This is a genomic window from Streptomyces sp. NPDC030165 (assembly GCF_055573595.1).
Genome location: NZ_JBVIBD010000001.1, coordinates 622,183 through 710,996 on the forward strand (window position 1 = coordinate 622,183; position 88,814 = coordinate 710,996).

General features: G+C 73.4%; 76 protein-coding genes and 3 pseudogenes. 40 read left to right on the top strand and 39 right to left on the bottom strand.

Annotated features, from left to right (window positions below):
- Nucleotides 1-125 precede the first annotated feature (125 nt).
- From ACZ4Z1_RS02845 to ACZ4Z1_RS02865, 5 genes and pseudogenes are all read right to left on the bottom strand, one after another.
- A pseudogene (locus ACZ4Z1_RS02845) lies at nt 126-272 on the bottom strand (imine reductase family protein); the annotation flags it as partial.
- A 15-nt stretch (nt 273-287) separates the two neighbouring features.
- Entirely contained in the window at nt 288-680 is a 393-nt protein-coding gene (locus ACZ4Z1_RS02850; RefSeq protein WP_468484760.1) for an NAD(P)-binding domain-containing protein, read from the bottom strand.
- A 134-nt stretch (nt 681-814) separates the two neighbouring features.
- On the bottom strand, nt 815-1,585 hold the full coding sequence (locus tag ACZ4Z1_RS02855; protein WP_468484761.1) for a class I SAM-dependent methyltransferase: 771 nt from the start codon (nt 1,583-1,585) through the stop codon (nt 815-817).
- 10 nt (nt 1,586-1,595) lie between these two features.
- Nucleotides 1,596-1,824, bottom strand: a pseudogene (locus tag ACZ4Z1_RS02860) (MFS transporter); the annotation flags it as partial.
- A gap of 3 nt (nt 1,825-1,827) precedes the next feature.
- Entirely contained in the window at nt 1,828-3,321 is a 1,494-nt protein-coding gene (locus ACZ4Z1_RS02865; protein ID WP_468484762.1) for a CitMHS family transporter, read from the bottom strand.
- Nucleotides 3,322-3,613: 292 nt separating this feature from the next.
- On the opposite strand from ACZ4Z1_RS02865, the gene hmgA reads away from it, so the two are divergent.
- From hmgA to ACZ4Z1_RS02880, 3 genes are all read left to right on the top strand, one after another.
- Complete coding sequence (hmgA, locus tag ACZ4Z1_RS02870; protein ID WP_468484763.1) at nt 3,614-4,939, top strand: homogentisate 1,2-dioxygenase; 1,326 nt, start codon at nt 3,614-3,616, stop codon at nt 4,937-4,939.
- Between the two features lie 48 nt (nt 4,940-4,987).
- Nucleotides 4,988-5,737 (top strand): GntR family transcriptional regulator, encoded by a 750-nt coding sequence (locus ACZ4Z1_RS02875; protein WP_468484764.1) that lies wholly within the window; start codon nt 4,988-4,990, stop codon nt 5,735-5,737.
- Between the two features lie 69 nt (nt 5,738-5,806).
- Nucleotides 5,807-6,676: a poly-gamma-glutamate hydrolase family protein gene (locus tag ACZ4Z1_RS02880; protein WP_468484765.1), complete on the top strand. Its 870-nt coding sequence runs from the start codon at nt 5,807-5,809 to the stop codon at nt 6,674-6,676.
- A gap of 52 nt (nt 6,677-6,728) precedes the next feature.
- Here the strand turns inward: ACZ4Z1_RS02880 and ACZ4Z1_RS02885 are convergent, their stop codons facing one another.
- The gene (locus ACZ4Z1_RS02885) at nt 6,729-8,090 is read right to left on the bottom strand and encodes an MFS transporter (protein WP_468484766.1); all 1,362 of its coding nucleotides are present in this window, start codon (nt 8,088-8,090) and stop codon (nt 6,729-6,731) included.
- A 171-nt stretch (nt 8,091-8,261) separates the two neighbouring features.
- Between ACZ4Z1_RS02885 and ACZ4Z1_RS02890 the strand changes: the two genes are divergently transcribed.
- Together ACZ4Z1_RS02890 and ACZ4Z1_RS02895 are read left to right on the top strand one after the other, a co-directional pair.
- Nucleotides 8,262-9,536, top strand: coding sequence for a type ISP restriction/modification enzyme (locus ACZ4Z1_RS02890; protein WP_468484767.1), 1,275 nt, complete (start codon nt 8,262-8,264; stop codon nt 9,534-9,536).
- 57 nt (nt 9,537-9,593) lie between these two features.
- Entirely contained in the window at nt 9,594-10,799 is a 1,206-nt protein-coding gene (locus tag ACZ4Z1_RS02895) for a CaiB/BaiF CoA transferase family protein (RefSeq protein ID WP_468484768.1), read from the top strand.
- A 31-nt stretch (nt 10,800-10,830) separates the two neighbouring features.
- Here the strand turns inward: ACZ4Z1_RS02895 and ACZ4Z1_RS02900 are convergent, their stop codons facing one another.
- Complete coding sequence (locus ACZ4Z1_RS02900; RefSeq protein ID WP_365843115.1) at nt 10,831-11,094, bottom strand: hypothetical protein; 264 nt, start codon at nt 11,092-11,094, stop codon at nt 10,831-10,833.
- 383 nt (nt 11,095-11,477) lie between these two features.
- On the opposite strand from ACZ4Z1_RS02900, the gene ACZ4Z1_RS02905 reads away from it, so the two are divergent.
- The gene (locus tag ACZ4Z1_RS02905; RefSeq protein ID WP_468484769.1) at nt 11,478-13,004 is read left to right on the top strand and encodes a serine/threonine-protein kinase; all 1,527 of its coding nucleotides are present in this window, start codon (nt 11,478-11,480) and stop codon (nt 13,002-13,004) included.
- A 47-nt stretch (nt 13,005-13,051) separates the two neighbouring features.
- Here the strand turns inward: ACZ4Z1_RS02905 and ACZ4Z1_RS02910 are convergent, their stop codons facing one another.
- Complete coding sequence (locus tag ACZ4Z1_RS02910; protein ID WP_468484770.1) at nt 13,052-13,858, bottom strand: SGNH/GDSL hydrolase family protein; 807 nt, start codon at nt 13,856-13,858, stop codon at nt 13,052-13,054.
- Nucleotides 13,859-14,307: 449 nt separating this feature from the next.
- On the opposite strand from ACZ4Z1_RS02910, the gene ACZ4Z1_RS02915 reads away from it, so the two are divergent.
- From ACZ4Z1_RS02915 to ACZ4Z1_RS02940, 6 genes are all read left to right on the top strand, one after another.
- Complete coding sequence (locus ACZ4Z1_RS02915) at nt 14,308-14,814, top strand: hypothetical protein (RefSeq protein WP_468484771.1); 507 nt, start codon at nt 14,308-14,310, stop codon at nt 14,812-14,814.
- Between the two features lies 1 nt (nt 14,815).
- Entirely contained in the window at nt 14,816-15,913 is a 1,098-nt protein-coding gene (locus tag ACZ4Z1_RS02920; protein WP_468484772.1) for a GNAT family N-acetyltransferase, read from the top strand.
- 387 nt (nt 15,914-16,300) lie between these two features.
- Nucleotides 16,301-17,116 (top strand): glycosyltransferase family 2 protein, encoded by an 816-nt coding sequence (locus ACZ4Z1_RS02925; protein ID WP_468484773.1) that lies wholly within the window; start codon nt 16,301-16,303, stop codon nt 17,114-17,116.
- Complete coding sequence (locus tag ACZ4Z1_RS02930) at nt 17,113-18,246, top strand: glycosyltransferase family 2 protein (protein ID WP_468484774.1); 1,134 nt, start codon at nt 17,113-17,115, stop codon at nt 18,244-18,246. The genes ACZ4Z1_RS02925 and ACZ4Z1_RS02930 overlap by 4 nt, the downstream gene beginning before the upstream one ends.
- Complete coding sequence (locus tag ACZ4Z1_RS02935; protein WP_468484775.1) at nt 18,243-19,055, top strand: polysaccharide deacetylase family protein; 813 nt, start codon at nt 18,243-18,245, stop codon at nt 19,053-19,055. The genes ACZ4Z1_RS02930 and ACZ4Z1_RS02935 overlap by 4 nt, the downstream gene beginning before the upstream one ends.
- Complete coding sequence (locus tag ACZ4Z1_RS02940) at nt 19,048-22,977, top strand: lipopolysaccharide biosynthesis protein (protein ID WP_468484776.1); 3,930 nt, start codon at nt 19,048-19,050, stop codon at nt 22,975-22,977. Before ACZ4Z1_RS02935 ends, ACZ4Z1_RS02940 begins: the two co-directional genes overlap by 8 nt.
- Before the next feature lie 43 nt (nt 22,978-23,020).
- On the opposite strand, the gene ACZ4Z1_RS02945 is transcribed toward ACZ4Z1_RS02940, so the two are convergent.
- On the bottom strand, nt 23,021-24,325 hold the full coding sequence (locus tag ACZ4Z1_RS02945) for a xylan 1,4-beta-xylosidase (protein ID WP_468484863.1): 1,305 nt from the start codon (nt 24,323-24,325) through the stop codon (nt 23,021-23,023).
- 299 nt (nt 24,326-24,624) lie between these two features.
- On the opposite strand from ACZ4Z1_RS02945, the gene ACZ4Z1_RS02950 reads away from it, so the two are divergent.
- Nucleotides 24,625-25,737 carry a DUF5925 domain-containing protein gene (locus ACZ4Z1_RS02950; protein WP_468484777.1) on the top strand — a complete coding sequence of 371 codons (1,113 nt, stop codon included), beginning with the start codon at nt 24,625-24,627 and terminating at the stop codon, nt 25,735-25,737.
- A gap of 210 nt (nt 25,738-25,947) precedes the next feature.
- Entirely contained in the window at nt 25,948-26,304 is a 357-nt protein-coding gene (locus tag ACZ4Z1_RS02955) for a hypothetical protein (protein WP_468484778.1), read from the top strand.
- A gap of 77 nt (nt 26,305-26,381) precedes the next feature.
- Here the strand turns inward: ACZ4Z1_RS02955 and ACZ4Z1_RS02960 are convergent, their stop codons facing one another.
- Together ACZ4Z1_RS02960 and ACZ4Z1_RS02965 are read right to left on the bottom strand one after the other, a co-directional pair.
- Nucleotides 26,382-26,810, bottom strand: coding sequence for a VOC family protein (locus ACZ4Z1_RS02960; protein WP_468484779.1), 429 nt, complete (start codon nt 26,808-26,810; stop codon nt 26,382-26,384).
- Nucleotides 26,811-26,832: 22 nt separating this feature from the next.
- Nucleotides 26,833-27,231 carry a GntR family transcriptional regulator gene (locus ACZ4Z1_RS02965; RefSeq protein ID WP_468484780.1) on the bottom strand — a complete coding sequence of 133 codons (399 nt, stop codon included), beginning with the start codon at nt 27,229-27,231 and terminating at the stop codon, nt 26,833-26,835.
- A 320-nt stretch (nt 27,232-27,551) separates the two neighbouring features.
- On the opposite strand from ACZ4Z1_RS02965, the gene ACZ4Z1_RS02970 reads away from it, so the two are divergent.
- On the top strand, nt 27,552-28,481 hold the full coding sequence (locus ACZ4Z1_RS02970) for a GNAT family N-acetyltransferase (RefSeq protein ID WP_468484781.1): 930 nt from the start codon (nt 27,552-27,554) through the stop codon (nt 28,479-28,481).
- Nucleotides 28,482-28,493: 12 nt separating this feature from the next.
- On the opposite strand, the gene ACZ4Z1_RS02975 is transcribed toward ACZ4Z1_RS02970, so the two are convergent.
- From ACZ4Z1_RS02975 to ACZ4Z1_RS02995, 5 genes are all read right to left on the bottom strand, one after another.
- A complete protein-coding gene (locus ACZ4Z1_RS02975) occupies nt 28,494-29,747 on the bottom strand; it encodes a methyltransferase domain-containing protein (RefSeq protein ID WP_468484782.1) in 1,254 nt (417 codons plus the stop codon).
- Between the two features lie 84 nt (nt 29,748-29,831).
- Entirely contained in the window at nt 29,832-31,109 is a 1,278-nt protein-coding gene (locus tag ACZ4Z1_RS02980) for a type III PLP-dependent enzyme (protein WP_468484783.1), read from the bottom strand.
- The gene (locus ACZ4Z1_RS02985) at nt 31,106-32,887 is read right to left on the bottom strand and encodes an IucA/IucC family protein (RefSeq protein ID WP_468484784.1); all 1,782 of its coding nucleotides are present in this window, start codon (nt 32,885-32,887) and stop codon (nt 31,106-31,108) included. Before ACZ4Z1_RS02985 ends, ACZ4Z1_RS02980 begins: the two co-directional genes overlap by 4 nt.
- 73 nt (nt 32,888-32,960) lie before the next feature.
- Nucleotides 32,961-34,817, bottom strand: a complete 1,857-nt coding sequence (locus tag ACZ4Z1_RS02990) for an IucA/IucC family protein (protein ID WP_468484785.1) — start codon at nt 34,815-34,817, stop codon at nt 32,961-32,963.
- Between the two features lie 134 nt (nt 34,818-34,951).
- On the bottom strand, nt 34,952-36,232 hold the full coding sequence (locus ACZ4Z1_RS02995; RefSeq protein WP_468484786.1) for an ATP-grasp domain-containing protein: 1,281 nt from the start codon (nt 36,230-36,232) through the stop codon (nt 34,952-34,954).
- A gap of 324 nt (nt 36,233-36,556) precedes the next feature.
- Between ACZ4Z1_RS02995 and ACZ4Z1_RS03000 the strand changes: the two genes are divergently transcribed.
- Nucleotides 36,557-37,573, top strand: a complete 1,017-nt coding sequence (locus ACZ4Z1_RS03000; RefSeq protein WP_468484787.1) for a lytic polysaccharide monooxygenase auxiliary activity family 9 protein — start codon at nt 36,557-36,559, stop codon at nt 37,571-37,573.
- A gap of 226 nt (nt 37,574-37,799) precedes the next feature.
- Here the strand turns inward: ACZ4Z1_RS03000 and ACZ4Z1_RS03005 are convergent, their stop codons facing one another.
- The gene (locus tag ACZ4Z1_RS03005) at nt 37,800-38,342 is read right to left on the bottom strand and encodes an SRPBCC family protein (protein WP_468484788.1); all 543 of its coding nucleotides are present in this window, start codon (nt 38,340-38,342) and stop codon (nt 37,800-37,802) included.
- A 118-nt stretch (nt 38,343-38,460) separates the two neighbouring features.
- On the opposite strand from ACZ4Z1_RS03005, the gene ACZ4Z1_RS03010 reads away from it, so the two are divergent.
- Complete coding sequence (locus ACZ4Z1_RS03010; protein WP_468484789.1) at nt 38,461-39,045, top strand: TetR/AcrR family transcriptional regulator; 585 nt, start codon at nt 38,461-38,463, stop codon at nt 39,043-39,045.
- 84 nt (nt 39,046-39,129) lie between these two features.
- A complete protein-coding gene (locus ACZ4Z1_RS03015) occupies nt 39,130-39,786 on the top strand; it encodes a pyridoxamine 5'-phosphate oxidase family protein (protein ID WP_468484790.1) in 657 nt (218 codons plus the stop codon).
- Here ACZ4Z1_RS03015 and ACZ4Z1_RS03020 read toward each other — a convergent pair.
- Both ACZ4Z1_RS03020 and ACZ4Z1_RS03025 read right to left on the bottom strand, forming a co-directional pair.
- Nucleotides 39,750-40,820: a DNA polymerase Y family protein gene (locus tag ACZ4Z1_RS03020; protein WP_468484791.1), complete on the bottom strand. Its 1,071-nt coding sequence runs from the start codon at nt 40,818-40,820 to the stop codon at nt 39,750-39,752. The genes ACZ4Z1_RS03015 and ACZ4Z1_RS03020 overlap by 37 nt on opposite strands.
- Entirely contained in the window at nt 40,817-44,545 is a 3,729-nt protein-coding gene (locus tag ACZ4Z1_RS03025) for a DNA polymerase III subunit alpha (protein WP_468484864.1), read from the bottom strand. Before ACZ4Z1_RS03025 ends, ACZ4Z1_RS03020 begins: the two co-directional genes overlap by 4 nt.
- A 245-nt stretch (nt 44,546-44,790) precedes the next feature.
- Between ACZ4Z1_RS03025 and ACZ4Z1_RS03030 the strand changes: the two genes are divergently transcribed.
- Complete coding sequence (locus ACZ4Z1_RS03030; protein WP_468484792.1) at nt 44,791-45,870, top strand: ABC transporter permease; 1,080 nt, start codon at nt 44,791-44,793, stop codon at nt 45,868-45,870.
- Nucleotides 45,871-45,932: 62 nt separating this feature from the next.
- On the opposite strand, the gene ACZ4Z1_RS03035 is transcribed toward ACZ4Z1_RS03030, so the two are convergent.
- A complete protein-coding gene (locus tag ACZ4Z1_RS03035; RefSeq protein WP_468484793.1) occupies nt 45,933-46,697 on the bottom strand; it encodes an SDR family NAD(P)-dependent oxidoreductase in 765 nt (254 codons plus the stop codon).
- Nucleotides 46,698-46,843: 146 nt separating this feature from the next.
- On the opposite strand from ACZ4Z1_RS03035, the gene ACZ4Z1_RS03040 reads away from it, so the two are divergent.
- Nucleotides 46,844-47,524 carry a TetR family transcriptional regulator gene (locus ACZ4Z1_RS03040; protein WP_468484794.1) on the top strand — a complete coding sequence of 227 codons (681 nt, stop codon included), beginning with the start codon at nt 46,844-46,846 and terminating at the stop codon, nt 47,522-47,524.
- A gap of 231 nt (nt 47,525-47,755) precedes the next feature.
- Here the strand turns inward: ACZ4Z1_RS03040 and htpG are convergent, their stop codons facing one another.
- The gene (gene htpG, locus ACZ4Z1_RS03045; RefSeq protein WP_468484795.1) at nt 47,756-49,678 is read right to left on the bottom strand and encodes a molecular chaperone HtpG; all 1,923 of its coding nucleotides are present in this window, start codon (nt 49,676-49,678) and stop codon (nt 47,756-47,758) included.
- A gap of 494 nt (nt 49,679-50,172) precedes the next feature.
- Here htpG and ACZ4Z1_RS03050 point away from each other — a divergent pair, with 494 nt between their 5' ends.
- Nucleotides 50,173-50,598 carry a subtilase-type protease inhibitor gene (locus ACZ4Z1_RS03050; protein WP_468484796.1) on the top strand — a complete coding sequence of 142 codons (426 nt, stop codon included), beginning with the start codon at nt 50,173-50,175 and terminating at the stop codon, nt 50,596-50,598.
- Between the two features lie 407 nt (nt 50,599-51,005).
- Here the strand turns inward: ACZ4Z1_RS03050 and ACZ4Z1_RS03055 are convergent, their stop codons facing one another.
- From ACZ4Z1_RS03055 to ACZ4Z1_RS03090, 8 genes are all read right to left on the bottom strand, one after another.
- Nucleotides 51,006-51,485, bottom strand: coding sequence for a lysophospholipid acyltransferase family protein (locus tag ACZ4Z1_RS03055; protein WP_468484797.1), 480 nt, complete (start codon nt 51,483-51,485; stop codon nt 51,006-51,008).
- A gap of 854 nt (nt 51,486-52,339) precedes the next feature.
- Nucleotides 52,340-53,404 carry a S1 family peptidase gene (locus ACZ4Z1_RS03060; protein ID WP_468484798.1) on the bottom strand — a complete coding sequence of 355 codons (1,065 nt, stop codon included), beginning with the start codon at nt 53,402-53,404 and terminating at the stop codon, nt 52,340-52,342.
- Between the two features lie 447 nt (nt 53,405-53,851).
- Entirely contained in the window at nt 53,852-54,844 is a 993-nt protein-coding gene (locus ACZ4Z1_RS03065; protein WP_468484799.1) for a slipin family protein, read from the bottom strand.
- A gap of 226 nt (nt 54,845-55,070) precedes the next feature.
- The gene (locus tag ACZ4Z1_RS03070) at nt 55,071-55,979 is read right to left on the bottom strand and encodes a S1 family peptidase (protein ID WP_468484800.1); all 909 of its coding nucleotides are present in this window, start codon (nt 55,977-55,979) and stop codon (nt 55,071-55,073) included.
- A gap of 255 nt (nt 55,980-56,234) precedes the next feature.
- On the bottom strand, nt 56,235-57,038 hold the full coding sequence (locus ACZ4Z1_RS03075) for a DUF1684 domain-containing protein (protein WP_468484801.1): 804 nt from the start codon (nt 57,036-57,038) through the stop codon (nt 56,235-56,237).
- A 4-nt stretch (nt 57,039-57,042) separates the two neighbouring features.
- Complete coding sequence (locus ACZ4Z1_RS03080; protein WP_468484865.1) at nt 57,043-58,332, bottom strand: NtaA/DmoA family FMN-dependent monooxygenase; 1,290 nt, start codon at nt 58,330-58,332, stop codon at nt 57,043-57,045.
- An 80-nt stretch (nt 58,333-58,412) separates the two neighbouring features.
- A complete protein-coding gene (locus tag ACZ4Z1_RS03085) occupies nt 58,413-59,453 on the bottom strand; it encodes an LLM class flavin-dependent oxidoreductase (protein WP_468484802.1) in 1,041 nt (346 codons plus the stop codon).
- Nucleotides 59,454-59,505: 52 nt separating this feature from the next.
- Nucleotides 59,506-61,419 (bottom strand): FAD/NAD(P)-binding protein, encoded by a 1,914-nt coding sequence (locus ACZ4Z1_RS03090; RefSeq protein ID WP_468484803.1) that lies wholly within the window; start codon nt 61,417-61,419, stop codon nt 59,506-59,508.
- A gap of 877 nt (nt 61,420-62,296) precedes the next feature.
- On the opposite strand from ACZ4Z1_RS03090, the gene ACZ4Z1_RS03095 reads away from it, so the two are divergent.
- The gene (locus tag ACZ4Z1_RS03095) at nt 62,297-62,749 is read left to right on the top strand and encodes a cell division protein SepF (protein WP_468484804.1); all 453 of its coding nucleotides are present in this window, start codon (nt 62,297-62,299) and stop codon (nt 62,747-62,749) included.
- Nucleotides 62,750-62,821: 72 nt separating this feature from the next.
- On the opposite strand, the gene ACZ4Z1_RS03100 is transcribed toward ACZ4Z1_RS03095, so the two are convergent.
- Both ACZ4Z1_RS03100 and ACZ4Z1_RS03105 read right to left on the bottom strand, forming a co-directional pair.
- Complete coding sequence (locus ACZ4Z1_RS03100) at nt 62,822-64,018, bottom strand: acyl-CoA dehydrogenase family protein (protein ID WP_468484805.1); 1,197 nt, start codon at nt 64,016-64,018, stop codon at nt 62,822-62,824.
- A 176-nt stretch (nt 64,019-64,194) separates the two neighbouring features.
- Nucleotides 64,195-65,814: an MFS transporter gene (locus tag ACZ4Z1_RS03105; protein WP_468484806.1), complete on the bottom strand. Its 1,620-nt coding sequence runs from the start codon at nt 65,812-65,814 to the stop codon at nt 64,195-64,197.
- A gap of 212 nt (nt 65,815-66,026) precedes the next feature.
- Between ACZ4Z1_RS03105 and ACZ4Z1_RS03110 the strand changes: the two genes are divergently transcribed.
- Together ACZ4Z1_RS03110 and ACZ4Z1_RS03115 are read left to right on the top strand one after the other, a co-directional pair.
- Complete coding sequence (locus ACZ4Z1_RS03110; RefSeq protein WP_468484807.1) at nt 66,027-67,205, top strand: hypothetical protein; 1,179 nt, start codon at nt 66,027-66,029, stop codon at nt 67,203-67,205.
- 265 nt (nt 67,206-67,470) lie between these two features.
- A complete protein-coding gene (locus tag ACZ4Z1_RS03115; RefSeq protein WP_468484808.1) occupies nt 67,471-68,499 on the top strand; it encodes a phosphatase PAP2 family protein in 1,029 nt (342 codons plus the stop codon).
- A 118-nt stretch (nt 68,500-68,617) separates the two neighbouring features.
- Here the strand turns inward: ACZ4Z1_RS03115 and ACZ4Z1_RS03120 are convergent, their stop codons facing one another.
- Nucleotides 68,618-68,833 carry an I78 family peptidase inhibitor gene (locus ACZ4Z1_RS03120; protein ID WP_468484809.1) on the bottom strand — a complete coding sequence of 72 codons (216 nt, stop codon included), beginning with the start codon at nt 68,831-68,833 and terminating at the stop codon, nt 68,618-68,620.
- A 400-nt stretch (nt 68,834-69,233) separates the two neighbouring features.
- Here ACZ4Z1_RS03120 and ACZ4Z1_RS03125 point away from each other — a divergent pair, with 400 nt between their 5' ends.
- The 11 genes and pseudogenes from ACZ4Z1_RS03125 to ctaD all read left to right on the top strand — a co-directional run.
- Entirely contained in the window at nt 69,234-69,554 is a 321-nt protein-coding gene (locus ACZ4Z1_RS03125; RefSeq protein WP_468484810.1) for a gas vesicle protein GvpO, read from the top strand.
- Nucleotides 69,551-69,982: a gas vesicle structural protein GvpA gene (locus ACZ4Z1_RS03130; RefSeq protein ID WP_468484811.1), complete on the top strand. Its 432-nt coding sequence runs from the start codon at nt 69,551-69,553 to the stop codon at nt 69,980-69,982. The genes ACZ4Z1_RS03125 and ACZ4Z1_RS03130 overlap by 4 nt, the downstream gene beginning before the upstream one ends.
- Nucleotides 69,979-70,719, top strand: a complete 741-nt coding sequence (locus ACZ4Z1_RS03135) for a GvpL/GvpF family gas vesicle protein (protein WP_468484812.1) — start codon at nt 69,979-69,981, stop codon at nt 70,717-70,719. Before ACZ4Z1_RS03130 ends, ACZ4Z1_RS03135 begins: the two co-directional genes overlap by 4 nt.
- Before the next feature lie 3 nt (nt 70,720-70,722).
- Nucleotides 70,723-70,968 carry a gas vesicle protein GvpG gene (locus ACZ4Z1_RS03140; RefSeq protein WP_468484813.1) on the top strand — a complete coding sequence of 82 codons (246 nt, stop codon included), beginning with the start codon at nt 70,723-70,725 and terminating at the stop codon, nt 70,966-70,968.
- A 169-nt stretch (nt 70,969-71,137) separates the two neighbouring features.
- Entirely contained in the window at nt 71,138-71,806 is a 669-nt protein-coding gene (locus tag ACZ4Z1_RS03145; protein WP_468484814.1) for a DNA primase, read from the top strand.
- Nucleotides 71,799-72,947 carry an SRPBCC family protein gene (locus ACZ4Z1_RS03150; protein ID WP_468484815.1) on the top strand — a complete coding sequence of 383 codons (1,149 nt, stop codon included), beginning with the start codon at nt 71,799-71,801 and terminating at the stop codon, nt 72,945-72,947. The genes ACZ4Z1_RS03145 and ACZ4Z1_RS03150 overlap by 8 nt, the downstream gene beginning before the upstream one ends.
- A complete protein-coding gene (locus tag ACZ4Z1_RS03155; RefSeq protein WP_468484816.1) occupies nt 72,944-73,270 on the top strand; it encodes a gas vesicle protein in 327 nt (108 codons plus the stop codon). Before ACZ4Z1_RS03150 ends, ACZ4Z1_RS03155 begins: the two co-directional genes overlap by 4 nt.
- Nucleotides 73,267-74,094, top strand: a complete 828-nt coding sequence (locus ACZ4Z1_RS03160) for a GvpL/GvpF family gas vesicle protein (protein WP_468484817.1) — start codon at nt 73,267-73,269, stop codon at nt 74,092-74,094. The genes ACZ4Z1_RS03155 and ACZ4Z1_RS03160 overlap by 4 nt, the downstream gene beginning before the upstream one ends.
- Nucleotides 74,091-74,345: a gas vesicle protein gene (locus ACZ4Z1_RS03165; protein WP_468484818.1), complete on the top strand. Its 255-nt coding sequence runs from the start codon at nt 74,091-74,093 to the stop codon at nt 74,343-74,345. Before ACZ4Z1_RS03160 ends, ACZ4Z1_RS03165 begins: the two co-directional genes overlap by 4 nt.
- Nucleotides 74,342-74,617 carry a gas vesicle protein K gene (locus tag ACZ4Z1_RS03170; RefSeq protein WP_030671485.1) on the top strand — a complete coding sequence of 92 codons (276 nt, stop codon included), beginning with the start codon at nt 74,342-74,344 and terminating at the stop codon, nt 74,615-74,617. Before ACZ4Z1_RS03165 ends, ACZ4Z1_RS03170 begins: the two co-directional genes overlap by 4 nt.
- 188 nt (nt 74,618-74,805) lie before the next feature.
- Nucleotides 74,806-76,482 (top strand): annotated as a pseudogene (gene ctaD, locus ACZ4Z1_RS03175) (aa3-type cytochrome oxidase subunit I); the annotation flags it as partial.
- Here ctaD and ACZ4Z1_RS03180 read toward each other — a convergent pair.
- The 5 genes from ACZ4Z1_RS03180 to ACZ4Z1_RS03200 form a co-directional block, all read right to left on the bottom strand.
- Nucleotides 76,445-77,524 carry a helix-turn-helix transcriptional regulator gene (locus tag ACZ4Z1_RS03180; RefSeq protein ID WP_468484819.1) on the bottom strand — a complete coding sequence of 360 codons (1,080 nt, stop codon included), beginning with the start codon at nt 77,522-77,524 and terminating at the stop codon, nt 76,445-76,447. The pseudogene ctaD and the gene ACZ4Z1_RS03180 sit on opposite strands and share 38 nt — an antisense overlap.
- 53 nt (nt 77,525-77,577) lie before the next feature.
- A complete protein-coding gene (locus tag ACZ4Z1_RS03185; protein WP_468484820.1) occupies nt 77,578-77,748 on the bottom strand; it encodes a hydrophobic protein in 171 nt (56 codons plus the stop codon).
- Between the two features lie 71 nt (nt 77,749-77,819).
- Nucleotides 77,820-78,830: a hypothetical protein gene (locus ACZ4Z1_RS03190; protein WP_468484821.1), complete on the bottom strand. Its 1,011-nt coding sequence runs from the start codon at nt 78,828-78,830 to the stop codon at nt 77,820-77,822.
- A 454-nt stretch (nt 78,831-79,284) separates the two neighbouring features.
- Nucleotides 79,285-80,619: an ABC transporter substrate-binding protein gene (locus ACZ4Z1_RS03195; RefSeq protein ID WP_468484822.1), complete on the bottom strand. Its 1,335-nt coding sequence runs from the start codon at nt 80,617-80,619 to the stop codon at nt 79,285-79,287.
- Nucleotides 80,597-81,151: an MTB12 C-terminal domain-containing protein gene (locus ACZ4Z1_RS03200; protein WP_468484823.1), complete on the bottom strand. Its 555-nt coding sequence runs from the start codon at nt 81,149-81,151 to the stop codon at nt 80,597-80,599. Before ACZ4Z1_RS03200 ends, ACZ4Z1_RS03195 begins: the two co-directional genes overlap by 23 nt.
- A gap of 113 nt (nt 81,152-81,264) precedes the next feature.
- Between ACZ4Z1_RS03200 and ACZ4Z1_RS03205 the strand changes: the two genes are divergently transcribed.
- The 3 genes from ACZ4Z1_RS03205 (at nt 81,265) to ACZ4Z1_RS03215 (ending at nt 85,299) form a co-directional block, all read left to right on the top strand.
- Nucleotides 81,265-81,810, top strand: coding sequence for a hypothetical protein (locus ACZ4Z1_RS03205; RefSeq protein WP_468484824.1), 546 nt, complete (start codon nt 81,265-81,267; stop codon nt 81,808-81,810).
- Nucleotides 81,807-84,527, top strand: coding sequence for an ABC transporter permease subunit (locus ACZ4Z1_RS03210; protein WP_468484825.1), 2,721 nt, complete (start codon nt 81,807-81,809; stop codon nt 84,525-84,527). Before ACZ4Z1_RS03205 ends, ACZ4Z1_RS03210 begins: the two co-directional genes overlap by 4 nt.
- Nucleotides 84,528-84,615: 88 nt before the next feature.
- Complete coding sequence (locus tag ACZ4Z1_RS03215) at nt 84,616-85,299, top strand: ATP-binding cassette domain-containing protein (protein WP_468484826.1); 684 nt, start codon at nt 84,616-84,618, stop codon at nt 85,297-85,299.
- A 27-nt stretch (nt 85,300-85,326) separates the two neighbouring features.
- On the opposite strand, the gene ACZ4Z1_RS03220 is transcribed toward ACZ4Z1_RS03215, so the two are convergent.
- Nucleotides 85,327-85,797: a transglycosylase family protein gene (locus ACZ4Z1_RS03220; RefSeq protein ID WP_468484827.1), complete on the bottom strand. Its 471-nt coding sequence runs from the start codon at nt 85,795-85,797 to the stop codon at nt 85,327-85,329.
- Between the two features lie 139 nt (nt 85,798-85,936).
- Nucleotides 85,937-86,599: a LysM peptidoglycan-binding domain-containing protein gene (locus tag ACZ4Z1_RS03225; protein ID WP_468484828.1), complete on the bottom strand. Its 663-nt coding sequence runs from the start codon at nt 86,597-86,599 to the stop codon at nt 85,937-85,939.
- A 597-nt stretch (nt 86,600-87,196) separates the two neighbouring features.
- On the opposite strand from ACZ4Z1_RS03225, the gene ACZ4Z1_RS03230 reads away from it, so the two are divergent.
- Together ACZ4Z1_RS03230 and ACZ4Z1_RS03235 are read left to right on the top strand one after the other, a co-directional pair.
- Nucleotides 87,197-88,018, top strand: coding sequence for a hypothetical protein (locus ACZ4Z1_RS03230; protein ID WP_468484829.1), 822 nt, complete (start codon nt 87,197-87,199; stop codon nt 88,016-88,018).
- 170 nt (nt 88,019-88,188) lie between these two features.
- Entirely contained in the window at nt 88,189-88,587 is a 399-nt protein-coding gene (locus tag ACZ4Z1_RS03235; protein WP_468484830.1) for a hypothetical protein, read from the top strand.
- Nucleotides 88,588-88,814: the final 227 nt, after the last annotated feature.

The window sequence follows — 88,814 nt, forward strand, 5'->3', positions numbered from 1 at the left end:
CGAGATCAACCCCCCTCTACCGCCACAGGCCACCCACCACGTGGCGGGGGTACACGGGAAGGGGGGCCCAGCGGCCCCGGGGGGGGGGGGGGGGGGCCCCCCCCCCCCCCCCGCTCCCGTACGCCTCAAGCCGACGCCTCGCGCATCGTGCCGGTCCCCCGGACGAACTCCGCCTCGCCGTGCCCCGCGGCGATCGTGCGGTCCGTCAGCGCCTTGAGCGCGTCCAGTACGCCGGTGCCGACGCCACGGTCCCGGGACGCCTCGATGATGTGCCCGACACCCGCCGCCTAATTCCTAATTCCTTGGTAGCAGCCCGTGCCGGGCCCGGCGGCCCACTCGGCAGCGCGCCGGGAGCGCTGCGTGGTGCCGGAGGTGAGGTTGACCAGGACCCGCCCGGCGAGACCGGCGCCGACCGGTTCCAGGATGCGGTGGGCGGCCTCGTAGTCCAGGACGCAGACGACGACCAGCGGGCTCGCGGCCACCGCCTCGGCGACGCTCGCGGCCCGTAGGGCGCCGCGGCCGGCCAGTTCGTCGGCCTGGTGCGGCGAGCGGTTCCATACGGTGGTGGGGTGCCCGGCCTGGAGGAAGGCGCCGGCCGGCGCCCGGCCCGTCGCGCCGAGGCCGAGCACGGTCACCGGGGTCTTCTCCGCGGCGCCGGTGGTGGGGGGGGTGGTTGCCATGGTGGCTGCTCCGACGGCTGGGCGGACCGGCCCGCTGCCGGGCCCGTCTGGAGCCACCACCCTGCCGAGGCGCGCTTCGGGTTCACTTCGGGCCCTGAGTCCGCTTCGGGCCCGGCCGGAAGCAGACCCGGAGGTCAGCACCGGGCCGTCAGCAGGGGCTGGAAGTAGCCGCCGGCCTCGGGCTCGTGCCACGCCAGGCGCTCGAATCCGGCGGCCGTGACGAAGGCCGTGACCTGGTCCCGGGTCAGGGCCCACGAGGTCGCGCGGCGGCTGCGCACCTCCCAGGTGCCGCCGCGCGGCAGCAGCTGGATGAGGTCGAAGTCGTAGTGCTCGCCGTCCTCGTGCCATTCCCACAGTTGCAGCGTGACGGCCCGGCCGCCGTCGGGGGTGCGGGCGACGCGGGGCGGCAGGACCTCCCAGCGGTCGCGACGGGCCTCCTCGTACGCGCGCATGCCCAGCAGGAGCTGGCCGCCGGGGCGCAGGACCCGCCGCATGGCACCGAGGGCGGCACGGACGTCCTCGGGGGTGTCGAGGAGCGCCAGGGAGTTGTCGGCGCACACCACCGCGTCGAACAGGGCGTCGGCGAAGGGGAGCCGGCGCATGTCGGCGGCGGCGGTCGGCAGGTGCAGGCCGCGGGCGGCCGCTTCGGCCGTGGCGCGGGCCGCCGCGACCGGGCTCAGGTCCGTCCCCGTGACGGCGTGGCCGGCCGCGGCCAGGCCGATGGCCTGCGTACCGATACCGCAGGCGCAGTCCAGCAGAGTGTGCGCCCGGTCGCCGAGCGCGGCACGTACGTACGCGTCGAGGGCGCGGCCCTGCTGGGCGACGGCGGTGGACCAGTCCGGGTACAACAGGTCGTAGGTGGGCGCGAGTTGGTTGAAGAACTGTTCCAACGGCGGGTCGGGCATGGGGTCACGATAGCGGGACGCAGCGGCCGTGGCCGGTGCGGCGGCCGGGCGGTACGGCCACCAGCAGCGGCAGCAGCGCGTACACCGCCGTGATCACGCCGACCGCCCCGTTCGTCGGCGCCCAGGGCGAGCGCCCGGTAGGAGACGGCGGGCCGGGCCATGCTCACCGCCGCCTGGACGAAGGAGAAGGTGATGACCAGGCGCGGCAGCCGGCCCCGGCCGGGCGTCGCGGCGCCCACGGGTCAGATGATCCCGTACAGCAGGCCGGCGGCGAGGACGACCAGGGAGGTCAGCACCGCCCATTTCACGGTGAAGCGGGTGTGGTCGCCGAATTCCACCTTGGCCATGCCGACGAGGACGTAGACGGCGGGGACGAGCGGGCTGGACATGTGCAGGGCCTGGCCGACGAGGGAGGCGCGGGCGATCTCCAGGGCGCCCACGCCGTGCGCGGCGCCCGCCTCGGCGAGGATCGGCACGATGCCGAAGTAGAAGCCGTCGTTGGACATGAAGTACGTGAGCGGGATGCTCAGGACGCCGGTGACGATGCCCATGTGCGGGCCGAGCGCGTCCGGAATGCCGTCGACGAGCCAGCGGGCCATGTGCTCGACCATGCCGGTGCCGGTGAGGACGCCGGTGAAGACGGCGGCGGCGAAGACCATGCCGGAGACGTTCAGGACGTTTTCCGAGTGTGCGGCGATCCGGGCCTTCTGGTCGGCCATGTGCGGGAAGTTGACGGTGAGCGCGGTGGCGGCGCCGAGGAGGAAGAGCACCGGGATGGGCAGCGTCTGCAGGACGAGGAGGACCAGCAGCGTGACGGTGAGGGCGGCGTTGAACCAGTAGAGCCTGGGGCGCAGGGTGGCGCGGTGCGGGTCCAGGCCCTGGAAGTCGTCGTCGGTGCCCGGGGCCGCGTCGCCGGTGCCGGTCTCCGGGTGGGCCGTACCGCCGCCACCGGCCGTCGCCGTCGCGGGGCGCGCCTTGGCCGTACGCAGTGCCGCCGTACGGAGGACGGTCGTACGGACGCGGGCTCCGAAGCCGCCGGTCGCCGCGGCGAGCACCGGCTCGCCCGCCGCCTGCCCGGGCACCGTGCGCTCGGTCGCCGTGACCGCGTCGTCGAGCGTGAGCAGGCCGAGCCGCTTGCGCTCACGGCGTCCGAGGACGTACGCGAGCAGGAAGACCGCGACCAGGCCGGTGGCCAGCGCCGGGACCATGGGCACGAAGATGTCGCCGGCGTCCAGTTTGAGGGCGGTGGCGGCGCGGGCGGTCGGGCCGCCCCAGGGGACGGTGTTCATCACGCCGTTGGCCGTGGCGGCGACGCCCGTCATGACCACCAGGCTCATCTTCAGGCGGCGGTAGAGCGGGTAGAGCGCGGAGACCGTGATCATGAAGGTGGTGGAGCCGTCGCCGTCGAGGGAGACGATCGCGGCGAGCAGCGCGGTGCCGACCACGACCCGGACCGGGTCCGCCTTGCAGAACCGCAGGATGCCCCGGACGACCGGGTCGAACAGGCCGACGTCGATCATCACGCCGAAGTAGATGATGGCGAACATCAGCATCGCGGCGGTCGGCGCCAGGTCGCCCACGCCCTTGAGGACGTACTCGCCCAGGTGCGCCCCCTTGCCCACCAGGACGCAGAAGAGCGCGGGGATCAGGATGAGCGCTGCCATCGGCGACATCTTCTTCGTCATGATCAGCACCAGGAAGGTGGCGATCATGACGAATCCGAGGATTGTCAGCATGGGGGTACCTCACGTTCGCCCTTGAACACCGCCCGGGACGGCGGTCGAGGTGACGTTAGGTGGCCGAATCTTTCGTTAACAAGGTCTTGACGCGCGAGCAATACGAGCAAAACAACAGGCTGTGAGAGCGGTGTGCGCGCCGTCGCCCGGCCGGTCCGGTGGCCGGCGCGTCCACGGAGCGGCACCGTGTACGCCCCCGGACGTGGCCGAGAGTCTCCGTTGACGGGCCGGGCCCGCAATCCTAAGGTCCTCCATAGGATTGCTGGATCCCCTTGAGCGGCGGGAGCACGCGATGACAGGCACGGGCAACGAGCGGGCGAGAAAGACGGCCGAGGGACTCGCGTACTCCTCGGGCTTCGGCAACGAGCACAGCTCGGAGGCGGTCACCGGCGCCCTCCCGGTGGGCCGCAACTCCCCGCAGCGCGCGCCCCTCGGGCTGTACGCGGAGCAGCTCAGCGGTTCGGCCTTCACCGAGCCGCGCGCCCACAACCGCCGTACGTGGCTCTACCGCGTCCGCCCGTCCGCCGCACACCCCGCGTTCGCGCGGGTGGACAACGGCGCGCTGCGCGGCGCCCCCTTCACCGAGACCGAACCCGACCCCAACCGCCTGCGCTGGAACCCGCTGCCCGCGCCCGGGATCCCCACCGACTTCCTGGCCGGACTGTGGACCCTGGGCGGCAACGGTGACTCCACCCAGCGCACCGGCATGGCCATCCACCTCTACCACGCCAACTCCTCCATGCAGCGCCGGGTGTTCAGCGACGCGGACGGCGAGCTGCTGATCGTGCCCGAGCACGGCGGCCTGCTGATCCGCACCGAACTGGGCCTGCTGCGCGCCGAACCGGGGCACGTCGCGCTGATCCCGCGCGGCGTCCGCTTCCGCGTCGAACTGCTCGACGCCACCGCCCGCGGTTACGTCTGCGAGAACTACGGGCAGCCCTTCCAGCTCCCCGACCTCGGCCCAATCGGCGCCAACGGCCTGGCCAACGCCCGGGACTTCCTGGCGCCGACCGCCGCCTACGAGGACGAGGAGGGCCCCTTCGAGGTCGTCAACAAGTTCTGCGGCAATCTCTGGAAGGCGACGTACGACCACTCGCCGCTGGACGTCGTGGCGTGGCACGGCAACCACGTCCCGTACGTCTACGACCTGCGCCGCTTCAACGTCATCGGCTCGATCAGCTACGACCACCCGGACCCCTCGATCTTCACCGTGCTCACCTCGCCGTCCGACACCCCCGGCCTGGCGGGCGTGGACTTCGTGGTCTTCGCGCCGCGCTGGCTGGTCGGCGAGGACACCTTCCGGCCGCCGTACTTCCACCGCAACGTGATGAGCGAGTACATGGGGCTGGTCGAGGGTGCCTACGACGCCAAGGCGGAAGGTTTCGTCCCGGGCGGCGGCTCGCTGCACAACATGATGTCCGCGCACGGCCCGGACCGGGAGACCTTCGACCGGGCGAGCGCGGCCGAGCTGAAGCCGCAGAAGATCGACGACGGGCTGGCGTTCATGTTCGAGACCCGCTGGCCGGTCACCCTCACCGCGCAGGCGGCGGGCGCCGACCACCTGCAGAGCGGCTACGACGGTGTGTGGCAGGGTCTTGAGCGCCACTTCCGTCCCTGAGAGCACAGGCTCTGACCGGGAACCGTCCGGCCCTGACACGGAGTCGTCGTGACCACCTTCGCCCCCGACTCACTGGACCTGAACCGCAAGCTGCCGCTGTGGTACCAGGTCTCGCAGTCGCTGCGCGCGTCCATACTCGGCCGCTCCCCCGGCGCCCCGCTGCGCCTGCCGACCGAGGACGCGCTCGCCGCGCACTACGGCGTGAGCGTGCTGACCATGCGCCAGGCGCTCAAGGAGCTGGAGACGGAGGGGCTGATCAGCCGGCACCGCAGGCGCGGCACGTTCATCGAGCCGAGCGCGCGGCGCGGGGCGCCCGTGCGGCTGCTCGGTTCGGTGGACGCGATCGTGGCCCAGCAGTCCGGTATGCGTACCGAACTGCTGGGGCACGGCACGGACGCCGTGCCGCCCGAGCTGGCCGAGTACTTCCCGGGTCTGGCGGAGGTGGCCACGTACCGCAGGCTGCGCAGCGACGCGAAGACCGGCGAGCCGACGAACCACGCACGCAACTTCCTGCACCCCGACGTCGCCGCCCGCGTGGACCCCGCGGACCTGGAGCGCTGGCCGATGACGAAGGTGCTGCGGGACGCGGTGGGCGTGGCCATCAGCCGGATCACGGACACGGTCGAGGCGCGGCTGGCCGACCCGGAGACCGCCCGGCTGCTCCAGGTGCCGCTGCTCAGCCCGATCCTGCACTACACGGGCATCACGTACGACCAGGAAGGCCGGGTGGTGGACGTCGCCCTGATCCACTACCGGGGCGACCGGTTCTCCTTCACGGTGACCCTGGACGCGCACTGAGCCGGGCCCGGAGCGCGGTGACCCACCCCGGTGTGAGCGCCGGCGGCGCGGCAGGTGAAGATGTGTGACATGTCACCCATCAACCGTCGTACTGTCCTCACCGCCGCACTCGGCGCGGCAGCCATCAGCAGCGCCCCTCTGGTGACGGGCATGGGTGCCACTCCGGCCCGTGCCACGTCCGACAAGGACGTGTACGACACCAACACGGATCTGTACAAGAAGCTCTCCGGTCAGGAGGGCATCCAGTTCGCGCGCCGCTACAGACGGCACGAGCTGCTCGACAACGAGCGGGGAGAAAGACACCCGTACCACCGCACGACGATCATGGCGCTGCACGGCGGCGGCATCGAGAAGGGCACCTCCGAGCTGTGCCTGGGCATAGCGGGCTACCTGCCCCACACCCTGGCGGCGCTCTTCCCGGGCGAGCCGGTGTACGACTACTGGATGTTCGAGGGGCTGCGGCTGCCCAGCATGAACCTGGGGTCCAACCGCGACCTGCACGTCACCGCGAAGCACTGCGACGACCATGTCGCGCTCTCCATGGCGGCCTCCAGCCTCAACGTCCTGAGCCTGCACGGCTGCACCGCTGAGCAGGCCGGAGTACGCAGCGGCCAGGACCCCAAGGTGGTCGTGGTCGGCGGCCTGAACGCCGCCTTCAAGAAGCTGCTGCACGAGGAACTGGGCAAGCACTTCAAGACGGTGGACGGCGACGACTTCCCGGACCTGGCCGGAGTCGACCCCGCCAACCCCTGCAACCGCACCATGCTCGGCAAGGGCGGCCAACTGGAACTCAGTACCGAACTGCGCGCGTCCTTCTTCGACAAGGACACGATGGACGGGCGTCCCGGCAGCACCAACGAGGAGTTCAAGAAGTTCGCCGGCGCGTGCCGCAAGGCGATCGCCCGCCTGGAGACCCGCTCGGACCAGGTCATTCTCTGAACACCGCGGGCGGTGACGGTTCGCCGTCCCGCCCGCCTTTCGGAACGCTCCCTCAGATCCGTTCCAAGCTGCGCCCCGTGCTGCGCGGCCCCAGCAGCGCCACATCCAGGCACAGCAGCACCATCAGTACCGCCGACCCCATGAAGACGGCACCGGGCCCCAGGTCCGCCAGCACGGTCAGCGCGACGAACGGCAGTATCACCGACGTGAGCCGGGACAGCGAGTAGGCGATCCCGATGGCGCTGCTGCGCAGACCGGTCGGGAAGATCTCGGTCTGGTACACGTGGAAGGCGTTGGAGAAGACGTTGCTGCACACGGTCAGCGCGAAGCCGGCGCTCACGATGAGCCAGCCCGCGTCGGCGAAGCCGAACACCGGCCCGCACACGGCCATGCCCAGCGCGGCGGCGATGATCAGCGTCTTGCGCTCGATCCGGTCGATGAGCGGCACGGACAGCACCGAGCCGAGCGGATAGCCGCAGAAGCTGAGGGCCGCGTAGCTCAGCGACGCGGTGACGGTATGGCCCTTGGCGGTCAGCACGACCGGCGCCAGCGACCCGAAGCCGTAGTAACCGACGGTCTGCAGGACCTGGAAGATCCACCACATGACCGTACGGCGCCGGTAATCCCCGCGGAACATCTCGCCCAGCGGGACGCGGCGCTGCGGCACCTCCGCCGCCACCGCGACCGACGGCAGCGACCCTCCGGTCTCCCGCGCCACGCGCTCCTCGATGTCCGTGACGATCCGCGCCGCCTCCTTTTCGCGGCCGTGCACGGTGAGCCACCGCGGTGACTCCGGCAGCCGGGCGCGCATGAGCTGGATGAACGCCGCGCCCAGCGCGCCCGCCACCAGCAGCCAGCGCCAGCCCTCGACACCGAACAGCTCACGGGTGGCCACCAGGCGGGCGCCCACGAAGGCGGCCACCGGCACGCCGAGGAAGCCGAAGGTGTAGGCCCAGGCGATGTAGCGGCCGCGGACCGCGCGCGGCAGGAATTCGGCGAGGTAGGTGTCCACCAGGACGAGTTCGGCGCCGAGGCCGAGCCCGGCCAGGAAGCGCAGCGCGATCAGCCACTCGGCGTTCGGCGCGAAGGCGCACAGCAGCGAACACAGGGAGTACGCGCCCAGGTTGACCAGGAACATCCGGCGCCGCCCGAACCGGTCCGCGAGCACCGACAGCACATTGGCGCCCACGAACATGCCGAGGAACCCGGAGGCGATCACCCAGGACTCGGCCGTGTGGTCCAGCTGCCACCGCTCGGCGAGCACCGCGGCCAGCACCCCGCCGAGGAAGATCTCGTAGAGGTCGAAGAAGGCGCCGATGCCGACGGTGAGGGTCAGGCGGCGGTGCCAGCGCGACGGCGGCAGCCGGTCCAGCCGGGCTCCCGCCCGCGCCCCGGCGAGCTGCGTGGCGGTCATGGCGCTCCTCCCGGCGGACGGCGGCGGCACGGACGCACGACCGGGCGGGGACCGGGCGTACGGCCTGGACCGTACCCGGCGGTGATCACGCGCGAAAGACCGCCTCCGGCCGCCGCCGTTACGATGCCCCCAGCGAAACCGGCGCACCGAAGGTCCAGGGAGGGCGACCGCGTGACGGTGACACAGGCCGCGGGGAACGGCGGCGGCAGGCTCGCGGCCGCACCCCGGCTCGATGACCTGATGCCCTGGTCGGTCGCGCCGCTGCGGCTCGGCCGCGGCTGGGTCATGGCCCCGGACGCCGCCTCGCTGCGGGCCCGCTGGGCGGCGCTGCACGAGGCCGGGGACGACGCGGCGCGCGAGCGGCTGTTCCGGCCCAGCCGCGCCCGTACGCTGCGTACGGCCGTGCCTCAGCTGCCCGGCCAGGCCACGCCCACCGGGCGGCTCGCGCACACCGGCGGGCCGTGCCCCGATCCGGTACGTGTCCTGCACGGCCCGTACGACCAGCAGTGGCTGCTGCCCGACCACCGGCTGATCGACGGTGCCCGGCCGGAGTTGTGGCGGGTCGCGGACGGGCGGCAGGTCTTCGTGGTGGAGCTGGGGCACGTACCGCAGACGGAAGGGCCGGCGCTGGTGGCCTCCGCGCTGCTGCCGGACGGCAGGTCGCCTGCCGGGCGCCCCGGCCGTATCCGCCCGCTCTACCGGCGGCCCGGCGGCAGCGAGCCCAACCTCGCCCCGGGTCTGGCGGAGCTGCTCGCCCGGCGTCTGGACCGGCCGGTCGGCGCCGCCGAGGTGCTGGCCTGGACGGTGGCGAGCGCCCGGCCCACGCCGTCCGGCGCGGTGCTGCCGCTGACCGCCGACGCCGGGGTGTGGGAGGAGGGTGTCGGGCTGGGCGAGCGGCTGCTGTGGCTCCAGACGAGGGGCGCGCGGGGTGACGGGACGGCGTACGGGGCGCGCGCCGGTGACCGTCCCCGGATGCCCGGCGGCCGGCGGCCCTACGTACGGGCCCCGCTGCCCGCCCGCGGACTGCCCGACGCGCTCTCCTACCTGCCGGACGAGGAGGCGCTGCTCCTCGGTCCCGGCCGGGTCTCCCCCGTGCCTCCGGCGGCCTGGGAGGCCGAGGCGGGCGGAGTGCGGGTGCTGGAGGCGTGGTTCGAGCGCCGTACGGCTCCGGCGGCCGAGCCGGGGAGCCTGGAGGCGGTGCGGCCCGCCGCCTGGCCCCAGGAGTGGACCACCGAACTGCTGGAGCTGGTCACGGTGCTGGCGCTGGCGGCCGAACTGCGTCCGGCGCAGGAGGACCTGCACCGGCGTACGGCGGAGGGGCCGCGCGTCGAGGCCTCCGAGCTGCGCGCGGCGGGGGTGCTGCCGCCGCCGGCCGCGGCCCGCCGCCCGGCCTCCGTCCTGGATCACCACGAGGAGGGTCCGGACGGGCAGTTCGCCCTGCTGTGACGCGGCCGTGCCGCCCGGGGCGTTGCCCGGCGCGCGGCGGGGGTAGGTGCTCCGACCATGGACCACACTCCGCCGCAGCCGCCGCCCCTGGAGGACATCACCGTCGTCGCCGTCGAGCAGGCCGTTGCGGCGCCGTTCGCCACCCGGCAGCTCGCCGACCTCGGCGCCCGGGTGATCAAGGTCGAGCGGCCGGACGGCGGCGACTTCGCCCGCGCCTACGACACCTCCGTACGCGGCCTGGCCTCGCACTTCGTGTGGGCCAACCGCGGCAAGGAGTCCCTGGCGCTGGATCTGAAGGACCCGCGGGGGCGCGAGTTGCTGGAACAACTTCTGGGCGACGCGGACGTGTTCGTGCAGAACCTGGCGCAGGACGCGGCGGCGCGGCTCGGGCTGGACGCGGCGGCGCTGTGCGCCCGGTATCCGCGCCTGGTCGCCGTGGACATCTCCGGCTACGGCCCCGACGGCCCGTACGCGCACAAGCGGGCCTACGACATGCTCGTGCAGTGCGAGGCCGGACTCGTCTCGCTGACCGGGACGCCGGAGGAGCCGGCGAAGGCGGGCATACCGGCGGCGGACATCGCGGCGGCGATGTACGCCTTCTCGGGTGTGCTGGCCGCGCTGCTGCGCCGCGCCACGACCGGGCGCGGCGGTCCGGTGGAGGTGGCGATGCTGGACGCGCTGGCCGAGTGGCTGGGGCATCCGCTCTACTTCGGGATGTACGGGGGCACACCGCCCGCGCGCACGGGGGTCGCGCACGCCGTCATCGCGCCGTACAACGCCTATCCGACGGCGGACGGGCGGCCGGTCCTGCTGTCCGTGCAGAACGACCGGGAATGGCAGCGGCTGGCGCGGCAGGTGCTGGAACGGCCCGAACTGGCAGAGGATCCGGCGTTCGCGACGAATGCGGCGCGGACCCGCAACCGGGACAAGACGGACCTCGTGGTGGGCGAGGTGCTGGCCGGGATGGGCGTCGAGGAAGCCGTACGGCGGCTGGAGGCGGCGGGGATCGCCTGTGCGCGGCTGAACGGGGTGGCGGAGCTGGCCGGGCATCCGCAGTTCGCGGCGCGGGACCGCTGGCGGGAGGTGGGGTCACCGGCAGGGCCGCTGCGCGCGCTGCTGCCGCCGGTCACGCTGCCCGGGAGCGCCGGGCCGGTGATGGGGGACGTACCGGCCCTCGGCGAACACACCGACGCGCTGCTGAGCGCTCTGGGTCTGACGAGCGAGCGGATCGCAGCGCTGCGCCGGGACGGTGTGGTCGCCTGAGGGACCGGGACGGTACGGCGTCGGTGATGCCTCAGCCGTGGCCGCCGAAGAGCGACCGGCGCAGCCTGCGCAGTGGTGCGAACAGCGACACCCTGGCGCCGCGGTTCGTCCTCGTGCGCCCGTGATCACGAGCGGTGAGCTCCTGCATCAACGATGTCGCGCCCTCCGTCTCCCGCTGCGGGACGGCGGGACCGCCCAGCACCGCGAGATGGCGGTCGAGCCGCGCGCTGGACGCGCCGCTTCCGCAACTGATGGCAGGCACGCGTGGCCTGCTGCGCATTGTTATCTGTTCCATGACACTCCCCACCCGTACGAGGGCACCCGGCCCGGGCAGGGTAACCCTATCTCTCTCCCGTGACACGCGCGCGGCCCGGTCACCGGCGTTCACCTCCCGCACACCGACGTTGACGCCACCATACGGATCACTGTCACCCCAGGGCGAGTTGGATGAGTACCGAGGTCGTGGGCCTGGCGGAGCCGCCGGCCGGCACCGGCGTGACCGCGCGCCGGCCCGCCCGCCCGGCGCCGCCGTGCCGAAGATCACGTACGACGGCGCCCCGCCGGCAGCGCCGCCGTCGTCCTGCCGCCCGGCTGCGGATTGCTGCTCAAGGGGGCGGCAACGACGCCGGGTTGAGGTACGTTCCCACCGAATCGCTCTATCGCGAGGGGGGCTCGTCCATGAGCGAGGGTCCTGGCAGTGCGGGAACCGGCGGCCGGCGGGGCGGCGGGGACGGCGGACGGCTGCTGGCGGGACGCTACCGGCTGGCCGACGAGCTGGGCCGGGGCGGCATGGGGGTGGTGTGGCGGGCCCGGGACGAGCTGCTGGCCCGCGAGGTCGCCGTCAAGGAGGTACGGGCGCCACGCGAACTGTCGGACCGCGAGGAACAGCTGCTGTACGCGCGGCTGGAGCGGGAGGGCCGGGCCGCGGCCCGGATCTCGCACCGCAACGTGGTGACCGTCTTCGACGTGGTGTCCGAGGGCGGGCGGCCGTGGATCGTCATGGAGCTGGTGCGCGGCCTGTCGCTGGCCGAGGCCCTGGGCGCGGAGGGCCCGATGGCGCCGGTCCGGGCCGCGGGCATCGGGGCACAGGTACTGGCCGCGCTGCGGGTCGCGCACACGGCGGGCGTGCTGCACCGGGACGTGAAGCCGGGCAATGTCCTGCTCTCCAACGACGGCCGGGTGGTGCTGACCGACTTCGGCATCGCGCGGGTGGCGGGCTCCGCCGCGCTGACACAGACGGGCGAGCTGGTGGGGTCGCCGGAGTTCCTGGCACCGGAGCGGGCGCTGGGTCAGCAGGCGGGGCCGGAGTCGGACCTGTGGTCGCTGGGCGTGACGCTGTACGCGGCGGTGGAGGGGCGTTCGCCGTTCCGCCAGGACACCCCGCTGACCACGTTGCGCGCGGTGGTCGACGAGCAGCTGCCGCCGCCGCGCCGCGCGGGTCCGCTGGCACCCGTACTGGAAGGGCTGCTGCGCAAGGACCCGCGGGAGCGCCTGGACGCGGCCGAGGCGCAGGGGATGCTGGAGGCGGTCGCGGGCAGCGGCGCCACGCCCACGGTCGTGGTGCCGCCCGGTCAGCCGCCGACGGTCACCGCCGACCGTGCCGCCACCGCGTACGGGTACGGGCCCGCGGCACCGATGCCGGTGCCCGGACCGCCGGCCGGAGCACCGGACGGGGCCACCACGACGACGGCCGCGGCCGGTCAGGAGGCCGAGCGGCGCCGGCGGCGTTCGGTGCGGCTGCTGCTGGCCGGTGCGCTGCTCGCCCTGCTGGCGGCGGGCGGGGTGGCGTACGCGCTGCTGGACGACAGCGGCACGCCGGACCGTACGCCGGGCAGTACGACGGGCGGCGGTTCCGGGGGCAGCACCGGTGACGGCGGTGGAGGCAACGGTACGGGCGGCGGCGCGTCTCCGGGACAGACGTCCTCCGGCGGCACGGCGTCCGCCACCACTGCCCCGGCCACCACGACTCCCGGCCGTACGTATCCCGGCACCACCCCGCCCGGCCACACCTATCCCCGTACCACCCCTCCCCGTACGGCCACCCGGCCTCCGACGACCGGGCACCCCACCACCACCGAGCCGACCACGCCGGCGCCCACCACCTCTCCGGGGACGGCCACGGGCGGGGCGACGGGTGGAGCCACGGACGGCGGGCAGTACGGCGGGGCGACCGGCGCGCGGGACGACGGCGGCCCGCCGACGTAGAAAAGTCCCGCGCAAGGCGGGACTTCTCCGAGGGGGCAGGGGCGGGGTCAGGCGGCGGAGCCGAAGACCGGCAGGTAGCCCTTGGACTGTCCGTTGGCGGTGGGGTGGTAGGAGTTCTCCACGGGGAGGGTCACGCTGTGCAGCCAGGGGGCCGAGGAGCAGATCTCGTGCCCGGCGAAGGTGGTGTTGACGTCCGCGAAGGTGAAGCCGTGGTCGGCGGCGCGCTTGGCGGTGACGGCGTTGATGTCGTCGGCGGCGGCGTTGATCGCGGCGCGGGACTTCTCCGAGAGGCCGACGGCGCAGGCGCCGCCGAGTTTGTAGAAGCGGGGGTAGCCGAGGACGACGACCTGGGCGGCGGGCGCCTTGCCGTCGATGGCGTCGTAGACCTGGTCCAGCTTCGCGGGCAGGGTCTGGTTGACGTACGCGCGCGCCTGGGCGACCCGGTTCAGGCAGGCGGCCTCGCCCTGGAGGGCGCAGGTGGTCATGGTGTCGGCGAAGCCCGCGTCGTTGCCGCCGATGGTGATGCTCACCAGGTCCGTGCCGGAGTTCACCGGGGTGAGCTGCCTGGCGAGCACATCGCCCGTACGGGCGCCGGAGCAGGCGGTGAAGTGGAAGGACGAGGGGGTGTGGGCGGCGGCCCACAGGGCCGGGTAGGACTTGGTGCTGCGCTTGCAGGAGCCGCTGCCGCCGTCGTAGCTGCCCGCCCCCACCCCCGAGGAGTAGGAGTCGCCGAGAGCCACGTAGTCGGTGGCCCTGGGCTGGGGGGCGGACACGGCGGCGCTCGCGCCGGAGAGCGCGAGCGCCGAGGTGACGAGGAACGCGGACGTCGTCGCCGCGCATCGGGACAGTCTCATGGAACCTCCCTGAGCAGGATCTCTGCCACTCCTGATGTAGCAGGACCCGGTCGTTACGGGAAGTGTTGACACCCATACTCACGATCACGGGTGATCCGGGTGGACGTATCGCGACATCATCATGACGCGTATATGACACGTCGTCCGGGGGCCGGACGGGCGCCGGGATTCCCCACCGCAGCGATCAGGCCACACCGTTCCCGGCGCAAGACGCCCCTCCCCCGGGCGGCGGTACCCTCCATCAGGGCGCCGCCGGTGTCCGGACCGTCCGGCAACCGCCCGAAGGTCGCCTTCGGCCCCTGCCCCGACTCCTTCGCGAACGGATCGTCACCACTGCAACCACGCGCCGGACATGGCCCGTTCACGCCTTCTTCGCGTCTTGACGGCCGCACGCCCCCTGCGCGACATTGAAGCCCGGCATCAGGCGCTTATGGGGGGCAAAGCTGCCAATGCACACCAAGAGCATCAACGGCAACGCGCCGGACGGCGGCAGAGCCGCCGGCGACGGGCCCGCCCACGGCGGTCCGGGAGGCGACGGGCCGGGCGGCCCGGCGACGGGCGCGGACGACCGGGGCGGCGGGCGGCTGCGCGCGGACTCGGCGCCCGTACTGGCCGGGGCGGCCGTGGCCGTGGGCGGCGTGGGGGCCTTCCTGGCGCTCGCCGACATCGCCTCGCCGCTGCGCGCGCCCTGCACCCTCTTCTTCCTGGTGCTGGCGCCCGCCACGGCCGTCGCCACCGCGCTGGGGCGCCTCGACCCGCTGAGCAGGGCCGTCGTCGCGGGGTCCGCGGCCGTCGCGGTGGACCTGCTCGTCGCGCAGGCCATGCTCGCGCTGCACATCTGGTCGGCGCGTGGCGGCGTGGTGGCCGTCGCCGTGCTCAGCGGCATCGTATTCCTAGGGGTCAGCGTGCGGCGCCGGCATAGCGGCGCCCGTGGACGGGGAAGTCGGACGAACTGACGTGGACATCAGCGTGTACCGCCCGGGTGAACTCAGCGGCACCGACCGGGCGGCGTGGAGCACCGTGCAGTCCCAGGCCCATCTGCTGGGGACCCCCCAGCTGGCCAATCCTTTCCTCGCACCCGAGTTCGCCCTCGCCGTCGGCCGGTGCCGGCGCGGGGTGCGGATCGCGGTGATCCGGGAGGACGGCGAGCCGGCCGCGTTCCTGCCCTTCCAGCGCTCACCGCTGGGCATCGGGCGGGCGATCGGACTGGGGGTCTCCGATGCCCAGGGGCTGGTGCACCGGCCCGGCTTCCAGTGGGACTCCCGCGAGCTGCTGCACGCCTGCGGGCTGTCGGTGCTGGAGTTCGACCACCTGGTGGAGGGCCAGAAGCCCTTCGAGACGGCGCATCTGCACAGCTTCCCCTCCCCCGTCATCGACCTGGACCAGGGGTACGAGACGTACCTGGCGTGGCTGCTGGAGAACTCCCCGAAGTTCACCCGCCGGACCCGGACCAAGGAACGCAAGCTGGGCCGGGACGTCGGCCCGGTGCGGTACGTGCACGACGAGCGGGACCCGGCGGTGCTGCGCCGGCTGCTCGACTGGAAGTCGGCGCAGTACCGCAGGACGGGGCGCAGCGACCGCTTCGCCCACCCCTGGATCGTCCAGCTCGTCGACCAGCTCTTCCACACCCGCACCGCGGCCTTCTCCGGGCTGCTGTCGGTGCTCTACGCGGGAGACACGCCGGTCGCCGCGCACTTCGGCATCCGTTCCGAGCGGGTGCTGTCCTGCTGGTTCCCCGCGTACGACCCGGCGTACGCGAAGTTCTCGCCCGGTCTGGTGCTGCATCTGCGCATGGCCGAGGGGGCCGCCGCCGAGGGGCTGGCCCATGTCGATCTGGGGCGCGGCGAAAAGCAGTACAAGGATTGCCTCAAGACGCGTGAACTGACGGTTTCCGAAGGATGGGTGTCCCGGCACCGTCATCCGGTCGCGCTGTGCCATCGCGCACACCGCGTCCCGGTGCGGGCTTTGCGCAACACGGTGGTGTCCCGGCCGGAATTGTTCGAGCCGGCTGATCGCCTCCTCAAACGGATGGGCCGAATCCGGTCGCGCGGTTGATCAGCGGACCGCTCCATATCCGCCAATGACCCAAAACGGGATACGAGGTCGAGGTATTGCCATAGAGTCCCAGTCATCAATACCGTCGTACACCACCCGCACCGGCACGTCATGCAAGGCGGCTCTAGGGGAGGGCTCAAGCGCCGCGACTGGGCCCGGGGCGGGGCGCGGTAGGGGGGTGCCGTGTCCGATCTTCACATGACGAGAACCGCGTCGATCATCGGGACACGAGCCGCGCGGCCGGAAACACGCATGCCAGCTCACCCTGTTCACCCGGCGGAAAGATCAATGCCGTTCTGAGCGGGGTGTGAACCCCCCTTTCGAACCGGATACCCATCCGGGCCGCCCGGGGGTGGGCGGTCCACCGGACGAGAGGGAAACAGACTCATGAGTTCATTTCTCCACTCCGCGGAAACGGATCAGAAGTCGTTGACACCGCTGAGCGCCGAGGGACAATACCGTCCCGTTTCCTCGCATCTGGCCATTGCTCCGCCGGTCAGTGTCGTGATACCCGCGATGAACGAGGCGGAGAATCTTCCGTACGTCTTCAAGACACTTCCGGAGTGGATACACGAAGTCGTCCTGGTGGACGGGAATTCCACCGACGCCACGGTGGCGGTCGCTCGGGAACTGCGGCCGGACGTCAAGGTCGTCGAACAGCGCGGCAAGGGCAAGGGGGACGCCCTGATCAGCGGGTTCGCCGCCTGCACCGGCGACATCATCGTGATGGTCGACGCGGACGGCTCGGCGGACGGCGCCGAGATCGTCAGCTATGTCTCCGCGCTGGTGGGGGGTGCGGACTTCGCCAAGGGCTCGCGGTTCGCCAACGGCGGCGGCACCGACGACATGACGCCGGTGCGCAAGCTGGGCAACCGGGTGCTGACCACCGTGGTCAACGCCAAGTTCGGCGCCCGCTACACCGACCTGTGCTACGGCTACAACGCCTTCTGGCGGCACTGCCTGGGCCAGATCGCCCTGGACTGCGCCGGGTTCGAGGTCGAGACGCTGATGAACATCCGCGTGGTCAAGGCCGGTCTGAAGGTGCAGGAGATCCCCAGTCACGAGTACAACCGCATCCACGGCGTGAGCAACCTGCGTGCCGTACGGGACGGGTTCCGGGTGCTGAAGGTGATACTGCGCGAGCGCAGCACGCGCCACAAGCGCCCCGCCCGCCCGGCCATGATCACGGGAGAGGCGTCTTGAGCGTCCGCGTCTCCGTGGTGATCTGCGCATACACCGAGGACCGCTGGGACGACATCCTCGCCGCGGTGGCCTCGGTGCACGACCAGTCCCATCCGGCCCACGAGACCCTGCTCGTGGTCGACCACAATCCGGCCCTGCTGGACCGGCTGAGGGAACGTTTCGCGCCATCCGGGCGGAGCGGTCCGGTACGCGTACTGGCCAACGCCGGGCCGCGCGGACTGTCCGCCGGGCGCAACACCGGCGTCGCGGAGTCCACCGGCGAGGTGATCGCCTTCCTGGACGACGACGCGGTGGCCGAACGCGACTGGCTGCTGCACTTCGCCGAGGGCTACGCCGATCCGCGCGTACTGGCCGTCGGCGGCCGGACCGAGCCGGTATGGGCCTCGGGGCGCCGGCCGGCCTGGTTCCCCGAGGAGTTCGACTGGGTGGTGGGCTGCGCGTACCGGGGGCTGTTCCCCGCCGGCGCCGACGGCCCGCACACGGTCCGCGTCCGCAACGTCCTGGGCGGCAACGCCTCCTTCCGGCGGGAGGCGTTCGAGATCGCCGGCGGGTTCGCCACCGGCATCGGCCGGGACGCCGGCAAGCGGCCGCTGGGCTGCGAGGAGACCGAACTGTGCATCCGGCTGGCCCGCGCGGCGCCGGAGGCGGTGCTGCTGGTCGACGACCGGTCGGTGATCCACCACCGGGTGCCCGCGGGCCGGGAGCGCTTCGCGTACTTCCGCTCCCGTACGTACGCGGAGGGTCTGTCCAAGGCGCTGGTGACACGCAGCGTGGGCGCGCGCGAGGGACTGTCGACGGAACGGCGCTACGCGACCAGGGTGCTCCCGGCGGGCGTCGCACGCGGCGTGCGTGACGCGCTGCTGCGGCGGCCGGGCGGCGCCGGCCGGGCGGGTGCGATCGTCGCAGGGGTGTCCGCCACCGCGTACGGCTACGCGCTCGGGAGCCTGCGGGCGCGACGCGACCGGCGGACGACGGGCAGCGGCTTCGTGGTGGTGCCCGTACCGGACGGGACGGGAGGTACGGCCCGGCACCCCACGGGCCCGCACGAACCGGCCGAGGTGACGTTCCCCGCAACTGCCCGGGCGGGTGGCGAGTCTTCGTCTCCGGGGAGTGAGGGGGCGGTGGCATGACCACACCGTGCACGGTGCCGATCCTGATGTATCACGCGGTCGCGCACGCGCCCGCGCCGACCGCGCTGGACCTGTCCGTGACACCGGAGGCGTTCACCGAGCAGATGACGGTGCTGGACGACCTCGGTTTCACCCCGCTGACCACGGCCCAGCTGGGGGCGGCGTGGCGGAGCGGCCGGCCGCTGCCCGAGCGGCCGGTGCTGATCACCTTCGACGACGGTTACGAAGGCGTGCACCGGCACGCCCTGCCCGCGCTGTCCGAGCACGGCTTCACGGCCACCCTCTTCGTCTCCACGGGGTGGCTGCGCGGCCCGTACGACACCGGGGGCGCTCTGGACACCATGCTGGACTGGGACCAGACGCGCGAACTGGCCGCCGCCGGCGTGGAGATCGGTGGCCACAGCCACACCCACCCGCAGCTGGACCAGATCTCCGACGACCGCCTGTGGTCCGAGGTCACCCGCTGCAAACAGCTCGTCGCCGACGAACTGGGTACTCCCCCGGCGTCGTTCGCCTACCCGTACGGCCATTCCAGCAGGCGGGTGCGGCGGGCGGTGCGCGGCGCGGGCTTCCGGCAGTCGCTGGCGGTCAACAACGCCCTGGCGGGACGCTGCCAGGGCCCGTACGCGCTGACCCGGCTGACGGTACGGCGCGGCACCGGGACCGAGGAGTTCGCGCGGCTGGTGGAGGGCCGGGCCGTCGGGCGGTACTTCGCCCGGGAGCGGGCGCTCACCAAGGGATACGCCGTGGTCCGCAGGGCCCGTCAGGCGGTCAAGGCAGTGGGGAAGGTGCACGGAAGCCGTGTCTGACACGACCACCCGGACCGAGCGGCGTACGGAGCGGGAACCGGCCGGGGGCGGGCGCAAGCGCCTGTTCGGCGGCCGGCTGCCCGGCGCGGACGGCGGGGGCAGCCCGCTGTTCCGCAACGCCTACGCGCTGATGCTGAACACCGGCATCTCCGGACTGCTCGGTCTGGGGTTCTGGCTGATCGCGGCCCGGTACTACACGGAGTCCGCGGTCGGCCAGGGCTCGGCGGCCATCGCCGCGATGAAACTGCTGGCGGGGCTGACCTCACTGACGCTGACCGGCGCGCTGGCCCGCTACATCCCGGTCGCGGGCCGGTCCACCGGGCGGCTGGTCCTGCGGACGTATCTGGGCAGTTCGGTGGTGGTCGCGCTCGCCGCGACGGTCTTCCTGCTCACGCTGAACCTCTGGGGGCCCTCGTACCGGTTCCTGCACGGGCCGGTCCACGGGCTGGGGTTCGTCGTCGCCGTGGTCGCCTGGTCGGTGCTGACCCTCCAGGACGGCGTGCTGACCGGGCTGCGCAGCGCGCTGTGGGTGCCGGTCGGCAACCTGGTGTTCTCCGCGGTCAAGCTGGGGCTGCTGATCGCGTTCGCCGCGGCGATCCCGCTGGCGGGCGTCTTCGTCTCGTGGGTCGCCGCCATCGGGGTGTCCGTGCTGCCACTGGGCTGGCTGGTCTTCCGCCGGCTGGTGCCCCGGCACGTGCAAGCCACCGAGCGGACCGCCCGGCCGCCGTCGCTGCGCGAGATGGGCCGCTTCCTGGCCGGTGACTACACCGGCTCGCTGTTCTCGCTGGCCGTCGTCTACCTGGTGCCGGTGCTGGTCGCCTCCCAGGTCAGCTCGGCCGACAACGCGTACTTCTACATCACCACCACCATCGGCGGCACGGTCAACCTGCTCGCCATCAACATGGGTGCCTCGCTGACCGTCGAGGGCTCGCACGACCCGGCGCGGCTGGCCGAGAACACCCGGGCCGCGCTGCGCCGGATGGCCCGGATCATGATCCCGGTCTGTCTCTTCCTCTTCGTGTGCGCGCCGTACATCCTCGCCGTCTTCGGCCAGGGGTACGCGGACGCCGCCACCCCGCTGCTGCGCTGGTTCGCGGTGGGCGCCGCGCTGCGCGTCGTGATGGAGGTCTACTTCGCGGTGCTGCGCGCCCAGAGCCGTACCCCGGGACTGGCGTACATGCAGGGCCTGCTGTGCGTCCTGGTCCTCGGCCTGACGGTGCTGCTGCTGCCGCGGATGGGGCTGACCGGCGCGGGCGTCGCGGAAATCTCCAGTCTGACGGTGATCGTCTCGATCGCGTCCGTCAAGCTGTACCGCATCCTCAAGGGGCACCCCTCCGCGCCGCTGACGCGGGCGCCCGCCGAGGGTCTGGCGCCGGACGGCGACCTGGCGGACCTGGCCGTCAACGGCGACCTGGGGGACGCCCGGGCGCCCGGCCCGGACGCCGCCGTACCGACGGCTCCCGACCGTGCGCGGGAGGCGGCGGCCGACGCGGCCGACGCACTGCCGCACCGGCCCAGCTGGGCGCAGCGGACGCTGGGGGACGTCGACACGATGCCGCTGGGGCTGCACGTGGACTTCGAGCACATGGAACGCAGGCCGGACGTCCGGCCGCCGGTGCCGTCCTGGGCGCAGGGCGAGGGGGGCGACGGTACGGAGCGTCCGGGGCCCGCGGCGCCCGCAGCGCCCATGAAGGTGTTCCGGGCGGAGCCCGCCGAGGCACCGGAGGCGGACGGGCCGCCACCGGCCCGCCCGGGCCCGGCCCCGGAAGCACCCGCCGCCGCGCCACCCGCCCCCCGCCCCACCGCGTCCGCCGCCCTCAAGGCCCGGCTCGCGGCGTCCGCCCCCTTCAAAGCCCGGCTCGCGGCGTCCGCCCCCTTCAAAGCCCGGCCGGCGGCAACCGGCCCGCTCGGCAACCGGCTCACGGCCCGGCTGAGCGACCGCCCCGACATCGGCATCTGGGCCCTGCTGATCGCCGCCCTCGCGCTGTTCTGGCTGCCGCTGCGCGGCATGGGCGACGCCGACCTTGACCGGATGGGCGGGCTCGGCCTGATCAGCGTGTTGCCCGCGGCGACCCTGCTGGGCGCCGTCCTGCTCGTGCTGGCCTTCGCGTCGGCCCTGTGGCTGTCCCGGCCGCGGCGCGCCCTGCTCACGGCCGTACTGCTCCTGACCGTGGTGGCCCTGCACGCGCTGCCCGCCGTCCTGGAGGCCGAACCGCGCTTCCCGACGGCCTGGCAGCATCTGGGCTTCCTGGACCACATCGGCCGGACCGGCACCGCCGTCCCGGACCTGGACGCGCGCTGGAGCTGGCCGGGCTTCTTCGCGGCGGCCCAGTTCCTCGCCGAGGCGTGCGGCATCACGGACTTCACCGAGGTGCTGCGCTGGTGGCCGCTGACCATCCAGCTGCTGTACCTGGCCCCGGTGTTCCTGCTGCTGAAGTCCGTACGGGCGGGCTGGCGGGCGAAGTGGAGCGCGGCGTGGCTGTTCGCGCTGTGCGGCTGGGTCGGCCAGGACTACTTCTCCCCGCAGGGCTTCACGTACCTGCTGTACCTGGTCTTCGCGGCGGTCCTGCTGGTGTGGTTCCGCGACCCGCGGGTGCTGCGCGGCAAGCGCTGGCCCGGCGAGGCGGAAGTCGCGCCGGCCGGGCGGGGGCAGCGGGTGGCGCTGCTGGCCGTGCTGGCCCTGCTGTTCACGGCGTCCGTGGCGGGCCACCAGCTCACGCCGTTCGTGATGCTGGGCGTGCTGACCTTCCTGGTGCTGGTGCGCCGTACGTCCCTGTACGGGCTGCCGCTGCTGTTCGGCATGGTCGTCGTGGTCTGGGTCGGCTTCCTCGCCGAGCCGTACTGGTCCGGGCACTTCGACGAGCTGTTCGGCGGCGTGGGCGGCATCGGCGGCAACGTCTCCTCGTCCGTCACCGGCCGGATCGGCACCGGCGACAGCACCCACAAGCTGGTGCTGTACGCGCGGGTCGCGCTGGCCGGCGGGGTCATGGCGCTGGCCTGCTGGGGCGTGCTGCGGCGGCGGGCCGCCGGGTTCTGCGAACGGTCGCTGCTGGTCCTGACCTTCGTGCCGTTCCTCGCCTTCGGCATGCAGTCCTACGGCGGCGAGATGGCGCTGCGGGTGTTCATGTTCGCGCTGCCCGGCGCCTGCGTCCTCGGCGCCCTCGCGCTGTTCCCGCGCGCCGCCGGCACCCGCCGCGGCCTGGGCCCGCTCGCCGCCCTGCTGACGGGCCTGGTGCTGGTGACCGGCTTCCTGGTGGCGCGCTGGGGCAACGAGCCGTTCGAGCGCGTCCGGCCGGGCGAGGTGGCCGCGATGGACTACGTCTACGCGCACGACCGGCCCACCGCACGGGTGCTGTGGCCCACCAACGACACGGTGAACGACGTGACCCCGGCCATGCCGTGGGGGGCGAAGGACATGGAACGGGTGCAGTACGTGCCCGTCCTGGCCCCGCGCGACCCGGTCCTGACCGACTCGGTCGTCGACGCGCTGCGCGACGCCGGACCGCACTCCTACTTCATGGTCAACCACGGCCAGGCGGAGTCGCTGCGCCTGGGCTCGGGTTACGCCGCCAGCTGGGAACAGCGGCTGCGTACCTCCCTCGACCAGCGCCCCGAACTGCGCCGCGTGATGAGCAACGAGCACGCGGCGCTGTACGAGCTGAAGCAGCAGCCGCCGGGGCCGGTGGACGAGCCGGCCCCCGGCCCGGCCGGCCCGCGCATCACGTGGACGTCGTGGTCGGTCGTCGGCGCGCTGGCGGCCGGTGCGCTGATCCTGCTGCTCGCGGCCCGCGAGGTGGTGCGGGTGGGGCTGCGGCCGAGCGTGCGCAAGCTCCGCTGGATGCAGAGTTCCTTCTGGTTCACCCTGCCCCTGCTGCTGGTCTTCCTGGTGGCGCTCGTCCAGCGGTTCGTGACCATGTCGTGAGCCGCCGCCCGACGGCACAGGAGCCACCGTCGGGCGGCGGCTCTCAGGAGCGCTTCAGCCACTGGATCGCGTACGCGTCCAGAGTGACGGGTTTCCCGTCCACCGTCGCCCGGACGGCACGGCCGAGGGTGTTGACCACCAGGACGTCCTGGTCGTCGGCGAGGACGCGGACGCCCGTACGGCCGGCCCCGCCCACGTCGACGCGCTCGTAGGACGTACCGGGCGGGAACGCGCGGGAGAAGCGGGACAGCAGGTCCATCATGGGCAGCCGGCTGCCGCCGTCGCGCAGTTCGGTGCTGCGCCACAGGCAGCCGGGACAGTCGGCGCCCTCGTTCTGCGGATTCCAGTAGAAGCCGCTGGTGGCGCCGCCCTCGGCCATGGAGATCAGCGCGCTCGCCTGGGTGGCGGTGCGGCGCGGCTCGCTCCAGCCCCGGCGGTCGTCGTTCGCGTCCGCGACCTCGACATACCACTCCGCCCACCACAGCGGCAGGCCGCCGGTCGTCTTCCGCAGCCAGCGCCCGATGTCGGCGAACTTCCGGGTGGCGGTGAACGCGTCGGGCACGTACCTGCCGTCCTTGGTGTAACTGGAGCCGTCCACGACGACGAAGTCCGCGCCCGCCTTGTGCTCGTTCCAGTACTCGACGGCGTCGACGGTGCGCCGGTCGAGGCTGCCCCACGGGCCCTTGACGTCGGAGGCGTAGGTGTCGTCACCGGGCGCGTAGCTGTCCATGACCGCGTACGGGCCGCCCACCAGGTTGTCCTTGTCGGCCTTCTTCAGCTCCCGGTAGACCATGTTGTACAGGCGGGTGTAGCCCTCGTGGTCCCAGCGGTTGCGGGCCTCGTCGAAGAAGCCCTTCAGCTCGTTCCAGACGATGAAGTGCCGGATGTCCGGATAGCGGCGGGCGATCGTGCCGGCCAGCTCGGCGAAGTCCGCGTAGTGCTCCGGGCTCGGCGCCTTCTCCAGTTCGCTCCAGTCCGTCCGCCCGGCCTTGCCGCCCTTCATCCAGTCCGGGGCGCAGCACAGCGTCAGTACGGGCGTGCCGCCGGTCCGGCGCATCAGGTCGACGCGGCTGTCCAGCTCCTTGAAGTCGTATTCACCGGGGCTCGGTTCGGGGTTCTGCGCGCCCCAGCCCATGATGTGCTGGTTCTGCGGCATCGGGTCGGCGGACAGCAGCCGGTCCGCGCTCGCGGTGGCCGGCTCCTCGCCGCGGTCCGCGCTGTACTCGGTGTGCGTGAAGCCCCAGCCGACCTGCGCGCCGGGCGACGTGGCGGCCCGCCCGCCGTCGCTGCCGCTCTCCGGCGGGAAGCCGCACATCGCCAGCGCCATCGCCAGTGCCGCCACGCCCATCGCGAGCAGGGCTGCGGCGCGGTGCCGGTTGCGGATCCTGCGGCGTGGCCCGACTGTTCCGGTGCCCGGCGGATCCGGTGGCGGCGGTGCCGCTTCCGTACCGCCGTGCCGGTCCCCACCGTGACGTTCCCCATGACGTCCCACGACGGGCCAGCCTAGTCAGCTTCGCGGGCCGGACGGCCGGTTTCCGGGGAAGTGCGGGGCCCCCGTCCGCCTGCTGCCGGAGTTCCTGGAGAAAGACCCGGTGACAGGGGAAATTCCGTGTACGCGGCGGCCGCTGTTGCCGGATCATGGTGGTCATGTGTGCCGACCGCGTCCAGCCGTCCCCCGCCGAGGAGTCCCTCCCGATCCGTCTGAACATGGACGACAGCGATTCGCCGTCCGATGTCGTCGACGCCCTGTTCCTGGGGCGGTTCGCCAGCGGCGAGCAGCCGTACGCGCGCAGCCGCTCGGTCGACCGGGTCAAATCCGGCCTGACGCTGCTGCCGCCCGGCGCCAAGGTGCTGCGCTCGGCCCGCGACGAGGACCGCAGCGCGACGCTCGCCGAGGGCGACGGCTTCACCCTGCTGATCTCACGGTGGAACCGCGGCGCGGACGTGACCGTCACGGCCACCACCGACGAGCTGGCCCAGAAGGTGCTGGGCCAGTCCGCCGACGGCGCGGAGGACGAGCCGGAGCCGCAGCCGGAGAACGTCTCGATGGGGTTCTGGTACCTCTCCCCCCGGCGCGGTCCGCACCGTACGACCCGGCAGATCTCCGCCGGCACGTGGGAGGAGATCCGCCCCAACTACACCGCGCCGGTGGCCGGGGCCCTGGACCGGCTGATGAAGGTGGCTCCGGAGGAGATCTCCGGACGGCTGCTGTTGCTGCACGGGCCGCCCGGCACGGGCAAGACGTCCGCGCTGCGCACCCTGGCCCGTTCCTGGCGCGACTGGTGCCAGGTCGACTGCGTCCTGGACCCGGAGCGCCTCTTCAACGACATCGGCTACCTGATGGACATCGCCATCGGCGAGGACGACGCGGCCGGCAAGGGACGCTGGCGGCTGCTCCTGCTGGAGGACTGCGACGAACTGATCCGCGGCGAGGCCAAGCACACGGCGGGACAGGCGCTGTCCCGGCTGCTGAACCTGACGGACGGGCTGCTGGGCCAGGGCCGCAACGTCCTGGTCGGTGTGACGACCAACGAGGACCTGGAGCGGATGCACCCCGCGGTGGTCCGTCCCGGCCGCTGCCTGGCCCGTATCGAAGTGGGCCCGCTGAACCGGACGGAGGCGGTGCGCTGGCTCGGCACGGAGGAAGGCGTCGGCCGCGACGGGGCGACCCTGGCGGAGCTGTACGCGCTGCGCCGCGGCACCGGTCCCGCATCGGTCCCGGCACAGGACTCGGGGGCGGACTCGGGGCTGTACCTGTAGGGGCACGGCGGTCGGACGATCAGCTGATCAGCTCAAAGCTCAGCGGCTCCCCGCGCCGGAGAGGAGGATGGGAGCCATGGCTGACCGGATGCCGCCGGAGAAGGACTGCCCGGACTGCGGTGGTGCCGGCGAAGTCGAGTGGGAGACGCAGGGCGGTGGCACGGTGAAGACGCGGTGCAGTGGATGCGCCGGTACAGGAGAGGTTCCGGCATGAGTCAAGGACGGCCGCGCGGCGGACCGATCGGCTTGGACCCGCGCCATGTCGGCGTGCTGCTGTGCCCGTGCGGCCAGGACACGGTGAAGCTGCCGGGTCTGAACGAGGCGCTGTGCCTTCGCTGCTACGCGTTGGAACGGGCGGCGTACGAGCGGCGTATGGCCAACGGCAACCATCGCGGCGTGGCGGCCAACGTCGCGGGCGACACGTGTATGGCATGTGAGGGGGACGACGTGGACGCGGACGGCTGCCTGTGGTGGTGCAACCACTGCCATATCGTCACGCGCGTTGCCTACCCTGCCCCCTATCCCGGCCTCCCACGGCCCAAGGGCCACCCCGCCTGGTTGCGCTGAACGCCGCGCACGGCAAGGCCCCGCCCGTGCGCCGGCCCGGCGCGGGCCGGGCCGGCGCACGGGCGCCTCCTCGCCGGTTACGCGGTGCCGTTCCGGTACTCCCGCCGGTCCTCGGGGCGTTCCCGCACGAGGCAGAAGGGGTGGCCCGCCGGGTCGGCGTAGACGCGGAAGCCGTGAGCGCCGGTGTCGTGGGTGGCGTCGAGCAGGGTGCCGCCCGCGTCGAGCACCTGCCGGTGGGCGGCCTCCATGTCGTCGACGCCGAGGTCCAGGTGGGACTGCTGCGGGTGCTCCGGGTCCGGCCAGCGGGGCGGGCGGTGGCCCGGGGCGCGCTGGAAGGCGAGGACCGGGCCGCCTTCGGTGTGCAAGGTGGTCCAGTCGTCGTCGGTGGTCCAGAGGGAGGTCGGGCGGTTGATCTCGCCGCCGAGCAGCTCCGCGTAGAAGCGGGCGAGCCGCAGGGGGTCGGGGCAGTCCAGGGCGGTGCACTGGACGCGGGCGGTGGCGATCATACGTCGTCTCCTCCAGTGGCGGTCATGCGTCGTCTCCGTAGGTCGCGCGCAGGGCGTCCGTGACGGCCGCGAGGGCGGCGGTGTGGTCCAGGCCGAGGCGGCGGGCGCGCCGCGCATAGGAGGCGGCGGCCGCTGCCGCTTCCTTGTCGGCCGCCTCTCCGGCCGCCGCGATGAAGGTGCCGTTGCGTCCCCGGGTCTCGATCACACCGTCCGTCTCCAGGGCGCGGTAGGCCTTGGCGACGGTGTTGGCGGCCAGCCCGAGCTGTTCGGCGAGGCCGCGTACGGTGGGCAGTTTGCGGCCGACCGGCAGCCCGCCGGCGCGGGCCTGTCCGGCGATCTGGGCCCGGACCTGCTCGAACGGCGCGTCCGCCGCGTCCGGGTCGATGGTCAGCCGCAGGGGCGGCGCTTGCTGGACGGCCACGGTGGCGCTCCTGGTACGGGGGTTGCGAGGGACGCGGGGGGGTGGGGCGCCCCCATTGTGCGCCAGCCGCGCCCGCCGTGTCCGCAGGGCCGCCCATGTCGCACCGCGGCCCCGTGTCGGCACCCTCCCGGCCGAAGCGCGCGCCGCCCCGCACGCTCCTCCGGCGCGCCGTTCACCACACTCCCACCGTCATTCCGGCCACGGCCGGCCCGCCATCGCCCGGCAGTGCCCCGGCCGGCACCGCCGTGCGGTGACATCCCGATGCCTCCGCCCGCGATATTCGGAGGCGGCGGCCGGGTGGCGGGCGTACCGTCCCGCTGATGGCTACCACCGTGCGCCCCTTCCGCCGCTCCGACGCCCGGGACGTCTGCGACGTCCGGCGTCGCGTGCTGCCCTACGGGATCTCGACTCCGCAGTCCGTCGCCTGGGAGGTCGCCGAGGCGCCTGCCGCCCGGCAGTTGCGGGTGTTCGTCGCCGAAGCCGGCGGCCGGGTCGTCGGGGCGGCGAAGGCGGGCATCACACACGACAGCAGCACACCCGGGCAGGGCGTCGTCGCGCCGCTGGTCGATCCCGGCCACCGCGGGCGGGGCGTGGGCAGCGCCCTGCTCGACGCGGCGGAGGACCACCTGACCGGCCTCGGCGCCACCCACCTCCACGCCCACCCGCACGACGACCCCCGTTCGCTGGCCTTCGCCGAACGCCGCGGCTACCGCCGCCTGCGCCCGGCCCGTTACCTCCGCCTCGACCTCGCCCACGCCGCCCTCCCGCCGCTGCCCGCGAGCCTCCCGCCCGGTACGGAGTTGCGCACCGCCGCCGACTTCGGGGCCGACCCCCGCCCGCTGTTCGAGGCGGACGCCGAGGTCACGGCGGATGAACCGGACGACCTGACCGTCGACGCGATGACGTACGAGGACTGGATCACCCACACCTGGGAGCACCCGGACATCGACCTGGACCTGACGACGGTGGTGACGGTCGGCGGCGAGATCGCGGCCTTCAGCCTGGCCAGGACGGACGGCCAGGACCGCTACGGCTCGGAGATGACCGGCACCCGCCGCGCCCATCGGGGGCGGGGCCTGGCCAAACTCGCCAAGACGGCCTCCTTGCACCGGGCCCGCGACGCCGGCTGCACCCAGGCGTTCACGTCCAACGACGCCGAGAACGCCCCGATGCTCGCCATCAACGCCGCGCTGGGTTACCGCCCCTTCGCCTCCGAGTGGCACTGCGTCCGGGAGCTGCCGGGCGCCTGACGCACTCCGGTGTCAGGCGCCGCCGGGTATCGCACCGTCCGCGCCGGATCCGACCGCCCCGCCGTCGAGCACCAGGGCTCGGCCCGGCCCCCGCGGGTCGTACGCGACGCTGTCGCCCGGCCGGTGCAGGTGGAGCAGGAACCGGTGGCCGGCCCGGTAGGCTTCCAGTCCGGCACGGCAGTACGCGACCATGTCGTCCGGCAGCGCGTCGAGGCGGTACCACCCCAGCTCCGCGCACTTGTGCGGCTCCCGGTTCACCGGCTCGCCGCCGGCGCCGTACGCGGCCTCGAAGAACCAGCCGACCCGCGGCTGCCCGGCAGGCGCCCGGTGCTGCATGACCAGCACCGCCCGCAGGTCGTCCGGCTCCAGGCGCAATCCGACCTCCTCCGCGGCCTCCCGGATCATCGCCTCCCGCACGTCTTCCCCGTCCTCGGCATGCCCGGACGGCGCGTGCAACAGCCCGTCCGCATAGCCCGTACCGGCCCGCCGGGCGAGCAGCACCTCGTCCCCGCGCCGCAGGACGAGATGGACGTCCACCACTTCCTTGTGCCGGGAGGGAGCGGGCGGCGGGACAGGGGCGGGTGCGGGGGACGGTGTGTGAGTCGGTGCGGGGCCCGGGTCCGTGGCCGGCTTCGGGTGCACGGTCAGCGCATACCTCTCGTCGTGCACCTTCCGGCCCCACAACGCCTCGTCGTGGGACAGCTCTTCGAGATGCATACGGGATGCCAGCGGCGCGGCCAGGCGGACGGCTTCGGCGGACGGCAGTCCGACCGGGTCCGCCTCGCCCCAGCGGCCCTCCACCAGCACGAGCCGGCCACCGGGGGCCAGCAGGCCCGCCCACCGGCGCAGCGCCGCCGCCGCATCGGGCAGCGCCCACAGGACGTGCCGCACCAGGACGGCGTCGAACCGCCGCTCCCCCACCGGCGGCTCGGCCGCGTCGCCCACCAGCAGTGTGGCTCCCCGGCCCGCCAGCTTGGCGCGGGCCTGCTCGATCATGCGCGGGGAGCGGTCGACGCCGGTGATCCGGTGCCCCTGTTCGGCGGCCAGTTCGGCCAGGCTGCCCGTACCGCAGCCGAGGTCCAGCACGTCGCCGGGTGTGCCGGGAAGCCAAGACCGTATCCGCGCGGCCCACGCGGCGCGTACGGCAGGGTCCCGCAGCCCGTGGTCCGGTTCGTCGTCGAAGTGCGCGGCGGCGGCGTCCCAGTACGCCGCCTGATGGTGGTCCAGCTCGTCGGTCCCCGGCCGCGCCGGTGCTTCCTGGTTCATGTGCCGATCGTGACAGGTACCACTGACAACGGCCGGTCGCGGCGCCACCGCACCTCCGTGACCGGCCATTTCGCGCTCCGCACGCTACACGCGGGGCCGTGCGCTCCCCGCCCGCCACCCGCGTCCCGCGGAGACGTCCGCCGGTTCGGCGCCGCCCACGTGGTGGAAGGCCGGCGGCGGGTGCATCAGGAAGTCGTGGTGGGAGATGTTCCAGGCGTAGGCGCCGGCCAGGGCGAAGGCGATCCGGTCGCCCGCGCGCAGGTGGGCGACCGGGACCCGGTGTGCCAGGACGTCCTTGGGGGTGCACAGCTGTCCGGCGAGGGTCACTTCCTGGCCGTGTGCGCCAGGGCGTGGCCAGGGGCGGGTCCATTCCTCGACGGGCAGCACGACGAAGGGGTGGTCGTGGCCCTTGGCCACCGGGGTGCGCAGGTGGTGGGTGCCGCCGCGGAGTACGGCGAACGCCTCGCCGTGGCTGTGCTTGACGTCCAGGACCTCGGTCACGTACCAGCCGCAGTACGCGGTGAGCGCCCTGCCCGGCTCGATGCGCAGGGTGAATTCGGGGTAACGGTCGGCCAGTACGGCGAGCCCGGTACCGTACTCCGCCCAGTCGAAGCGGGTGTCGGGGCGTGTGTAGTCGACCGCCATGCCGCCGCCCAGGCCGATCTCGCACAGGGAGTGGCCGTGCCGGGCTGCGAAGTGCCGGGCCCATTCGGTGATGCGGGCCGCCAGGGCGAGTTGGGCGGGCGCCTCCATGCCGCTGGCCAGGTGGGCGTGGATGCCGCGGAGCCGCAGCGGTCCGTCGCAGAGTAGCGGCAGGCAGTGTTCCGCGCGCGCCGGGTCGAGGCCGAAGGGCGTGGCCCGGCCGCCCATCGCGAGGGCGGCATCGGCCGTGATCCCGGCGTCGAGCGGCAGATTGACGCGGAGCAGGACGTCGGCGGGCCGGCCGGTCTCCCTGGCGAGGGCGGAGAGCATGCGCAGTTCGTGCTCGCTCTCCAGGTGGAAGCGTTCGACGCCCAGGTCCAGGGCCGCGCGCAGTTCCGCCTCGGTCTTTCCCGGCCCGCCGAACGCCAGCGGCTGCGCGGGTACGGCCGCGCGCACATGGGCGGCCTCGCCCGCGGAGGAGACCTCGCAGCCGTCGGTGTACGGGGCCAGGGTCCGCAGCAGGTGCGGGTCCGGGTTGGCCTTGGCCGCGTAGTACAGCTCGACGGCGGGCGGCAGCGCGGCCCGTACGGAGGCCGCGTGGGCGTCGAGGTCGGCCAGGTCGTAGACGTAGGCGGGCAGCGGGCCGTCGAGGGTGCCGCCGGGGTCCGGGTGCCCGGCCGTGAGGGTGTCCACCTGGCGCGCGGCCAGCTCGGTGATCATGAGGTACTCCGGGGGCGGGGGAAGGCGGCCCGGGATCCGGCGCGGGTGCGGGGCGCGGCCGGGCCGTCGGACACCGTACCGTTCGCCGCGTCGGGGCCGACGGGCGAGGTGATGCGGACGTACCCCGCCTCCCGGTCGGCCGCGCGCCCCCACCGTGTCAGCAGGTTGGCCTTGGCGGGCAGCGGCTCGCCGGCCAGCAGGGCGCGCAGTTCGGCCGGTTCGCCGTGTGCGGCGCTCCGTTCGCGCAGCACTCCGCGTACGGCGCGCCACAGTTCGCCCTCCAGGGCCGGGTGCCGGTCTGCGACGGCGGCGGCCGTCTCGGCGAGGTGGTTGACCAGCAGGCAGTAGACGACCCGGTCCCAGCCGCGCTGCCGCTCGTACACGAGGGAGCGGGCCACGTCCTGCGGCAGGCCGTCCAGGAAACCGGCGTGCGGGCCGGGCAGCAGCTTGGTGCCCTCCAGGTCGCGGAAGAGGACCTGGACGGGCATGCCGAGGGTGTCGACGCCGAGGACGACGTTCTGGAGGTGGGGTTCGAGGACCACGCCGTGGTCGAAGTAGGCGGCCAGCACGGGTGGTACGAGCAGGGCGAGGTACGCGTCCCACCAGCTCAGCGCCGCCACCGGGTCGGCGCCGCGCAGCAGCTCGCCGAACTGGGCGTCGCTGGACGGGTGCTCGTCGGCGACGGCGGCCGCCAGCAGCGGGGTGGCGCCGGGCCGCAGCCGCGCGTCCAGGCCCTCCCGGACGATGACGCCGAGTCCTTCGGCCAGTTCGCGGTCGCCGGCGTCCACGGTGCGGTAGCCGGGTTCGCGGAGCAGGTCGCAGCCGGGGAAGCGCGCGGTGAGGGCGGTGGCGACGGGTTCCAGGTGGCGGGTGAGGGCGACGGCGCCGCGCAGTTCGTAGTCGGCGTTCTTGCGTACACAGTTGGTGATGCGGGTGTTGAGGCTGAACTTGAGGAAGTTCCGGCCGTCGTAGAGCGTGCGGACGGACGCGGTGGGCGTGCAGGCGTCGCCGCGCTCCCCCAGGTCGAGCACGTCGCCGCGCCGTACGGCGTCCCGTAGGGCGGGGTGCGCGCGGAGCATGGCGTACTGCCAGGGGTGCGCGGGCAGCAGCCGGTACCCGTCGGGCACCTCGCCCTGCCGGTCCAGCGCCGACAGCGCGCCGGGCGTGGCGGCCTCCTCGCGGACGCACTCGGCGCGTACGGCCAGGTGCCGCAGCGGGAAGCGGGCCCCGGCCTCGGGCGCGTAGCGGGCCCAGTCGGCGGCGCTGCCCGTACGGGACTTGGGCGTCGGGTGGAACCGGTGGCCGAACAGCAGCGACTGTTCGGAGCGCAGGTAGCGGGCGTACGGGCCGGTGCCCCGGCTGCCTGCCCGGCCGGGGGCGGCGGCGTGGCGCAGGGCGGCGGTGACGCCCGCGTGGCTCGACGCGACCTGCGCGCGGAATTCCTCGTTCCGTACGCCCGTACGCAGTTCCAGCTCACGCTGCGCGCACGCGGCCAGCTCCGCCCAGCCCAGCTCGTGCCAGCTGCCGTCGCACCACCGCCCGGCCGGTCCGGTGAAGCGGTGTGCCCCGGTGAGCGAGGTGCGGCGCAGCCCGACCCGCAGCAGTTCGCCGCAGCGCGGCAGCCGGAGCAGCAGGTGCGCACCCTCCACGGCGGTCTGCCGTTCGGGGCCGCAGACCTCGCGCAGCAGGCAGTTCAGGAGGGTGTGGGCCACGGGTTCGTCGGCCGTGAGCGGGAGCGTGGGGGCCGTGCCGGCCGTGCGGGAGGGGGCGAGGGGCATTGCGGGGACTCCAACGAGGGGTGGGGAGAACAGGGGCCGGAGCGGCGGCGCGGGCCCGGTACGGAGGACGTGGTCAGCGCCCCGGCGCCAGGTAGTTCGGCCCGGTGACGTAGTGCTTGTTGATGTCCGACGCCCCCGACCGGTGTTTCGGGAACAGGCTGCCGGCCGTGACCATGGCCTTGACCGGCAGCCGGTCGGCATCCAGGACACGGTGGCGCAGGACGGCGGCGGCCGCTCCGGGCGCGGCCTCCAGCCGGTCGACGGCCTCCGTCAGGCGCGCTCTGAGCTGCCCGAGCAGCACCGGCAGCGGCGCGCGACCGAGCCGGGCCAGTTCGAAGGCGAGGGCGCCGGCGCACAGGTGGACGGTGATGGTGGCGAAGACGTCGGCCACCGGCGCGTCGCCGCCCACCAGGATGCGCCGGTCGTCGAATCCGCACAGGTCGGCGGCGTCCCCGCCCAGGACGGCGGCCAGCCGTACGGTGTTCACCCGGGGCCCGTCGTTGTCCTTGAGCAGCAGGCGCAGGCGCGGGCGGCCGGCCACCTCGTCCAGGACGAGGGAGGTGTTCTGCTGGTGCGACTCCAGCGCGATGCCGTACGCGAAGAGGGTGGTGTGCCAGTCCAGGAGGAGCGTCAGGTAGGCGTCGAGGAGGGCGTACAGGTCGCCGCCGTAGAAGCGGCCGGCGAGGTCGTCGGCGACGAGTGAGCCGTCCGGCATCCGGGCGGCGAGCGCGGCCAGCGGTACGACCCGGGCGCCGCGCAGGCCGCTGGACCCGCGCAGGCCGCGCAGGCTGCGCGCGCCCTTCAGCCCGTCGGCGCTCCCGCACACCGCGGCCGCGCCGCCGCTGCCCTTCGGGAAGCGGCGTACCAGGGTGGCCAGCAGGTCGTGCCCGGCGTCCAGGTGGGTGCTCTCGTCGGCGAGGAGCACGGTCTCGGCGAAGCGCGGGTGCCGGTCGACGACGGTCTCCAGCAGCCGCTGGCCCACCGCGCCGTCCACGAGCGTGCCGGGTTTCATGCCGCGCCGGTTGAGGCGGCCCAGGGTGGCGGTGGCGAGCGGGAGTTTGAGGTGGGTGTACGGGTCGTCGGTGACGGCGACGGTCCGCATGGACAGGGTGGGCCGTACGCGCAGCCAGGCGCGGTCGGCGAGCCGCGCGCCGTCCTCCAGGCCGCGGGCGCGCAGCGCTCCGGCCAGCGGGCCTTCGGCGGTGAGCGGGTGGACGGGCAGGGTGAGGTGGCTGCCGTCCAGACGGGGCAGGCCCAGGTCGCCGGGGGCGGGCCACCAGGCGGGCAGCGCCGCCGGGTCGCCGTTGACGGCCTCGTACGGGAGGGCCAGCCAGCGCAGCGCGAAGCCGGGGGCGAACTCCGGTGCGTAGGCGCGGAGCTGCGCCTCCTCCAGGCCGATGCGGGCCCGGCCGGTGGGGTAGACGGGGTGGTCGCGGTACGCGGCGAGGGTGTCGTAGTCGAGCGCGCCGCCGGGGCCGCACCAGGCGCGGTCGCCGTCGTAGGCGCCTGCCGTCGCGCCGCGTTCTCCTCCGTACGCGCCGCCGCCCGCGTACGCACCGCCGCCCGCGTGCGGGCCGAGCCGGGCGATGACCGTCGCCCGCTCGGCGGCCTGTGTCCGGGCCGTGGCCAGCGCCTGGTGGCACTCCTCGGTGAAGGCGTCGAAGCCCGGCCGGTCCTCGGGGGCCACGGCGGTGCGCAGCAGGCCCATGATGCCGTCCACCCCGGTCACCCGTGTGCCGTCGGCGCGCTCCAGCTCGCCCCTGCGGGCGGCGATCTCGCACTGGAAGCCGTCGGCCTCGACCGGGACCAGGGCCGGACCGTCCGGGAGGTTCAGCCGCAGCCGGTCCCCGTCCGGGCGGCGCACCGTCCCGGCGCGGCGGCGCAGCCCGTACGCGTCCTCGCGCAGCAGCGCGCTGACCACGCGCCGCATCAGTTCCTCTTCCGCTCCGCTCTCCGGGGCCGCGCCTTCCGGAGCCCCGGCCCCCAGGGGCGCGTCTTGCGGAGTGACATCTTCCAGGGCCGCACCCCGCAGTGTGTCCGGTACGCCGTCTCCCGCCACCGCCGTCACGGCACGATCTCCCAACAGTGTGCGGCCAGGAACTCCCGTACGGCCGCGTCGATACGCCCCTCGTCGCGGCCGGTCGCCCGCAGCACTCCGAGGAAGTCACGGTTGGTGCCGTACAGCGGGTGCCGCTCGCCCGGCTCACGTAAGGGCCGGTAGTCGAGGCGGACGCCGTCCGCCTCCCGTACGTGTGCTTCCGGGGCGGTCTTCAGGATCCCGGCCCGGTCGGCGCACACGTACTCCATGCGCACCCGCGTGCCGCTCCGTACGGGCAGGCTGTCCGGCAGTGGCTCCCCCAGGTGCGTACGGAGGATCAGCTCGAAGAGCGGGAGGTCCAGGGCTTCGGCGAGGACGAGGTCGCACTGGTCGCCGATGGCCCGGTAGTTGACCTCGACGATCCGGGCCCGGCCGCCCTGGTCCACGTATTCGGTGTGGCAGGCGCCGAATCCGACGCCGAGCGCGCGCAGTTGTTCCAGGACCTGGCCGGTGCAGGGGCCGGGCGGTCCAGGGAGCAGGCGCAGCCGTTCCTCGATGAAGTGCGGTGGCGGCGAGATGTCCGTACGGAACGAGGCCAGCGGGTGCAGGGCGTGCCCGTCGCCGAGGGTCTCCAGGGTGTGCAGCGGGCCGTCCAGGTACTCCTCCAGGAGGAGCGCGGCGCCGGGCCGCCGTGTCCGGATCTCGTGGCACCGCGCGGTCAGTTCCGCGTCGTCCGCCACCAGGAAGACGTCCTCACTGGCGACCCCTTCGCGCGGTTTGAGCACGCAGGGGTACGGGACGCCGTGCCCGGCCGGGTCGTCGTCCGGCCCCAGTTCGGCGGCTTCGACCGTGTCCAGTCCGGCGGCGGCGAGGCTGCGCCGCAGTTCGGCCTTGTTCTTCGTGCGGAGCGCGGCGCGCCAGTCCTTGCCGGGCAGGCCGAAGTAGCCGGCTGCCAGGGCGGCTTGGGCCTGGAGGTGGTCGCTGTTGGTGAAGAGCGCGGCGGGGGCGCCGGTTTCGGCCGCCCGTAGGGCGGTTCGCGCGATCACCGCGCGGAAGTCCTGTACGTCGCACGGTACGATCTCCAGCCTGCCGGGCAGCGCTCCCGCCGGCGACCCGTCCCCGCGCCGGGCGCACGCGTACCGCTCGTACGCCTCCTGGTGGGCGTCCGGCTGGTCGGTCAGCAGCGTCACGGCGAGGCCGAGGCGGGCCGCGGCCGGCAGGAAGCCTTCCGTGACGGAGTCGGTGGGGTTGCGGGCGAGGAGGATCAGGCCCGCGCAGGTGTCGTTCGGGGTTGCGGCCTCGTTCACTCGCGCAAGATTAGGTTAGGCATACCTAACTTTGTCAACTCGCGCCACGCCACCGCCGCGTCACCCCTTTCCAGCCCCTCCCCGGCCCCTCGCCACCCCCTCCCCATGCCCGTTTCGCGCTCTCGCGCCCTCACTCCACGCCCTTCAGGCCCCCGGGACTTAACCCCTCCTCAGATCTCCCTTAAGAGGGCCATAAAGATCGCCGCGAACCGGCTTCCGGCCCGAAATGCCCTGCTCAGCAGGGCTAGCGTGCTGATCGCACCGACCGGGCCAGGCGCCCTCGCCGGTGCCGCTCCCCCTGATCCGACGAAGGAGACCCCCACGATGACCGCTCGCCGCAAGGCAGCCGGGATCGCGCTGACCGGCATCGCCCCGCTGGCGCTCACCGCGCTCACCGCGACCCCGGCCGTCGCCCACGGATCGATGACCGACCCGGTCAGCCGGATCTCCGCCTGCTTCGCCGAGGGCCCCGAGCACCCGAAGTCCGCGGCCTGCAAGGCGATGGTCGCGGCCGGCGGCACCCAGGCCCTGTACGACTGGAACGGCGTACGGGACGGCAACGCGGGCGGCCAGTCCAGGAAACGCATCCCGGACGGCAAGCTGTGCAGCGCCAACAGCCCCGAATACAAGGGCCTGGACCTGCCGCGGGCCGACTGGCCGTCCACGGACCTGAAGGCGGGCAGCCACACCTTCCGGTACAAGGCGACCGCCCCGCACCGCGGCTCCTTCGAGCTGTACATCACCAAGGCCGGTTACGACCCCACCAAGCCGCTGAAGTGGTCCGACCTGGAGGCCAAGCCGTTCGCCAAGGTGACCGACCCGAAGCTGACGGGCGGTGACTACGTCTTCAGCGGCAAGGTGCCCGCCAGGTCGGGACGCCACCTGATCTACAGCGTCTGGCAGCGCTCGGACAGCCCCGAGGCGTTCTACACGTGCTCCGACGTCGTCTTCGGCAAGGGCGACGGTACGGGCAAGGGCGCGGCGGCGTCGGCCCCGTCCGCCGCGGCGCCGAGCGACCGGCAGATCGCCGCGGAAGCGGGCAGGTCGACCATTGATCACATGCACCACGGCGCACACGGCGGCACCCAGGCGGCCGGGGACGCAGGCAAGGCTCCGGACGCCGGCGCAGCGGGGAACGCCGCGCGCCCCAACGGCGGTACGGCCAAGGAGGTGGATCCGAAGCAGGCCGGTGACCGGCAGGCGGCCGGCAGCCATCTCGCGGAGACCGGCGGCGACAGCTCGACCGCGCCGATAGCCGTCGGCGGCGCGGCCGTCCTGGCGCTGGGCGCCTCGGTCCTGTTCGCGAGCGCGCGCCGCAAGGCGGCCCGGCAGCGCGGCTGACCCATCTGCTTCCTCCCCAGGGCCCTTCCCCCACACACAGGGCCCACCCTGCGAGATCATCCCCCACTGGCCTCGCGGGGCACCCCCCACAAACTGGCGCCGCCGTCCCCTTTCCTTCACCTCAGGGGGCGGCGGCGCCGCCGCGCCCCGCTGCCGCGCCGCACTCCCCTGTGGTGCGGCGTGGCAGCAGGCAGGCGCGCCCGGCCGTGGCGCTTCCCACGTCGTGTCACCTCTCAGCGACCGGCGGCATGGCGGAGATTCCCGTTCCGGCAGAGGAGTTCGGGGAATTTCCGCTCAGGCGGCGCAGCAGGCGCACGTACGGGCTCCAGCGCGCGGGGCGCACGACCGTTCCCGTGCAGGCGAGTTCGGCGCGGTCCAGGCTGTCCTCCAGTACCGCGTCGTGCAGCGGCCGGTAGGCCAGCGGCCAGCTCAGCCGGGCCCGGCCGTGGGCCCGCATCGCCAGGGTGTGCCGCAGCACCGACCGCTGCTCACCGAGGGCGTGCGCGGTGTACTCGTGGAAGCCGTCGAATCCGCGCGGCCCGCTGAAGGTGAAGCGCACCCAGACGCCCGGGACGTAGGCGGTCACCGTGTAGCGGACCGGACCGTGGCCGCCTGCCGCGCCTTCGCGGAGGGGGCCGTCGAACCGCATCGGCGGCCAGTCGCGGCCCGGCCACAGCGGGTCGTGCGCGCTCGCCAGGCCGTCGATCAGCGCGCCGGCCGTGCACCGCGGCACCGGCAGTTCGCGCTCGTGCACATTGAAGATCCCCATATCCGTCCACCTTCGAGGAGAGCGGGTCACGGCAGGGCACACCCCGGTCCGCTCCCGTGGCGACGGAAGCGTTTTGGAGAGAGCCCTCCAATATGTTTCAGAGGCTACTCTCCAGAACATGGCCAGACCACCACTCTTCGACACGACCCTGCTCCTGGACGCCGCCGTACGGCTGGCCGCCGAGGCGGGACCGGCCGCAGTGACCATGTCGGCGGTGGCCGCGGCCGTCGGCGCGCCGAGCGGTTCGCTCTACCACCGCTTCGCCGGGCGGCCGGCCCTCCTGGCCGAGGTGTGGCTGCGTACGGTCGAACGCTTCCAGGAGGGGTACTTCGCGGCGCTGCGGTCGGTGCCGGACCCGCGGGCCGCGGGCGCTGCGGCGGCCCGGCACGTCGTCGCGTGGAGCCGCGCCCACCCGCAGGAAGCGGCGCTCCTCCTGTACGGGGCACGGGACTTCGGCCGGGACGGCTGGCCTGCCGCGTACGCCGAACGGGCCGACCAGGGGCACCGGCGGGTACGGGAGGCGGTGGGTTCCCTGGCGCGGGACCTGGGCGCGCGCACCCCGCAGGACACCGAACGCGTCTCCCTCGCGGTCATCGACGTACCACTGTCGCTCGTACGCCGGCATCTGCGCGGCGGCACCCCGCTGCCCGCCCACGCGGAGGACCTCGCCGAAGAGTGCACGGCCGCGCTGCTGGCGGGCTGAGGCGCGAGGGCCCACGCCAGGCGGTTGTCAGTGGGGTCGCGTACAGTCTCGAGAGAGTTGACCTTGCCGACGAGGGGGCACACCGTGACGACGGAAGAGCAGGCAGGGGGCGCGGAGACCCGGCAGTTCACGGAGGTCGCGTCCGAGCGCGAGCTGCGGGAGCTGGTCGGCGAGCCGAGCGACCACGCGCTGTACAAGGTGCGCGACCGGCTGCACGACCTGGACCGGCAGTGGCTGGCGCGCTCGCCGTTCTGCTACGTCGCCACGTCCGACGCCGAAGGCCGGTGCGACGTCTCGCCCAAGGGCGATCCCGCCGGATTCACCACGGTGCTGGACGACACGACCATCGCGATACCCGACCGCCCCGGCAACAAGCGCGTGGACGGCTTCCGCAACATCCTCGCCAACCCGCAGGTCGGGCTGGGCTACGTCCTCCCGGGCCGCGGTGACACCCTGCGCATCAACGGCCGCGCCCGCATACTGCGCGACGCCCCGTTCTTCGACGCCATGGTCGTCAGGGGCAACCGCCCGCGGCTGGTGCTGCTCGTGGAGATCGACGAGGTCTTCTACCACTGCTCCAAGGCCTTCCTGCGCTCCCGGCTGTGGCAGCCGGAGAGCTGGCAGCCCGACGCGCTGCCCTCACGGGCCCGCATAGCCAAGGGTGTCGAGGTCCCCGACATCCCGCTGGAGCAGCTGGAGGAGCACTACGGCCCGCGGTACGCGGAGCGGCTGTACGGCTGAGCGAGCTTCGCCGCGGGCCGGGCCGCCGCCTCGCCGAAGCGCTCCCGTGCCCGGTCCACGGCGGCCTCGATGCGGCGCGCCTTGTCCTCGGACGGGTCGAACGTCAGCTGCCGGGAGGCGAGTTCGGCGCGGCACAGGTCCTCGGCCCGCAGCGCCACGGACCGTACGCGGGCCCGTTGCAGCCCGAGCGCCGCGTGCAGCGCGTACGCCGCGTCCGTCAGCGCGGGCCCGTGCGCGGTCGGTTCGGGCAGCCGGCGGGTGCGCGTCGTCGTGGAGCGGTCGGCGTAGCGCACGGTGAGGGTGAGCGCGCGGGCCGCCCGGCCGCTGCCGCGCAGCCGGGCACCGAGATCGTCGGCGAGCGAGAGCAGCGCGCGCCGCCGCCGGTCCGGGTCCAGCTCGTCGTGCGCGAAGCGGTGTTCGGCGCCGGCCGAGCGTGCGGCGGCGTTCGGGGTGACCGGGCTCGGGTCGATCCCGCGGGCCTTGTCGTACACCGCCCGGCCCGCCTTCGCGCCGAGGATGCGCTGGAGGGTCGCGGGCGGCGCGGCGGCGATCCGCCCGACGCTGTCCAGCCCGTACGCGCACAGGGCGCGCGCGGTCGCCGGCCCGACGCCGTGCAGCGCGGCGGCCGGTTTGCGGTCGAGGAAGTCCGCGACGGCGTCGCCGGGGACCCGGCGCACCTCGCCGGGCGCCGCGCCCTGCGCCGCCATCCGCGCGAGCAGCGGGTTGCCGGCGATACCGATCGTGCACCGCACGCCGTACCAGGCCAGCGCCCGCAGCCGGATCAGCTCGGCGATGCCCGCGGCGTCCCGTTCGAAGTAGCGCAGCGCCCCCCGTACGTCGGCCAGCGCGGCGTCCGGCGGCAGCGCCTCGATCACCGGTGTGAACTGGCCGAGCAGGCGCAGGAGATGACCGTACGTCTCCTCGTCGGGCGACGCGTCCCGGTCCCCGTCCGCACCGCCGTCCCCGGCGGCCCGGAACCGTACGTACAGCATCTCGGCAGGGGCCCCGGCCGTCGTCCCGCTCCGGCCGGTCATCCCGCGCTCCCCGGGCTGGCGTGCCACAGCTTGCGTCCGGTGCCGGCGCCTTCGCCCGCCGGGCGGAGATCGGCCCAGGGGTGCAGCTCGTAGCCGGTCTCCAGCCGGATGGTGCGGCCGGCCGGCGCGGCCGCCGGGTCCGCTCCGGACGCGGCGGACGCGGCGGACGCGGCGGACGCGGCCGGAGCATGGTCCGCCGCCCAGGTCGCCTCGGCCGCGGCCGAGCCTGCGCGGCCCGGTTCGGTGTGCACCCGGCGCGGCGCCCCACCGTCCGCCGGTCCGCCCCCCACCGGACCGGCCGGTTCCGCCGCCGTCCGGCCCCCTTCCGCGAGGCGCGCGGTGACCGCCTCCAGGCCGCCCTCCCGGCGCAGTTCGGCCAGCTCGGCCAGGTTCCAGGCGGCGGCGCCGACCACGCTGAAGCTGCGCGGTCCGCGCCGCTGGACCGTACCGCGTACGAGCAGCAGCCAGGAGTGGAAGACGGTGTGCGCACACGTCTCGTGGGAATCGTCGAAGAAGGCGCAGTCGACCAGGCCCGTACTGTCGTCGAGGGTGGTGAAGATGACCCGGCGGCCGGAGCGGATCGGCGGCGTCTGGGTGGCCGCCTTGGCCCCGGCGACCAGCACCGTCTCCCCGTCCTTCACCTCCCGCAGCCGTTTGGCCGGCAGCGCCCCCAGCTCCGCGAGGAACTCCCGGTGGTCGCTCATCAGGTGCCGGGTGGTGTCCATGCCGAGGACGCCCAGCTCGGCGCTGAGCTTTTCGACGTCGGTCAGGTCGGGCAGCCCGGCCGGTTCGACCGCCTCGGCTGGCGCGCCGTCGCCGTCCCCGGCGTCCAGCGGCAGCTGCCCCGCGGCCACGCCCCGCTGCTGACCGTGCAGTTCGGCCAGGTGCAGCAGCAGGTCGCGCCGGTTGGCGCCGAAGGCGTCCAGCGCGCCCACCCGGGCGAGGCGTTCGGCCACCGGGCGGCTGGGGCGTGCCCGCTGCCACAGGTCGGGGAGCGAGGAGTAGGGCTGTCCGTCCTCGATGCGCCGGGCCTCGGCCTCGCTCATGCCGTGCACGTCGGCCAGGGCGAGCCGCAGCCCCCAGACCGCGGGGGCGCCCCCGTCCTCCACACCTCCAACATCAGACACCAGTTCGATTCGATGAGTGACCGCCGACCGGTTCACGTCCAGCGGCAGCACCGGCACCCCGCGCCGCCGCGCGTCCGCCAGCAGCAGCCGCTTCGGGTACATACCCGGGTCGTGGGTGAGCAGCCCCGCGTAGAAAGCCGCCGGGTGGTGGGCCTTGAGCCAGGCGGACTGATACGTCGGCACCGCGAAGGCGACCGCGTGTGCCTTGCAGAAGCCGTACGAGCCGAACGCCTCGACGATCTCCCAGGTGCGTTCGACCACCTCGGGCGCGTACCCCCGGCGGCCGGCCCGCTCCGTGAACCAGGCCCGCACCTGCCCCTGTATCTCCGGCTTCGACAGCGCGCGCCGCTTCTCGTCCGCCTCGCCCCGGTCGCAGCCGGTCATGATCCGCAGGATTTCGATGATCTGCTCGTGGAAGACGACCACGCCGTAGGTCTCGCTCAGCGGTCCCTCCAGGTCCGGGTGCGGGTAGCGGGCGGGCCGGCGGCCGTGCCGGGCCTCGATGAAGGGCCGCACCATGTCGGCCGAGACCGGCCCGGGGCGGAACAGCGAGATGTCGACCACCAGGTCGTGGAAGGTGGCGGGCTGGAGCCGGCCGACCAGGTCACGCTGGCCGGGCGACTCGATCTGGAAGCAGCCGAGCGTCTCGGTGGATCGGATCAGGCCGTACGTGGCGGGGTCGCCGGGCGGCACCTGCGCCGGATCGTCGAGGTCGACGGCGCGGCCGGTGGCCCGCCCGATCTCGGCGGTCGCGTGCGCCATCGCGGACTGCATCCGTACGCCCAGCACGTCCAGCTTGAGCAGCCCCATCTCCTCCACGTCCTCCTTGTCGAACTGCGACATCGGCAGCGGGGAGCCGCCCCCGCCGTCGCGGTGCGGGATCTCGCTGCGGGTCGGTACGACGGGGGTGCGCTCCAGCAGGGAGGCGTCCGAGAGCAGCACCCCGCACGGGTGCATGGCGATACCGCGCGGCAGCGCGTCCAGCGCCTCGACCAGGTCCCACATCGGCCCGTACTTCTCCGCGTCCACACCGCGCAGCTCCGGCAGTTCGGCGAGGGCCGCGCGGGCGTCGCGGGCCCGGATGTGCGGGAAGGCCTTGGCCAGCCGGTCCACCTCGGCCGGGTCCATGCCCAGTGCCGCGCCCACGTCCCGTACGGCGTGCCGGACCCGGTAGGTCTCGGGCATGGCGACGGTGGCGACCCGCTCGGTACCGAACCGGTCGAAGATCGCGCGGTAGACCTCCAGGCGGCGCGCGGACTCCACGTCGATGTCGATGTCGGGCAGCACCGCGCGGCGCTTGGACAGGAAGCGCTCCATCAGCAGCCGCTGTCCGACCGGGTCGGCGTGCGCGATGCCCAGCAGGTGGTTGACGAGCGAGCCCGCGCCGGAGCCGCGCGCGGTGACCCGGATGCCCAGGTCCCGGGTGTCCTCGACGACCCGGGCGACGGTCAGGAAATACGAGGCGAAGCCGTGGTGTTCGATGATGTCCAGTTCGTGGTCCATCCGCTCCCAGTACTCACGGCGCCGGTCGTAGCCGCGCAGCACCATCCCGGCGGCGCAGCGGGAGCGCAGCACCCGTCCGGCGGTGCGGCGCGCGGCGCCGACCAGGCGGGGTTCGGGGAAGTGGACGGTACCCAGCCCGATGTCGTCCTCGGGGTCGACCCGGCACCGCGCGGCCGTCTCCTCGGTCATCTCCAGCAGCCGCCGCGCGGTGCCGCGCCCGAGGCCGGCCGCCTCGGTGACCCGCTCGGCGGTACGGGCCATCGCGTTCGCATCCTTGAGCCACCGTTCGCCGCTGTCCCGGGCCTCCGGGCGGTGCCGGTCCACGGGCACCAGGCGGCGGGCGGAGTCCAGGACGTCGGCGACCGGGCCCTGGCCGGGGTAGGTGTAGCGGACGGCGTTGGTCAGTACGGCCCGGACACCGTGTTCGACGGCGAAGCCGAGGGTACGGGCGGCGAGCCGCAGCGAGCCGGGTCCGGTTCCGGTGCGGCCGTGGTCGACGACCTCCAGGCGCAGCGCGTCACCGAACAGTTCGCGCCAGGGGGTGAGGAGCCGGGCGGCCCGGTCGGGGCGCCCGGCGGCCAGCGCGCGGCCGGGCTCGGAGTCCGGGCCGAGCAGGACGGTGACCGCGTCCGGCGCCCCGGCGCGCGCCGCTTCGGTGAGGGCGGCCCAGGGCAGTACGGGCCGGGTGGAGTCGCCCGGCAGGGTGGTCGCGTGCGCGGCCGAGACCAGACGGCAGAGCATGGCCCAGCCGGCCGCGCCGTCCCGGGCGAGGAAGACGGCGCGGGCCGCCGACTCGTCGATGAAGGCGCCGCCGCGCACCGGGTCGCGCCGCCGGGCCGTCCCCGGGGCGGCGCCCGGCGCCGTACGGCCGTCCTCGGGCGCGGCCACCGCCAGTTCGGTGCCGAACAGCGGGCGGACGCCGGCCGAGGCCGCGGCCTTGGCGAAGCGGACGGCCCCGGCGAGGCCGTCCCGGTCGGTCAGCGCGAGGGCGTCCATGCCGCGCTCGGCGGCGCGCTCGGCGAGCCGCTCCGGGTGGGCGGCGCCGTACCGCAGGGAGAAACCCGAGGCGGTGTGCAGATGCGTGAACCGTGGCACCCGCGCCTCCTGCCGCTCGTACACCCCCTGACCGTTGCTGCGTCCCCCGTCGCGGTTCCAGCATAACCCTTCTCTCGAACAACCGTACGAAATTCGAACAGCGCCCGCTCCCGCTCCACCCCGGGCGCTTCGCCACCCCGATCAGCCCGCCCGCCCTGCAAAGATCCGTAATGGGCCGGAAGATATGGGGCAAAAGGTCCGAGAACGAAAGATCTACTCGGCACGACAGGGCGAGGGAGTGGCACATGGCCACGGCGGACGACGGCACCCGCGGAATCCGGGACCAGGACACCCGGGACAGGAGCTTCCTCGGGGAGGTGAAGGACGCGATCTCGGGGCGGGCCGCCCTGCTGATGATCGGCGTACTGGCCCTGACGGCCCTGTTCATCGCGTCGTACGCGGGCGCCTTCCACTCCCCCAAGCCGAAGGACGTCCCGCTCGCGGTCGTCGCGCCCCAGCAGATGAGCGGCCAGCTCGTCGAACGGCTCGACAAGCTGCCCGGCAACCCCCTCGACCCGCGCGCGGCCTCCTCCGAGGCGGACGCGGCCCGGCAGCTCAAGGAGCGGGACATCGACGGCGCGCTGATCGTCGACCCGCGCGGCAGCACCGACAAGCTGCTGGTGGCCAGTGGTTCCGGAGCCTCGCTCTCCCAGGCCGTCGAACAGGTCGTCACCCAGGCCGAGAAGGCGCAGAAGCGCACCGTACAGGTCCAGGACATCGCGCCCGCCGACAAGGACGACACCCGCGGCCTGTCCTCGTTCTACCTGGTGGTCGGCTGGTGCGTGGGCGGCTACCTGTGCGCCGCGATCCTCGCGATCAGCTTCGGTGCCCGCCCCGTCAACCTCAAGCGGGCGGTCATCCGGCTGGGCGCGCTCGCCGTCTACTCGGTCCTCACCGGCCTGGCCGGTGCCGTCGTCATCGGCCCCATCCTCGGGGCCATGCCCGGCAGCCTGTACGGGCTGTGGGGCCTGGGCGCGCTGATCGTGTTCGCGGTGGGCGCCACCACCTTCGCCTTCCAGGCGATCGCCGGGATCATCGGCATCGGCCTGACCATCCTCGTGGTGGTCATCGCCGGCAACCCCAGCGCGGGCGGCGCCTACCCCTACCCCCTGCTGCCGGACTTCTGGCGCGCGATCGGCCCCGCGCTGCCGCCGGGCGCGGGCACCTGGGTGGCCCGCTCCATCGCGTACTTCCACGGCAACGCGGTGACCGGCCCGCTGCTGGTGCTGTCCGCGTGGGCCGTCGCGGGCACCGTCCTGACGCTGGTCTTCTCCGCCCTCACCAAGGGCCGTACGGCGATCAACCGCAGCGAGGTGCGGCAGTGAGGACGGTACGGCCACGGCGGTGACCGGCGCCGCATCCTCTGCGGCGCCGGTCACCGCGCGTCTCACATGTGCGTACCGCCGTCGATACGGATCTCCGTACCGGTGACGAACGCGCCGTCCTCGGAGGCGAGCATCGCGATGACGCCCGCGACCGTCTCCGGGGGCGCGAAGCCCTCGCCGATGGCCGGCATCAGCTTCCCGAACAGGCTCATGTCGGCGTCCGCGGGCAGGCCCGGGTCGTCGGTCATGCCGGACCGCACCGACCCCGGCGCCACACACACCGCGCGCAGCCCCTGCTTGGCGTACTCGCTCGCGATGGCGTGCGTCATGGACTGGATGCCGCCCTTGCTGGCCGCGTACGCCGCCATGTAAGGGTGCGCGAACGCGGCGGACGTCGAGCTGAAGTTGACCACCACCGGCGCCTGACCCCGCAGCAGCGCGGGCAGCGCCTCTCGGATCATCAGGAAGGTGCCGGTCAGGTTGACCGCGATGATCCGGTTGAAGGCGTCCAGGCTGGTCTCGTGGGTGTGCGAGGCGCGCAGGATGCCCGCCGCGTTGACCAGGACGTCCAGCCCGCCCAGCTCCTCGACGGCGGCGGCGACGCCCGCGCGCGCCGCGGCCTCGTCCGCGATGTCCAGGACCGCGGTGGTCAGCCGGTCGCCGTGGCCGTCCGCGGCGGCCCGCTCCGCGGTGGCCTTCAGCCCCGCTTCGCTGATGTCGGCGGCCACCACCCGGCCGCCTTCGGCCAGTACGCGGTGGACGGTGGCCCGGCCGATGCCCGACCCGGCCCCGGTGATCAGGACACGGCGTCCGTCGAAGCGCTCCATGTGGCTCTCTCCCGCCCTCGGTGTCCGCGTCCGCCGCGGACGACACCGGCACCGTACGCCTGAGTGGCGCATCGTGCCACTTCAGCGCGGCGCGCCTGCCGGGCCTACTGTGCCACCCTGTCGTACGGGCGACGTAAGCTCGCCCCATGCCCACCGCACCGCGCCCCACCGCACCGGTCCCCGCACCCCCGCCGTCCGCCGCCCCCTCCCTCACCGAGCGGCGCAAGGCGGAGACCCAGCTGGAGATCGCCCGCGCCGCGGCGGCCCTGTTCGCCGAACGCGGCTCCGCCGTCACCGCCGACGACATCGCCCGCGCCGCCGGCGTCGCCCTGCGCACCTTCTACCGCTACTTCCGCACCAAGGAGGACGCGGTCGCGCCCCTGCTCGCCGTCGGCGTACGGCAGTGGCTCGCGGACCTGCGCCGGCTGGCCGCGGAGGCGGACGGCCCGCCCGTACGGGAGGTGCTGGAACGGGCGGCGCGGCAGGCTCTGACGCCGTCCGACGAGCGGGCCGCTGAGGCGCTGCGCTGGACGCGCGGCCTGCTGCGGGTGATGCGGGACGACCCGGCGCTGCGTTCGGTCTGGCACCGGGTGCACCACGACTCCGAGGAAGCGCTGATTCCGGTCCTCGCCGGGCTGACGGCCGGCGGCCCACCGGAGGTACGGCTCGCGGCGGCGGCCGCGAACACCGCGATGCGGGTCGCGGTGGAGACCTGGGCGGCGGACGACGCGCCGGAAGGGCGGGCGGACGATCCGGCCGAGCTGGTGGTACGGGGGATGCGCGCGCTGACGGCCGGACTGACCGGGCTGGAGCGGCGCCGGGCGTGACGGCCCGGGGGCGCCGGGCGCGACAGCCCAGGTATGGCAGCGCCCGCCCCGCCGACCGGCCCGGACGTGACACCGCCCGCCCGGCCGGCACCGGACGTGACACCACCCGCCTGACCGGACACCGGACCTGGCACCCCCGCCGGGCCCGCGCCGGACATGACGCCGCCGGGCCCGCGAAGGACCCGGCGGCAGTCGTACGGGGGCGGGCTCGCCGCCCACCCCTCGGAGTACCTACAGCGCCCGCTCCAGACGCTCCGCCACCAGCTTGGTGAAGCGCGCCGGGTCACTCAGCTCCCCGCCCTCGGCGAGCAGCGCCATGCCGTGCAGCAGCTCGGCCGTCCCGGCGAGGTCCGCGTCGTCGGGGCGCTCGGCGTGCGCCTTGCGCAACCCCTCGACCAGCGGGTGGCCGGGGTTGAGCTCCAGGATGCGCTTGGCCTCGGGCAGTTCCTGGCCCATGGCGCGGTACATGTTGCGCAGCGCCGGGGTCACGTCGTCGGTGTCCGAGACGACGCAGGCCGGGGAGACGGTCAGCCGGGAGGACAGCCGTACCTCCTTGACCTCCTCGCCGAGCCGCTCGGTCATCCAGGACAGCAGCCCCGCGAAGTCCTCCTGCCGCTTCTCGCGCTCGGCCTTGTCCTCCTCGGACTCCTCCTTCGCGAGATCCGCCTCGCCCTTGGCGATCGACCTCAGCTCCTTGCCGTCGAACTCGGGGACGGTCTCGACCCACACCTCGTCGACCGGGTCGGTCAGCAGCAGCACCTCGTAGCCCTTGTCCCGGAAGGCCTCCATGTGCGGCGAGTTCTCGATGGCGGTACGGGACTCGCCGGTCATGAAGTAGATGTGCTCCTGGCCCTCCTTCATGCGCTCGACGTACTGCTGGAGGGTGGCCGGCTGCTCCGCGTCGTGGGTCGTCGCGAAGGAGGCGATGCGCAGGATCGCGTCGCGGTTCTCGTGGTCGCTGAGCAGGCCCTCCTTGACGACCCGGCCGAACTCCCGCCAGAACGTGGCGTAGTTCTCCGGGCGCTGCGTCATCATCTCCTTGACCGTGGACAGCATCTTCTTCACCAGCCGGCGGTGCATGAGCTGGATCTGCCGGTCCTGCTGGAGGATCTCGCGGGAGACGTTGAGCGAGAGGTCCTGGGCGTCGACGACACCCTTGACGAAGCGCAGGTACTCGGGCAGCAGCGCCTCGCAGTGGTCCATGATGAAGACGCGCTTGACGTAGAGCTGCACGCCGCGCCGGTGCTCGCGCGCGAACAGGTCCTGCGGCGCGCGGGAGGGCAGGAACAGGAGCGCCTGGTACTCGAACGTGCCTTCCGCCTGCATCCGGAGCGTTTCGAGCGGGTCGGACCAGTCGTGGCTGATGTGCTTGTACAGCTCGTGGTACTCCTCGTCGCTCACCTCGTCCCGGGAGCGCGCCCACAGCGCCTTCATCGAGTTCAGCGTCTCGGGCTCGGGGGTCGTGCCGTCCTCGGCGTCACCCTCCTTCTTGTCGGCCGGGGCCTCGGGGGCCATCCGGACCGGCCAGGTGATGAAGTCGGAGTACCGCTTGACGATCTCCCTGATCTTCCAGCGGGAGGTGTAGTCGAAGAGCTGGTCCTCCTGGTCCACCGGCTTGAGCCGCAGGGTGACCGCGGTGCCCTGCGGCGCGTCCTCGACCGGCTCGACGGTGTACGTGCCCTCGCCGGTCGACGACCAGCGGGTGCCCTCGCTCTGTCCCGCGCGGCGGGTGACCAGCGTGACCTCGTCGGCCACCATGAACGCGGCGTAGAAGCCGACGCCGAACTGGCCGATCAGCCCCTCCGCGGTGGCCGCGTCCTTGGCCTGCTTCAGCTCCTGGAGGAACTTCGCGGTGCCGGAGTTGGCGATCGTCCCGATGAGCTGGACCACCTCGTCGTGCGACATGCCGATGCCGTTGTCGCGGACGGTCAGCGTCCGCGCCTCGCCATCGGTCTCGATGGCGATGTGGAGGTCGGAGACATCGGCGTCGAGCGACTCGTCGCGCAGCGCTTCGAGGCGCAGCTTGTCCAGCGCGTCGGAGGCGTTGGAGATCAGCTCACGCAGAAAAACGTCCTTGTTCGAGTAGATCGAGTGGATCATCATCTGCAGGAGCTGGCGTGCTTCTACCTGGAACTCGAACGTCTCGGTCGGCATATGTGTCAATTCCTTCTCGTGTCACCAGGTGACGGACCTTCCCGAGAACTGTAGATGAGCCGGTCAGGCCGTATGCGCGCTTCCCCGGCACGTCCGTACGGACAGCCGTACGCACGCCCGCGCGGACGCTCCCCCGGACGGCGGCCCGCCGCCCCCTCACCCTGGCCGCACTCCCTCACGGAACACCTCCGGCCGCCACACTTCGGCCATTAGCGGCCAACCCCCACCAGGCCCCTTCACCCCCGCACGCAACGGGAGTTGGCCGCTTTTCGCCGCACACCCGACACGGCCGGAACCTCTCGCCCCGGATGTTCCCGCTGACCGCGCGGCATAGCACACAACACGTACCGAAACGCCCGTCGCACAACTTCACGCCACCACGCAGCGTTTTCAACCAACGACTGGAAGTCACCGATCGATGTGCTTTCCTGATGCGCCTCGGCCAGACTCCTCGTGTCCGGCATACGAGACGACAACCGAAGGAGAGTTCGAAAATGCGGTACATCACTGGGGGGATCGCGCTCGGCGCGGCGCTCGTGCTCGGCGGTCTGGCCACCACGGCCCAGGCGCAGCCCGCGACGCCGAAGAGCCTGTACGCACCCTCGGAGTTGGTCCTCACCGTGGGGTACGGGGACAACGCCGCTACGGCCTCCATCCAGCGCGCGGTGTCGCTGAGCTGTAGCTCGTCCGGAACCGGTACGCACCCGATGGCGCGTGCCGCCTGCGCCCAGCTGCGCACCGCGAACGGGAACTTCGACGCGATCACCAAGGCCGCGTCGGACCGCGTGTGCACCAGGGAGTGGAACCCCGTCACGGTCACGGCCGACGGTGTCTGGCAGGGACGCCGCGTCGCCTACGAGCACACCTTCGCCAACCCCTGCGCCATGGAAGGCGGCAAGGGCCTGGTCTTTGAGTTCTGACCAGGCGGTGACCCGCTGAACGGTGCGGCCGCCGGCACCTCGCGGCCGCACCACCGGCCGGCCCCCGGGCATCCGCAGGGATGCCCGGGGCCGCTGCCGTTCCCGGGGCCGGGGCGCCGCTGTCGTTCCCGGGCTGCCGCCGCCGTTGCCGGGGTGCCGCCGCCGTACCCGTGCGGCATCCCGGCGGGCCGTCAGCGCACCGAGGACGGACGCGAGGCCCGCGCCCGGCGGGCCCCCTCCACCCCGCGACCACGAAGACGCCCCCCCACACACAGCCACCGCGAGTCCACCTGCCCCCGCAGCAGCTCCACCGCCTGCCCCAGTACATCGCCCATGGGCAGGCGACTCCCCCGCGCACACTGCACGCTGCGCCCGCTCGGCCAGCGTCCGCCGGTCCCCCGCGGGCTTCAGCGGCGGGTGGACGGCCACCCGTACGGTGAGGCCGCCGCCCCCCCCGCCACGCGGTGCAGCGAACTGTCGAAACCCTCGTCGCCGAGGTACGCCGCCACCGTGCTCGGGACGCCGTGCTGGACGCAGGAGACCGTCACCGGCCGTACGGGCGCACCCGCGTCGAGCGCGGCCTGGAAGGTCGCCCGCCGGGACCGCCCGGCCGCCGCCGAGCACCAGGTCGTGCCCTGCGGGAAGACCGGCACGGAGTGCCCGCCACGCAGGATCTGCGCCAGGCCCGCCACCACGCGCGGCAGTTCGCGTATGCCCTCACGGTCGATGAACCGGGTGCCCGCCTTCCTGGCGAGCGGGCCCAGCAGGGGCCACCGGCCGATCTCCCGCTTGGCCGGTGCCGTCACCGGCTCGACGGCCGGCAGCGCCAGGGCGTCCGGCCAGGAGATGTGATCGGCGACGATCAGTGTCTCCGGCCCGCCGTCCACCGGACACGGCACACTGCGCGGACCGCCGCACGGGGCGGGGCGGGGGCAGGAGCGGGAGCGGTGGTCGGGGAGGGCGCGGCGGTCGGGAGCATGGCGGGTCCTGTTCTCCGTGCAGGAAACCGGTCGCCTACGACGCCAGGAATCCCGCACAGCCCGCACAGTGCCCGAAAGGCTTTCGCCGCCCCCTACTTTCGTCGGGGTGTCCGCGGTCCACGGGATGGACTCCGCGCGCGGGCCGCGACCGCGCTGCCGCCCCGCCCCCTCCACGGGACGGCAGCGCGGAAGCCCTCGCGCCGCCCGCCGGAACGGCACGGCGTGCGGCTCACCGGCTGCTCGCCGGATTCTTTTCGGCCACGGGGCTGATGCATCATTAGAGCCAGCCGCACCGGGCTTGGCAAATCCGTTCCGTCCGTCGAACGGAAAAAGGCGGAAGTGCATTTCGGCAAGGGGCTCCCGACTTCCTGAAGTCGTCGCGAGCCGCACCGCCGAAATAGCCCCATACCGGACATTTGCCAGTCACTTCCCAGGGAATACGGCACGCCTGAGAGGTGCCTCACACTCCTTCGAATGGGCGGGTCACATGACATTCCCGTCAACGTTTCAACGGCCCGCGCGGCGCTGCGAAAACGATTCCCCGGAAACGGAGGCACCGGCACGGGCCCCGCGCCGGCCTTCCGCACCCCGTCCGGCCGCACTCGCCGGTCCGGGACAATTATCCAGACTCCTTTCCTATTCCCTTGCCGTCGGCCGGTCGGCCGGAAAACGGCAAACGGCCCCCGGCAGCAATTGCGTCCGGGGGCCGTTCCGCTACGGAATGACCGTGCTCAGGACTTCGACACCGGCACCGGCCAATGTCAGCCGATCTCCGCGCCGACCGCCTTCAGGGCCGCCGGGACCGGCTGGAAGTAGGTCTCGCCGCCCGAGGAGCAGTTGCCGCTGCCGCCCGAGGTCAGGCCCAGCGCCGAATCGCCGTCGTACAGGGCGCCGCCACTGTCGCCGGGCTCGGCGCAGACGTTGGTCTGGATCAGCCCTTCGACCGTGCCCTCCTGGTAGTTGACGCTCGCGTTGAGCGCCTTGACCGTGCCGTCGTGCACCTGGGTGGTGCTGCCGCTGCGCGTGACCTTCTGGCCGACGGTCGCCTCGGCGGCCTTGGTGATCTTCTGCGGACTGCCGCTGTAGGTGTTCACCTCGCTCGGGTGGGCGATGTCGGCGGTGTACTTGGCGATGGCGTAGTCGCTGCCCGGGAACTTGGAGTCCTCGGTGGCGGCGATCTCCTGGCCGCCCTGCTTGTCCGACCACGACTTGACGGCGTTGCCGCAGTGCCCGGCCGTCAGGAAGTACGGCTGGCCGCCCTTTTTGACGTTGAAGCCGAGCGAGCATCGCGAGCTGCTCCCCCAGATCGCGTCGCCGCCGGCGATGAACGGGGTGAACTTGCCCTTGCTGCGCTGGAGCGTGGCCTTGCTGCCGAGGCTCTTGACGACCTTGTTCAGTTTGTCGAGTCCGGCGCCCGAGACCGTGCGGTCGGCGGTGACGACGACCTTGTTGGACCGCGGGTCCATCGCCCAGGCCGTACCGGGGATGGTGGCCTGCTGCTTGAGCGTCCGGCGGGCCGCGTCGAGCTGGGCGAGGCTGTGCCGGACCATTCTGGCCTCGGCGCCCTTGGCCCGTACGGCGTCGGCCGCCGCCCGGTCGACGACGTTGACGACCAGCCTCTTGGTCGCCGCGTCGTAGTACGAACCGGCCGCGTGGCCGCTGAGCTGGGACGCGAGCGCGGTGGCCGCGGCGGGCGTCAGCTGCTTCGCGGCCGGTCCGTCCGCCGCGTTGGCGTTGGCCAGGGTGAGCGTCGCGGTGGTCGCGAGGGCCAGCGCGCCCGCGCCGGCCAGGACGGCGCGCCGCTGAGTATTCCGTCGGTGCTTCAACTCAAAGCCTCCCGTGGGGGGATGGGCCGCGGTGTGTGGGGGGCCGCGTGCCCGGAGGGTGTTGAGGAACAGACACGGAACGGGAGATGCCTGCGCAGCCTGCCGCAGGAAGTCGCGTCCATGCCAATGCGCGGTTTCGAGTATTCCGATTAACGGTGCTCGCGCACAAGACCGAGATCCGGTCTGGAGAACGGGAAGCGTACGACCGGCCGTTCGTCTCGCGTTCCGATATCCGCGCACGTCGTTTCCCTGTGCGGACACCAAACGCACACTTTGGAGTGGACGGGAACGGGCCTCAGGCGCGGTCTACACCTGTCCGAAAACCGACGATCCAGGCCGGACTTCACCCACCGGCGCCGGGACATCGTACGGAAGATTCAGCCCAGCGGGGGACTTCCTTCGCACACCAGGACAGCCTTTCCACCTGCGGAAGCCGCCGCTCCCCCGTCAGGGAAGCTGCTCCGCCTCCGGCAACTCCTCCAGCACGGCCGCCGCTTCGGTACCCGGCACGGTTCCGGTCACCGGAGGGGATTCCGACGCGCTCGCGGGCCCCGGCGCGGTCCCCACCACCTCCGGGGCGGCGTCCTGCGGGTCCCCGGCTCCCGGCGCAGCTTCCGGCCGGGCCTCCGGCACAGCCCCGGGTCCCCGCCGCTCGTACGCCTCCGTCTGCGCCTGCGCCTGGAGGCCGGAGCGTTCCAGGAAGCGCAGCAGCTCCACCGGGAACGGCAGCACGAGCGTCGAGTTCTTCTCGGCGGCGACCGCCACCACCGTCTGCAGGAGCCGCAGTTGCAGCGCGGCGGGCTGGTCGGACATCGCCTGGGCCGCCTCGGCCAGCTTCTTCGACGCCTGGAGTTCGGCGTCGGCGTTGATCACCCGGGCCCGCCGGTCGCGGGTGGCCTCCGCCTGCCGCGCCATCGACCGCTTCATGGTCTCCGGCAGCGACACGTCCTTGATCTCCACCCGGTCGATCTGCACGCCCCAGCCCAGCGCCGGGCTGTCGATCATCACTTCCAGCCCCTGGTTGAGCTTCTCCCGGTTGGAGAGCAGGTCGTCGAGGTCGCTCTTGCCGATGATGGAGCGCAGCGAGGTCTGGGCGACCTGGGAGACCGCGAAGCGGTAGTCCTCGACCTCGATCACCGCGTCGGCGGCGTCCACGACCTTGAAGTAGACCACCGCGTCCACCCGGACCGTCACGTTGTCGTGGGTGATGCCCTCCTGCGCGGGCACCGGCATCGTGACGATCTGCATGTTGACCTTACGCATCCGGTCGACACCCGGGATGATCATGGTGAATCCCGGTTTGCGCGGGGCCGACGTCAGCCTGCCCAGGCGCAGGACGACGCCCCGTTCGTACTGCTTGACCACCCGCGCCGCCACCATCACGTACACCGCGCCCGCCGAGGCCAGCGCGACTCCGGCCGTCACCAGTTCCTCGACCATCACGGCCCCCTGCCGTATGCGTCCATGTCGGAGTTCGTGCGTCCTCACCACGGTATGACCGGTCCCGGCAACGGTCGAGGGTCCGCGTCGGCCTTGCGCCGTGACATGGCGACGAGCCCCCGTCCGCCGGTGCGGACGGGGGCTCGGGTGCTGCCGGCTGCGTGGAGTGGTGCGGTACGTGGCGGCCGCCCGGGCGCGGTGCTCGGGGACCGGACGGCCCGGGGCGTCAGTAGATGCTGACCCCGTACGCGCTGATCGCTTCGGTGACCGGCTGGAAGTACGTGGTGCCGCCGGTGCGGCAGTTGCCGCTGCCGCCGGAGGTCAGGCCGAGTGCCGTGCTGCCGGCGTAGAGCGGGCCGCCGCTGTCGCCGGGTTCGGCGCACACGGTGGTCTTGATCATGCCGTACACGACGTCGCCGTTGCCGTAGTTGACGGTGGCGTTCAGGCCGGTGACCTTGCCGCTGTGGGTGCCGGTGGTGGAGCCGCGGCGGGTGACCGTCTGGCCGACGGTGGCGTTGCCGGCCTGGGTGATGTCCTGGCCGCCGACCGTCCCCTCGTGCGGGACGCTGGTGTTGCTGTAGCGGACCAGCCCGTAGTCGTTGCCCGGGAAGCTGGACCCGGCGGTCGGGCCGATGCTCGTGGTGCGCGCGGAGTTGGTGTACCAGGGCGGATTGCCTTCGGTGCAGTGGCCCGCCGTCAGCAGGTAGTAGGTGCTGCCCTTCTTGACGTTGAAGCCGAGGGAGCAGCGCCAGCTGGTCGCGTAGATGGCGTCGCCGCCGGAGATCAGCTTGCGCAGCACGCCGGGGATGCGTTCCACCTTCAGGGCGCCGGCGTTGGCGCCCGCGGCCTGCTTGATCTTGTCGAGCTGGGCCTGGGTGACCCGGCTGTCGGCCTGGACGACCACCTTGCCGGTCTTCGGGTCGACGGCCCAGGCGGTGCCCGCGACGTCCGCGGACCGTACGGAGTCGCTCACGGCGGCGAGCTGGGACGCGCTGAACGTGGTGGGCGGGGCGGGTTCGCCCGCGTGGGCGGTCGGCAGGGCCATGGCGCCGATCGCGGCCAGCCCGGACGCGACGGCGATCAGCCGGCCGCGTCTCGCGATGCCGCTCCGGGGGGTAGTGCGCTCGAACCTCACTGCTACCTCCGAGGGGATCGGAAGACCTGCCGGTGGGCAGGTCCGTGTGGCACCGCCCGGCGGGCACGCGGGACTCCGCACGTCCCTTCGGCGCGTACCCCGGACAGCGCTGCTCGGGAGTTTCGAGGGCCCGGCCCGCCCGCGCAAGGGTGGCTTTCGGACGCCCGCTCGGCGCCCGTACGCACACACGCCCCGGCAACACCAAGAAGCGTTGCCGGGGCGGTGGTTGACCCCCTCGGTCAGAGTTGTGACGGCTCAGCGCGCGAGGCGGTTCCGCTCGCCCGCGCGCAGCGCGAAGGGCAGCGTGTTGCCGGGCGGCGGGAAGGGGCAGATGAAGTGGTCGGCGAAGGCGCAGGGCGGCAGCAGGGTGCGGTTGAGGTCCACCGGCACGGTGCCGTCGTCCGCGGGGGCCGGGGTCCGCAGGAAGCGGAAGCGGTAGCTGTCCGTGCCGCTGGTGGCATCGGCGAGGACGGCCCACAGGGTGCCGTCGGCCTCGACGGCGACCTGGAGGGTGTGCTCGTCGCCGTCGAGGGTGAAGGCGAGTTCACCGGCGAGGCCGAGGCCCCGTTCCCGCCCGTCGGCGTTGGGCACCTGGACGGTGCGCCCCGCGCCGTAGGGCCGGAAGAGGCCGGGCCGCACCCAGCGCTCGTCGTAGGGGAAGACGTCGATCCCGCCGAAGGTGCGGCGCGCCTCGGAGTCGGGGTCGAAGACCCGTACGGCCCACTCCCCCTCGCGGCGCAGCACCGGCAGCCGCCGGCCGTCGTGTGCCACCCGGGCCGTCGCGGGGGCGCCGTCCACGCCGAGCCGTACGCTGCCGTCCAGCGGGGCCCCGTCGACGGTCAGCCCGTCGGCGGCGGCCGCGCGCAGGACCACCGCGTCGCCGTCCGCGCTCCAGTGGCCCGGTACGCCGTCGAGGCGGCCGTCGGGGAAGACGCCGAGCCAGTGCGTGGCGGTCAGCGCGAGCGGGCCGTACGGCAGGGCGGTCTCGGCGACGCGCTGCTCGTGCCAGGCCCGCCAGTGCTGCCCGGCCTCGGTGCGGGTGCTGCTCGTGGTGCTCATGCGGTCAGTCCTTCCCTTCGGGACGTACCGGATCCGGCAGCCCCAAGTGAGAGCGCAGTGTCGTGCCCTCGTATTCCGTCCGCAGGACGCCGCGCTCCTGGAGCAGCGGCACCACCCGGTCCACGAAGTCGTCCAGGCCGCCGGGGGTCAGATGCGGTACGAGGATGAAGCCGTCGGCGGCGCGGGCGGCCACGAAGGCGGTCATCTCCTCGGCGACGGCGGCGGGTGTGCCGACGAAGGACTGCCGCCCGGTCGTCTCGATCACGGTCTCCCGGATCGACAGGCCCTTGGCCTCGGACAGCGCCCGCCAGCGGTCGGCGACCGCCTTCGGGTCGGCGATCCGGACGCGGCCCTGGGCGAGGCCGGAGTCGGGTACCGGGTCGAAGTCCGGCAGCGGCCCGTCCGGGTCGTACGCGGACAGGTCCACGCCCCAGACCTGTTCCAGGGCCAGCAGCGCGTTCTGCGGCGAGATCTGCTGCCGGCGGATGGTGGCGGCCCGCTCCTGGGCGTCGGCGGCCGTGTCGCCGAGGACGAGGGTGACCCCGGGCATGATCTTCAGGGAGTCGGGGGTGCGGCCGTGGGCGGCCAGCCGGCCCTTGACGTCGGCGTAGAACTCCCGCCCGGCCGCCGCCCCACTGTGCCGAGTGAAGATCACGTCGGCGGTGGCGGCGGCGAAGTCACGGCCCTCGGCGGAGTCGCCCGCCTGGATGATGACGGGGTGGCCCTGCGGGCTGCGCGGCAGGGTGAAGGCGCCCCGGACGCTGAAGTGCCGGCCCTGGTGGGCGACCGGCCGCGGCACGTTCCCTGCCGGCCAGGAGTCCCACAGTTCGCGGGCGGTGGCGACGAACTCGGCGGCGCGTACGTAGCGGTCGGCGCGGTCGAGGTAGCCGCCGCGGCGGAAGTTCTCGCCGGTGAACGCGTCGGAGGTGGTGACCACGTTCCAGGCGGCGCGGCCCGCGCTGAGGTGGTCCAGGGTCGCCAGCCGCCGCGCCAGCTCATAGGGCTCGTTGAAGGTGGTGTTGACGGTGGCGGCCAGGCCCAGCCGGTCGGTGACGGCCGCCAGCGCGTTCAGGACGGTGATCGACTCCGGGCGGCCCAGGACGTCGAGGTCGTGGATGCGGCCCTTGTGCTCGCGCAGCCGCAGCCCCTCGGCCAGGAAGAAGAAGTCGAAGCGGCCGCGCTCGGCGGTGCGGGCGAGGTGTTCGAAGGAGGCGAAGTCGATCTGCGAACCGGCCCTCCGGTCGGCCCAGACGGTGGTGTTGTTGACGCCGGGGAAGTGCGCCGCCAGATGCATGCGCCGCAGGCCCGGCGCGGCGGACGAGGGGGCGGGCGCCGCGGGCGTGGGCGCCGTACGGAACGGTGTGCTGGTCATGGTCACGAGGAGACCTTCCGGGCCGGGGCGTAACGATTGGCCGGGCGCGGCAGGCCGAGGTGCTCGCGCAGCGTCGTGCCCGGGTAGAAGCGGCGGAGCAGGCAGCGGTGCTGGAGCACCGGCACGGTGCCGTCGACGAGCAGCGCGAGGTCGCGTCCGGGGTCGGCGGGCCGCAGGTGGAAGCCGTCGCCCGCGCCGTCCGCGTGCCAGTCGCCGAGCAGGTCGGCGAGCCCGACGGCGTCGCCGGAGGAGTACAGCTCGACCGGCAGCGAGGCGAGCACCAGCAGCCGGTCCGGGTCGCGGCCCAGGGCCCGGGCGCGTTCGCGCAGGCCCGCGCGGGCGGCGGCCGCCGTGGCGGGGTCCTCCACCCGTACGAACGCGATGTCCGCGTGCGCCGCGGCCACCTCCCGCGCGGGCCGGGCGGTCGCGTCGACGGCGATCACCGGGCGGCCCTGCGGCGGCCGGGGCGTGATGGACGGCCCGCGTACGGAGAAGGACGTCCCGCGGAAGTCGACGTGGTGCAGTTTGGCGCGGTCCACGAACCGGCCGGTGGCGGTGTCGCGGATCTCCGCGTCGTCCTCCCAGCTGTCCCACAGCCGGGCGGCCACGTCGGCGACCTCGCCGGCCTCCCGCCACAGCGCGTCGGCGGACGCCGCATCCCGGCGGCCGAAGAGCCGGGCCTCGGCGGGGGTCCTGGACACCTCCACGGTCCAGCCCGCCCGGCCGCGGCTGACCCAGTCCAGGGTGCTGACGGCGGTCGACACGTGGAACGGCTCGGTGTGGGTGGTGGTGACGGCCGGCACCAGGCCGATGCGCCCGGTGCGCGGCGCGACCCGGGCCAGCACGGCGAGCGCGTCCGGGCCCGGGCGGGCGAAGGAGTCGCCGAGGGTGACGAAGTCGAGGGTGCCGCGCTCGGCGAGCCGGGCCAGGCGGACGTAATGCTCCGGGTCGTAGGTCTCGGGGCCGCGGCGGGCCCTGCGGGGCGGCCCGTCGAGCGCGAAGGCGAGGTGCAGCGGGCGCAGGGAGCAAGGGGGCACGGACATGTGACGGCCTTTCGTCGCTGTTCACGAAGGGGGCGGGCTGCCGTGGGGCGGCTCAGCGGGGCGGACACCGGGCCGGTTCCGCTGCGGCGTGCTCGCGCAGGAAGCGCAGCAGGGCGCGGGCGGTGGCGTCGTTCTGCCGGAAGGCGGGCGCGTTGGTACGGGGCCGGGCGAAGGCGCCGGAGGCGCGGGCGTCGGTGTGCGGGCCAAGCGCGAAGCGGCGGGGGTGCGGTTGTCCGGCGCGGTCCAGCACCCGGCCGTCGCGCCGGTCGACGGCGAGCAGGCCGCTGCCGGTGGAGGCGGCGCCGTCGTCGTGCAGGCCGCGCAGCAGAGGGTCCTTGGTGTACGCCACGGTGGGCTGCGGGATCCGTGCCTCCACCAGCGCGTGGGCCTCGACGCGCAGGCCCGGCACGCTCTCGCTCCGGGCCACGAACGCACCGCGCTCCGGGTCGGCGGTGACGGTGGTGCCGGCGCCGAGGAAGCGCACCACCCCGGCGCGGGACAGCGCGAGCAGTTGCCGCAGGCGCGGTCCGGGCGGCCCGGAGGCGAGGTGGCTGAAGAAGCCGTGCCACCACGGGCCGTGGTCCCCGAGCCGTACGAGCTGTCCGTACACCGACAGCAGGGCGAGGAAGACGGCCTGGTCGGGGCTGTGCGCGGGGTCGTGCCGACGGGCGAGGTCGGTCTCGATGTAGCGCCGCAGCCCGTCCTGGAGAGCGTCCTCGTCGGCGTGCCGGACCCCTGCGAGCGGCCGGTCGAGGGCGTCCAGGTCGAGGCGGTCGGCGGGATCGGGGACGGCGGCGGCGACCAGGGCCCGCAGTTCCGCGCCGAGCGGTCCGGCGGCCGCGTACTTCTCCTCGAAGGCGGCCCGGTCGCCGCGGACCCGTTCCGGGTGGGCGGCGAACAGCCGGTGGTAGTGGGCGTGGCCCAGCTCCTTGGCGATGAGCGGCCAGACGTCGCGCCGGAAGTCGTAGCCGCCGGGCCGGGCGAGCAGCTCGTCCACCTGCGCGGGCCCGAAGAAGCGCGGCAGCGGCGGCCGTTCGCCCCGCCAGGTGTAGCCGATCTTGGAGTGGTACGGGACGCCGCGCCGCGAACCGGCGTACAGCACCGGCTCCTTGCCCGACGGCCGGTACACCGGCTCCCCGTCCGGGCCGGTCCCGTACGAGCCGCCGCGCCCCTCGGTGAGCAGCACCATCAGGTCGACGAAGGCCAGCCCGAGGCCGCGTACGAGCACCGGCTCGCCGGGGACCAGACCGTCCAGGCCGGCGTCCGCGGTGAAGTCGGGCGGCAGGTAGGTCAGCCGGTGGCGCGCGGCGAAGGCGGCCAGGGCCCGCTGGTCCGGCGGCGGCTGGGCGTCGAGATGGCCGAGGGCCAGGACGACGAGGTCGGCGGCGAGCGGTGTGGAGCTGCCTTCCAGCCACACCTGCTGCCGGCCGCCGCGCGGGCCCGCGACCCGTACCGCGCGGCGGCGGTGCTCGTGCACGGTCACGTCCGGCGGCAGCGCGGCCACCGCCTGCTCGTGGACCCACTCCAGGTAGGCGCTCTGCACCTGCCGCCCGGCGAACCCTTGCGACCCTAACCCGCTCACGGCTTCCGTCAGTTCGGCGGGTACGGGGATCTCGCCCGCGCGCACCCGGGAGGCCCATTCGGCGAGTGAGGGCCCGGGCCGTACCGGTCCCCGCAGCTCGACGGTCTCGTCGGTGAACATGGTGACGTCCTCGGCCGTCGAGTTCATCCACAGCAGCGGGGACTGGTCACGGCGCCAGACGCGCCCGGCGCCCGGCGGGTACGGGTCGACCAGGTGCAGGTCCAGGGGCGCGCCGCCGTACAGCTCGGGTGCGTTGGCGGCGATGCGCTCGATCAGGCCGGTGCCGCGCGGGCCCACGCCGACGAGGACGATCGCGGGGCGGGACGGCGGGTGCGGGGGCCGCGGGGACGGCGAGGTGTGCGGCGCGTTGTCGGTGGCAGACATGCGTGAAGGCTCCGTGGACGCAGTGATCCCACTGGGAGTTGAGCGTCTTCACACACGGGCCCGCGGGCCGCCGTCGGCCCGCGCCCCTCAGCGCGGCCGATCCTTGAGGCTATGTGCCCGGGACGCCCCGCTGTCAAGGCTGTCCGTACTGCGGGCAGCGGAGCACGTCGTGGTTGACGGGAAACCGGATGCCTGTTCCACTGATGCGCATGGACTCACGGCAGTGGCTGGTCACCCGCGACCACATCGACTTCGGTCGTGTGTGGTCGTCGTCCTGTTGAGCTGACCTCCTGCCCGCCCGCCGCCGTTCCGGCCGGGCCTCTCGCGGCACCTCCTCCCGTCCGCCGCGCCTTCACACAGCCGCGCCCGCCGGCGCACCTTCCCCTCGCTCCACCTGCGCTCCACGCCTCACCCTCGCTCCACCTGCGCTCCACGCCTGCCCCGTCCCGGCGTGCGCATGCGCGTCCATTACGCCGCACGGCTCCCGGCAGTGCCGATTGTCGACCGTGTCCGGCGGGTGCGCTGCCGGGCCGCCGCCGTCAACGCCGCGCCCCGCCCCTGCGGCCGGCCGGGTTCACCTGGCCCCCCGTACGGGGCGGAACGGGACATCGTCCGCACACGGGCGGTTCGCATTCCGTCCGGTTTGGATGCAAGAACGATCGGGTACCGGTCGGCCACTGGACGTTCCGACACTCGATGTGACAGCCTTCACACGGTCAGTTCCCGCGACTCTTCCCAGTTCTGACGCCATGCCACCCTCTTTGCACCAGATGTGTCACGAACCCCCCGTGCGGCGGCTATCCACTTGGCAGAGCATCCGCATCATGGACGACGATAGAGGTGCGGACACACAGACCGCGGGTGAGAGGAGGCGTCAATGGGATCGGTACGCAAGGCAAGCGCCTGGCTGGGCCTCGTCGACGACAACGATGACGAGCGCTACTACGACGACGACTACGCCGAGGGGTCCGAGCCCGGCAGCACCGGGAACCACCCCTGGGTGACCGACCCGCGCGTCCAGGTCACCGACGACAGCGCCCAGGACCAGGGCACCCGCATCGCCACCGTCACCCCGGAGGGTTTCGGGGACGCCCGCGGCATCGGGGAACTCTTCCGTGACGGCATTCCCGTCATCGTCAACCTGACCGCGATGGAGTCCTCCGACGCCAAGCGGGTGGTGGACTTCGCGGCCGGGCTGACCTTCGGGCTGCGCGGCTCCATCGAGCGGGTCGCCACGCGCGTCTTCCTGCTCACCCCGGCCGACTACCGGATCCTCAACGGTGAGCCGGGCCGGCGCCGCACCGAGGGCGGCTTCTTCAACCAGAGCTGACCGGACGGGCCGACGCGTCGTTCCGGCCGGGGCCGGGGCGGCCGATGCCCCCCGGCACCGGCCGGGTCCAGTTCACCGGAACGCGTCGAGGCCGGTGAGCGCCTTGCCCAGCACGAGCTGGTGCATCTCGACGGTGCCCTCGTAGGTGAGCACCGATTCCAGATTCGTCGCGTGCCGCATGACGGGGTACTCCAGCGAGATCCCGTTCGCGCCGAGGACCGTGCGGGCCGTACGGCAGATTTCGATCGCCTCCCGTACGTTGTTGAGCTTGCCGAAACTGATCTGTTCCGGCCGCAGCCGCCCCGCGTCGAAACGCCGCCCCAGATGGTGCGCGAGCAGGATGCCCTTGTGCAGTTCCACCGCCATGTCGGCCAGCTTGGCCTGGGTGAGCTGGAAGCCGCCGATGGGCTTGCCGAACTGCTCGCGGGTACGGGAGTAGTCCAGCGCCGCCTCGAAGCTGGCCCGCGCCGCGCCCATCGCGCCCCATACGATGCCGTACCGGGCATGGCCCAGGCAGCGCAGCGGGCCGCCCAGCCCCCTGGCGCCGGGCAGCATCGCGTCGGCCGGCAGCCGCACCTCGTCCAGGACCAGTTCGCTGGTGACCGAGGCGCGCAGCGACCACTTGTGCCGGATCTCGGGCGCGGTGAAGCCGGGGGTGCCGGCCGGGACGAGGAAGCCGCGGATGCCGTCGTCGGTCTGCGCCCAGACCACGGCGACACCGGCCACCGACCCGTTGGTGATCCACATCTTGCGGCCGGTCAGCACCCAGTCGTCACCGTCCCGCTTGGCGTAGGTGCGCATGTCGCCCGGGTCGGAGCCGTGGTCCGGCTCGGTCAGGCCGAAGCAGCCGATGGTCTCGCCGGAGGCCATGTCCGGCAGCCAGCGCTGCTTCTGCTCCTCGGAGCCGAAGCGCCAGATCGCGTACATGGCGAGCGAGCCCTGCACGGAGACCAGCGAGCGGATGCCGGAGTCGGCCGCCTCCAGCTCCAGGCAGGCCAGGCCGTACTGGACGTGCGAGGCGCCCGCGCAGCCGTAGCCGGTCAGCGCCATGCCGAGGGCGCCGAGCGAGCCCAGTTCGCGGGCCAGTTCCCGGATGCCGGGCAGCTCACCGCGCTCGTACCACTCGGCGATGTGCGGCAGGACCCGGTCGCCCGCCCACTGCCGGACGGTGGCGCGTACCGCGCGGTCCTCGTCGGAGAGCAGGTCGTCGAGGCCCAGCGGGTCTTCCGCGTCGAAGGGCGGGAGCTGCGGGGACGGGGGTGCGGACATGGCGGGGCCTCCGGTAGCTGCGCGCGCACAAAAACTAGCGGTGTTAGTTATCCGGGTCCGACGTTACGACCGGCCGTGGCGCGGCGGCAAGGGCCCCCGCCGTGGGCACAGCCCCCGGCCGGCCTCCCCGCCCGTACACACAGCGACTCCGGTCCGGCCCCCGACCCCCCGCTCCGCTACCGCCCCGAGTTCGCGCGCGCCGGCTCCGTGCCGCAGTGCGCGCCGTCGCCGTCGGTCCGGTCCACCGCGTCCGCGGCCCGCCGCGGCAGCCGCAGCGCGATCGCCGCGCCGACCAGCAGCAGCACGGCGCTGGTGACGAGCGTGACGTGCAGTCCGTGCACGAAGGAGCCCTGCGCGGCGTCGCGCAGCACCGACTTCGCCGTGCCGCCGAGCGAGGAGGCGACCTTGTACGCCTCGCCCAGCGAGTGCGCGGCCGAGGTGGCCGCCCGCTCCGGGACGCCGTCCACGTGGGCCAGCCCCGGTGCGTAGGCGGCGTTCATGACGCTGCCGAGCAGGGCCACGCCGATGCCGGCGCCGAGCTGGTAGGAGGTCTCGCCGATGGCCGCGGCGCCGCCCGCCTGGTCGGCGGGGGCCTCGCTGAGCATCGACTCGTAGGCGCCGAACAGCGTGCTCTGGAAGCCGAAGCCGAGCAGCACGAAGCCCAGGACGAGCAGCCAGGGGCGGTCCGTCTCGTCCATCGCGGTCAGGCAGAGCACCGCGGCCGCGGTGAGCACGAAGCCCAGCGAGACCATCACCCGGGGCCCGACGGCCTGCAGGACCTTCGAGCCGGTCAGCCCGGCGGCCATCGCGGCGAAGACCAGCGGCAGCATCCGCAGCCCCGTCTCCAGAGGGCTCAGGCCGAGGACGAGCTGGAGGTACTGCACCGCTATGAGCTGGAGCCCGACGAGGGCGAGCATCGCCAGCACGATGCAGCCCACCGAGGTGCCGAAGGCCGGGCGGGCGAACAGCCGCATGTCGATGAGCGGATGTTCGCGCTTGCGCTGGCGCCGTACGAAGACGATGAGCAGCAGGGTTCCGACGAGGAGGGAGCCCAGCGTGGTCGGGCCGACCAGGGCCTCGCCGCTGCCGATGCGCTTGACGCCGAGGACGACGCCGAGGACGCCGAGTGCCGCGACGACGGCGCCGACGGTGTCCCAGGGCCCGTTGCGCTCGCCCCGGGACTCCGGCAGCAGCCAGCGGCCTATCAGGGCCATGACCGCCATCATCGGGATGTTGATGAGGAAGACCGAACCCCACCAGAAGTTCTCGACGAGGAAGCCGCCGAGGACCGGACCGACGGCGGCGCCGACGGCGGCCACCGCGCTCCACACACCGATGGCGACCGCCCGTTCGCGCCGGTCGGGGAAGACCTGGCGCAGGATCGACAGCGTCGCCGGCATGATCATCGCGCCGCCGATGCCGAGCAGGGCGCGGGCGATCATCAGAGTCTGCGGGTTGGGGGCCAGCGCGGCGGCGGCCGAGGCCGCGCCGAACAGGCCGTACCCCAGCAGCAGGATGCGGCGGCGGCCGACTCTGTCGCCGAGCGTGCCGAAGAGGATGAGCAGGGACGCCGCGATCAGCGGATAGATGTCCACGATCCACAGCAGTTCCACCGGCCCGGGGCGCAGATCCTCGGTGACCGACGGCACCGCCACGTACAGGATGGTGGTGTCCAGCGCGACGAACAGCAGGCTGACGCAGAGCACGACCAGAACGGTCCAGCGGCCCGCGCCGCCACCTCCATGCCGGGGAACACCCGCCGTCCGCTCGCTGCCGGACGTGGTCGTCCCGGACATTCGCGTACCTCCTGTCATGCTCTCGCGGCCGCGTGCCGGGGAGCGGGAAACGCTCCGGCGGAACCGGCGGACGGGCGAGTTGAGACGTCAGACTACGCGAGTCGCGTGACGTGACGCGTAGCTCACCCCACGATGAGACGCTCATCGCAGGGCTCGGCGGTTCCCATACCCGCTGACGGACAGCGGACTCCGGCCACGGGATAATCGGCCTGATGAACGATCTTGCCCCCCTCCGCGTTCCGGAGCGGACCGGCCCCGGCCGCGGAGACCGGGTGCGCCCGGCGCTGCGCCGGGCCGCCCCCGCCCTGCTCGCGTACGCCGGGATCCGGGCGCTGGGGCTCGTCGTCCTGGCCGCCTGGTCCGCCACGCACGGCAAGAACTGGCACACGCTGCTCACCGCCCGCTGGGACGCGCTCTGGTACACCCGGGTCGCCGAGCAGGGCTACGGCTACAGCGTCCAGCTCGCCGACGGGGACGTCCACTCGAACCTCGCGTTCTTCCCGCTGCTGCCATGGCTGGAGCGAGGGCTGTCCGCGGTGACGCCGCTGTCCGCCGCCGACGCGGGGCTGGTGGTGTCCTGGCTCGCGTCGCTCGCGGCCGCCTGGGCGCTGTACCTGACCGGTGAGCGGCTGCACGGGCCGCGGGCCGGGGTGGCGCTGGCCGCGCTGTGGGCGGCGCTGCCGGTGGGGATCGTGCAGTCGATGGCGTACTCGGAGTCGCTGTTCACCGCGCTCGCGGCGTGGGGTGTGTGGTGCGTGCTGACCGGGCGGTGGGTGGCCGCGGGGGTGCTGGCCTCGCTGGCGGGGCTGACCCGGCCGGTGGGGGCCGCGGTGGTCGCGGCCGTGTGGATCACCGCGGCAGTGACGCTGTGGCGGGACCGTCCGGCAGGCGGCGGCCCGCGCTGGAGCCGGCACCGGCGGATGCTGTTCGGCGTGCTGCTGGCGCCCCTGGGCTGGTGCGGCTATTTCCTCTGGGTCGGTGCCCGGGAGGGCCGTCTCACGGCGTATCTGGACATCCAGGGCGGCTGGGGCAACGGTTTCGACGGCGGCGCGGCCTTCGCCTCGTTCCTGTGGGACCTCGGTTTCCCGGCGGGCCTCGGGCTGCTGGCCGGCGTCGCGCTGGTGGTTTGGCTCTACGTTCTGGGCGCGCGCCGGGGACAGCCGTTGCCGCTGCTCGTCTACGGCGGCATCGTCCTGCTGCTGGCGCTGACGGCCAAGGGGTACTTCGGCTCCAAGCCACGGCTGATGATGCCGGCCTATCCGCTGCTGCTGCCGCTTGCCGCGGGGCTGGCGCGGTGGCGTCCGGCGTGGGCCTGGACGGTGACGGCCCTGGTCAGCGTGGGGTCGGCGGTGTACGGGGCGCTCTGGCTGAATGGGTCGGGCCCGCCGTAGAACGGAACATTCCCCTCCGTGACCGCCTCCCGGGGAAACACGCCGCGACGCCGGCGCGAATCGGCGATAAACTCCGTCGGCGAATTGGAAAGGGCCCTCCCGGGTCACCCTCCGGCACCCCTACCGGAACTGATCCGGCGGCTGTTGAATTCCTTCCGAAAATCCATGGCCAAAGTCGCGATTGAGACAGATTGCACATCACATCGTCATTACAAAGCTCACAGTTTGACCAAGCACCGACATCACACGCGGTAACGTCGATTGAGTGCGTACCGATGACAAGCTCGACCAGATGGAGGAGCACCCGCCCGACCGCCCGCCGTCACGCATGACCCGGACCCGCTGGTGGCTGTTCGGGGGCACGCTCGCGGTGTACGTGGCGATCGTGGCCGGTGTGCTCGCCACCTCATGGCTGGTCACCTTCGACTGGCAGGCCATGCTCTTCAGGCCGTACAAGCAGTGGCCGGAGATCCACGCCTTCCTCGACTACTTCGTGGTCCTGGGCCAGCGCGGCCCCACCGCGGTCGCCGTGGCGGCCTGGCTGGGCTGGCGCTGCTGGCGGACCAAGAACCTCCACCCGCTGCTGGTGCTGGGCACCTCGCTGCTGCTGCTCAACATCACCGCGGGCGCCGCCAAGCTGGGCATGGGCCGGCTCGGCCCGCACTACGCGACCACCATCGGCGCCAACGAGATGTGGCTGGGCGGCGATATATTTCCTTCGGGCCACACCGCGAACGCCGTCGTCACCTGGGGCGTCCTGGCCTACCTGGCGACCACGCCGCTGCGCCGCCGCGCACTGTCCGTGATCGCCGCGCTCGGTGCCCTGGGCGTCGGCATGACCACCGTCTACCTCGGTACCCACTGGGTCAGCGATGTGCTGCTGGGCTGGGCCGCCGGCCTGCTGGTGCTGCTCGCGCTGCCCTGGTTCGAGCCCGGCGTGGAGTGGGCCGAGACGCGGCTGACGGACCTGTGGCTGCGGCTGCGGCTGCGCACCCGCCGGACGCCGGTGCCCGCACCGCTCGCCCCGGCGCACGCCCGCTCCGGCCTGTCCGGGCCGCGGCCGGCGCCCGAGGAAGAGGTGCTGGTCCGGGACACGATGGGCGCCGCACGGCCCGGCACCGCCGCCCGTACCGCGGACAGCCGGCCGCACCACCCGCCGCGGCCGCACACGGTCCGCTCCGAGCGCACCCCGGTCACGCCGACCGGCAGCCGGCGCCCGCCGCACGCCGACCGCACGCCGCGCACCGCGCCGCTGGCACCGGCCCCGGTCCGCGGCCGCACCGGCGGCAGCTGACGCCGCCACGACCCGCGGGGACGGTACGCACAGCCTCTCCCCCGCGCGGCCGACGGCCCCGGCCGCTCCTTGCGGAGCGCCGGGGCCGTCGCCTTGCCCGGTGGCCGTCGTCCGCGGCTCAGCCCTTCCAGCTGCGGGTCACGGCGCCGTCCTCGACCTCGAAGTTCAGCCGGCCCCCCAGGTACTCCATGGTGATGATCGTGCCCGGTGCCAGGGAACGGACCGTGGTCCAGCCGCGTTCACGGGCGCGCTCCTCGGCGGCCTGCTGCGCCAGCCCGACGTAGGCCTCGGGGTCGTCGTCGGGTTCGTGAGGGGACTTCGGTACGGGTGCCATGGCAGCCACCGTAGGCGCACCGCGCAGCAGGTGGAAGGGCCGGGGTGCCATACCCGCGTACTCGCCCGGTCCTTCCTTGGTCACGCTTCTGTCACAGCATGACCGCGCGTGTTTGCCTCCGTTTCCATCACCCGTACGAGCCGGGCACTGCACCAACCGGGTGGGAATCGGGGTCGGTCTGATTTCGGCCTTGTTCGGCGGCCGGCGACCGCAGCGGGTCACTTCGGGACGGGCCGGAATTAATTCCCCGTCAGCAGCCGTCCATTCCTTTGTTTTTCCGGTTTCCGACAGCACGGAAATTGGCCGACGGCACGCCGCCGCAGCATATTTCGCACGCATCGGTGCCGGTCGGCGGGTTTGAGTCCACCACCGTGCGGTACTCGCTGATGCCGAGGAGCCCATGGGAGACAACACAGCGAACACACCGGACAAGAGCAACAACCACCGAGCGGCGTCCGCCCGCCCCAGCGTGCCGGAACTCCTGCGGTCGGCCCGGGAACAGCTCGCCGAGCTGACCGGACTGACCCCCGAGACCGTGTCCCGGTTCGAGAAGACCGAGGACGGCTGGGTCCTGGAGACCGAAGTGCTGGAGCTCGCCCGGGTACCCGAGACGATGAGCCTCATGGCGTTGTACGAGGTCTCTCTCGACCCGGACGGAGTGCTCACGGGCTACCGGCGCGTCAGCCGCTACGAGCGTGCGAGAGGAAAACCGCGATCATGACCGTTGTCCCGGCACAACAGCAGTCCGGGGGCGGGGGCGGCACCAGTGGCCTCTACGACGTACTGGAGCTGATCCTCGACCGCGGCCTGGTGATCGACGCGTTCGTCCGCGTCTCACTGGTCGGTATCGAGATCCTCAAGATCGATGTCCGTGTGGTGGTGGCCAGCGTCGACACCTACCTGCGGTTCGCCGAGGCCTGTAACCGCCTCGACCTGGAGACCGGCGCCAACAAGAGCCCCGGCCTGCCCGACGTGGTCGGCCAGGTCACCGAGTCCGGCGCCAAGGGCAAGTCCAAGGGCGCGCTCTCCGGCGCGGCCGAAACCTTCGCCGACGCGATCGGCCAGGGGCGGGACAAGGGCGAGAGCGAAGGCGAACCGCAGCGCAGGACGCGGCGCACCGCCTCCCGCAAGAAGGAGGAGAGCGAGTGAGCACGTACGTCTACGGCATCGCCCGCGCCGACCACCCGAAGCCCGAGCAGGAGATCCTGGGCATCGGCGACCCGCCACGCCCGGTCCGCATCGTGCGCCAGGGCGACCTGGCGGCGATCGTCAGCGACTGCCCCGACAAGCTGCGGCCCAAGCGCCGTGACCTCCTCGCCCACCAGCACGTACTGACCGAGGCCGGGGCGGACGGCGCGGTGCTGCCGCTGCGCTTCGGCTCGCTGTCCGACAACGACGAGGCGGTCCAGGACGTTCTGGCCGAGCACGCCGAGCACTACAAGGCACAGCTGGACGACCTCAACGGGCGGGTCGAGTACAACGTCAAGGCCGCCCACCGCGAGGAGGACGTACTGCGGCGGGTGCTGACCGAGGAGCCGGAGATCCGCGCCCTCAACGAGGCCAACCAGGCCGCCGGCGGCGGCGCGTACCAGGACAAGCTGCGCCTCGGCGAGCTGGTCGCCAACGCCGTACGGGCCCGCGAGGTCGCCGACGCGCACACCGTGGAATCGGCGCTCGCACCGAAGGCGGAGCAGTCCTGCCCCGGGCCCGAGGGCGCCGGCTGGCTGGTGAACCTGTCCTTCCTGATGCGGCGCGAGGACGCGGCGGCCTTCCTGGACGCCGCCGACCGGCTCGGCGCCGACCACCCGCACCTGGAGCTGCTGGTCAACGGGCCGCTCCCGCCGTACAGCTTCGTCCGCCCGCTAGAGTCCGCCGCCGCGGAGTGACCGGTGGGCCTGATCAAGGAACTGCTGCTGCTCCCGGCCGCTCCCATCCGCGGGACCGGCTGGGTGCTGCGGCAGGTCCTCACCGAGGCCGAGCGGCAGTACTACGACCCGGCCGTCGTCCAGCGCGAACTGCGCGAGCTGGCGGAGCAGCTGGACAACGGACAGATCGACGAGGCCGAGTTCGACCGGCGCGAGGACGCGCTGCTGGACCGGCTGGAGGAACTGCGGCGCCGGGAGTCCGGGGCCTGACCGCCCCGGCCTCCGCGCCGCTCCCCCGGGGTGGCATCCCCCGCCCCCCGTACCCCAAGGACATTCCCGACCCGGACAGTACGAGATCCCCGGAAAGCATCGCGCCGGACGCCCGACCGTGTACGGGACGGGAGGACGAGCGCGACCTGACATGGAGGAGATCCCCGACATGAACAACCGGCCGGCACTGGTGCTGGCCGTCGCCGGAGGCTATCTGCTCGGCCGCACCAAGAAGGCCAAGCTCGCCATCGGTATCGGCAGCATGGTCCTGGGCAAGCGACTGAATCTCAGCCCGCAGCAACTGGTCTCCCTGGTCAACGACCAGATAGCCGCCAACCCGCAGCTCAAGGAGTTGCGCGAACAACTGCGCGGCGATCTCAAGGGTGTGGGCAAGGCGGCGACCGGCGCACTGGTCACCAAGCGCCTCGACTCCCTGGCGGACAGCCTGCACGAGCGGACCCTGAACGTGCGCGACCGGTTGGACGCGGGCGAGGTCGGCGGCAAGGCCGCGGACACCGTACGCGGCGTGGCCGGCGGCGGACGGGACGACGAGGAAGCGTCCGACGACGGCGCGGAGGAGACCGCGTCGAGAAGCCGCGGCAGCGGCTCGCGGAAGTCCGGCGGTGAGCGACGCGGCGCCGACGGGAAGAAGAGCGCGGGCGCGCGATCCTCGAAGACCCCCGCCAGGACGAGCGCCAAGTCCGGCGCCAAGGCCGCACCGGACCAGCGCAAGCGGCCCGCGAAGCAGGCGGCCGCCGCGCCGAAGAAGACCGCGTCGGCCGCGAAGAAGACGGCCCGCTCCACCACCCGCCGGAGCGGGGGTGAGGGCCGTGGCTGACACGAAGTCCGGCGGGCCGATGGACACCGTCAAGGACACCGTGGCCGGCAACCCGGCCGTCGACCGCCTCAAGGAGGAAGCCGTCTCGTTCGCCGCCGCGCAGGCCCAGCGCCTGCTGGTGGCCACCGGGAAGCGGCTCGGCGAGGCCACCACCCGGCTCACGGACGTGGCCGAGGGCCGCAGCGAGAGCCTGGTCGGCCCGGTGATCAAGGAAACCCTCAAGGGCGCGGTCAAGGACACCGCCAAGAACTCCGTCAAGGGCGCCTTCAAGAAGCTCACCGGCGGGCGCAAGGGCGGTGGCGGCAAGGGCAAGTCCGTCACGATCAGCGAGGACGTCGACGTCGGCGTGCCGGTGCGCGAGGCGTACAACCAGTGGACGCAGTTCCAGGAGTTCAGCACCTTCGCCAAGGGGGTGCAGGGGGTGGAGTCCGCCGACGACACCGACTCCAACTGGCGCGCCAAGGTCTTCTGGTCGTCCCGCAGCTGGAAGGCGCACACCACCGAGCAGCTGCCCGACGAGCGCATCAGCTGGACCTCCGAGGGCGCCAAGGGCACGCTCAAGGGCGTCGTCACCTTCCACGAGCTGGCCGCCGGCCTCACCCGCGTGCTGCTGGTCATCGAGTACCACCCCAAGGGCCTGTTCGAGAAGACCGGCAACATCTGGCGGGCGCAGGGCCGCCGCGCACGGCTGGACCTGAAGAACTTCCGCCGCTTCGTGATGATGCGGGGCGAGGCGACCGGCGAGTGGCGCGGTGAGATCCGCGACGGCGAGGTCGTCGTCAGCCACGACGAGGCCGTGGAGCGTGAGGAGCGGGACCGCGAGGAGCGGGACACCGAGGGCGCGGGCAAGCCGTCCGAGGACGCGTACGAGGAGGAGTCCGGTGACTCCGCCGACTCCGGCGACGAGGAGCCGGCGGCCGAGGACGCGTACGAGGACGAGGAGGCGGCCGAGGCCGAGGACACCGAGGCGGACGACGAGGACGCGGACGCCGCGTACGAGGACGAGGCCGAGGAAGAGGCGGCGGACGAGCCCGAGGACGCGTACGACGAGGAGGGCGCCGAGGACGCGTACGACGAAGAGGAGGAACCGGCGTACGACGAGGACGCCGAGGACGAGCGGGAGCCGGAGCCGGCCCGATGAGTTCCCAGGTCCCCTCCCCCTACGGCTCCTCCAACGGCGGCGCCAATCTCGCCGACATCCTCGAACGCGTCCTGGACAAGGGTGTGGTGATCGCCGGTGACATCCGCATCAACCTGCTCGACATCGAACTGCTCACGATCAAGCTGCGGCTGATCGTGGCCTCGGTCGAGCGGGCGGAGGAGATGGGCATCGACTGGTGGCGCGACGACCCGACGCTGTCCTCCAGTGCCCGGCGCCGCGAACTCGCCCAGGAGAACGAGCGGCTGCGCGAGCGGATCGCCGCCCTGGAGGGCGGCCAGGAGACGCGAGAGGAGATCACTTGAGTACGCACGGCGCCGAGCTGATGTACACCTACGCCGTCGCCCGGGCCGGCTGCCGACCGCCGGAGGGCCTGCTCGGTGTCGCGGACGCACCCGTGGAGACCGTCACGGAGGGCGCGCTCGCCGCCCTGGTCTCCCGGGTGCCGGCCGCCGACTTCGAGGAGGAGGCGCTCCGCGCCCACCTGGAGGACATGGCGTGGCTGGAGCGGACCGCCCGGGCGCACCGCAGCGTGGTGGACACCGCGGCCGCGGAGTTCTGCGTGCTGCCGCTGCGCCTGGTGACGGTCCACCGCGACGAACGCGGGGTCCGGCAGGTCCTCGCGCAGCGCACCGAGGAGTTCCTGAGCGCGCTGGTGAGCCTGGACGGCCGGATGGAGTGGGGTGTCAAGGCGTACGTCGAGGACGCCGGGACCGCCAAGCCCGCCGTGCCCGCGGGCGGTTCGGCCCGCCAGGCGCCCGCCGACGGCTCGGGCCGTGACTTCCTGCGCCGGCGGCTCGCCCACCGGCAGGCCCAGGAGCAGAACCAGCGGCGCGCCGACGAACTGGCCCGCGCCGCCCATGAGGCGCTGGACAAGTTCGCCGAGCGCAGCCGGCTGCACCGCCCGCAGGACGCCCGGCTGTCCGGGGTCAGCGGCCGCAACGTGCTCAACGGCGCCTATCTGATCCCCCGCGAGCAGGCGGGGGCGTTCGCGGGCCTGGTCGGTGAGCTCGCTGACCGCAGCCCCGGTGTGCGGATCGAGCTGACCGGGCCGTGGGCCCCGTACTCCTTCGCCCAGCCGCCCCAGCCCCCGGAGGCGGGCGGCGACACCGGGACCGGTGCGGTATGACGTCGCCGGTGGCCGGCCCGCAGCCGGACAATCCCCTGGCGGAACGGCAGATCGCCCTGGTTGACCTGCTGGACCGGCTGCTGGCGGGCGGCGCGGTGATCGCGGGTGACCTCACCCTGCGCATCGCCGACGTGGATCTCGTACGGATCGACCTGCGGGCCCTGATCAGTTCGGTCAACGCCAACGTTCCCTCGCCCTTCGAGGAGTTGGAGCCGGGGTCCGGGCAAGCCGAGGAGGAGGTGGCGCCGTGACACGGCGTGTCGAACTGGACGAGGACACCGTGGAGCGCGACCTGGTGCGGCTGGTACTGACGGTGGTGGAACTGCTGCACCAGCTCATGGAGCGGCAGGCGCTGCGCCGCGTGGACCAGGGCGATCTGTCCGAGGACCAGGAGGAGCGGATCGGCCTGACGCTGATGCTGCTGGAGCGGCGGATGGGCGAGCTGTGCGAGCGGTACGGCATCGGGAAGGACGAACTCAACCTCGACCTCGGCCCGTTGGGTCCGCTGCTGCCCCGGGAGTGAACGCCGCGACGGCGCGCCGCGGCCCGCCGCAATGATCCGGCCGCGCTGCGCTCGCCCCCTCGCGCGACCGGGCCCGTACGGCCATCATGGCCTGTGCCTGAGCACATCCCTCAGCACGTCCTTTACGACTTCCGGCCGCACCGGCCCTCCGGCCGCTGCCGGGCTTCTTGGCGAACGAGGTGGCGCAGATGGGTACGGACACCGTGGAGGCGAGCCCGGAGCCGGTGCGGGCGCGGCGGCCCGGCGCGGTGGTGGTGGACTGGCTGACCACCACCGACCACAAGAAGATCGGCCATCTCTACCTGGTCACCGCGTTCGGCTTCTTCCTCCTCGGCGGGGTGCTGGCGCTGCTGATGCGGGCCGAACTGGCCCGCCCCGGCCTCCAGATCCTGACGAACGAGGAGTTCAACCAGGCGTTCACGATGCACGGCACGATCATGCTGCTGCTGTTCGCCACCCCCGCCTTCGCGGGTTTCGCCAACGAGATCATGCCGTTGCAGATCGGCTCGCCCGACGTGGCCTTCCCGCGGCTGAACATGCTTTCGTACTGGCTGTTCCTCTTCGGCGGCCTGATCGTGGTGGGCAGCATGCTGACGCCGACGGGCGCCGCGGACTTCGGCTGGACCGCCTACGCCCCGCTCAGCTCGATGGTCCGCTCCCCCGGCATCGGCGCCGACATGTGGATCATGGGCCTGGCGCTCGCCGGCTTCGGCACCATCCTGGGGTCGGTCAACTTCATCACCACCATCATCGGGATGCGCGCGCCGGGCATGACGATGTTCCGGATGCCGGTCTTCACCTGGAACGTGCTGTTCACCTCGATCCTGGTGCTGGTCGCCTTCCCCGTGCTGGCGGCCTCGCTGCTGGTGCTGGAGGCGGACCGGCGCTTCGGCTCGGTGGTCTTCGAGGGGCAGTGGGGCGGCTCGCTGCTGTGGCAGCACCTGTTCTGGTTCTTCGGGCACCCCGAGGTCTACATCATCGCGCTGCCGTTCTTCGGCATCATCACCGAGATCATCCCGGTCTTCTCCCGCAAGCCCATCTTCGGCTACGTGATGCTGATCGGTGCGACGATGGCGATCACCGGGCTGTCGGTCGTGGTGTGGGCGCACCACATGTTCGCGACGGGCGCGGTGCTGCTGCCGTTCTTCTCGTTCATGTCGTTTTTGATCGCGGTGCCGACGGGGGTGAAGTTCTTCAACTGGATCGGCACGATGTGGCGCGGCTCGCTGTCCTTCGAGACGCCGATGCTGTGGGCCGTGGGGTTCCTGGTGAGCTTCCTGTTCGGCGGTCTGACCGGGGTGATCCTGGCATCTCCGCCGCTGGACTTCCACGTCACCGACACGTATTTCGTCGTCGCCCACTTCCACTACGTCGTCTTCGGCACGGTCGTCTTCGCGATGTTCGCCGGCTTCTACTTCTGGTGGCCGAAGTTCACCGGCAGGATGCTGGACGAGCGGCTGGGCAAGGTGCACTTCTGGACGCTGTTCGTGGGCTTCCACACCACCTTCCTCGTCCAGCACTGGCTGGGCGTGGAGGGGATGCCGCGCCGGATCGCCGACTACCTGGCGGCGGACGGCTTCACCGCGCTCAACACCCTCTCGACCGTCGGCGCCTTCCTGCTCGGCCTGTCCACGCTGCCGTTCCTCTACAACGTCTGGAAGACGACGAAGTACGGCACGAAGGTCGAGACGGACGATCCGTGGGGCTACGGCCGCTCCCTGGAGTGGGCGACCTCCTGTCCCCCGCCGCGCCACAATTTCCTGACCATTCCGCGCATCCGCTCGGAGTCGCCCGCCTTCGACCTGCACCACCCGGGCATCGCGCGACTCACCCCGCCGGACGCTCCGGAGCCGCAAAAGCCCCAGGACTCGCAGGGGCCTCAGGAGACGCAGGGACAGCAGGATCATCCGCAGGCGACGCAGGAGGGCCCGGGGCGGTCCCCGAAGGAGCCGGGTTCAGCGCCCGGGTCAGCCGGTCCCTGATCTCCCGTATCCGGTCCGTCAGCTCCGGCGGCTCGCGCACCTCGAAGTCGAAGCCCATCAGGACGACGTGGATCACCAGGACGTCCAGCCGGTGCGCGCCGGTGTGCAGCAGGCAGCGGTGGTCGTCGAGCGGTTCGATCACGCCGTCGGACGGGGTGATCTGCTGAGCCGCCTCCTCGGCGCCGGCGTGCAGCACGAGGGTGGCCCGCTCGGCGTACGCGTGCGTGGAGACGCCCCGCGAGACGTAGTCGGCCAGGTTCTCGGCGGGGCCCGGGCGCGGTGTGAAGCGCGGGCCGTGCGGCGGGGTGGGGGTGATGCGGTCGGCGCGGAACGTCCGCCAGTCCCCGCGGTCCACGTCCCAGGCGACGAGGTACCAGCGGCGCTGCGCGGACACCAGGCGGTGCGGCTCGACGGTGCGGCGGGTGACCGTACCGTCGTGGCCCTCGTAGGCGAAGCGCAGCCGCTCGCTGTCCCGGCAGGCGTTGGCCAGTTCGGTGAGGACGGCGGCGTCGACCCGGGGGCCCGGGCGGCCGAGCATGGGGACGGTGAAGGCGTTGAGGGCGCCGACGCGGCGGCGCAGCCGGTGCGGCAGCACCTGTTCCAGCTTGGCCAGGGCCCGTACGGAGGTCTCCTCGATGCCTTCGACGCCGCCGGCCGCGGCGGTGCGCAGTCCCACGGCGACTGCCACCGCCTCCTCGTCGTCGAGGAGCAGCGGTGGCAGTTCGGCGCCCGCGCCCAGTTGATAGCCCCCGGCGGTGCCGGGGGCCGAGTGGACGGGGTAGCCCAGTCCGCGCAGGCGGTCGATGTCGCGGCGGACGGTGCGCGGGGTCACGCCGAGCCGGTCGGCGAGGTCCGCGCCCGTCCACTCGCGGTGTGCCTGCAGGAGAGAGAGCAGGCGCAGCAGTCGTGCCGAGGTCTCCAACATGCCGGGAAGTCTGGCAGTACATGCGGACAGCTACGGACCGCATGCTCCCGGCGTCACCACCTGTACCAGCGTGTGCGACCACCGCCCGCGCTCGTCGTACGGAAGAGGAAGCCGAGGAGCCACACGACCAGGACCGCGATGGCCACCCACCACAGTGCCTTGAGCGCGAAACCCGCGCCGAACAGGATGATTGCCAGAAGCAGTACCAGAAGAACAGGAACCATGTGAATCGCACCTCCGTTGCTCCGAGTGCCCCCGGCGTGCGGTGTTATGCGTCCTGTCTGACGAGGTCCGGTCAAGAACCGGCCGGGTGCGTGCCGTCCGCCCCGTCGCCCGTGACCCGGACCGTCAGGTCGTTGTCGCGGGTGTAGGACGGGCCGATCCTCAGCTGCCCCGACGGGCAGCCGACGGGCAGCGCCGGGTGGGTGACGGCTTCCTTCTTCTCCGGTACGTCGTCGAGCAGCCGGGCGATACGCACCGGCTCGGCCTCCTCGGCCGTACGCAGCCACAGGTCCCAGCTCTCGCTGCCGCCCTCCCAGCGCTCGGCGAGCTGGGCGTAGGGCAGGGTGAAGGCGAAGTCGGGGCCTTCACCGGTGAGCGGGACGGTGATGCGGGAGACCGCGCCGGCCGCCTCCTGGGCACCGCGGCGGGTCGTCGTGGCCTCGGCGCGGGCGCCCGGGCCGAGCGCGGCGCCGTACAGACGGCCCGCGACCGTCACTCCGCCGGCGTCGACGTGGACGCCCCCGGCCTCGGCATGCGGCCCGCGCAGCCAGCTGCGCAGCGCGAGACTGCCGGACCTGGTCGTGTACGGGATGCGGACGCCGAGCCGGCCGATCCCGGCCAGCGGGCGGCGGTCCACCAGGGAGCTCAGGTCGGTCACACCGGGCAGCAGCCGCTGCGGGCCGCGGCCGTCGCCGAGGTCGGCGTAGGCGTTCCAGCGGCCTTCGGGGAGCGCGACGGTGCTGGGCAGGACGGCGCGCAGCCGTCCGGAGCCGTTCGGGCCGAGCGGCAGCCGCAGCTCCTCGTCGGCGCCGCCGTCGCGCGGGCCGAGGACGAGCGCCGCGCTCCAGACCGGCCTGGTGCCCTGCGGGGCGGTGATGTCGAAGGTCAGGCCGCCTGCGGAGTCGGCGATGCAGTCCGCGCGCAGCGGCTGTGCGGGGCCGTCCGCCCTGCGGGCACCGCGGCCGGTGGCCGTGGCGTCCGGGCGGGCGGGGTCCGTGACCGTGGCCTCGTCCCGCACGGGAGCGACGGCTTCGGAACCGGCTGTCCCGGCGCCCGTCACGGGCAGTTGCGTCGACGCGTTCATACCCTCCGCACCCCTCTCACAGCGGCCTGCGCCGCGTCCTTGGTTGCGTACGCCCCGTGCTCCGGGCGGGGCCGGGTCCGCCGGGCGCCGGTGCGGACCGTCCCTCCGGTGCCGTGGGCGTGCAGAATCAGGAATGAGCTGTGCATGCGTCCCCGTATTCCGTCCCCGTGTCCCTTGGTCACCGCGGACGAGTACCGTCGTCCGCCCGTTGAACGGTTGGACCGTGGTTCCGGGTTCCGGGTTGGGGCCTTTGGCCAACTTGTTCCGAAAGAGTTAGGACATCGGTAGCGACGTCAGGGAACTTTCCCGAACCGTTGATCGTCGGTTCTGTGCCGTGCTGTATCGCCACAAGCTATGCCGTCCCGGGCCGTCCCGTCACGAGGTGTGCAGCCACCGGCTCGCCGCGCCGGGGTGCCCGTGCCCGTAGGGCGGGCGCGCGGTACGGTCCGGGCGCTCAGGGCCGGTAGGGCAGCTGGGGGACGGTGAAACAGTTGGTGTCCATGTCACCCTGGGTGACCCAGCCGCCCCGGCCGCCGCGCGCCGTATCGCGCCAGCGGGCGACCGACAGGCAGGTGCGGTCGGTGGCCGGCGGCTCGGCCAGCGGCCGGTACGAGGCGGGAAGCAGCAGGCCACGGGCGGTGTACGGCGCGCCCTGGCCGACGAAGCGCTCCACGCACGCACGGGTCAGCCGCTGCCCGCAAGAGCGCGCCGCGTCGGCGAACCACATCGCCGCCGCCCACCCCTCCAGCTGCCACTGGGACAGCGGTTTCCCCTGGGCGTACCGGGCCATCCCGGCGCGGAAGTCCCGGACCGCCGCGCCGCCCGGGCCGCTCCCCGGATCGTCGTAGTTGCGGCTGGCGCCGGTGGCCCACAGGGCGTTGCGGCAGCCCGGCGAATCCTTGTAGTCCTTCGCGACCGCATCCGACCAGTTCTGTACGTTCGTAACCTTCGCGACCGGCCGGACGCCCGCCGCGTCCATCGCCTCGCACAGCTGCGCGTTGCCGTGCGTGTCCATCGCGTCGAAGACCAGGTCGGCGCCCCGGTCGCGCAGCCCGGCGGCGACCGCGGGGAAGTTGGGCAGCGCGAAGTCGACCTGCTCGCTGGTCACGTCGTACCCCTCGGTCTCCAGACCGCGCACGATCAGCCGGGCGTACGCGGCGGACGCCGCCTGGTTGTAGGAGACGACGGCGGCGCTGCGGGCGCGCTGCACGCGCTTGAAGTAGCGGTAGACCTCCGTGCCGCCGTACAGCCGCCCGTCCCAGCCCGCCGCCTTGCCGTCCCGCGGCGCCCGGCTGCCGTAGATCCCGTACAGATGGGGGTACGTGTCGTACGCAGCGCCGACCGGCTGTCCCCCGATGTCGGGGACGCCCGCGGCGGAGACCCGGGGCGCGCCCGCGTAGTCCAGCGCGGTGGTCGCGACCAGCGCGAACACCTTGTCCTCCGTCAGGAGCCTGCGCACGCACTCGTTGTTGCCGACGCCGCTGCCGCCGTCGTCGCAGGTCACCGCGCGCACCGGCCGCCCGTTGACGCCGCCGCGCGCGTTCAGCGCCTCGAAGTAGGCCAGCGCGCCGTCCCGTGGCCCGGTGAACGCCTCGCCGCCCACCGGGCTCGTCGTACTGGTGATGATGCCGACGACGATCGGCTCGCGCCCGGGGGCGCCGGTGGCGGACGCGGTCCCACGGTGTTCGAAGTCACCCTCCGGCAGCCTGCTGCCGCAGGCAGACGTCAACGCGAGCAGCAGCGCCGCGGCGGCGGCACCGGCCGCCTCAGCAGCCCGGCGCGTCCGCATTGCCGCTCATGCCCACCAGCGCGCACAGGGTCTTGAGCGACACCTTCCACACCTTGCCCTGATGGACGGCGGCGCCCTTGGCGTTCGGCAGCGCGGTGGCGCCCTTGAGGGTGAGGCTGTACGTCACGTCGGCCTCGGTCGCCGAGGTGAACCGTACGGCGGACACCTGCGCCGCGACCTGCTGCCCCCGCTGGTCGCCGTTGAACGCCTCCAGCAGCAGCTGGAGGTCCTCGCCGTTCTGGAGGTACTTCGCCTTCTCCGCGTTGGACAGCTTCGGGTCGAAGAACTTCTTCCAGTTCCTCTTGATCTCGCGCTCGGCGGCTGCCGGATCGGCCGGAGCGTCGCCCGAGGAGGACGGCGTGCCGGCGGACACCGTTGCCGTGCCGGGGTCCTCCGAAGCGGAGGACGCCCCGCTGGGCGCGCGCTGCCCGCCGTCCTCGGCGTCACCGCAACCCGCCGCTCCGGCCGTCATCAGCAGTACCGCCGCCACCAGCGCCGGGACCCGCCGCGCACGCCCCCCACGGACCGTCATGTACACCACCGCCTGTCGTCGCGACCGGCCGGAGCCGGTCTGGCACAAGCCTTCTAGGTGCTGTCTCCACAGGGCATAGTGCAGGCATTCGCCGGAAGCCGCGAGGGGGCGTGATGCGCAACGCGCGAACACGGTTCGGGGCACGCCTGGCTCCGTGGGGCGGCTGGGCGGCGCTGGCGGGCGGCGCTGTGCTGTGCGCGGCCGGCTGGTACGGCGTCTCCGGCGAGCGGTTCGCCGAGCGGCAGATTCCGTTCCTGGCGTCCTGCTCGATCCCGGGCGCCGCCCTGATCATCGCGGGCGCGGTGCTGGTGGCGCGCGGCGACCAGGGCCTGGCGGCGGCGCGCGTCGAGGAGTTGTACGGGCTGCTGGTGACGTACGGGGCCGACGACGCGCCGGCGGGGGCGGGCTGGGTTGCGGCGGAGGCGGGCGGGACACCGGCGGGACCGGGCGGGGCTTCGGCCGCCCGGAAGGACCTGGACGCCGGCCCACCGCTCACCGTCCCCGGCGGAACGCTCCTGCACCGGCCCGGCTGCCCCCTGGTGGCGGGCCGCCCGGACGCCCGGCCCGCCGTCGGCGGCCCGCAGGGGGCGGACGGTCCCCCGCCCGCCCCCTGCCCCGTCTGTGAGCCGGACACCCCGCACCCCGGCCCGGACCGGTGAGCTCCCTCACGTACGACCTCACCCTGGCCGGACTCGCGGTGGGCAGCGCCGCCGCGCTCACCGGCATCGGGCTGATCGTCACCTACCGGGCCACCGGCGTCCTGAACTTCGCGCACGGCGCCGTCGCCATGGTGTGCGCCTACGTCCTGCGGCAGCTGGCGGTCGGCTGGAACTTGCCGCTGCCGCTCGCCGCCGCCGTCACCCTCCTCGTCGTCGCCCCCGGCATCGGACTCGCCCTGGACCGCGCCGTCTTCCGCCCGCTGTCCGTGCAGGGCGCGGGCCCGGCCCGCACCCTGGTCGCCTCCCTCGGTGTCTTCGTCCTCCTGGTCGGCGGCGCGGGCCTGGTCTGGGGGCCGGGAGCACGCGCGGACGCGCCCGCGCTGCTGCCCGACGACCCCTGGGTGCAGCTCGGTACGGCCGTCACCCTGGCCGCCGGAGTCGCCGCCGTCACCCGCTGGACCCGCTTCGGACGCGAACTGCGCGCCGTCGTCGACAACCGCCCGCTCGCCGTCCTCAGCGGCATCGACGCCGACCGGGTCGCCGCCGCGGGCTGGGCCTTCGGGGCCTTCACCGCCGGGCTGACTGGCGTACTGCTGGCCCCGCTGCTGCGCCTGGACCCGTACGGGCTGCCGCTGCTGGTGATGGAGGTGATGGCGGTCGCGGTGGCGGCCGGGCTGCGCAGCCTGCCGGTGGCGGTGGCCGTGGCCCTGGGCATCGGCGTCGCGCAGAGCCAGCTCACCCGGCTGCACCCGGGCGGCAGCCTGGAACCCCTCGTCCAGGCCGTCGGCGCCAACCTGTTCGCCGTGGCCCTGCTGGCCGCCGCCCTGGCCCTGCGCGGCCTCGGTGTCCCCCGCGTCCTGCCCGACGCGCCGCACGGCGGCACCGCGCCGGCCCTGCGCACCGGCCGGCTGCCCGACCACGCCGGGCGCGCCTGGCTGGTCTGCGGCATCCTCTTCCTGCTGCCCCTGGGCTTCGCGGGCGGCGATCTGCGCACCGCCGTGCAGGTACCGGCGCTCGCCGTGGTGCTGCTCTCCCTGGTGGTCGTCACCGGGCGCGGCGGCCAGATCTCCCTGGGCCAGGCCGCGTATGCCGGACTGGGCGCCCTGTTCACCGCGCTGCTCGCGGCCGGCCGCTTCCCGGGCCTGCCGGCGGTCCCCGGGCTGTCCGCCCTGCTGCTGGCCGTCCTGCTGACCGCGCCGCTCGGTCTGCTCACCGGCTGGCCCGCGCTGCGCAGGCACGGCGTCGCGACGGCCCTGGCCACCCTCGCCTTCGGCGTCGCCGTCAGTCGGTTCGTCTTCGCCCAGCCGTACGCCACCGCCGGTCTCACCCTCGACCGTCCCGCCGGTTTCGCCGGTGACCGCGCGTACTACGTCCTGGAACTGGCCCTGCTCGGCCTCGCGCTGCTCGCTGTGGCGGCGCTGCGCCGCGGACGTACGGGGCGCGCGCTGGCCGCGATGCGCGACCACGAGCCGGGGGCGGCCGCCGCGGGCGTGCCCGTACCGGCCATGAAACTGGCGGCCTTCACGGTGGGCGCCGCCCTGGCCGCGCTGGGCGGCGGGATGCTCGGCATGGCGCTGCGCGCCTTCGACCCGGCGTCCTACGACCCGGTGCGCGGCCTGCTGTGGTTCGCGGCCGTGCTGGTCCTGGGCGCCGACAGCCTGCTGGGGGCGCTCGCCGCCGCGGTGCTGCTGGTCGGTCTGGACGCGGGGGCGGAGGGCGGTGCGGCGACCGCGGTGATCGGCGTGCTCGCCGTCCTCACCGGACGGCTCCCGCACGGCCCGTACGCCGCCCTGCGCGCCGCCGTCGCCCGCCTGTCCGCCGCGCCGGAGCCACGGCTGACTCCGCTGGGCGCGCGCATACGGGGGCGGGCGGTGCCGGTGCGTACGCCGGTGGGCCGCACGCCGGTGGACCGTACGACGGCCGGAATCCGTGCCCCGGAGCCCCGCCGCTCCGCGGCCCACAGTCCGAAGCCCCCGCCTGCCTCCGCATCCCCGGCCCCCGCAGTCCCCGCGCTCCCTTCTCCCTCCCCCACCGGCCGTCTCACCGCCCGCGCCCTCCGCGCCCGTTACGACGGCTTCACCGTGCTGGACGGTGTCGACCTGGCCGTGGCGCCGGGCCGGATCACCGCGCTCATCGGGCCCAACGGGGCGGGCAAGAGCACCCTGTTCCACTGCCTGTGCGGCACCCTGCGTCCCGCCGGCGGCCGGGTGCTGCTCGACGGGACCGACATCACCCACCGCTCCGCGCACGTCCGGGCCCGCCTCGGGCTGGCCCGGACCTTTCAGCAGCTCGCCGTGTTCGACGGGCTGACCGTGGCCGAGAACGTCCGGGTCGGCGCCGAGCAGAGCGGCGTGCCGGACCCGGCGGCCGCCACCGGCCGGGCGCTGGGGCTGCTCGCCCTCGACGGGCCGCTGCGCACCGCGCCCGTCACCGGGCTGGACACCGGCGCCCTGCGCCGCGTCGAACTGGCCCGCGCCCTCGCCGGCCGCCCGCGTACCCTGCTGCTGGACGAGCCCGCCGCGGGCCTGGACAGTGCCGAGGTGGCCGTGCTCGCCGACGTCCTGCGCGCCGTGGCGGCCGACGGCACGGCGCTGCTCGTCGTCGAGCACGACCTCGGTCTGGTCGCCGGGCTGGCCGACACGGTCTACGCGATGGCGGCGGGCCGCATCGTGACCCGCGGGCCTGCCCGCCGCGTCCTGGCGGAGCCCCGGCCGTGAACGGGCAGGTGCGTGCGGACGGCCGGCCACGGCGGACCGGAGCGGCACGGGCACCCGCACCCGCACCCGCATCGACATCGACATCGGCATGAGCATCGAGACGGCCCTGTGCGCGGCCCGCGTCCGGTACGGCTCCCTGGAGGCCCTGCACGGCATCGACCTGGCCGTGCCGGGCCACTGCGTCACCGTGCTCCTCGGGCGCAACGGTTCCGGCCGCACCACCGTCCTGCGCGCGCTGGCGGGCACCGTGCCGCTCACCGCCGGACGCGTCGTGTGGCGCGGTACGGACATCACCCGGCTGCCCGCGCACGCCCGCGCGCGCCGCGGACTGACCCTGGTGCCCGACCGCGGAGCCGTCTTCGGCTCACTCTCCGTCGGCGAACAGCTCGAACTCGCCGCACCGGACGGCACCGTCGGACCTGCCCTGGAGGCCTACCCGCAGCTGCGCGCGCTGCTCGGCCGCCGCGCCGGCACCCTCTCCGGCGGCGAGCAGCGGATGCTCGCCGTGGCCCGCGCGCTGGCCGGCCCCGCCCGGCTGCTCCTCCTGGACGAGCCTGCCCAGGGCATGTCGCCGGCCGTCACGGCCCGTACGCACGCACTGCTCGGCGACCTGGCGGCCGCCGGACGCACGGTCCTCGTCGCCGAGCAAGCGCTGCCGCCCGGCCTGTGCCGCGCCGCCACGGTCGCGTACGTCCTGCGGCGCGGCACCGTCGCCTTCGCCGGCGAACCGGCGGAGGCGGCCCGCTTCCCCGGGGCCGGAGCCGGTGGCTGAGCCTGTGTCATGGCCTCGCCGGGCCGCTCACAGGTTCGGTGTCACCACCCGGCCGGTGAGTACGGGCAGCGCCCGGTCCCGCTTGCCGAGCCCGTACCGCCTGGCGCAGTGCGGCCAGGCCGACCAGCCCTGCGTACGCCGCACCCGTTCGGCGACGGCGATCTGCTGCTTGCGGGTGGCGAGGTCGGCGCGCGGCGCGTAGGCCAGGCCGCCGTACTCCTTCCAGGTCGACTGCCGGAACTGCAGTCCTCCGTAGAACGCGTTGCCGGTGTTCTTGCGCCAGTCACCGCCGCTCTCGCACTCGGCGATGCAGTTCCACGGCCCCTTGGTGAGGGAGCAGCCCGCCGGGGACGGCAGGTGGTGTGTCACGTCCCGCGCCTGCGCGCCCTCGGGCGCGCACAGCAGGACGACGGCCGGGACGAGGGACAGGACGGCCACTCTGCGGCGGCCGGCTTTCGCCGGACGCTTGGGCATCAGCACCCGAGAAGAATGGGACATCGGCTCACGCTAAACAGGGGCGGGCGGGGGCCCGCGCCGCCGCGCCGGACAGCGCGACGCCCCACCCGGTCGGTGGACGGCCGGGTGGGGCGTTCGGCGTACCGGCGCCGGGGACGGGGCCGTGCGGCGGCCCCGGCACTCAGACCGTGAGCCGCTGCCCCGGGACGATCAGGTTCGGGTCGCCGCCGACGACGGCCCGGTTGGCGGCGTACAGCTGACGCCAGCTCACGTTGTGCGCGGCGGCGATCCGGCTGAGCGTGTCGCCCTGCCGCACCGTGTACCCGCCGGTACCGGCCCGCGACCTGCCGCGGTCGGCGTGGCCTCCGGTGCCGCGCGCCTTCTTGCCGACCTTGGCTCCGACGTCCCGGCGGACGTCCTTGCGCACGTGCCGCTCGCCGCTGCTCTGGCCTGAGCGGTACGCCTTCGGTGCCTTGGGCGCGCTCCCGTACGCGCCGGCCCGTGCGGCGCAGGTCGGCCAGGCGCCCCAGCCCTGCGACGCCTGGACGCGGGTGGCCACGGCGATCTGCTGGGAGCGGCTGGCTCCGGCGGCCGTCGGCGCGTACGCGGTGCCGCCGTGTGCGCGCCAGGTGCTGTTGGTGAACTGCAGGCCGCCCGAGAAACCGTTGCCGGTGTTGATGTGCCAGTTGCCGCCGCTCTCGCAGCGGGCGATGCGGTCCCACACTCCGCCGTCCGCCGCCTGTGCCCCTCCGGCGGTGGCGGCCACCAGCGCGAGCGGGGCCACGAGGGCCGCCCCGGCGAGCGCGGCGATGTCACGGCGTATGACGCCCTTCGAGAAAGGCATGGAATCCCTCTCCACGAACCCGGGAGTCCCCCTGGTGCCGTGGCGCGGGCGCGTCTTGCGTCCGCGGACCTCGGCACCCCGCCCGCCGCGGGGTGGTGCCGGTCGTGCTCGGTGGTGCTGCGTGCGGTGCATCCGGTGCCACACGACGCGGCTCGTGAGCCGTGCCCTGCGCGGCGGGCCGGCCATGGTGCCGGCCGGCGGTGGATGCGGACGGCGGGCGTCCCCGGGTGGTGCTCGGTGCACACGGCCGGAGAATGTAGGGAGGCTCACGCGCTGTTATCAACCGTGTCGTCGTCCTACCTGGCCAGTCGGGCGTTACCGGAGGTATCAGCCAAAACAGGCCACCCACTTGATTCCTCGATTTCCGCATTTGTCACCCAGCCGACCCGACGATCTGTGACCCACCTCACCGCCCCAACTTCCGTGTCCGCAGCACGGGTTGGCAGGGAGTGAGCGGTTCCGGTCCGCATCTCACGCTCCGCTTCGAACGGTTCGATTCCGTACCCGGCCGCGCGTGACTCCTGCCACAGATCGCCCGTTGTCCTGGTACGAGCCGGGACCCGCCCGGCAGCCCGCGCAACGATCGAGGAGCCATCCGTGCCGCGCATGCTCGACGTCAGTGACGACGTTCGCGCCGAGATCGGTGACGAAGAAGCCGAACGCCTGCTGGCCGGTGGCAACACCCCCGGCAACTACGACTGCACCTCCTGCCGCACCCCCGGCGACAGCGAGCAGGAGCGCACCAGCACCGTCCTGTTCGTCGGCGAGGAGACCGCGGTGCTCGCGTTCGCCCACGCGTCGTGCATCCCCTCGCAGGTCGTACCGGTCTCCGAGGAGCAGCTCCAGGGCGCCGTGCGCTCCATCACCGGCGAGGACGGCCACGCCGCCGAGCCGCCCGCCGGGCCGCCGCCCGCCACGCCCTTCGCCGCCCTCCCCGGCGAGCACCGGCAGGCGACACTCGGTGTCACCTGCGGCCTGGTCCTGGTCGAGGGCGACCTGCGGCCGGCGCTGGTCGTCGAGCCGGCCGGGCCCATCGCCCGCCCCGGCTCCACCGAGCCGGGCGACGCGTTCCTGCCGCTGCTCCTGGAGCACGGCTTCGCCCCGGTGACGGACATGGCCGTACTGCCCGCCCCCAACCCGGGCTGGTCGGTGCTGCTGGCCGCCGGGCAGCTGCACGCCATCCTCCAGCCGGGCACCGACGGCGGCCAGCCCAGTTCGTGGTGGCAGGCGCACCAGCCGCTGCCCGTCTCGGACGGCTGGCGCGCCGCCGCGGGCAAGGCGCGGACCGTCCTGGTGTACGCGGCCCCGGTGGGCGCCGTCGGCCATCAGCCGCGGGAGGACCTGATGCGCGAGGCCATGGAGAAGGCCGCCGCGGAAGGCAAGCTGGTGGCCGCGTCGATGCCGCTGGCGGGCACCTGACCGGCGCGCTTCCTCGTCCGGGTGCCCCGGTCCCGCCCGTACGGGACCGGGGCACCGTGCCGCACCCTGCCGGTTTCACGAGCCGGCCGTGAGCCGGTCGCACTCCCCTCCGAACAGCCGATTCTTCGCAGAGACCGCATCCCGGGAGCATCCGGGTCGTTGGCACAGACGTGCACGCATACGACCCCTCCTCCCGCGTCCCGTATCCCTACCAGATCCCCGGCATGCGCCCGTCGCACGACGCGACCACGGCGACCATGGCGGCCCCCCACGCCGCCCCCGCCTCGGCCACGCCGATCTACGACTCGCTGTACGCCGAGTACCGCCGCTCCTTCCGGGCGCTGCCGGGGGACCGGAGCGGCGAGGAAGGGCTGAGCGCCGAGGCGATGCGGAGCATCTGGGGCCGTACCACCACCGCGACCGGCCACCTCCCGTCGTCCGGCCACTGGGAGCCGGTCCCCCGCCAGCAGTACCACGGCCACCCGCACCACGCGGGCGGCCACCACCGCGGCCACTTCCCCCCGGCGCTGCCCCCGGCACCCCGCGAGTACCGCCCGCACGGCCACTGACCGGCCCGCACGCTCCGCACACTCCCGTATGCCCGCGCCTACCTCCGTACGGCCCCGCACACCTTCGTACGCCCCGTAAGCCCCACGCACGAAAACGGTGGCGGGGGGGGGGGGGAGAGACCCCCCCCCCCCCCCCCCCCCCCCCCGGCTGGTCGCCTCTTCTTTTTTTTTTTTTCTTATCGCCGTAAAGAGAGGGGGGGGGTGGTGACCCCCCAAAAGCACACCTC

Excerpts from the sequence above, each read along its gene's own strand:
- ACZ4Z1_RS02990 (WP_468484785.1), bottom strand. The coding sequence starts at position 34,817 with ATGCGGCGCGTGGTCAGCGCGCTGCTGCGCGAGGACGCGTACGGGCTG.
- ACZ4Z1_RS02945 (WP_468484863.1), bottom strand. The coding sequence starts at position 24,325 with ATGGGCGTGGCGGCACTGGCGATGGCGCTGGCGATGTGCGGCTTCCCG.
- ACZ4Z1_RS03125 (WP_468484810.1), top strand. The coding sequence starts at position 69,234 with ATGGGAGACAACACAGCGAACACACCGGACAAGAGCAACAACCACCGA.
- ACZ4Z1_RS02900 (WP_365843115.1), bottom strand. The coding sequence starts at position 11,094 with ATGGAACAGATAACAATGCGCAGCAGGCCACGCGTGCCTGCCATCAGT.
- ACZ4Z1_RS03065 (WP_468484799.1), bottom strand. The coding sequence starts at position 54,844 with ATGGTCGAGGAACTGGTGACGGCCGGAGTCGCGCTGGCCTCGGCGGGC.
- ACZ4Z1_RS03225 (WP_468484828.1), bottom strand. The coding sequence starts at position 86,599 with ATGCCTTTCTCGAAGGGCGTCATACGCCGTGACATCGCCGCGCTCGCC.
- ACZ4Z1_RS03090 (WP_468484803.1), bottom strand. The coding sequence starts at position 61,419 with ATGTCTGCCACCGACAACGCGCCGCACACCTCGCCGTCCCCGCGGCCC.
- ACZ4Z1_RS03195 (WP_468484822.1), bottom strand. The coding sequence starts at position 80,619 with ATGCGGACGCGCCGGGCTGCTGAGGCGGCCGGTGCCGCCGCCGCGGCG.
- ACZ4Z1_RS03105 (WP_468484806.1), bottom strand. The coding sequence starts at position 65,814 with ATGTCCGGGACGACCACGTCCGGCAGCGAGCGGACGGCGGGTGTTCCC.
- ACZ4Z1_RS03110 (WP_468484807.1), top strand. The coding sequence starts at position 66,027 with ATGAACGATCTTGCCCCCCTCCGCGTTCCGGAGCGGACCGGCCCCGGC.
- ACZ4Z1_RS03180 (WP_468484819.1), bottom strand. The coding sequence starts at position 77,524 with ATGTTGGAGACCTCGGCACGACTGCTGCGCCTGCTCTCTCTCCTGCAG.
- ACZ4Z1_RS02955 (WP_468484778.1), top strand. The coding sequence starts at position 25,948 with ATGAGTCAAGGACGGCCGCGCGGCGGACCGATCGGCTTGGACCCGCGC.
- ACZ4Z1_RS03200 (WP_468484823.1), bottom strand. The coding sequence starts at position 81,151 with ATGACGGTCCGTGGGGGGCGTGCGCGGCGGGTCCCGGCGCTGGTGGCG.
- ACZ4Z1_RS03005 (WP_468484788.1), bottom strand. The coding sequence starts at position 38,342 with ATGGGGATCTTCAATGTGCACGAGCGCGAACTGCCGGTGCCGCGGTGC.
- ACZ4Z1_RS02855 (WP_468484761.1), bottom strand. The coding sequence starts at position 1,585 with ATGCCCGACCCGCCGTTGGAACAGTTCTTCAACCAACTCGCGCCCACC.
- htpG (WP_468484795.1), bottom strand. The coding sequence starts at position 49,678 with ATGCCGACCGAGACGTTCGAGTTCCAGGTAGAAGCACGCCAGCTCCTG.
- ACZ4Z1_RS02960 (WP_468484779.1), bottom strand. The coding sequence starts at position 26,810 with ATGATCGCCACCGCCCGCGTCCAGTGCACCGCCCTGGACTGCCCCGAC.
- ACZ4Z1_RS03220 (WP_468484827.1), bottom strand. The coding sequence starts at position 85,797 with ATGTCCCATTCTTCTCGGGTGCTGATGCCCAAGCGTCCGGCGAAAGCC.
- ACZ4Z1_RS03155 (WP_468484816.1), top strand. The coding sequence starts at position 72,944 with ATGAGTTCCCAGGTCCCCTCCCCCTACGGCTCCTCCAACGGCGGCGCC.
- hmgA (WP_468484763.1), top strand. The coding sequence starts at position 3,614 with ATGACAGGCACGGGCAACGAGCGGGCGAGAAAGACGGCCGAGGGACTC.
- ACZ4Z1_RS03050 (WP_468484796.1), top strand. The coding sequence starts at position 50,173 with ATGCGGTACATCACTGGGGGGATCGCGCTCGGCGCGGCGCTCGTGCTC.
- ACZ4Z1_RS03165 (WP_468484818.1), top strand. The coding sequence starts at position 74,091 with ATGACGTCGCCGGTGGCCGGCCCGCAGCCGGACAATCCCCTGGCGGAA.
- ACZ4Z1_RS02975 (WP_468484782.1), bottom strand. The coding sequence starts at position 29,747 with ATGAACCAGGAAGCACCGGCGCGGCCGGGGACCGACGAGCTGGACCAC.
- ACZ4Z1_RS03085 (WP_468484802.1), bottom strand. The coding sequence starts at position 59,453 with ATGTCCGTGCCCCCTTGCTCCCTGCGCCCGCTGCACCTCGCCTTCGCG.
- ACZ4Z1_RS02865 (WP_468484762.1), bottom strand. The coding sequence starts at position 3,321 with ATGCTGACAATCCTCGGATTCGTCATGATCGCCACCTTCCTGGTGCTG.
- ACZ4Z1_RS03080 (WP_468484865.1), bottom strand. The coding sequence starts at position 58,332 with ATGCATCTGGCGGCGCACTTCCCCGGCGTCAACAACACCACCGTCTGG.
- ACZ4Z1_RS02915 (WP_468484771.1), top strand. The coding sequence starts at position 14,308 with ATGCACACCAAGAGCATCAACGGCAACGCGCCGGACGGCGGCAGAGCC.
- ACZ4Z1_RS03075 (WP_468484801.1), bottom strand. The coding sequence starts at position 57,038 with ATGAGCACCACGAGCAGCACCCGCACCGAGGCCGGGCAGCACTGGCGG.
- ACZ4Z1_RS02850 (WP_468484760.1), bottom strand. The coding sequence starts at position 680 with ATGGCAACCACCCCCCCCACCACCGGCGCCGCGGAGAAGACCCCGGTG.
- ACZ4Z1_RS02970 (WP_468484781.1), top strand. The coding sequence starts at position 27,552 with ATGGCTACCACCGTGCGCCCCTTCCGCCGCTCCGACGCCCGGGACGTC.
- ACZ4Z1_RS02895 (WP_468484768.1), top strand. The coding sequence starts at position 9,594 with ATGGACCACACTCCGCCGCAGCCGCCGCCCCTGGAGGACATCACCGTC.
- ACZ4Z1_RS02950 (WP_468484777.1), top strand. The coding sequence starts at position 24,625 with ATGTGTGCCGACCGCGTCCAGCCGTCCCCCGCCGAGGAGTCCCTCCCG.
- ACZ4Z1_RS02980 (WP_468484783.1), bottom strand. The coding sequence starts at position 31,109 with ATGATCACCGAGCTGGCCGCGCGCCAGGTGGACACCCTCACGGCCGGG.
- ACZ4Z1_RS03000 (WP_468484787.1), top strand. The coding sequence starts at position 36,557 with ATGACCGCTCGCCGCAAGGCAGCCGGGATCGCGCTGACCGGCATCGCC.
- ACZ4Z1_RS03035 (WP_468484793.1), bottom strand. The coding sequence starts at position 46,697 with ATGGAGCGCTTCGACGGACGCCGTGTCCTGATCACCGGGGCCGGGTCG.
- ACZ4Z1_RS02985 (WP_468484784.1), bottom strand. The coding sequence starts at position 32,887 with ATGCCCCTCGCCCCCTCCCGCACGGCCGGCACGGCCCCCACGCTCCCG.
- ACZ4Z1_RS03020 (WP_468484791.1), bottom strand. The coding sequence starts at position 40,820 with ATGACCGGCCGGAGCGGGACGACGGCCGGGGCCCCTGCCGAGATGCTG.
- ACZ4Z1_RS03100 (WP_468484805.1), bottom strand. The coding sequence starts at position 64,018 with ATGTCCGCACCCCCGTCCCCGCAGCTCCCGCCCTTCGACGCGGAAGAC.
- ACZ4Z1_RS03010 (WP_468484789.1), top strand. The coding sequence starts at position 38,461 with ATGGCCAGACCACCACTCTTCGACACGACCCTGCTCCTGGACGCCGCC.
- ACZ4Z1_RS03130 (WP_468484811.1), top strand. The coding sequence starts at position 69,551 with ATGACCGTTGTCCCGGCACAACAGCAGTCCGGGGGCGGGGGCGGCACC.
- ACZ4Z1_RS03095 (WP_468484804.1), top strand. The coding sequence starts at position 62,297 with ATGGGATCGGTACGCAAGGCAAGCGCCTGGCTGGGCCTCGTCGACGAC.
- ACZ4Z1_RS02925 (WP_468484773.1), top strand. The coding sequence starts at position 16,301 with ATGAGTTCATTTCTCCACTCCGCGGAAACGGATCAGAAGTCGTTGACA.
- ACZ4Z1_RS03215 (WP_468484826.1), top strand. The coding sequence starts at position 84,616 with ATGAGCATCGAGACGGCCCTGTGCGCGGCCCGCGTCCGGTACGGCTCC.
- ACZ4Z1_RS03145 (WP_468484814.1), top strand. The coding sequence starts at position 71,138 with ATGAACAACCGGCCGGCACTGGTGCTGGCCGTCGCCGGAGGCTATCTG.
- ACZ4Z1_RS03205 (WP_468484824.1), top strand. The coding sequence starts at position 81,265 with ATGCGCAACGCGCGAACACGGTTCGGGGCACGCCTGGCTCCGTGGGGC.
- ACZ4Z1_RS02910 (WP_468484770.1), bottom strand. The coding sequence starts at position 13,858 with ATGAGACTGTCCCGATGCGCGGCGACGACGTCCGCGTTCCTCGTCACC.
- ACZ4Z1_RS02885 (WP_468484766.1), bottom strand. The coding sequence starts at position 8,090 with ATGACCGCCACGCAGCTCGCCGGGGCGCGGGCGGGAGCCCGGCTGGAC.
- ACZ4Z1_RS03185 (WP_468484820.1), bottom strand. The coding sequence starts at position 77,748 with ATGGTTCCTGTTCTTCTGGTACTGCTTCTGGCAATCATCCTGTTCGGC.
- ACZ4Z1_RS02905 (WP_468484769.1), top strand. The coding sequence starts at position 11,478 with ATGAGCGAGGGTCCTGGCAGTGCGGGAACCGGCGGCCGGCGGGGCGGC.
- ACZ4Z1_RS02935 (WP_468484775.1), top strand. The coding sequence starts at position 18,243 with ATGACCACACCGTGCACGGTGCCGATCCTGATGTATCACGCGGTCGCG.
- ACZ4Z1_RS03190 (WP_468484821.1), bottom strand. The coding sequence starts at position 78,830 with ATGAACGCGTCGACGCAACTGCCCGTGACGGGCGCCGGGACAGCCGGT.
- ACZ4Z1_RS03030 (WP_468484792.1), top strand. The coding sequence starts at position 44,791 with ATGGCCACGGCGGACGACGGCACCCGCGGAATCCGGGACCAGGACACC.
- ACZ4Z1_RS03040 (WP_468484794.1), top strand. The coding sequence starts at position 46,844 with ATGCCCACCGCACCGCGCCCCACCGCACCGGTCCCCGCACCCCCGCCG.
- ACZ4Z1_RS03120 (WP_468484809.1), bottom strand. The coding sequence starts at position 68,833 with ATGGCACCCGTACCGAAGTCCCCTCACGAACCCGACGACGACCCCGAG.
- ACZ4Z1_RS02880 (WP_468484765.1), top strand. The coding sequence starts at position 5,807 with ATGTCACCCATCAACCGTCGTACTGTCCTCACCGCCGCACTCGGCGCG.